General features: G+C 64.9%; 80 protein-coding genes. 35 read left to right on the top strand and 45 right to left on the bottom strand.

From position 1 onward, the window contains the following. Positions 1 to 337: 337 nt before the first annotated feature. The 5 genes from G7Z99_RS15365 to def are packed head-to-tail and all read right to left on the bottom strand — an operon-like array spanning position 338 to position 4896. Positions 338 to 685, bottom strand: coding sequence for a tetratricopeptide repeat protein (locus G7Z99_RS15365; protein ID WP_181095225.1), 348 nt, complete (start codon positions 683 to 685; stop codon positions 338 to 340). A gap of 8 nt (positions 686 to 693) precedes the next feature. Beyond that, positions 694 to 2067 (bottom strand): Trk system potassium transporter TrkA, encoded by a 1374-nt coding sequence (gene trkA / locus G7Z99_RS15360; protein ID WP_181095223.1) that lies wholly within the window; start codon positions 2065 to 2067, stop codon positions 694 to 696. Between the two features lie 13 nt (positions 2068 to 2080). Next, positions 2081 to 3400, bottom strand: coding sequence for a 16S rRNA (cytosine(967)-C(5))-methyltransferase RsmB (gene rsmB / locus G7Z99_RS15355; protein ID WP_181095221.1), 1320 nt, complete (start codon positions 3398 to 3400; stop codon positions 2081 to 2083). After that, positions 3397 to 4329, bottom strand: a complete 933-nt coding sequence (fmt, locus tag G7Z99_RS15350) for a methionyl-tRNA formyltransferase (RefSeq protein ID WP_181095219.1) — start codon at positions 4327 to 4329, stop codon at positions 3397 to 3399. Before fmt ends, rsmB begins: the two co-directional genes overlap by 4 nt. A 60-nt stretch (positions 4330 to 4389) precedes the next feature. Further along, positions 4390 to 4896 carry a peptide deformylase gene (def, locus tag G7Z99_RS15345; protein WP_181095217.1) on the bottom strand — a complete coding sequence of 169 codons (507 nt, stop codon included), beginning with the start codon at positions 4894 to 4896 and terminating at the stop codon, positions 4390 to 4392. Between the two features lie 205 nt (positions 4897 to 5101). Here def and dprA point away from each other — a divergent pair, with 205 nt between their 5' ends. Further along, entirely contained in the window at positions 5102 to 6211 is a 1110-nt protein-coding gene (dprA, locus tag G7Z99_RS15340) for a DNA-processing protein DprA (RefSeq protein ID WP_181095215.1), read from the top strand. 36 nt (positions 6212 to 6247) lie between these two features. After that, on the top strand, positions 6248 to 6805 hold the full coding sequence (locus G7Z99_RS15335; protein ID WP_181095214.1) for an L-threonylcarbamoyladenylate synthase: 558 nt from the start codon (positions 6248 to 6250) through the stop codon (positions 6803 to 6805). Between the two features lie 64 nt (positions 6806 to 6869). Here the strand turns inward: G7Z99_RS15335 and G7Z99_RS15330 are convergent, their stop codons facing one another. Next, positions 6870 to 7853, bottom strand: a complete 984-nt coding sequence (locus G7Z99_RS15330; RefSeq protein WP_181095212.1) for an NADPH:quinone reductase — start codon at positions 7851 to 7853, stop codon at positions 6870 to 6872. Between the two features lie 133 nt (positions 7854 to 7986). Here G7Z99_RS15330 and hemF point away from each other — a divergent pair, with 133 nt between their 5' ends. Together hemF and aroE are read left to right on the top strand one after the other, a co-directional pair. Continuing rightward, positions 7987 to 8898: an oxygen-dependent coproporphyrinogen oxidase gene (gene hemF, locus G7Z99_RS15325; protein WP_181095211.1), complete on the top strand. Its 912-nt coding sequence runs from the start codon at positions 7987 to 7989 to the stop codon at positions 8896 to 8898. A gap of 26 nt (positions 8899 to 8924) precedes the next feature. Further along, the gene (aroE, locus tag G7Z99_RS15320) at positions 8925 to 9749 is read left to right on the top strand and encodes a shikimate dehydrogenase (protein ID WP_181095209.1); all 825 of its coding nucleotides are present in this window, start codon (positions 8925 to 8927) and stop codon (positions 9747 to 9749) included. Here aroE and G7Z99_RS15315 read toward each other — a convergent pair. After that, positions 9746 to 11332 carry a SulP family inorganic anion transporter gene (locus G7Z99_RS15315; RefSeq protein ID WP_181095207.1) on the bottom strand — a complete coding sequence of 529 codons (1587 nt, stop codon included), beginning with the start codon at positions 11330 to 11332 and terminating at the stop codon, positions 9746 to 9748. The genes aroE and G7Z99_RS15315 overlap by 4 nt on opposite strands. Before the next feature lie 279 nt (positions 11333 to 11611). Between G7Z99_RS15315 and G7Z99_RS15310 the strand changes: the two genes are divergently transcribed. Continuing rightward, the gene (locus G7Z99_RS15310) at positions 11612 to 11944 is read left to right on the top strand and encodes a DOPA 4,5-dioxygenase family protein (protein ID WP_181095205.1); all 333 of its coding nucleotides are present in this window, start codon (positions 11612 to 11614) and stop codon (positions 11942 to 11944) included. Positions 11945 to 12003: 59 nt separating this feature from the next. Here the strand turns inward: G7Z99_RS15310 and G7Z99_RS15305 are convergent, their stop codons facing one another. The 3 genes from G7Z99_RS15305 to trpB form a co-directional block, all read right to left on the bottom strand. Then, on the bottom strand, positions 12004 to 12357 hold the full coding sequence (locus G7Z99_RS15305; RefSeq protein WP_181095203.1) for a DUF3757 domain-containing protein: 354 nt from the start codon (positions 12355 to 12357) through the stop codon (positions 12004 to 12006). A gap of 168 nt (positions 12358 to 12525) precedes the next feature. After that, positions 12526 to 13338 carry a tryptophan synthase subunit alpha gene (trpA, locus tag G7Z99_RS15300; protein WP_181095201.1) on the bottom strand — a complete coding sequence of 271 codons (813 nt, stop codon included), beginning with the start codon at positions 13336 to 13338 and terminating at the stop codon, positions 12526 to 12528. Continuing rightward, the gene (gene trpB, locus G7Z99_RS15295) at positions 13335 to 14552 is read right to left on the bottom strand and encodes a tryptophan synthase subunit beta (protein ID WP_181095199.1); all 1218 of its coding nucleotides are present in this window, start codon (positions 14550 to 14552) and stop codon (positions 13335 to 13337) included. Before trpB ends, trpA begins: the two co-directional genes overlap by 4 nt. A 105-nt stretch (positions 14553 to 14657) precedes the next feature. On the opposite strand from trpB, the gene G7Z99_RS15290 reads away from it, so the two are divergent. Then, positions 14658 to 15554, top strand: a complete 897-nt coding sequence (locus tag G7Z99_RS15290) for a LysR family transcriptional regulator (protein ID WP_181095197.1) — start codon at positions 14658 to 14660, stop codon at positions 15552 to 15554. Here G7Z99_RS15290 and G7Z99_RS15285 read toward each other — a convergent pair. Beyond that, complete coding sequence (locus G7Z99_RS15285; RefSeq protein ID WP_181095195.1) at positions 15551 to 15874, bottom strand: DUF883 family protein; 324 nt, start codon at positions 15872 to 15874, stop codon at positions 15551 to 15553. The two genes, G7Z99_RS15290 and G7Z99_RS15285, sit on opposite strands and share 4 nt — an antisense overlap. Positions 15875 to 16026: 152 nt before the next feature. On the opposite strand from G7Z99_RS15285, the gene G7Z99_RS15280 reads away from it, so the two are divergent. Further along, the gene (locus G7Z99_RS15280) at positions 16027 to 16242 is read left to right on the top strand and encodes a dodecin (RefSeq protein ID WP_060395491.1); all 216 of its coding nucleotides are present in this window, start codon (positions 16027 to 16029) and stop codon (positions 16240 to 16242) included. Positions 16243 to 16336: 94 nt separating this feature from the next. Further along, positions 16337 to 16561 (top strand): DUF1161 domain-containing protein, encoded by a 225-nt coding sequence (locus tag G7Z99_RS15275; RefSeq protein WP_060395490.1) that lies wholly within the window; start codon positions 16337 to 16339, stop codon positions 16559 to 16561. 166 nt (positions 16562 to 16727) lie between these two features. On the opposite strand, the gene G7Z99_RS15270 is transcribed toward G7Z99_RS15275, so the two are convergent. Further along, positions 16728 to 17732, bottom strand: a complete 1005-nt coding sequence (locus G7Z99_RS15270; protein WP_181095229.1) for an LLM class flavin-dependent oxidoreductase — start codon at positions 17730 to 17732, stop codon at positions 16728 to 16730. A 152-nt stretch (positions 17733 to 17884) separates the two neighbouring features. On the opposite strand from G7Z99_RS15270, the gene G7Z99_RS15265 reads away from it, so the two are divergent. Both G7Z99_RS15265 and G7Z99_RS15260 read left to right on the top strand, forming a co-directional pair. After that, on the top strand, positions 17885 to 18310 hold the full coding sequence (locus G7Z99_RS15265; RefSeq protein ID WP_181095193.1) for an OsmC family protein: 426 nt from the start codon (positions 17885 to 17887) through the stop codon (positions 18308 to 18310). A gap of 70 nt (positions 18311 to 18380) precedes the next feature. Further along, on the top strand, positions 18381 to 18614 hold the full coding sequence (locus G7Z99_RS15260) for a DUF1161 domain-containing protein (protein ID WP_181095191.1): 234 nt from the start codon (positions 18381 to 18383) through the stop codon (positions 18612 to 18614). A 13-nt stretch (positions 18615 to 18627) separates the two neighbouring features. Here G7Z99_RS15260 and G7Z99_RS15255 read toward each other — a convergent pair whose 3' ends face one another. Beyond that, on the bottom strand, positions 18628 to 19041 hold the full coding sequence (locus G7Z99_RS15255; RefSeq protein WP_181095189.1) for a PA0061/PA0062 family lipoprotein: 414 nt from the start codon (positions 19039 to 19041) through the stop codon (positions 18628 to 18630). Positions 19042 to 19095: 54 nt separating this feature from the next. After that, the gene (locus G7Z99_RS15250) at positions 19096 to 19509 is read right to left on the bottom strand and encodes a PA0061/PA0062 family lipoprotein (protein WP_181095187.1); all 414 of its coding nucleotides are present in this window, start codon (positions 19507 to 19509) and stop codon (positions 19096 to 19098) included. Between the two features lie 65 nt (positions 19510 to 19574). Between G7Z99_RS15250 and G7Z99_RS15245 the strand changes: the two genes are divergently transcribed. After that, positions 19575 to 20669: an aminopeptidase gene (locus tag G7Z99_RS15245; RefSeq protein WP_181095185.1), complete on the top strand. Its 1095-nt coding sequence runs from the start codon at positions 19575 to 19577 to the stop codon at positions 20667 to 20669. A 36-nt stretch (positions 20670 to 20705) separates the two neighbouring features. Here G7Z99_RS15245 and G7Z99_RS15240 read toward each other — a convergent pair whose 3' ends face one another. Next, positions 20706 to 21365 carry an HAD family hydrolase gene (locus G7Z99_RS15240; protein ID WP_181095183.1) on the bottom strand — a complete coding sequence of 220 codons (660 nt, stop codon included), beginning with the start codon at positions 21363 to 21365 and terminating at the stop codon, positions 20706 to 20708. A gap of 20 nt (positions 21366 to 21385) precedes the next feature. Then, positions 21386 to 21931 carry a gamma carbonic anhydrase family protein gene (locus G7Z99_RS15235; RefSeq protein WP_181095181.1) on the bottom strand — a complete coding sequence of 182 codons (546 nt, stop codon included), beginning with the start codon at positions 21929 to 21931 and terminating at the stop codon, positions 21386 to 21388. Positions 21932 to 22032: 101 nt separating this feature from the next. Between G7Z99_RS15235 and prlC the strand changes: the two genes are divergently transcribed. From prlC to G7Z99_RS15210, 5 genes are all read left to right on the top strand, one after another. Continuing rightward, positions 22033 to 24084 carry an oligopeptidase A gene (prlC, locus tag G7Z99_RS15230; protein ID WP_181095179.1) on the top strand — a complete coding sequence of 684 codons (2052 nt, stop codon included), beginning with the start codon at positions 22033 to 22035 and terminating at the stop codon, positions 24082 to 24084. After that, complete coding sequence (locus G7Z99_RS15225) at positions 24081 to 24368, top strand: YheV family putative zinc ribbon protein (RefSeq protein WP_181095177.1); 288 nt, start codon at positions 24081 to 24083, stop codon at positions 24366 to 24368. The genes prlC and G7Z99_RS15225 overlap by 4 nt, the downstream gene beginning before the upstream one ends. Before the next feature lie 122 nt (positions 24369 to 24490). Further along, positions 24491 to 26485, top strand: a complete 1995-nt coding sequence (locus G7Z99_RS15220) for a M3 family metallopeptidase (protein ID WP_181095175.1) — start codon at positions 24491 to 24493, stop codon at positions 26483 to 26485. A gap of 390 nt (positions 26486 to 26875) precedes the next feature. Continuing rightward, positions 26876 to 27595 (top strand): carbonic anhydrase, encoded by a 720-nt coding sequence (locus tag G7Z99_RS15215; RefSeq protein WP_060395481.1) that lies wholly within the window; start codon positions 26876 to 26878, stop codon positions 27593 to 27595. Positions 27596 to 27784: 189 nt separating this feature from the next. Then, complete coding sequence (locus tag G7Z99_RS15210) at positions 27785 to 29305, top strand: SulP family inorganic anion transporter (protein WP_375139160.1); 1521 nt, start codon at positions 27785 to 27787, stop codon at positions 29303 to 29305. 70 nt (positions 29306 to 29375) lie between these two features. Here the strand turns inward: G7Z99_RS15210 and G7Z99_RS15205 are convergent, their stop codons facing one another. After that, complete coding sequence (locus G7Z99_RS15205) at positions 29376 to 30461, bottom strand: hypothetical protein (RefSeq protein ID WP_181095172.1); 1086 nt, start codon at positions 30459 to 30461, stop codon at positions 29376 to 29378. Between the two features lie 117 nt (positions 30462 to 30578). Then, on the bottom strand, positions 30579 to 31226 hold the full coding sequence (locus tag G7Z99_RS15200) for a hypothetical protein (protein ID WP_181095170.1): 648 nt from the start codon (positions 31224 to 31226) through the stop codon (positions 30579 to 30581). Positions 31227 to 31475: 249 nt separating this feature from the next. On the opposite strand from G7Z99_RS15200, the gene G7Z99_RS15195 reads away from it, so the two are divergent. After that, positions 31476 to 32108, top strand: coding sequence for an SCO family protein (locus tag G7Z99_RS15195; protein WP_181095168.1), 633 nt, complete (start codon positions 31476 to 31478; stop codon positions 32106 to 32108). A gap of 78 nt (positions 32109 to 32186) precedes the next feature. On the opposite strand, the gene G7Z99_RS15190 is transcribed toward G7Z99_RS15195, so the two are convergent. The 3 genes from G7Z99_RS15190 to G7Z99_RS15180 are packed head-to-tail and all read right to left on the bottom strand — an operon-like array spanning position 32187 to position 34685. Beyond that, a complete protein-coding gene (locus G7Z99_RS15190; protein WP_181095167.1) occupies positions 32187 to 32957 on the bottom strand; it encodes a MetQ/NlpA family ABC transporter substrate-binding protein in 771 nt (256 codons plus the stop codon). A 49-nt stretch (positions 32958 to 33006) separates the two neighbouring features. Continuing rightward, positions 33007 to 33678 carry a methionine ABC transporter permease gene (locus G7Z99_RS15185; protein ID WP_060395475.1) on the bottom strand — a complete coding sequence of 224 codons (672 nt, stop codon included), beginning with the start codon at positions 33676 to 33678 and terminating at the stop codon, positions 33007 to 33009. After that, positions 33678 to 34685 carry a methionine ABC transporter ATP-binding protein gene (locus G7Z99_RS15180; RefSeq protein ID WP_181095165.1) on the bottom strand — a complete coding sequence of 336 codons (1008 nt, stop codon included), beginning with the start codon at positions 34683 to 34685 and terminating at the stop codon, positions 33678 to 33680. The genes G7Z99_RS15185 and G7Z99_RS15180 overlap by 1 nt, the downstream gene beginning before the upstream one ends. Before the next feature lie 223 nt (positions 34686 to 34908). Between G7Z99_RS15180 and katE the strand changes: the two genes are divergently transcribed. After that, entirely contained in the window at positions 34909 to 37053 is a 2145-nt protein-coding gene (gene katE / locus G7Z99_RS15175) for a catalase HPII (RefSeq protein WP_181095164.1), read from the top strand. A 398-nt stretch (positions 37054 to 37451) separates the two neighbouring features. On the opposite strand, the gene G7Z99_RS15170 is transcribed toward katE, so the two are convergent. From G7Z99_RS15170 to G7Z99_RS15155, 4 genes are all read right to left on the bottom strand, one after another. After that, on the bottom strand, positions 37452 to 38165 hold the full coding sequence (locus tag G7Z99_RS15170) for a PA5502 family lipoprotein (RefSeq protein ID WP_181095162.1): 714 nt from the start codon (positions 38163 to 38165) through the stop codon (positions 37452 to 37454). Between the two features lie 124 nt (positions 38166 to 38289). Then, on the bottom strand, positions 38290 to 39072 hold the full coding sequence (gene znuB / locus G7Z99_RS15165; protein WP_181095160.1) for a zinc ABC transporter permease subunit ZnuB: 783 nt from the start codon (positions 39070 to 39072) through the stop codon (positions 38290 to 38292). Further along, a complete protein-coding gene (znuC, locus tag G7Z99_RS15160) occupies positions 39065 to 39838 on the bottom strand; it encodes a zinc ABC transporter ATP-binding protein ZnuC (RefSeq protein ID WP_181095158.1) in 774 nt (257 codons plus the stop codon). The genes znuB and znuC overlap by 8 nt, the downstream gene beginning before the upstream one ends. After that, positions 39835 to 40320, bottom strand: coding sequence for a Fur family transcriptional regulator (locus tag G7Z99_RS15155; RefSeq protein WP_181095156.1), 486 nt, complete (start codon positions 40318 to 40320; stop codon positions 39835 to 39837). Before G7Z99_RS15155 ends, znuC begins: the two co-directional genes overlap by 4 nt. Before the next feature lie 67 nt (positions 40321 to 40387). Here G7Z99_RS15155 and znuA point away from each other — a divergent pair, with 67 nt between their 5' ends. Beyond that, the gene (gene znuA / locus G7Z99_RS15150; RefSeq protein ID WP_181095154.1) at positions 40388 to 41338 is read left to right on the top strand and encodes a zinc ABC transporter substrate-binding protein ZnuA; all 951 of its coding nucleotides are present in this window, start codon (positions 40388 to 40390) and stop codon (positions 41336 to 41338) included. 276 nt (positions 41339 to 41614) lie between these two features. Here znuA and G7Z99_RS15145 read toward each other — a convergent pair whose 3' ends face one another. Further along, complete coding sequence (locus G7Z99_RS15145; RefSeq protein WP_181095152.1) at positions 41615 to 42565, bottom strand: homoserine kinase; 951 nt, start codon at positions 42563 to 42565, stop codon at positions 41615 to 41617. A 66-nt stretch (positions 42566 to 42631) separates the two neighbouring features. Beyond that, positions 42632 to 42919 (bottom strand): DUF2782 domain-containing protein, encoded by a 288-nt coding sequence (locus G7Z99_RS15140; protein ID WP_181095150.1) that lies wholly within the window; start codon positions 42917 to 42919, stop codon positions 42632 to 42634. 75 nt (positions 42920 to 42994) lie between these two features. Here G7Z99_RS15140 and polA point away from each other — a divergent pair, with 75 nt between their 5' ends. After that, positions 42995 to 45760 (top strand): DNA polymerase I, encoded by a 2766-nt coding sequence (polA, locus tag G7Z99_RS15135; RefSeq protein ID WP_181095148.1) that lies wholly within the window; start codon positions 42995 to 42997, stop codon positions 45758 to 45760. Positions 45761 to 46090: 330 nt separating this feature from the next. Here polA and yihA read toward each other — a convergent pair whose 3' ends face one another. Beyond that, positions 46091 to 46726, bottom strand: coding sequence for a ribosome biogenesis GTP-binding protein YihA/YsxC (gene yihA / locus G7Z99_RS15130; RefSeq protein ID WP_060395464.1), 636 nt, complete (start codon positions 46724 to 46726; stop codon positions 46091 to 46093). 270 nt (positions 46727 to 46996) lie between these two features. On the opposite strand from yihA, the gene G7Z99_RS15125 reads away from it, so the two are divergent. The 6 genes from G7Z99_RS15125 to G7Z99_RS15100 all read left to right on the top strand — a co-directional run bounded on the left by G7Z99_RS15125 (position 46997) and on the right by G7Z99_RS15100 (position 53855). Further along, entirely contained in the window at positions 46997 to 47599 is a 603-nt protein-coding gene (locus G7Z99_RS15125; protein ID WP_181095227.1) for a c-type cytochrome, read from the top strand. Between the two features lie 224 nt (positions 47600 to 47823). Beyond that, positions 47824 to 48456: a thiol:disulfide interchange protein DsbA gene (dsbA, locus tag G7Z99_RS15120; protein ID WP_181095146.1), complete on the top strand. Its 633-nt coding sequence runs from the start codon at positions 47824 to 47826 to the stop codon at positions 48454 to 48456. Positions 48457 to 48467: 11 nt separating this feature from the next. After that, positions 48468 to 49322: an endonuclease/exonuclease/phosphatase family protein gene (locus G7Z99_RS15115; RefSeq protein WP_181095144.1), complete on the top strand. Its 855-nt coding sequence runs from the start codon at positions 48468 to 48470 to the stop codon at positions 49320 to 49322. 28 nt (positions 49323 to 49350) lie between these two features. After that, positions 49351 to 51285 carry a GGDEF domain-containing protein gene (locus G7Z99_RS15110; protein WP_181095142.1) on the top strand — a complete coding sequence of 645 codons (1935 nt, stop codon included), beginning with the start codon at positions 49351 to 49353 and terminating at the stop codon, positions 51283 to 51285. Between the two features lie 116 nt (positions 51286 to 51401). Beyond that, complete coding sequence (locus tag G7Z99_RS15105) at positions 51402 to 52178, top strand: N-acetylmuramoyl-L-alanine amidase (RefSeq protein ID WP_181095140.1); 777 nt, start codon at positions 51402 to 51404, stop codon at positions 52176 to 52178. Between the two features lie 69 nt (positions 52179 to 52247). Beyond that, on the top strand, positions 52248 to 53855 hold the full coding sequence (locus G7Z99_RS15100; RefSeq protein WP_181095138.1) for an EAL domain-containing protein: 1608 nt from the start codon (positions 52248 to 52250) through the stop codon (positions 53853 to 53855). An 18-nt stretch (positions 53856 to 53873) separates the two neighbouring features. On the opposite strand, the gene G7Z99_RS15095 is transcribed toward G7Z99_RS15100, so the two are convergent. Continuing rightward, a complete protein-coding gene (locus G7Z99_RS15095; RefSeq protein WP_181095136.1) occupies positions 53874 to 55652 on the bottom strand; it encodes a KinB sensor domain-containing domain in 1779 nt (592 codons plus the stop codon). Further along, on the bottom strand, positions 55649 to 56995 hold the full coding sequence (gene algB / locus G7Z99_RS15090) for a sigma-54-dependent response regulator transcription factor AlgB (protein ID WP_181095134.1): 1347 nt from the start codon (positions 56993 to 56995) through the stop codon (positions 55649 to 55651). The genes G7Z99_RS15095 and algB overlap by 4 nt, the downstream gene beginning before the upstream one ends. Before the next feature lie 215 nt (positions 56996 to 57210). Here algB and G7Z99_RS15085 point away from each other — a divergent pair, with 215 nt between their 5' ends. From G7Z99_RS15085 to G7Z99_RS15060, 6 genes are all read left to right on the top strand, one after another. Beyond that, a complete protein-coding gene (locus tag G7Z99_RS15085; protein ID WP_181095132.1) occupies positions 57211 to 58044 on the top strand; it encodes a BON domain-containing protein in 834 nt (277 codons plus the stop codon). A gap of 174 nt (positions 58045 to 58218) precedes the next feature. Next, a complete protein-coding gene (locus tag G7Z99_RS15080) occupies positions 58219 to 58503 on the top strand; it encodes a hypothetical protein (RefSeq protein ID WP_181095130.1) in 285 nt (94 codons plus the stop codon). Positions 58504 to 58545: 42 nt separating this feature from the next. Next, positions 58546 to 58707 (top strand): DUF1328 domain-containing protein, encoded by a 162-nt coding sequence (locus G7Z99_RS15075; RefSeq protein WP_023532363.1) that lies wholly within the window; start codon positions 58546 to 58548, stop codon positions 58705 to 58707. Positions 58708 to 58712: 5 nt separating this feature from the next. Further along, a complete protein-coding gene (locus G7Z99_RS15070) occupies positions 58713 to 59183 on the top strand; it encodes an inhibitor of vertebrate lysozyme family protein (protein WP_181095128.1) in 471 nt (156 codons plus the stop codon). Positions 59184 to 59888: 705 nt separating this feature from the next. Then, positions 59889 to 61223 carry a glutamate/aspartate:proton symporter GltP gene (gltP, locus tag G7Z99_RS15065; RefSeq protein WP_181095126.1) on the top strand — a complete coding sequence of 445 codons (1335 nt, stop codon included), beginning with the start codon at positions 59889 to 59891 and terminating at the stop codon, positions 61221 to 61223. A gap of 140 nt (positions 61224 to 61363) precedes the next feature. After that, positions 61364 to 62593, top strand: a complete 1230-nt coding sequence (locus tag G7Z99_RS15060) for a nucleoside recognition domain-containing protein (RefSeq protein ID WP_181095125.1) — start codon at positions 61364 to 61366, stop codon at positions 62591 to 62593. A gap of 49 nt (positions 62594 to 62642) precedes the next feature. Here G7Z99_RS15060 and G7Z99_RS15055 read toward each other — a convergent pair whose 3' ends face one another. The 5 genes from G7Z99_RS15055 to G7Z99_RS15035 form a co-directional block, all read right to left on the bottom strand. Then, entirely contained in the window at positions 62643 to 63665 is a 1023-nt protein-coding gene (locus tag G7Z99_RS15055) for a DUF5924 family protein (protein ID WP_181095123.1), read from the bottom strand. Positions 63666 to 63708: 43 nt separating this feature from the next. Continuing rightward, positions 63709 to 65133 (bottom strand): M16 family metallopeptidase, encoded by a 1425-nt coding sequence (locus G7Z99_RS15050; RefSeq protein ID WP_181095121.1) that lies wholly within the window; start codon positions 65131 to 65133, stop codon positions 63709 to 63711. Between the two features lie 37 nt (positions 65134 to 65170). Next, complete coding sequence (locus tag G7Z99_RS15045) at positions 65171 to 66829, bottom strand: Na/Pi cotransporter family protein (protein ID WP_181095119.1); 1659 nt, start codon at positions 66827 to 66829, stop codon at positions 65171 to 65173. Positions 66830 to 67002: 173 nt separating this feature from the next. Next, positions 67003 to 67770 (bottom strand): TerC family protein, encoded by a 768-nt coding sequence (locus G7Z99_RS15040; protein WP_181095117.1) that lies wholly within the window; start codon positions 67768 to 67770, stop codon positions 67003 to 67005. A 67-nt stretch (positions 67771 to 67837) separates the two neighbouring features. Continuing rightward, positions 67838 to 69145, bottom strand: coding sequence for a CitMHS family transporter (locus tag G7Z99_RS15035; RefSeq protein ID WP_181095115.1), 1308 nt, complete (start codon positions 69143 to 69145; stop codon positions 67838 to 67840). 265 nt (positions 69146 to 69410) lie between these two features. On the opposite strand from G7Z99_RS15035, the gene G7Z99_RS15030 reads away from it, so the two are divergent. Then, positions 69411 to 69863 (top strand): GFA family protein, encoded by a 453-nt coding sequence (locus G7Z99_RS15030; RefSeq protein ID WP_181095113.1) that lies wholly within the window; start codon positions 69411 to 69413, stop codon positions 69861 to 69863. Between the two features lie 455 nt (positions 69864 to 70318). On the opposite strand, the gene G7Z99_RS15025 is transcribed toward G7Z99_RS15030, so the two are convergent. From G7Z99_RS15025 to G7Z99_RS14980, 10 genes are all read right to left on the bottom strand, one after another. Then, the gene (locus G7Z99_RS15025) at positions 70319 to 72277 is read right to left on the bottom strand and encodes a DUF7844 domain-containing protein (RefSeq protein WP_181095111.1); all 1959 of its coding nucleotides are present in this window, start codon (positions 72275 to 72277) and stop codon (positions 70319 to 70321) included. Continuing rightward, complete coding sequence (locus G7Z99_RS15020; protein WP_181095109.1) at positions 72274 to 72594, bottom strand: DUF2388 domain-containing protein; 321 nt, start codon at positions 72592 to 72594, stop codon at positions 72274 to 72276. Before G7Z99_RS15020 ends, G7Z99_RS15025 begins: the two co-directional genes overlap by 4 nt. Positions 72595 to 72631: 37 nt before the next feature. Further along, positions 72632 to 72925: a DUF2388 domain-containing protein gene (locus G7Z99_RS15015; RefSeq protein WP_181095107.1), complete on the bottom strand. Its 294-nt coding sequence runs from the start codon at positions 72923 to 72925 to the stop codon at positions 72632 to 72634. A 68-nt stretch (positions 72926 to 72993) separates the two neighbouring features. Beyond that, positions 72994 to 73311: a DUF2388 domain-containing protein gene (locus tag G7Z99_RS15010; RefSeq protein WP_181095105.1), complete on the bottom strand. Its 318-nt coding sequence runs from the start codon at positions 73309 to 73311 to the stop codon at positions 72994 to 72996. Between the two features lie 269 nt (positions 73312 to 73580). Continuing rightward, entirely contained in the window at positions 73581 to 73796 is a 216-nt protein-coding gene (locus tag G7Z99_RS15005; RefSeq protein WP_060395443.1) for a DUF1127 domain-containing protein, read from the bottom strand. 362 nt (positions 73797 to 74158) lie between these two features. After that, positions 74159 to 75652 carry an acetyl-CoA hydrolase/transferase family protein gene (locus G7Z99_RS15000; RefSeq protein ID WP_181095103.1) on the bottom strand — a complete coding sequence of 498 codons (1494 nt, stop codon included), beginning with the start codon at positions 75650 to 75652 and terminating at the stop codon, positions 74159 to 74161. Between the two features lie 157 nt (positions 75653 to 75809). Next, on the bottom strand, positions 75810 to 77246 hold the full coding sequence (locus G7Z99_RS14995) for an NAD(P)(+) transhydrogenase (Re/Si-specific) subunit beta (protein WP_181095101.1): 1437 nt from the start codon (positions 77244 to 77246) through the stop codon (positions 75810 to 75812). Then, on the bottom strand, positions 77243 to 77563 hold the full coding sequence (locus tag G7Z99_RS14990) for an NAD(P) transhydrogenase subunit alpha (protein ID WP_060395440.1): 321 nt from the start codon (positions 77561 to 77563) through the stop codon (positions 77243 to 77245). The genes G7Z99_RS14995 and G7Z99_RS14990 overlap by 4 nt, the downstream gene beginning before the upstream one ends. A 12-nt stretch (positions 77564 to 77575) precedes the next feature. Continuing rightward, positions 77576 to 78697 carry a Re/Si-specific NAD(P)(+) transhydrogenase subunit alpha gene (locus G7Z99_RS14985; protein WP_181095099.1) on the bottom strand — a complete coding sequence of 374 codons (1122 nt, stop codon included), beginning with the start codon at positions 78695 to 78697 and terminating at the stop codon, positions 77576 to 77578. Between the two features lie 246 nt (positions 78698 to 78943). Further along, positions 78944 to 79852, bottom strand: coding sequence for a LysR family transcriptional regulator (locus G7Z99_RS14980; protein ID WP_181095097.1), 909 nt, complete (start codon positions 79850 to 79852; stop codon positions 78944 to 78946). 156 nt (positions 79853 to 80008) lie between these two features. On the opposite strand from G7Z99_RS14980, the gene G7Z99_RS14975 reads away from it, so the two are divergent. Then, a complete protein-coding gene (locus G7Z99_RS14975; RefSeq protein ID WP_181095095.1) occupies positions 80009 to 81190 on the top strand; it encodes an acyl-CoA dehydrogenase in 1182 nt (393 codons plus the stop codon). A 20-nt stretch (positions 81191 to 81210) separates the two neighbouring features. Further along, positions 81211 to 82431, top strand: a complete 1221-nt coding sequence (locus tag G7Z99_RS14970) for a CaiB/BaiF CoA transferase family protein (protein ID WP_181095093.1) — start codon at positions 81211 to 81213, stop codon at positions 82429 to 82431. Positions 82432 to 82615: the final 184 nt, after the last annotated feature.

Genomic DNA, 82615 nt, shown 5'->3' with positions numbered 1-82615 from the left:
GGGTGAAGGGAGGAGGGGCGAAATCTCCCACGGTCTGTACTGCGCGAACAGTCAGAAGCGGATCTAGTCCCTCCTCCTCCCTTCAAGTCCTACCATACAAGCGGCCCCTGTGCCGCGATTGGGCCCGTAGAGTCCACAAGCTCTATAATTAATTCCTTTAAAATCAAAAATTTAACTTATGTTCTATGAGAGCGGGCTTGCCTGTATCAGGCTGGTGAACCTGTGGATGCAACAATGCCTCTGCTTGAGGCTTCCAAAGGTGTTGAAAGGCTTGGTCCTCAGGGCCCATGACACCGCCAATGCACTGGAGCATGGGTCAGCGCGAAGCACGACCTGCTCACGCAGGCCCGTCGTCTTCCGCCGGTGCCGCGCCCTGCCCGGCCTTGTCCAGTTTGCGCAGAAACACCGTCATCTCCTTCTCGGCCTGTTTGTCACCCTTTCGCTGCGCGGCCGCCAAGCCACTGCTCCACGCCTGGCGGGCGCCGGTCGTATCGCCCGCTGCCTGACAGGCCTTGCCCAACAGTTTCCAGGCCGCCGAGTACGTGGGGTCGAGCGCAACGCAGCGGCTCAGGTGAAGGGTGGCCTCGGTCGCGTTGCCCTCGTCCAGCCAGGCCTTGCCCAGCCCGAAGCGCAGCAGCGCGTTATCCACACCCTTGGCCAGCATCTTTTCCAACGATTCGCGCATGGGGCCTCCTAGAAGAAACTCAGCCCGACGTGGAACAACTTTTCCACCTCACGGATGTACTTTTTATCCACAACGAACAGGATCACATGGTCACCGGTCTCGATCACCGTGTCGCCATGGGCGATGAGTACCTGATCATGGCGGATGATCGCGCCGATGGTCGTGCCTTCGGGAAGCTGGATGTCGGCGATGGCCTTGCCGACCACCTTGCTCGAGCGGGTATCGCCATGGGCGATGGCCTCGATGGCTTCGGCAGCGCCTCGGCGCAGCGAGTGCACGCTGACGATGTCGCCGCGCCGGACATGGGCCAGCAGGGTACCGATGGTCGCCAGCTGCGGGCTGATGGCGATGTCGATCTCGCCGCCCTGGACGAGGTCGACATAGGCCGGGTTGTTGATCAGGGCCATGACCCGGCGCGTGCCCAGGCGTTTGGCGAGCAGCGAGGACATGATGTTGGCCTCGTCGTCGTTGGTCAGCGCCAGGAAGATGTCGGCCTGGGCAATACCCTCCTCCACCATCAGGTCCCGGTCCGAGGCGCTGCCCTGCAGCACCACGGTGCTTTCCAGGTTGTCGGACAGCTGGCGGCAGCGGGCCAGACTCTTTTCGATGATCTTGACCTGGTAGCGGCTTTCGATGGCTTCGGCCAGGCGCTCGCCAATCTGCCCGCCACCGGCGATCACTACGCGCTTGTTGGTCTCGTCCAGCCGTCGCAGTTCGCCCATCACTGCACGGATGTCGTGGCGGGCGGCGATGAAGAACACCTCGTCGTCAGCCTCGATGACCGTATCGCCCTGGGGCTTGATCGGCCGGTCGCGACGGAAGATCGCCGCGACCCGGGTGTCCACGTTGGGCATGTGCGCGCGGATCTGGCGCAATTGCTGGCCCACCAGCGGGCCGCCGTAGTAGGCCTTGACCGCCACCAGTTGCGCCTTGCCCTTGGCGAAGTCGATCACCTGCAGCGCGCCCGGGTGTTCGATCAGGCGCCGGATGTAGTTGGTCACCACCTGCTCGGGGCTGATCAGCACATCGACCGGGATGGCCTCGTTGTCGAACAGCTCCTTGCGCGTCAGGTACGACGATTCGCGCACCCGCGCAATCTTGGTCGGCGTGTGGAACAGGGTGTAGGCGACCTGGCAGGCGACCATGTTGGTTTCGTCGCTGTTGGTCACGGCCACCAGCATGTCGGCATCGTCGGCACCCGCCTGGCGCAGGACGGTCGGCAACGACCCCCTGCCCTGCACGGTCCGGATGTCCAGACGATCGCCCAGGTCGCGCAGGCGGTCGCCGTCGGTATCGACGACGGTGATGTCGTTGGCCTCGCTGGCCAGGTGTTCGGCGAGTGTGCCGCCGACCTGGCCGGCGCCGAGGATGATGATCTTCATCCGGGAAGTCCTGTCAGTGGTCCGGTCCGCGTGACGCGGCGATCTTGATCAGCTTGGCATAGTAGAACCCATCGTGACCGCCTTGCTGGGGCAGCAATTGCCGACCGTGGGGCTGACGCAGGCCCGCGTCGGTCGCCAGGTCCAGTTCGCGGGCACCTGGCGTGCGTGCCAGGAAGGCCTCGATGACCTCGGTGTTCTCGGTCGGCAGGCTCGAGCACGTGGCGTAGAGCAGCATGCCACCGACCTCCAGAGTCGGCCAGAGCGCATCGAGCAGCTCGCCTTGCAATGCGGCCAGGGCAGGGATGTCCTCGGCTTGTCGGGTCAGCTTGATGTCGGGATGGCGGCGAATCACGCCGGTCGCCGAACAGGGGGCGTCGAGCAGGATCCGCTGGAACGCCTTGCCATCCCACCACGTCGGGGTTTCCCGGGCATCGCAGGCGATCAATTGCGCATCCAGGCCCAGGCGATCGAGGTTCTCGCGCACCCTGACCAGGCGCTTGGCTTCCAGGTCCACCGCCACCACGCCGGCCAGATCGGGCTGTGCCTCGAGCAGGTGGCAGGTCTTGCCACCCGGTGCGCAGCAGGCATCGAGCACCCGCTGGCCGGGGGCCAGGTCGAGCAGGTCGGCGGCCAGCTGCGCCGCTTCGTCCTGGACGCTGATCCACCCCTCGGCGAAGCCCGGCAGGGTCCGTACGTCACAGGCCACGGCCAGGACGATGCCATCACCGCTGTACGTGCAGGCACTGGCCTGGAGGCCGGCCTGTGCCAGCAGGGCCAGGTAGGCGTCGCGTGTGTGATGACGGCGGTTGACCCGCAGGATCATCGGCGGATGAGCGTTGTTGGCCGCGCAGAGCGCCTCCCAGTCGGCAGGCCAGAAGGCCTTGAAGGCCTTCTGCAGCCAACGGGGATGGGCGGTCCGCGCCACCGGGTCACGTTCCATCCCGGTCAGCAGGGCTTCACCTTCACGTTGTGCACGGCGCAACACGGCATTGAGCAGGCTCTTGGCCCAAGGCTTCTTGAGCTTGTCGGCGCACCCGACCGTCTCACCGATCGCGGCGTGAGCCGGGATGCGGGTGTAGAGCAACTGATAGAGCCCCACCAGCAGCAAGGCGTGCACGTCGCTGTCGGCGCTCTTGAACGGCTTTTGCAGCAGCTGCGCCGCCAGCAGGTCCAGCCGTGGCTGCCAGCGTGCGGTACCGAACGCCAGGTCCTGGGTCAGGCCGCGATCGCGTGCGTCGACCTTGTCCAGTTGCGCGGGCAGGGCGCTGTTCAGGGAGGCCTTGCCGCTGAGCACGGCAGCCAGGGCCCGGGCGGCGGCCAGCCGCGGGTTCATTGGCCGAACACCTTGCCGTGGGCGAACTGCTCCCGACGGCTGTTGAACACATCGGCGAAGCTCAAGGCCTTGCCACCGGGCAGTTGCACGCGGGTCAGGCGCAGCGACCCTTCGCCACAGGCGACCACCAGGCCGTCCTTGCTGGCCGACAGGATTTCACCCGGCTGGCCCTGCTCTGTGGATAACTCGGCGCCCAGCACCTTGATCGCCGCGCCTTCCAGCGTGCTGTGGCAGATCGGCCAAGGGTTGAAGGCACGTACCAGGCGCTCCAGCTCGACGGCCGGACGGGTCCAGTCCAGGCGGGCCTCGTCCTTGTTCAGCTTGTGCGCATACGTTGCCAGGGCATCGTCCTGGACCTCCCCGGACAGCGAACCGTCCGCCAACCCGGCCACCGCCTGCAGCACGGCGACCGGCCCCAGGCTCGCCAGGCGATCGTGCAGGCTGCCACCGGTGTCCTGGGCGCTGATCGGCGTACCGACCTTGAGCAGCATGGGCCCGGTGTCGAGCCCGGCCTCCATGCGCATCACGGTGACACCGCTTTCGGCATCGCCGGCCTGCACCGCACGCTGGATGGGCGCGGCGCCGCGCCAGCGAGGCAGCAGCGAGGCATGGCTGTTGATGCAGCCCAGGCGCGGGATGTCCAGCACCGCCTGGGGCAGGATCAGGCCATAGGCGACCACCACCATCAGGTCCGGCGCCAGCGCGGCCAGTTCGGCCTGGGCCTCGGGCGCGCGCAGGGTCGGCGGTTGCAGGACCGCAATACCGTGCAGCGCGGCCAACTGCTTGACCGGGCTGGGCATGAGCTTCTGGCCGCGGCCGGCAGGACGATCGGGCTGGGTGTACACAGCCACCACGTCATGGGGGCTGTCGAGCAGGGCCTTGAGGTGTTCGGCGGCAAACTCAGGGGTGCCTGCAAAGACGATGCGCATGGGGGTTCTCGCTCGCAAAAGAAAAAGGCTTGCCGGAGCAAGCCTTTGAAATGGGAAGGATCAAGCCTGCTGACGGTGCTGCTTTTCCAGCTTCTTCTTGATCCGGTCGCGCTTGAGCTGCGACAGGTAGTCGACGAACAGCTTGCCGTTGAGGTGATCGCACTCGTGCTGGATGCACACTGCGAGCAGGCCCTCGGCGACCAGCTCGTAGGGCTTGCCGTCGCGGTCGAGCGCCTTGACCTTGACCTGCAGCGGGCGATCGACGTTTTCGTAGTAGCCAGGCACCGACAGGCACCCTTCCTGGTACTGGCCCATGTCGTGGGTCAGCTCTTCGATCTCAGGGTTGATGAACACCCGCGGCTCGCTGCGATCTTCGCTCAGGTCCATGACCACCACGCGCAGGTGGACATCGACCTGGGTGGCTGCCAGGCCGATGCCAGGCGCTTCGTACATGGTTTCAAACATGTCGTCGATCAGCTGGCGCAAGGCGTCGTCGACTTCCTTCACCGGTTTGGCGAGGGTGCGCAGGCGCGGGTCCGGGAATTCGAGGATGTTCAAGATAGCCATAGTCTGTGACGTACTGTGCGTTCGGTTGAAAACTGAACACACATAATAAAGGGAATCGCGCCATTCGGCACCTGGCAAAGCTCGGCTAGGGTATGGACGGCACCTTGTCGATCTCATCGATGGACAGGTTGCGCGCCTATTATCAACAGAGTTATCCACAGATTGTTCAGGGTGGATGGCTCGTGTCAGATCAAGGATGATCCCCATGTCCACCCTCGTCACCCCACCCTGCCCGCCCGATGAACTGCACGCCCGTCTGCGCCTGCAACGCCTGCCCGAGATCGGACCCCGGCGCTTCCAGGCGCTGATCCAAGCGTTCGGCAGCGCCTCGGCCGCACTCGCTGCACCCGCCAGCGCCTGGCGCGCCTTGGGCCTGCCGGCGGCCTCCAGCGAGGCGCGTCGCAGCCCTTGCGTACGCGACGGTGCAACGGCTGCCATGGCCTGGCTAGAGCGTCCGGGCCAGCATTTGCTGATGTGGGACAGTGCCGGCTATCCCGCCCTGCTGGCCGAGATCGATGCGCCACCGCCCTTGTTGTTCGTGGCGGGAGACCCGACGTTGCTGGAGCAACCCCAATTGGCCATCATCGGTAGCCGCCGTGCTTCGCCGCCGGCCCTGGACACCGCCGGCGCGTTCGCCCGCTGCCTGGCCAAGGCAGGTTTCTGCGTGACCAGCGGGCTTGCCCTGGGCATCGACGGTGCTGCCCACCAGGCTGCGCTGAAGGCTGGCGGGCGCACGATCGGCGTGTTGGGCACAGGGCTTCAAAAACTTTATCCACAGCGCCACCGGACCCTGGCACAGGCCATGATCGACAACGGAAGCGCGGTGGTGTCCGAGTTCCCGCTGGATGCCGGCCCTCTGGCGGCGAACTTCCCACGGCGCAACCGCATCATCAGCGGCCTTTCGCTCGGGGTGCTGGTAGTGGAGGCCAGCCTGGCCAGCGGCTCGCTGATCACCGCCCGCCTGGCGGCCGAGCAGGGGCGCGACGTCTATGCGATACCCGGTTCCATCCATCACGTCGGCTCCAAGGGCTGCCATCAGCTGATTCGTGACGGCGCGCTGCTGGTGGAAAGCGTCGAGCACATCCTCGATAGCCTGCGTGGTTGGCAGCACGTACCTGCCGCTGCCTGTGAGCCGCCAGCGAGGGACGATGCCCACCCCTTGCTCGCGCTGTTGCAGGCGGCCCCGCAGACCAGCGAAGGTCTGGCACTGAGCAGTGGGCAGCCGCTGGCCCACGTCTTGGCCAGTCTGACGGAGCTGGAGCTCGAGGGACGCGTCAGCAACGAAGCCGGGCGTTGGTTTGCCCGGTCGGGCTAAGTACACTGCACATCGATCTTCATGGGAGGCAGGACAATGGTCAGCAGTTGGCGTGTGCAGCAAGCCGCGCGTGAGGTCCGGGCAGGCGCGGTGATCGCGTATCCGACGGAGGCCGTCTGGGGGCTGGGCTGCGATCCGTGGAACGAAGACGCGGTCTATCGCCTGCTCGCGCTCAAGTCGCGGCCTGTGGATAAGGGGCTGATTCTGGTGGCCGACACCATTCGTCAGTTCGACTTCCTGTTCGAGGACTTTCCGCAAGACTGGATCGACCGCATGAGCAGCACCTGGCCAGGGCCCAACACCTGGCTGGTGCCGCACCAGGACCTGCTACCGGAATGGGTGACCGGCGAACACGACACCGTGGCCTTGCGCGTCAGCGATCATCCTCAGGTCCGCGAGCTGTGCGCCCTGGTCGGGCCGTTGATTTCCACCTCGGCCAACCCGGGAGGACGCCCGGCGGCCCGGACCCGGTTGCGCGTGGAGCAGTACTTCCACGGCGAGCTGGACCATGTGCTGGGCGGTGCCCTGGGAGGGCGCCGGAACCCGAGCGTGATCCGCGACCTGGTCAGCGGCGAGGTCAGGCGACCGGGCTGAGCCGGTCGCGTGGCGGAGGGGCACGAACGGTGTCCGGCCGCCGCTTCGTGTCAGCACGGCACACTCATGCCTCAGGCAGCAATACCGTGGACCCCACCGTCTCACGGCCCGACAACGCTTTGTGCGCTTCGGCCGCCTCGCTCAGTGCATAGCGCTGCTGCACGTCCACCGTCAGCGTGCCGCTGGCGATCATCGCGAACAGGTCATCGGCCATGGCCTGGGTCTGCTCGGCGGTGCTGGTGTAGGTGGCCAGGGTCGGACGGGTCACATACAGCGAGCCCTTCTGCGCCAGGATGCCCAGGTTGACGCCGCTCACCGCGCCTGAGGCGTTGCCGAAGCTGACCATCAGGCCACGGGGTTGCAGACAGTCCAGCGAGGTCAGCCAGGTGTCGGCGCCGACACCGTCGTAGACCACCGGGCACTTGCGGCCGTCGGTCAGTTCCAGCACCCGCTTGGCAACGTCCTCGTGGCGGTAGTCGATGGTCGCCCACGCGCCCAGGGCCTTGGCGCGCTCGGCCTTTTCCGCCGAGCCGACGGTACCGATCAGCCTGGCGCCCAGGGCCTTGGCCCACTGGCAGGCCAACGAACCGACGCCGCCGGCGGCGGCATGGAACAGCACGTAGTCATCAGGCTGCACGGCATAGGTCTGCTTGAACAGGTACTGCACGGTCAGGCCCTTGAGCATCACCGCCGCAGCCTGCTCGAAGCTGATCGCTTCAGGCAGACTGACCAGGTTGGCTTCCGGCAGCGTGTGCACGTCGCTGTAGGCGCCCAGCGGGCCGCCGGCATAGGCCACGCGATCGCCCACCTTGAACCGGGTGACGCCCTCGCCGACCGCCTCGACCACGCCGGCGCCCTCGGTGCCCAGGCCCGACGGCAGTGCAGGCGGCGGGTACAGGCCACTGCGGAAGTAGGTGTCGATGAAGTTCAGGCCGATGGCCTTGTTGCGCACCTGGACCTGGTTCGGGCCTGGCGCCTTGGGCTCGAAGGTCACCAGCTGCAGGACTTCCGGGCCACCATGCTGGCTGAACTCTATACGTCGGGCCATTTCGCACTCCTGTTGTCGGGATCAGGGAAGACCTGCTATCTGGCGCCTTTGCTCGACCGCCGTCAACTGCGGGGTGCCGGCAGCCGATGCTATGCTAGGCGCGATTTCCTTCCTGCCGCCACCGGGTGACCCGATGACCAGCCGTACCGAGGCCGTGAAGGCCTACCTGCTCGACCTGCAAGACCGTATCTGCACTGCCCTGGAGCGCGAGGACGGCACGGCCCGTTTCGTCGAGGACGCCTGGGTGCGCGAAGCCGGTGGGGGCGGGCGGACCCGGGTCATCGGCGAAGGTGCACTGATCGAGAAAGGCGGCGTGAACTTCTCCCACGTCTTCGGCACCAGCCTGCCGCCGTCGGCCAGCGCGCACCGGCCGGAGCTGGCCGGGCGCGGCTTCGAGGCCCTGGGCGTCTCGCTGGTCATCCACCCCTACAACCCTCACGTGCCGACCTCGCACGCCAACGTGCGTTTCTTCATCGCCGAGAAGGACGGCGAGGAAGCGGTCTGGTGGTTCGGAGGCGGTTTCGACCTGACGCCCTACTACGGCAACGAGGAAGACTGCGTGCACTGGCACCGGGTTGCCGAGCGCGCCTGTGCACCCTTCGGCAGCGAGGTCTATCCGCGTTACAAGGCCTGGTGCGACCGGTATTTCCACCTCAAGCACCGAGGCGAGCCGCGTGGCATCGGCGGGCTGTTCTTCGACGACCTGAACGAATGGGACTTCGACACCTGCTTCGCCTTCATCCGCGCCATCGGCGACGCCTACCTGGAGGCCTACCTGCCCATCGTGCAGCGTCGCAAGGCCATGGCCCATACCGCCCAGCAACGCGAGTTCCAGGAATACCGTCGGGGCCGCTACGTGGAATTCAACCTGGTCTACGACCGCGGTACGCTGTTCGGCCTGCAATCGGGCGGGCGTACCGAATCGATCCTCATGTCGTTGCCGCCGCAAGTACGCTGGGGCTATGACTGGAAACCGACACCGGGCAGTGAAGAAGCCCGTCTGACCGATTACTTCCTGACCGATCGTGACTGGTTGGGACAATGACCGCTGTGGATAACTCAGGAGCAGACATGGACCAGTACGTCGTCTTCGGCAACCCGATCGGCCACAGCAAGTCGCCGGCGATCCACCGGCTGTTCGCCCAGCAGACCGGCCAGGACCTGGAGTACACCACCCTGCTGGCCCCCATCGAGGGCTTCAGCGCCTGTGCGCTGGGCTTCTTCAAGCAAGGCCAGGGGGCCAACGTCACCGTGCCGTTCAAGGAAGAAGCCCTGCACCTGTGCGATCGCCTGACGGCGCGAGCGCGGCGCGCCGGGGCCGTGAACACGTTGACCCGGCTGGCCGATGGCACGCTGCAGGGCGACAACACCGACGGCGCCGGGCTGGTCCGTGATCTGACGGTCAACGCGGGCGTCACGCTGGCGGGCAAGCGCATCCTGATCCTGGGCGCAGGCGGCGCCGTGCGTGGGGTGCTCGAGCCGTTGCTGGCGCAGGGCCCGAAGGCAGTGCTGGTGGCCAACCGCACCGTGGAAAAGGCCGAGCACCTGGCACGTGAGTTCGCCGACCTCGGGCCGGTGATCGGCAGTGGCTTCACGGCCTTCGTCGAGCCCGTGGACCTGATCGTCAATGCCACCTCCGCCAGTCTGGCGGGCGAGCTGCCACCGTTGGCCGACAGCCTGGTCGAGCCAGGCCGCACGGTGTGCTACGACATGATGTACGGGCGCGAACCGACGCCTTTCTGCCAATGGGCCACGCGCCTGGGCGCCGCCCAGGTGCTCGACGGGCTGGGCATGCTTGCCGAGCAGGCCGCGGAAGCCTTCGAAGGCTGGCGAGGTGTGCGTCCGGACACCGCCCCGGTCCTGGCGCACCTGCGCCGCCAGTTGACCCAGAACTAGCCGCCGAGGGGGCCCGCCGGCTCGGTGAAGCGGATCGGGCAGTGCGCTGCCCCTTCCAGCTTCTGGATGTCCGTGATCACCTGCGCACGTGCACGCCGCAGGGTCAGGCTGCCGCCGCGGCGCGTCAGCCGCCGTGCCTCGCGGTGCAGCATGTCCACACCCGAATAGTCGATGAAGTTGATCTGCGGCGCGTCGACGATCACGTGAGGCCCTTGGCAGCGCTGCAGGCGCACCTGCAGGTGGTGAGCCGCGCCGAAGAAGATCGAGCCGCCGATTCTGAGCACGTCGGTGTCCTCCTCGCGGCTGTGCTGTACCCGAGGACGGGACGTGCGCTTGAGGTAGAAGAACAGCGAGGCCAATACACCGGCATAGATGGCCGTCTGCAGCTCCAGCAGCAAGGTGGCGCAGGCGGTCAGTACCATCACCAGGAACTCGGCGCGGCTGACCCGGAACAGCGCGGCGATGGCCGGCCGGTCCATCAACCCCCAGCAGATCAGCAGGATGCCGCCCGCCATGGCGGGGACCGGCAACCAGGCGATCAGGCGTGCACTGGTCAGGGCAAACACCCCCAGCCACAACGCCGAACAGACGCCGGCCAGGGGCGAGCGAGCGCCCGCCTCCAGGTTCAGGCCGGAGCGGGTGAAAGAGCCGGACGACAGGTACCCCGAGCAGAGCGAGCCGATCAGGTTGGACAAGCCCTGGGCACGGATTTCCTGGTCCGCGTCGATCAGCTGCTCCGACCGTGCCGCGAGCGAGCGGGCGATCGACAGGCTGGTGACCAGCCCCAGCATGCCCACGGCCACGGCGCTGGGCAGCAGACGCAGGATCGTTTCGGCATCCAGCAGCGGCAGCGGGCTCAACGGGGGTAGCTGGCCGACGAAAGCCGGTACGCGTGCCACGTCGCCGAACAGCCCCGGCAGCGACCAGGCCATCAGGCTGACCACGGTCAGGCTGATCAACAACCCTGGCCAGCGAGGGCGCCAGCGCTTGAAGCCTGCACCCAGCAGCAGCGTCGCCAGGCCTAGTGTCATGGCGGGTCCATCCACTTCGCCCACATGGGCCAGCAGCGCCTGTGCCGTTCCCAGGGCCGTGGCCTGGCTGGGCAGGTCCAGGCCGAGCAGGTTGGGCACCTGGCCCAGGGCGATGACCACCGCTGCGCCCAGGCTGAAACCGAGCACTACTGCGTGCGAAACGAAATCCACCAAGGTGCCGAACCGCAGCAAACCGAGGATGAGCTGGAACAGCCCGGCCACGAAGGTCAGCAGCAGCACCAGGGTCACGTAGTCGGTACTGCCCGGAACGGCCAGGGGGCTGATGCTGGCGTAGAGCACGATCGAAATGGCCGCCGTGGGCCCGCTGATCAGATGCCAGGACGAGCCCCAGAGGCAGGCGATCAGCACCGGGACCATGGCTGCGAACAATCCATACTCCGCAGGCAGCCCGGCGATCAGGGCGTAGGCGATGGACTGGGGTAGCGCCAGGATGGCGCCGCTGAGGCCGACCAGAACGTCCTGGCGCAGGTCGCGCCAGGTCAGGTGCGGCAGCCAGGCCATGAAAGGCACCAAGCGAGTGAGACGGCGCATGATCGGGCGAGTCCTGACGAGGGGGTTCAAGCGAGGGTGGTAAATTGGACGGTGCGAGGCAAGTTTATTTTCAAGGGGCGATGGGCGTTCCTGTGCGGGCCGGGCACGTCACGCGACTCGACCCATGATAAAAATGGAACAGGCGCCATTGCCTGTATTCAATCTGTAGAGGCGTTAGAGGTTATCCACAGGCCATGACGGGCTGTGAGCCCGCCCCGTCTTTTCACCAGACCCCCGTACAGTCCGACGCACGGACTGCCCATTTCCTCAGGAGCCTTCGTGCAAAGAATCCAGGGCTATCACGCCCATGTCTACTTCGACGCCCAGACCTTCGAACAGGCCCGCACCTTGTGCGAGGAGGCGGCCACGCTGTTTCCCGTCACCTTGGGTCGATTTCACCAGCGGCCAGTCGGCCCGCACCCTGACTGGAGCTGTCAGTTGGCTTTCGAGCCGGAATTCGTGGGTGTGGTGCTGCCCTGGCTGGCACTCAATCGCAACGGGCTGGTGGTGTTCCTGCACCCGCTGACCGGCGACGAGCTGGCCGATCATCGTGACCATGCCATCTGGATGGGCGCCGTCAGGCCGTTGAACCTGGCGCTGTTCGGCGGATGATGCGAAGGCGTGAAGCAGAAGGCTAGGCAGTTCGAGCTGCCTGGCAGGTATCGACGTCGCTATTCAAAGAGACAGTCGTAGACCGAACCGGACTTGCATTCCATGTTCATCCAATGAGCACCCACTGCTTTCTTGGGTTCGGGCAGGGCCAAACGGGTACCACCGTCGTTATCGGCCTCGTAGCGACAGATCACACTGGTCGAGGTCATTTTGCTGCCGGTGAAGCGAAAGCTCGCAAGTGCTTCCGGTTGTCCCATGGGAGTGTCACCTTCCCAATTGCCAGGTGCTGTATAGACGATCTTGTCCGCCTGCTCTGCCTGCGTGATTTGGGAAGGTTCCGGGCAGGTCATGGCATTGGCCTGGCCCGCGAAGGTGAAAGCGCTGAAGCAAGCTGCAAGGACCAGGGTGCGCATGTCGTCGATCTCTGGGTCAGGCGGAGTCGATAGCATGCCGACAAGCAACGAGTTGCAGAAACTGGCAAAAATGACAGGCCGCTGGTAGTGAGCGGGACGAAAAGCCCTTGAGCGCGGCACACAGCGCGCTCAGGACGCACCTGAAGCACGCCCTGTGCGACACGTCGATCAACGTTTGCGCGCTTGCCTGACACCTTCGGCCAGCTCGGCGCAAAGTCCCAGTACGTCCTTTACCGCATGTTCTGCCGACGCTGCCTGCGCCACCTTGTCGATCAGCGCAGACCCGACGACGACGCCGTCCGCCAGCCGAGCGATGGCGGCAGCCTGCTCCGGGGTACGAATCCCGAAGCCGACGCTGATCGGCAGGTCGGTGTGCCGACGCAGGCGCTCGATAGCCTGGGTGACCTGGTCGGTGGTGGCCGAACCGGCCCCGGTCACGCCTGCGACCGACACGTAGTAGACGAACCCGGAACTGCGCGCCAGCACGCGAGGCAGACGGGCGTCGTCGGTGGTCGGCGTGGTCAGACGGATGAAGTCGATCCCGGCGGCATGGGCCGGATCGGCCAGCTCGGCATCGTGCTCCGGGGGCAGGTCGACGATGATCAATCCATCGACGCCCGCTTCGCGTGCATCGCCGATGAAGCGCTCCACACCGAAGCGGTGGATCGGGTTGTAATACCCCATCAGCACGATCGGCGTGGTCTGATCGTCGATGCGGAAGTCGCGCACCATCTGCAACGTCTTGGCCAGGGTCTGGCCGGCTTCCAGGGCACGCAGGGTCGCCAGCTGGATGGCCACGCCATCGGCCATCGGATCGGTGAAGGGCATGCCCAGCTCGATCACGTCCGCGCCCGCTTTCGGCAGGCCCTTGAGGATCGCCAGCGAGGCGTCGTAGCCCGGGTCGCCTGCGGTGATGAAGGTGACCAGGGCCGCGCGGCCTTCGGCGTTCAGTTCGGCAAAACGGTGTTCGAGGCGGCTCATACCAGTGTCTCCTGGGCAGCCATGTGGTTCATCACGGTGTGCATGTCCTTGTCGCCGCGCCCGGACAGGCAGATGACCATCAGGTGGTCCTTGGGCAGCGAAGGCGCGATACGCAGGGCCTCAGCCACGGCGTGGGCGCTCTCCAGGGCTGGAATGATGCCTTCGAGTCGGCAGCACGTGTGGAACGCTGCCAGGGCCTCGTCGTCGGTGATGCTGACGTACTCGACGCGCTTCACTTCATGCAGGTGCGCATGTTCGGGGCCGATGCCCGGATAGTCCAGGCCCGCGGAGATCGAGTGGGCATCGGTGATCTGCCCATCATCGTCCTGCAGCAGGTAGGTGCGGTTGCCATGCAATACGCCCGGCACGCCGCCGTTGAGGCTCGCAGCATGCTTGTCGGTGGTCACGCCATGACCACCGGCTTCCACGCCGATGATGCGCACGCTCGGGTCGTCGAGGAATTCATGGAACAGACCCATGGCATTGGAGCCGCCGCCCACGCAGGCGATCAGGCTATCGGGCAGACGGCCTTCCTTTTCCTGCAGCTGCGCGCGGGTTTCCTTGCCGATGATCGACTGGAAGTCACGCACCATGGCTGGGTAAGGGTGCGGGCCGGCGACGGTGCCGATGAGGTAGAAGGTGTCCTCGACGTTGGTGACCCAGTCGCGCAGGGCCTCGTTCATCGCGTCCTTGAGCGTGCCGGTGCCCGCCGTGACCGGTACGATTTCGGCACCCAGCAGCTTCATGCGGAACACGTTGGCCTGCTGGCGTTCGATGTCGGTGGCGCCCATGTAGATCACGCAGGGCAAGCCGAAGCGTGCCGCAACGGTGGCGGTCGCCACGCCGTGCATGCCGGCGCCGGTTTCGGCGATCAGGCGCTTCTTGCCCATGCGCTTGGCCAGCAGTACCTGGCCGATGCAGTTGTTCACCTTGTGCGCGCCGGTGTGGTTGAGCTCTTCGCGCTTGAAGTAGATCTTGGCACCGCCGCAGTGCTCGGTCAGGCGCTCGGCGAAGTACAGCGGGTTGGGGCGCCCGATGTAGTCGCGCTGGAAGTAGGCCAGCGCCTCGAGAAAGGCCGGATCGGCCTTGGCCGCCTCGTATTCGCGCGCCAGGTCCAGCACCAGGGGCATCAGGGTTTCGGCGACATAGCGGCCGCCGAACGAGCCGAACAGGCCGTTCGCATCGGGGCCGGCGCGGTAGTGAGTCTGGGTCATGGCGTTCTCCAGCGTGACAAGGGCAATGGCTGCTACTGTAACCAGCGCAACGCGCAGTGAAAACCGATAAGATCTTGCCCACCTGTCAGGAAAACTCACACGACCATGGCCCATGATCTTCCCCCGCTCAATGCGCTCAAGGCCTTCGAGGCTGCCGCCCGGCTCAATAGCGTGAGCCAGGCGGCAGAATCCCTGCACGTGACCCACGGGGCGGTGAGCCGACAGATCAAGCTGCTGGAGGAGCACCTGGGCGTTGCGCTGTTTCGCAAGGAAGGGCGCGGCCTCAAACTCACGGATGCCGGTGGGCGTCTGCTCGAGGTCAGCAGCGAGGCGTTCGGCCGTCTGCGTCAGGTCTGTGCCGAACTGGGGCAGGCGCAGGACCAGGCGCCCTTCGTGCTGGGGTGCTCGGGCAGTCTGCTGGCGCGCTGGTTCATTCCACGGCTAGGGCGCCTGCAAGCGGAGTTGCCTGATGTGCGGCTGCACCTGTCGGCAGGTGACGGCGATGCCGATCCTCGGCGAACGGGCCTGGACGCCTGGCTGGCATTCGCTGAACCACCCTGGCCGTCGGACATGCAGGTGCATGTGCTGGCGCCAGAGCGCATCGGCCCGGTCATGAGCCCTTACCTGAAGGGGTTCGAAGACGTGCGTCAGGTCGCGCCCGAACGCTTGCTCGAAGAACGGCTGTTGCAAACCAGCTCTCGGCCTCAGGCCTGGCCGATCTGGGCACGGCAACAGCACCTCGACCCGGCCCGATTGAAGTTCGGTCAGGATTTCGAGCATTTGTATTATCTGCTGGAGGCGGCGTTGGCAGGGCTGGGTGTGGCGATCGCCCCGGAGCCTCTGGTCGCGGACGACCTGCGCGCCGGCAGGCTGGTCGCGCCGTGGGGGTTCACACCGACCACGGCAGCCTTGTCGCTCTGGGTGCCTCGGCGCACGAATGACCAGCGCGCCGAGCGTCTGGCACAGTGGCTACGCGCCGAACTGGAGCGACGGGTCGATTAGCCGCGCTTGCACAGCATCAGGGCGGCGATCAGGCCAATGGCGCCCACGGCCACACCGGCGGTGGTCCATGGGTTTTCCTGGGCGTAGTCACGGGTGGCGATACCGGTCTGGCGGGTACGTGCCTTGACTTCGCTGTAGGCATCGCCCAGCAGGCTGCGCGAATGCTTCAGGGCTTTCTCGGCGTTTTCGCGAATGGCCTTGAGGCTCTTGGTCGACTCTTCGGAAGCGTCGTTCTTGAGACCTTCCAGGGACTTGAGCAGGCTTTCGATTTCCGCTTCCATGCTTTCCAGCGAGTTCTTGCGCAACGAGTGATTAGCCATGGTGTATCTCCTTCGCAGTGGGATGAGCTGTACAGGAATGCGACTGCATGGGCAGGGGAAAGTGCGATCGAACTTTCTGCCTGGATCAAGGCTCGCAGCTAGACAAGGTCCGGGCGCCGGACCATCGCTGACGTCACCCTAGGAGAACGCTCATGTCGGACCATCACACCTACAAGCTCGTCGAACTGGTCGGTTCGTCCACCACCAGCATCGAAGACGCCATCCATCACGCCCTGGACGAAGCTGGCAAGTCCATCGAGAACATGGAATGGTTCGAAGTGACCGAAACCCGTGGCCACATTCAGGACGGCAAGGTCGGCCACTTCCAGGTCTCGCTGAAGGTCGGCTTCCGCATCATCGCCAGCTGATCGCGGCCGCCGTGCCGGTGTTACCCAGCGTTTTGAAGTGTCGGGGCATCGCCGATGCCCTGGTTCGCAGTGATTGACGAAAGGAACGTGGTCGATGAAAAAACTGGTGATGGCGGTAGGGCTCATGGCCGTGGCAGGCACCGCACTGGCAGCGGGCAAACCCTGCGCCGAGCTGCAGCAGGAAATCGAGGCCAAGCTCGATGCCAAGAACGTCAGCAACTACGTGCTGGAGGTCGTGGACAAGGGCACAGGTGGCGGGAAGGTCGTCGGGTCGTGCGAAGGTGGGACCAAGGACATCGTCTACCGTCGTGAAGGCTGAGTCAGGTCTCACCACACGAACGTGACGCACACCCTTGCCGGGCGAGCCTCTGGAGACCAGGGGCCCATGCCTGGCGGCAAGACGGGCAGCCTGCGCCCTCCCCTGCAGCAAACGCCACAGCCTCCCCTCGACATCGAATGACGCCTTTCCCTGGCGCCGTCCACCCTCATGCCTCTTGCAGCGCTTGCGCCAACAGGGCGTAAGACTGCAGCCGGTCCGCGTGCTCGTACAGGTCGCAGGTGAAGATCAGTTCGTCGGCCCCCGTCTGCTCCAGCAGCACCTCGACCTTGGCGCGCACTTTCTGTGGGCTGCCGATCATCGCCAGGCCCAGGAAGCTCGACACCGCATCACGCTCATGGGGCAGCCACAGGCCGTCCATGCTCTCCACAGGCGGCTGCTGCATCAGGCTCTGGCCACGGATCAGCGCCAGGATCCGGCGGTACACCGAGGTGGCGAGGTAGTCGGCACGTGCATCGGTGTCGGCGACCACCATCGGTACGCCCAGCATCACGTAAGGCTTGTCCAGCACCGTGGAAGGCTGGAAGTGATCGCGGTAGATACGGATCGCCTCGTGCATGTAACGCGGTGCGAAATGCGAAGCGAAGGCATAGGGCAGGCCGCGCATGCCGGCCAACTGCGCGCTGAACAGGCTCGACCCCAGCAGCCAGATCGGCACGTCGGTGTCGTAGCCCGGCACGGCGATCACCCGCTGGTCAGGCGTGCGCGGGCCCAGGTAGCGGCTCAGCTCCTCGACGTCGTCGGGAAAGTCGTCGGCACTGCCCGAGCGCTCACGGCGCAGCGCGCGTGCGGTCAGCTGGTCGGAACCCGGCGCTCGACCCAGGCCCAGGTCTATGCGGCCTGGGTAGAGGCTGGCCAGGGTGCCGAACTGCTCGGCGATCACCAGGGGCGCATGGTTCGGCAGCATGATGCCCCCTGCCCCGACGCGAAGGGTCGACGTGCCTGCAGCCAGGTAGCCCAGCAGCACGGCCGTGGCCGAGCTGGCGATGCCATCCATGTTGTGGTGCTCGGCGATCCAGAAACGGTTGTAACCCAGCCGCTCGGCGTGCCTGGCCAGGTCGAGCGAGTTGTGCAGCGCTTGGGCCGTGCCTTGGTCGGCCCGTACCGGCACCAGGTCCAGCACAGAAATCTTGAGGTCGCGCACGTGCGTCATGAGGGTCTCCAGGAAAGGGGTGGCCATCGGGCCTTCCTCTCTCTGTATGGGCGGATCGATGAGAATCAATGGCCCGCCGATCGGTTGGAACTTGCCTGGGGGTGTGTTTTCTCAAGCCTTACGTACCCAACCTCAATGTCCTGGAGGGCATCATGAAAAAGACAGCATCGGCACACTGGCAAGGCGGTCTGAAGGATGGCAAGGGATACATCTCCACGCAAAGTGGTGCGCTCAAAGACAATGCCTATGGCTTCAACACCCGTTTCGAAGACACGCCAGGCACCAACCCGGAAGAGTTGATCGGTGCCGCCCATGCCGGCTGCTTCTCGATGGCCTTCTCGATGATCCTCGGCGAAGCCGGCTTCACGCCGGACAGCATCGACACCAAGGCCGAAGTGACCCTGGACAAACAGTCGGACGGCTTTGCCATCACCGCGGTGCACCTGGTGCTCCAGGCCAAGGTGCCGGGTGTCGACGAGCAGAAATTCCAGGAACTGGCCAACAAGGCCAAGGAAGGCTGCCCCGTCTCCAAGGTCCTGAACGCCAAGATCAGCCTGGACGCCACGCTGCAGCAGTGATCCGCAGGTCAGGAGCGGTGTATTCTTGATTCATCCACCGGCCATTGGGCCCTTGTCGAGGAACCGCTCCATGATCCGTCCCCTTCTGGCTGTCGCCGCGTCCCTGCTGGCGACAGCTGCCCTGGCAGCCCCCAAGCCCTGCGAAGAACTCAAGGTCGAGATCGAGGCCAAGATCCAGGCCAGCGGTGTGACTTCCTACACGCTGGAAGTCGTGCCCAACGACGAGGTCCATGATCCCAACATGGTGGTGGGCAGCTGCGAGAACGGTACCCGCAAAATCATCTACCAGCGCAACGACACCTGACCTGTCCGCCTTTTCACGGAATGCAGAACACGTTGCTTGGCTCGTCCACCAGCACCCGGCGCTGCTCGTCGTAGAGCGCCGCGGTCGGCTGCATGGCCGGCGCGCGGGCTTCGAGCCGATAGCGTCTGCCCGCCTCGAACCCCTCGTAGCGCAGGGTGAGGTAGCAGGTCCGGTCGGTCGGATCGGTGGAGAACCCGCCGGAATAGACTTCATAGTCGAAGCGCACCACCAGTTCGTGGCGTCCGGGTGTGACCTGAAAGTAGCGCCCATCTTCCAGGCGCTCGCCATCCAGCCGGTCGGCCATCACCAGCTTGCCGGGAACGAGCGTGCGCAGCTCGACCCAGGCCTGGCCGGGATCCTTGGGCGGCAAGGGGCTGGCGCACCCGCTCAGTACGCCGAGGGCGGCAAGCATCATATACGAGCGCATGGTTTTCATCCTGCTGGCTGTTGCGAGTAGGTCACAGCATAGCGCGCCGTGCGATCAACTGCGCTGACAACCAGCAGGTGCCCCCTGACCCAGCAGGTTCTGCTGCTGGTCGTACAGCTTGACCCAGGGGCGGAAACCGATGCTGCCGGCCTGCAGGCGATAGCGCTGGCCGGCATCGAAATCCTTGAAGGTGAGATTGAGCTGGCAGTCGCGCCAGAGCGACGCTGCATCCGGCCCGATGTTGCTTGGCGCGACGGGAAACTGGTAGCGCACGGTGAGTTCGTGCTGGCCCGGTGGGACTTCGAAGTAGCGCTTGTCGTCCCAGGCGTGATCGTCCACTTCCAGTGCATGCAGCGCGGTGTTCTGTTCGGGGGCCAGGTCCACCCACGCCTGACTCGGGTCTGGCTCGGGCAAGGTGGAACAGCCAGCAAGCAGCATGAGGGCTGCGATGGTGAACCTTGTACGCATTGGCGAAACGTCTCCTGGGCAAGTAGTCTGGCGGCACCGGTGGTTGAGCGAGAGGAATCGCCCCGATGTGCCGACCCGTTCTGCTGCGTTCGAGCCTCGCGGCACTCGACCGCATTTTTGCCCGCTTTGTTCCCCTGTTGATCTGCGGGCTGATCGCCGGTTGCTCCAGCGCGTCGTACTACGGGCAGTTGGCCCAGGGCCAGTGGCAGCTGCTGCGTGCCCGAACGCCGACCACGCAGGTGATCGACGACCCCGCGACCGATCCGTCCCTGCGCCAGCGCCTGGTGCAGGCCGAACAGGCGCGCGTCTTCGCCAGCGACCACCTGAAGCTGCCGGATAATGGCAGCTATCGGGTCTATGCCGACCTGGGCCGTCGGTTCGTGGTCTGGAACGTGTTCGCCACCCCGGCCCTGTCCCTGCAGCCGGTCACCCATTGCTTCCCGATCGCCGGTTGCGTGGCCTATCGAGGCTACTACAGCCAGAGCGGTGCCCGCGGCAGCGCCGCGCTGATGCGCCAGCAAGGGTTGGACGTGTACGTGGGCGGCGTCGAAGCCTACTCGACGCTGGGCTGGTTCGACGACCCGATCCTGTCGACCATGACCGGGTGGGGCGATGAACGCCTGGCCACGCTGATCTTCCACGAACTGTCGCACCAGCGCGTCTACGTGAAGGACGACACTGAATTCAACGAGTCCTATGCCACCTTCGTCGAGCAGGAAGGCAGCCGGCAGTGGCGTCGCGTACGGGGCCTGGCCCCTGTGCCCGAGGGCGAGCGAGGTCAGCGTGAAGCCTTCGTGCAGTTGGTGCTGGCCAGCCGCGAGCGCCTTCAGGCTTTGTACGACAGCTCGCTGGACGCCGAGGCCAAGCGTCGGGGCAAGCAGGCCGAATTCGAGCGGCTGCGCCGCGACTACCGTCAGCTTCGTGACACCCGATGGGGTGGCGTGGGGCGTTACGACGCCTGGATCGAAGGCCCGCTGAACAACGCCACGCTCCTGCCCTTCGGGCTTTACGACCGTTGGGTTCCGGCTTTCGACGCGCTGTACCGCCAGGTGCCGGGCGACTGGGCGCGGTTTCATCAGCGGGTGGAGGCCCTTGGGCGCTTGCCGGCCGCGGCGCGGCACCAGGCCTTGGCCGCCTTGGCTGCCAGTGCCACGCCTTGAGGCCGCGACGGTGGTCTGGGCAAGGCGCTCGAACCGCTAAGCACCATGACCGTGCAGAAATGCCGCATGCAGTTGCGCCAGCGTGTCGAAATGGAAGTCCGGCGACTCGGCCAGCAGCTCGTCGCGGCTGCCGAAGCCGTAGCCGACCGCCACCGCTTGCAGGCCATTGCGGCGTGCGCCGATCAGGTCGTGCTTGCGGTCGCCGATCATCAAGGTCTGGGCCGGGTCCAGGCGCTCCGCTTCGAGCAGATGGCGGATCAGCTCGACCTTGTCGGTGCGTGTGCCGTCCAGCTCGCTGCCGTAGATCACCTTGAAGTGCTGGTCGAAGGCGAAGTGCCGGGCGATCTCGCGGGCGAACACCCAGGGCTTGGACGTGGCGATGTACAGCGTGCGGCCCTGCCCGGCCAGGGTCGAGAGCAACGCAGGCACGCCCTCGAAGACCTGGTTCTCGTACAGGCCGGTGACCCTGAAGCGCTCACGGTAGTGATTCACCGCGTCCCAGGCCGTGGCCTCGTCGAACCCGTAGAACTGCATGAACGCCTGCAGCAGGGGCGGCCCGATGAAGGGTTCGAGCCGGGTCAGGTCGGGCTCGTCGATGCCGAGCTTGGCCAGCGCATGCTGGATGGATCGAGTGATGCCCAGGCGCGGGTCGGTGAGCGTGCCGTCGAGGTCGAACAGGAGGGTGTGCTGGTGCATTGAAGTCTCGGGTCCGGGGATTAGAGCGAGTCGTAGCCTTCGGCCAGGTGCTGGTCCTTGAGCGTGACGTAGTTGTTGGCGCTGTAGCTGAAGAAGGCGCGCTCCTTGTCGGTCAAGGGCCGCGCCTGGCGTACCGGGCTGCCGACATACAGGTAGCCGCTCTCCAGGCGCTTGCCCGGCGGCACCAGGCTGCCTGCGCCGATGATCACCTCGTCCTCGACCACCGCGCCGTCCATGACCGTGCTGCCCATGCCGACCAGGATGCGATTGCCCAGGGTGCAGCCGTGCAGCATGACCTTGTGGCCGATGGTCACCTCGTCGCCGATCAGCAGCGGGAAGCCCTCAGGGTTGAACGGGCCGGCGTGGGTGATGTGCAGCACGCTGCCGTCCTGGACGCTGGTGCGCGCACCGATGCGGATGCGGTGCATGTCGCCGCGGACCACGGTCAGTGGCCAGACCGAGCTGTCTTCGCCGATCGCCACGTCGCCCAGGACGATGGCCGAACTGTCGACGAACGCGCGGGGTCCCAACTGGGGAGTGTGCTGCCGGAAGGTCCGGATGGCCATGTATAGTGCCCCTCTTGAAGCCTGATAGGTGGCCGCCTGCTGCGGTCAGGGTCGATTGTAATTAAGATGGTCCCGTGTTTCTCCTGCCAAGGTATCCCAACGTGAGTGCGAACAACCCGCTCCTGCAGTCCTACGACCTGCCGCCCTTCTCGGCGATCCGTGCCGAACACGTGCTGCCGGCGATCGAGCAGATCCTGGCCGACAACCGCGCCGCCATCGCCCGGATCCTCGAGACGCAAGGCCAGCATCCGACCTGGGCCGGCCTGGTCCTGGCCATGGATGAACTCAACGACCGGCTTGGCGCGGCCTGGAGCCCGGTGAGCCACCTCAATGCCGTGTGCAACAGCGCCGAGCTGCGCGAAGCCTACGAGTCCTGCCTGCCGGCGTTGAGTGCCTACTCCACCGAACTGGGGCAGAACCGCGCCCTGTTCGATGCCTACCAGGCGCTGGCCAACAGCCCCGAGGCCGCAGGTTTCGACGTGGCGCAGACGACTACCCTCGAGCATGCCCTGCGTGATTTCCGCCTGTCGGGTATCGACCTGCCAGTCGACAAGCAGCAACGCTACGCCGAGGTGCAGAGTACGCTCAGCGAACTGGGCAGCCGCTTTTCCAACCAGCTGCTCGATGCCACCCAGGCCTGGACCAAGCACGTCACCGACGAGACGCTGCTCGACGGCCTGACCGATTCGGCCAAGGGCCAGATGGCCGCGGCCGCCCAGGCCAAAGACCTGGATGGCTGGCTGATCACCCTGGAATTCCCCAGCTACTACGCCGTGATGACGTACGCCGCCAACCGCGCCCTGCGCGAAGAAGTCTATGCGGCCTACAGCACCCGGGCCTCGGACCAGGGCCCCAACGCCGGGCAGTTCGACAATGGGCCGGTCATGCGCCAGATCCTCGACCTGCGCCAGGAACTGGCCGAGCTGCTGGGGTACGCCAACTTCGCCGAACTGAGCCTGGCCACCAAGATGGCCGAGTCCAGCGATCAGGTGCTGAGCTTCCTGCGTGACCTGGCCCAGCGCAGCAAGCCGTTCGCGGCCCAGGACCTGGCTGAACTGAAGGCCTATGCCCAGGAACAAGGCTGCGCGGACGTGAGCAGCTGGGACGTCGGCTACTTTGGCGAGAAGCTGCGCGAGCAGCGCTACAGTGTGTCGCAGGAAGCCCTACGCGCCTACTTCCCGATCGACAAGGTGCTGTCGGGTCTGTTCGCCATCGTGCAGCGCCTGTATGGCATCGAGATCAAGGAACTCGACGGTTTCGACCGCTGGCACCCCGAGGTACGCCTGTTCGAGATCACCGAGCACGGCCAGCACGTCGGGCGTTTCTTCTTCGACCTCTATGCCCGCGCCAACAAGCGTGGCGGTGCCTGGATGGATGGCGCGCGTGATCGTCGCCGCACGGCCGCTGGCGAGCTGCAGAGCCCGGTGGCCAACCTGGTGTGCAACTTCACGCCAGCCTCGCCAGGCCAGCCCGCGCTGCTGACGCACGATGAAGTGACCACCCTGTTCCACGAATTCGGTCATGGCTTGCATCACTTGCTGACCCGCATCGAGCACGCGGGCGTGTCGGGCATCAATGGCGTGGCCTGGGACGCCGTCGAGCTGCCGAGCCAGTTCATGGAAAACTGGTGCTGGGAGCCCGAGGGCCTGGCGCTGATCTCCGGCCACTACCAGACCGGTGAAGCATTGCCGCAGGACCTGCTGGAGAAGATGCTGGCGGCGAAGAACTTCCAGTCCGGCCTGATGATGGTGCGCCAGCTGGAGTTCTCGCTGTTCGACTTCGAGCTGCATGCCAGCCATGGCGATGGTCGCAGCGTGCTGGAGGTGCTCGAGGGCGTGCGCGACGAGGTGTCGGTGATGCGGCCCCCGGCCTACAATCGCTTCCCCAACAGCTTCGCGCACATCTTCGCCGGTGGCTACGCGGCGGGGTACTACAGCTACAAGTGGGCCGAAGTGCTGTCGGCCGACGCCTTCTCGCGTTTCGAAGAGGACGGTGTGCTGAACGCCGACACCGGTCGGGCCTTCCGCGAAGCCATCCTGGCCCGCGGCGGTTCGCGTGAACCGATGGTGCTGTTCGTCGATTTCCGTGGCCGTGAACCTTCCATCGACGCGCTGCTGCGCCACAGCGGCCTGAGCGAAGACGCCGCAGCGTGAGCGAGGTGACCGTGAACAAGACCAAGAAGCGCTTCATCGCCGGGGCAGTCTGCCCGGCGTGCAGTGAAGCCGACAAGCTGAAGATGTGGGACGAGGATGGCGTGCCGCACCGCGAGTGCGTGGCGTGCGGTTTTTCCGACACACTCAATGAGCAAGGGTTGTCGGTGCCCAAGGAGCTGGGGACCCGGGTCAACCACCTGTCGCCCAAGGCGTCGGTCAAGGCCCAGGCAGTGCAGACCGTGCAGTTCTTTCCCAATCCGAAGCTCAAGAAACCGGCCGAATGACGTCAGCGTGCCGTCCGGGCCTCGCGCCCGGTCCGGCGCCTGGGCGGTAGATCGTTAGCACATCGCCCTTGCCCCGCGCCTGCAAGCTCGCCTGCTCTTCATTTCGAGCGAGACGATGCTTCATGGACAACCCTCTATTGCAACCCAGTGCAGTGCCCATCGATTACACTGCAATCACCCTGGAGAACATGCGCGAAGCCTTCGATCATGTGCTGCAAGCGCATGAACGCGGCATCGAACACATCATCGTCGATCAGCAGGCCTTGCCCACCTGGGACGATCTGGTCCTGGCCGTGGACGGGCTGGATGCCCAGCTGTTGGGCGTGCTCTATGGCGCCTCACCGCTGCTGGGCAGGGGCCCGGACTGGGCGCAGGCGATCCTCGGTTTCCTTGCCAAGACCACAGCGCGTTTCGATCATAAATTCGCCAACGCCGCACTGCAGGCCCTGTATGCCCGTCTGGCGCAGAGCACGATAGGCCAGCAGCTCGATGCCCAGAAACGGGCCACCTTGCTCTGGCACCTGAAGAAGTTCTCCTCCAGCGGCGTGCTGCTCGCGCCCAGCGACAGGGCGCGCCTGGCCGATATCCAGGCACAGATCCAAACCGCCGGCCTGGCGTTCAGCGAAAACATCAATCGGCCTGGGTTGAGCATCACCGAGGCGTCCAGCCTGGACGGCATTCCACAACGTATCTGTGAGGAGCTGGCTGCACGAGCGCGCGAGGCTGGTGAACCTGGCTGGTTGGTCCCTTGCGAAAGCGTGGCGACCGATGCGGTGCTCAGGCATGCCAAGGACCGTGAACTCCGGGAGCGTGTGTATCGGGCCTACCATCTCCGTGGTGTCAGCCTCGATCCGCAACGGGACAACGGCGCCTTGTTGCAGCAGCTGGCACGCCTGCGTGAGCAGAAAGCCCACCTGCTCGGTTTCGCCAGTCACTTGGAGCAGAGCCTGAAGGACAAGAGCGCGGGGTCGGTCGACCAAGTGCGCGCTTTTCTCCAGGATTTGGCCGATCACGTCCGGCCGGCCATGTTGCAGTGGCATGCGGCGATCGAGCGCCGAGGGGCTACCGTGGGCCTGGCGGCGATACAGCCTTGGGACGTCGCCTACGTGCAGGCGCTCTTCCCTGCCGGCCTGTCCACCGAAGCCTTGCGCGACTACTTCCCACTGAACGCCGTCGTGCAGGCCCTCCAGCAGTTGATACAGCAGTTGTTCGGGGTGGTGCTGCAGCCTCGGCCACTCCCCACCTGGGCGCCCAGCGTGCAGGTGTTCGAGGTGTGGCAGGACCATGCCCTCATCGGCCTGCTCTACCTCGATGCGGTGCAACACGCTGGCAAGCAGGCAGACTCGGTGTTCACCACTTACATCCGTAATCGTCGTGTCGATGCCGAGGGCATTTACCACGTCGCTTCAGTGGCGGTGTTCTGCGATATACCGCAAGCGCTGGACGGTAGCCAGCCCCTGCTGGATCACCTGTCGCTGCGCAAGTTGTTCCATGAGTTCGGCCATGCCCTGCACCATCTCCTGGTCCGTACGAACAACCATGTCCTGTCCAATGTCACCGAGCTCGGCACCGATGGCGTCGAATTGTTCGGCAAACTGTTCGAGCGCTGGGTGTGGGACGCGGACTATCTGGTGGCGATCTCTTCGCACCAGCAGGACGGACACCGGCTTGCCCAGGCTCACATCGAGGCGTACCTGCACGCGTTGCGCCAGCAGAGCGTGGAGGAGACCGCGCACCACCTGAGCCTGGCGTTGTTCGATATCGACCTGCATGCCACACCGAACGATGGGAGAAGCCTCGAGCAACGTCTTGGCGACGCCCGAGAGCGATGCGGACACTGGCCCCTGGCCGAGTTCGAGCATCCGGCCCACGCGTTCGAACACTTGGTCATGGGGTACGATGCAGGCTACTACGCCTACCTGTGGTCGGATGTCCACGCCTTGGACCTGTTCACCCGCTTCGAGTCCCGCGGCTTGCTGGATCGGGCAACCGGACGCGCACTGCAGGAAGCCTTGTTCGAACCGGGAACCTCGCGCCCGCTGTACGAAGGCATGGAAGCGTTTCTGGGGCGTCCGCCAAGTTCGCAGGCGTACTTGCGTTGGCATGGACTGGCCTGATCGGCGGCGCTGAAGCGAGCGTGGCCCACGCCTTGAGGCTGCACAGGGACAGGGTCTCAAGGGTGGGCCATGGTCGCGTCAACCTCGCGCAACGACCGTGGCATGGCCCATGGCTTATCCAACCGTGCAGCGTCCGCGAGCGGCATCAGTGCCGTCATGGCTCTTTGGTCATTGATGTTTTTTTGCTACTGTTCAGAGCCCGCCTCTTCGCGCTGGAAGACTTGTGCTAGAGCACCTGAATTCAGTTTCAGTTAAGTTTTCCTCGGTAGCGTAGGAAATCAGTCCAAAGCGACTGTGATTTTTGCCGTGAACGTGTCATCCAAGATCTGCATGGCCTGCATACATCACCGGTAAAATGGACTTGCCCACCTATCGTCAAGAGGATGAATCATGCCCGTCAAGGACCCATCCAAGCCGGCTCCGACCGTACCGGTCGAGAGCGCCGATGCCGCCCTGAAGCAGATCGTCGACGGCTTCCTGCGCTTCCACCACGAAGTGTTCCCGGAGCAGGAGGCGCTGTTCAAGAAGCTCGCCACCGCCCAGAAGCCGCGCGCCATGTTCATCACCTGCGCCGATTCGCGCATCGTGCCTGAACTGATCACCCAGAGCTCGCCCGGCGACCTGTTCGTCACCCGCAACGTGGGTAACGTCGTTCCCCCTTATGGCCAGATGAACGGCGGTGTTTCCACGGCGATCGAATACGCCGTGATGGCACTGGGTGTTCACCACATCATCATCTGTGGTCACTCCGACTGCGGTGCCATGCGTGCGGTGCTCAACCCGCAGTCGCTGGAGAAGATGCCGACCGTCAAGGCCTGGTTGCGTCATGCCGAAGTGGCTCGAACCGTGGTCGAGGACAACTGCTCCTGCGGCACCGAGCACGAGAGCATGCAGGTGCTCACCAAGGAAAACGTCATCGCTCAGTTGCATCACCTGCGCACCCACCCTTCGGTCGCCTCCCGTCTGGCTGCCGGACAGCTGTACATCCACGGCTGGATCTACGACATCGAGACCAGTCGCATCGAGGCCTACGATGCCACCACCGACAGCTTCCTGCCGTTGGGCGAAGGTGACACCGTGCCTTGCGCCACGCCAAGAGGGCGCTACTGAGCGCGCCTGACACGCTGAACCTCTTCTGCTGACCGGCCGCCCTCTTGGGCGGCCGGGTCTTCGCTGCCCTGAACCCTTCGAACAGCCTGCCGACGACCTTGGCGGTCGACGCCTGCGCGCCGTTCGGAAGCCCGTGCCCATGACCGCTGGAAGGGTCGAGAAAACCGAGAAAGGAGCAACACGGTGAACATGACACAGATGAAAGCGGCCCTGCCGCGTGAGCTGTTGGCGTCGATAGTGGTCTTTCTGGTCGCCCTGCCCTTGTGCATGGGCATCGCCATCGCCTCGGGCATGCCACCGGCCAAGGGGCTGATCACCGGGATCATCGGTGGCATCGTCGTAGGCTTCATGGCAGGGTCGCCGTTGCAGGTGAGCGGCCCGGCCGCCGGGTTGGCGGTGCTGGTCTTCGAGCTGGTGCGCCAGCACGGAATCGCCATGCTGGGGCCGATCCTGCTGTTGGCGGGCCTGCTGCAATTGCTGGCCGGTCGACTGCGCCTGGGGTGCTGGTTCAGGGTCACGGCTCCGGCCGTGGTCTACGGCATGCTGGCCGGGATCGGTGTGCTGATCGTGCTCTCCCAGGTGCACGTGATGTTCGACACGGCGCCCCAACCCTCCGGCATGCAGAACCTGTTGGGCTTCCCGTCCACGCTGGCCACGGCGCTGCCCGTGGAGCACGGCAGCGGCGCCTGGCAGGCCGGTCTGCTCGGCCTGGGCACCATCGCCCTGATGTGGGGGTGGGAACGCTGGCGGCCGCAGCGCCTGCGCTTCGTTCCCGGCGCCTTGCTGGGCGTGGCGTCGATGACCGTGATCAGTCTGCTGCTGGCGCTGCCGGTCAACCGCGTCGAGGTGCCCACTGACCTGTCTCAGGCCATCGACTGGCTACGCCTGGACGATCTGTTCAGGCTCGCTGACCCCAGTCTGCTGATGGCGGCCGTGGCGCTCGCTTTCATCGCCAGTGCCGAGACCCTGCTGTCGGCGGCCGCCGTGGACCGCATGCACAGCGGGCCGCGGTCGGACTTCGACCGTGAGCTGTCGGCGCAGGGCATCGGCAACATGCTGTGCGGCGTATTGGGCGCCCTGCCGATGACCGGGGTGATCGTGCGCAGCTCGGCGAACGTGCAAGCGGGTGCCAGGACGCGAGCGTCGGCGATTCTGCATGGGGTATGGTTGTTGGCGTTCGTCGTCGTGCTGAGCAGCGTGCTGCAGCAGATCCCGGTGGCCAGCCTGGCAGGTGTGCTGGTGTACACCGGCGTCAAGCTGGTGGACTTCAAGGCCTTGCGAGGCTTGCAGCGCTATGGTCGCTCGCCGGTGCTGATCTATGCCGCGACCGCTTTGGCCATCGTCTTCAGCGATCTGCTGACGGGCGTGTTGCTGGGCTTTGCCTTGACCTTGCTCAAGCTGGCGTTCAAGGCGGCACGCTTGAAGATCAACCTGGTGGACCTGCCCGAGACCGGGCACAAGGAGCTGCGACTGAGCGGCGCGGCCACCTTCCTCAAGGTGCCTGCACTGACCCAGGTCCTGGAAAGCGTGCCGGCAGGCACGACCCTGCACGTACCCCTGACCCACCTGACCTACATCGACCATGCCTGCCTGGAACTGCTCGAGGACTGGGGGCGTGCCAACCAGGCGATGGGCACCCGGCTGTTGATCGAGCAGCGCGGTCTGAAACGACGAACCGAGGGACGCTTGCGCACGGCCGTGCGGGTCTGATGCGCCTCGATGGCTGAGCGGGTCTGGCGCCCTGGGTTCACCCCCAGGGCGCCAAGCCTGGCTGCAGGCGTCAGTCTTCCTCGACCACCGTCACCTTGGGCGAGGCGGGCCACGTACCGGTCAGGTTCATCGTTCGGGTGCCGCCGACCCACTGCGTCAATGGCGTGTTCCACTCCCGCACGTGAATTTCGTTGGCCCCCAGGTTGACGAACTCGACGACCACCTTCAACCGAGTGGCCGAGAGCGGGATGTCGTTGAAGTTGGCCGAGCTGCCGCCCAGCACGGTGGCGGCTCTTTCCTCGCGGCCTTTGGGGGTGTCGTAGCTGACATTGACCTTGGCGATGTAGGTCGTGCCCGAGCTGGCCTTGCTGTCCACGTGCAGTTTCAGGCTGCCCAGCTTGGCGATCCAGTTGGGCATCAGCAATCGGCTACCTGCGAACGAGGCAAAGCCATAGGCGATCGGGATCGGCTGTGTGGCGATTTCACCACTCTTGGCCGGCAGCGTATGGGTTTCCACGGCCGAGCTGTCATGGGTCAGGATGAAGCTGGCCTTGCCCGTGCCGACGATACCCTGGTCACCCAGCAAGACGTTCAAGCCGCTGGCCGTGCCGGACAGCGAGAACGTGGCACCCTTCTTCTTGGCGCCGGCATTGATCCCGCTGCTGGCATAGATGACGTTGGTCACCACCCCGAAGCCCTCGGAAATGCCCTGGTCGGTGGCCATGCCCACTCGCTTGGCCTGCTCGTGCAGCCAGGCGTAGTGCTGTTCGATCAGCCCCAGGTCGCTCAGGCGTTGCTCGGAGTGAATGGCGAACTCCGAGGCGATGGAGGCTTCGTTCTCGAAGCGCCATTCCACGGCCGTGTCGGGCTTGACCTGCACGCCTGTGGCGGGGTCCACCACCGTGCCGCTGACCGTGGCTTTGGTTTCACGGCGGCGCACGTCCTTGGAGCTGATGTTCCATTTGCGACTTTGCGCGACGGTCAGGGTATCGACGTTCGGCAGTGCATCCTTGACCAGCGTGAACTCACCGGTGGTCGGGTCGACGAGGCCGACCGCGCCGGGCTGGATGATCGGATTCAGCGCCCAGTTGCCCCACAGGGTGGAGCGACTGCCGCGCAGCAGGTCGGTGAAGAGACGGTTCCAACGGATTGCCATGGGTGTCTTCCTGTCTGGTTGAAAAGGCCATCGCACGATGGCCACCAGACGCTAACAACCCGGGTCGACCCGGCGTCAGCAGGAGCCTCTTCCCGGAACACCCTGACGGGGAGAGGCTCAGTGCAGCGTGCCGAGGGTCAGGTCGACGTCCAGCTGTCGCGACAGGCAAGGCCAGCGCTGCCAGGCAGCGCCCGTGGCCGGGTTGTTCAGGGCGGCACGGTAGCGCTCGACAGTGTCCAGGGCGAAGCTGTCGTCGTCGAGCAACTGGTCCACGGAATGGTGCACCACTTCGTCGAGTCGGTTGGCGAACGTCTCGCCGATCAGTTGATGCGCGATGAGGTTCGCCACGGTGGTGTCGAGGGGAATCAGCGGCTGCTGAAAGTGCCGGATGTACAGGTCGTTCACTTCCTCGACCAGACGGTGGGCAAGGTAGGCTTCATCGAGCAGCCCGTCGAGGCCGGCCTGGCCATCGATGCAGTCGGGCGGCTGGAGAAAATAGGCCTCGGCGATCTTCAGCACAGGCTTGATCTGCGCCTCGATACCCGCCTCGCGTGACACGGCATGGGCGGCTTGCAGCAGCTCCGGCACCTGCTCGATGTAGGCGCTGACGAAGCGTTCCAGTGTCCCTGAGGCATCCTGTGCAGGGAGTTGAATGGCGCGGTGCAGGTGGGGCACTTGCTGCCCCAGGCGCAGACGAAGCTGGCCAGTACGGTCTTCGTGTTGGTGGGCAAGGGTGATCTGCTCGCGCAATGCGGCGATGTTCATGGGGACTCCGGGCAGGTATTACACAGGGAAGACACTAAATTAGCTCGCTGGACGGGAAAGCTAAGATGGAATTGTTATAGATTGTCATATTTATGACGCCAACAGGCATATGACAGAGCGTGTGTCGATAGAGTGCCCTGATCCAGGCAGGTTTCATGGAGGCGGCGCAAGCGAAAACGCCGGTTGCATGAGCGGGTCCGAATCCTCACCCTTGCAGTTTGCAGCTCACTCTCCTTCCAGGCCCCCGCCATGACCCGCACCCAGAAAACCGTCTTCACCCTCTTCGGCCTGTTGGCGCTGATCGTCTGTGTATTCGCCGTCCGTTTGACCGGTGGCGCCGGTCAGGCCAGCAGCACCGAGCTCGCGCGTGCCGGGATCATCCTGTTGCCACAAAGCCGTGGCCTACCGCCCTTGCAGATGACCGATCAGCAGGGGCGGTCGGTCGCGCTGGATCAGTTGAAAGGCACGTGGTCGTTGGTGTTCTTCGGCTACACCTACTGCCCCGACATCTGCCCGACCACCCTGGCCCAGCTTCGACAGATCAAGCACCAGCTGCCGCAGCACACCGTCGATCGCTTGCGGATCGTACTGGTCAGCGTCGATCCGGCACGCGATACCACGGCGCAGCTCAAGCAATACCTGGCGTACTTCGACAAGGATTTTCTCGGCGTGCGCGGCTCGATCGAGGACACCCGCACCCTGTCCCAGGCGCTGAGCATCCCGTTCATACCGGCTGACACCCGCACGCCTGGCTATACCGTGGATCACAGCGGCAACCTGGCGATCATCGGCCCGGATGGGCGCCAGCGCGGGTTCGTGCGCGCACCTTTCGATACGGACAAGCTGGTAGCGCGCTTGCCAGGGCTGGTAGAGGGCGAGTGATCGGCGTAGACCGAGCCGCCTTCGACGGACGACTCGGGGACCGTGGCGAATGGGCACGACGGGCGTCGTGCCGCGCGGTCAGAAGGCGGGGACCACGGCGCCTTTGTACTTCTCGTTGATGAACTGCTTCATTTCGGGTGAATGCAGGGCATCGACCAGCTTCTTCATGGCGTCGCTGTCCTTGTTGTCAGGGCGCGCGACCAGGATGTTCACGTAGGGCGAGTCATTGCCTTCGATGACGAGTGCGTCCTTCTTCGGATCGAGCTTGGCTTCCAGTGCATAGTTGGTGTTGATCAGCGCCAGGTCGACCTGGGTCAGCACGCGTGGAATGGTCGCCGCTTCCAGTTCGCGGAACTTGAGGTGCTTGGGGTTCTCGGCGATGTCCTTGACGGTGGACAGGATGTTGCCGTGGTCCTTGAGGGTGATCACGCCCGCCTTGTCCAGCAGCAGCAAGGCGCGCCCACCGTTGGTGGCGTCGTTGGGAATCACCACGGTGGCGCCGGACGGCAGTGCGTCCAGGCTCTTGACCTTGTCCGAGTAGGCGCCGAGAGGCTCCAGGTGCACGCTGGCGACGCTGACCAGATTGGTGCCCTTGGCCTTGTTGAACTCATCCAGGTACGGCTGGTGCTGGAAGAAGTTGGCGTCCAGGCGCTTTTCCGCCACCTGCACGTTCGGCTGGATGTAGTCGGTGAACTCCTTGACCTTCAGCTCCACGCCCTCTTTGGCCAGCTGTGGCTGGACGAACTTGAGGATCTCGGCATGCGGTACCGGGGTAGCGGCGACCGTGAGGGTCTCGGCCTGGGCCGAGAAGGCCGCGACCGCGGCGGCGATAGCAAGCAGCTTTTTCATTGACACTCCTTAGAGAGAGCCTTTTGGCTCTCGACCGACCGGGTTGGGTTCACTTGCGAGAAAAATGCACGACCAGCCTGTCACCGATGCTCTGCAGCACCTGCACCAGGATCAGCAGCAGGACCACGGTGACGACCATGACATCGGTCTGGAACCGCTGGTAACCGAAGCGAATGGCCAGGTCGCCCAGGCCACCGGCACCGACCACACCCGCCATGGCGGTGTAGGAGACCAGGGTGATGGCGGTGACGGTGATCGCGGCGAAGATCCCAGGGCGCGCTTCCGGAAGCAGCGCATGGGTGATGATCTGGCGCGTCGTCGCGCCCATCGCCTGGGTCGCTTCGATGATGCCGCGGTCCACTTCACGCAGTGCCGTCTCGACCAGTCGGGCGAAGAACGGGGTGGCGCCGACCACCAGTGGTGGAATGGCCCCGGCCACCCCCAGCGAGGTGCCGGTGATGAGCACGGTGAACGGGATCATCACGATCAGCAGGATGATGAACGGCAACGAGCGCAGCACGTTGACCACCAGCGACAGCAGCGCGTAGACGCCTTTCTGTTCGAACATCTGCCGCGGGCCGCACAGGAAGAGCAGCACACCCAGCGGCAGGCCCAGCAGCACGGTGAACAGCAGCGAGCCGAACAGCATGATCAAGGTGTCGACCGTGGCCAGCCAGATCTCGGCCCAGTCGACGTTGGCGAAGAAATTCAGAGCGTCCATCAACGCAGTACCTCCATATGCACGTCGGCGGCCGTGAAGCGGTCGAACGCCGCGTCCATGTCGCCACCGGTCACGGCCAGCGTCAACTGCCCATAGGGAACGTCTTTGATGCGGTCGATGCGTCCTGCCAGGATGCTGTAGTCGACCCCGGTTTCACGGGCGACGGTGCCCAGCAGCGGCGCGTAGGTGGCCTCGCCCTGGAAAGTCAGGCGGATGATGCGCCCGGGCACGTGCTCGAAGTCATCGCGTTGCTCGCCTTCGTCGACCTGCTCGTCTTCCTGCACGAAACGGCGGGTGGTCGGGTGGGTCGGGTGCAGGAACACATCGGCCACGGCGCCCTGCTCGACGATGCGCCCGGCGTCCATCACCGCCACGCGGTCGCAGACCCGGCGGATCACGTCCATCTCGTGGGTGATGAGCACGATGGTCAGCTTCAGCTCGCGGTTGATCTCGGCCAGCAGCTGCAACACCGAGGCCGTGGTCTGCGGGTCGAGCGCGCTGGTCGCCTCGTCGCACAGCAGGATCTTGGGCCGGGTGGCCAAGGCACGGGCGATGCCCACGCGCTGCTTCTGGCCGCCGGACAGTTGCGCGGGGTACTTGCGGGCGTGGTCGGCCAGGCCGACCCGGGCCAGCAGCTCGTTCACGCGCTGGTCGATCTCGCCACGTGACAGCTCGCCCGCCAGCGTCAGTGGCAAGGCCACGTTGTCGGCGACGGTCTTGGAGGCCAGCAGGTTGAAGTGCTGGAAGATCATGCCGACCTGCTGGCGGAAGCGCCGCAGCTGGTTGGCATCGAAGGCGGTGACATCCTCGCCATCGACGATGATGCGGCCGCCGGTCGGCGCCTCGAGGCGGTTGATCAGGCGCAGCAGCGTGCTCTTGCCCGCGCCGGAGTGGCCGATCAGGCCATAGACCTGGCCATCCTCGATGACCAGCTGGGTCGGCTGAAGCGCCGGAATGTCCCTGCCGCCAACGCGGTAGGTCTTGTGAACATCTTGAAACTCAATCACTTAGCGAACCTTGTGGGGCGCATGAATGGAGGTCGGCGGTAGGCCGGGTGGCGCATTTTAGCCTTTTCCGTCAGACGGTCTTAGCATTTATTTGAGGCTGAACCCCAGGCGTGGGCATCACGCGACGGTTGGCATGTCCGACGGAACGCTTGCCCGGCCCCATCAGTCACTAGCTGGACAACGTCCGAATGGGCGGCCTGAATACCGATGGGGAGAGCCGAAAATGGCCAGTAAGCACACGGATACACCCAAGCACAGCGAGCTCGCCGGCACACAGACGCCGGATCGTGCCAACACCAATGAGAAACTGCAGACGCTCGAAGCGTTCCGTAGCGATGCCACTGGCCAGGCACTGCGTACCAACCAGGGCGTGAAGGTCTCCGACAACCAGAACACGCTCAAGGCCGGTGCGCGCGGGCCGTCGCTGCTCGAAGACTTCATCATGCGCGAGAAGATCACCCACTTCGACCACGAGCGGATCCCGGAGCGTATCGTCCATGCCCGTGGCACCGGCGCCCACGGCTACTTCCAGAGCTACGGTAACCATGCCGAGCTGACCAAGGCCGGCTTCCTGCAAGACCCCGAGAAGACTACGCCGGTCTTCGTGCGTTTCTCCACCGTGCAGGGGCCGCGTGGTTCCGGCGACACCGTGCGCGACGTGCGTGGCTTCGCCGTCAAGTTCTACACCGACGAAGGCAACTTCGACCTGGTCGGCAACAACATGCCGGTGTTTTTCATCCAGGACGCGCTGAAGTTCCCGGACTTCGTGCACGCGGTCAAACCCGAACCGCACAACGAGATCCCGACCGGGGGCTCGGCCCACGACACGTTCTGGGACTTCGTCTCGCTGGTGCCGGAGTCGGCCCACATGGTCGTCTGGGCCATGTCCGACCGCGCCATTCCGCGTAGCCTGCGGATGATGGAAGGCTTCGGCGTGCACACCTTCCGCCTGATCAACGCCGACGGCGTGGCCACCTTCGTCAAGTTCCACTGGAAGCCCAAGCAGGGCGTGCATTCGGTGCTGTGGGACGAAGCCCAGAAGCTGGCCGGCAAGGACACCGACTACCACCGCCGCGACCTGTGGGAAGCGATCGAGACGGGCGATTACCCCGAGTGGGAGCTGGGCGTGCAGATCGTGCCGGAAGCCGACGAGCACAAGTTCGACTTCGACCTGCTGGACCCGACCAAGATCATCCCTGAAGAGCTGGTACCGGTAACGCCCCTGGGCAAGATGGTGCTCAACCGCAACCCGGACAACTTCTTCGCCGAGATCGAGCAGATCGCCTTCTGCCCCGGCCACATCGTGCCTGGTATCGACTTCACCAACGACCCGCTGCTGCAAGGGCGTCTGTTCTCCTACACCGATACCCAGATCAGCCGCCTGGGCGGCCCGAACTTCCACGAGATCCCGATCAACCGCCCGGTCTCGCCCAACCACAATGGCCAGCGCGACGGCATGCACCGCATGACCATCGACAAGGGCCGTGCGGCCTACGAGCCGAACTCGATCGACGGCGGCTGGCCGAAGGAAACCCCGCCGGCCGCACGCGACGGTGGCTTCGAGACGTACCAGGAGCGCATCGACGCACGCAAGGTCCGCGAGCGCAGCGACTCGTTCAGCGACCACTTCTCCCAGGCGCGCCTGTTCTACAAGAGCATGAGCCCGAACGAGCAGCAGCACATCATCAAGGCCTACAGCTTCGAACTGGGCAAGGTGGAGCGCGAATACATCCGTGCACGTCAGGTCAACGAGATCCTCGCCAACATCGACCTCGACCTGGCCGCTGCCGTGGCCGAGAACCTGGGTCTGCCGGCGCCGACCCAAGGCACCGTGGACGTCAAGCAACCGAGCCTGACCACCTCGCCGGCCCTGAGCCAGATGAACCACCCCGGCTCCGTCGGCATCAAGGGCCGCAAGATCGGCATCCTGGTGGCCAATGGCGTGGAAGGCGCCAGCGTCGATCGCCTGGTCAAGGCTTTCGAGGCCCAGAGCGCCCGTGTGCTGTTGCTCGGCCCCTCCTCGGCGCCGGTGAAGACGGCCGAAGGCAAACAGCTGCCGGTGGATGCGTCGATGGAAGGCATGCCGTCGGTGATGATCGACGGCCTGTGGGTGCCGGCCGGTGATGCGGCGATCAAGGCCCTGGCGGGTAGCGGTCTGGCCAAGCACTACCTGCTGGAGGCATACAAGCACCTCAAGCCGATGGGGCTGGCCAGCGGCGCCAAGGATCTGCTCGACAGCCTGGGTCTGCAGCAGGACAAGGGCCTGTTGCTGGGCGACGACCAGAAAACCGTGGATGCATTCGTCAAGGTGCTGCTGGAGCACCGCGTCTGGGCGCGTGAGGCGGCAGCCGAAGCCATCCCAGCGTAACCGACGAAGCGCCGATCGCGTTGAGCGGTTCGGCGCTTCGACAGGGTATTCGTGCAGTGGCCGCCTTCGGGCGGCCATTGTTCGTTTGTGAGGAGCGCGTTCGTTGATTGGCAGGCTGTACTGGTTCTGGTGGGGGGTGGGCTTGCCAGCGACAGGGCCCGTTCAAGCGTCGCCTGCATTGCGGGCAAGCCCGCTCCCACAGGAGGGTGTGTAGCCTGTGCTTTCTGGCGGGCTGTAATGGCTTTGGTGGGCTTGCCAGCGACAGGGCCCGTTCAGGCGCCGCCTGCATTGCGGGCAAGCCTGCTCCCACAGGAGGGTGTGTAGCCTGTGCTTTCTGGCAGGTTGTACTGGCCCTGGTGGGAGCTGGCTTGCCAGCGATAGGGCCCGTTCAGGCGTCCTTACTGCTGGTGCGGTACCAACACCACCTGCGCCGGCAACGCACGCTGAATTTCGTGCCGCTGACGCAGTGCAAAGTCAGGGTCGATCTGCGCCACGCGCTTGCGCAGCAAGGTCTTGAGCCAAGGTGCATCCTGCTTGCGCGGCACCTGGAACACCACTTCGCACTGGTAATTCACCACGTCGGCAGCGATCGCATCGAGCTGGCGGCGCATGGCCTGGATGTCGGTGGTTTCCAGCGCGATCACAGTACTGGGGGCGGTCGGGTCGATCACCCGGGCCTGGGGCTTGGATTCGGCGGCCTTCAAGGCGGCTTCGGCCTTTTCCAGCTCGGCCTTGCGTGCATGCACCAGGGCACCGTTGGTACCGCCGGTCAGCGCCGGCGCCTGCGGCATCAACGTGCGCGCACGGGCCAGGGCCGTGGCGGCCGCGTTGACGTCGCCCTTCTGCAGGACGATCTGGCTGCGTTGCAGGTAGGCTTCGGCCAGTTGCCGTTGGAAGGACTCCAGGCGTTCGTCATCGGCCGCCTGCGCTTGCAGGGTGCTCAACTGGTCTTCCGCCGTGGCCAGCTCGTTGCGGGTGATGCTGTCCTGCAGTTGCTGCCAGGGATCCGCCTGCGGTGGTGCGGACGCAGGCTCGACCGGCGCATGGGAACACGCCGCCAGTAGCAGGGAAAAGACGGCAAGGAGCAGATAACGGGTAGCGAACGGCTTCATTCCTGCGACTCTCTGATTGCGCAAAAAAGCGAGCAAGTCTACACCCAGGTACACACGCTCGGGAACAGGTCTTGTTGACACAGGCGCGGACGAAAGGTTGCAGGGTGCGCCGCGCGCACCCTATTCATCGCTTGGGCAGGGCCAGGCTCACCAAGAATAGCACTGCCGCACAGACCACGATCGACGGCCCGGCCGGGGTGTCCTTGAACCAGGACATCGCCAGCCCGCCACAGACCGCGACGATGCCCAGCACACTGGCCCCAAAGGCCATCTGCTCGGGCGAACGGGCATGGCGCTGCGCCGTGGCGGCCGGAATGATCAGCAGCGAGGTGATCAGCAGCACACCGACGATCTTCATGGCCACCGCGATCACCACCGCGATCAGCAGCATCAGGGCCAGGCGCAACCCGGCGACCGGCAGCCCTTCGACCCTGGCCAGTTCCTCGTGCACCGTGACGGCCAGCAACGGACGCCACAGCGCGACCAGCAGCGCCAGTACCAGCGCACTGCCACCCAGGATCCAGCCCAGGTCGGTCGGGCTGATGGCCAGCAGATCGCCGAACAGGTAAGCCATCAGGTCGATGCGCACATCGTGCATGAGGCTCAGGGTGACCAGGCCCAGCGACAGCGTGCTGGGGGCCAGGATGCCCAGCAGCGTATCGGACGCCAGCGGCTGGCGCTGCTGCAAGGTGACCAGGGCCAGTGCCAGCAGCAGGCAACCGATGGTCACCGCCAGCGTAGGGCTGACGTCCAGCGCGAAGCCCAGCGCCACGCCGAGCAGCGCGGCATGGGACAAGGTGTCGCCGAAATAGGCCATGCGCCGCCAGACCACGAACGAACCCAGCGGGCCGGCCACCACGGCCAGGGCCAGCCCGGCAAGCAGGGCATACAGTAGAAAATCAGCCATGCTTGCAATGATCTCCATGAACGTGGGGCGCAGGCGTGATGACCGAACCATGCAGGTCATGGCTGTGGTCGTGGTGATGGTGGTAGACGGCCAGGCTGGGCGCGTGATGGCCGAACAGCTCGACGAAGGCCGGGTCGCCGCTGACCTGCTCGGGATGGCCCGAACAACAGACGTGCCGGTTCAGGCAGACCACCTGATCGGTCGTGCTCATCACCAGGTGCAGGTCATGGGAGACCATCAGCACGCCGCAGCCATGGCGATCACGCAGCCGGGTGATCAGGCTGTACAGCTCGGATTGACCGGCCACATCGACGCCCTGTACCGGCTCGTCGAGCACCAGCAGTTCCGGCTTGCGCAGCAGCGCCCGGGCCAGCAGCACACGCTGCATTTCACCGCCGGACACCGTCTGGATCGGGCTGTCGATGGTCTGTTGAGCCCCGACCTCGCGCAAGGCCTCCAGCGCGGCGGCCCGGTCCACACCCGGTACCAGGCGCAGGAAGCGCAGCACCGACAGCGGCAGTGTCGGGTCTACCTGGATCTTTTGCGGCATGTAGCCCACGCGCAGGCGTGGCCGGCGCCAGACCGTGCCGCGGTGCGGCTTGAGCAGGCCGAGCACGCTGCGCACCAAGGTGGTCTTGCCAGCGCCATTGGGGCCGATCAAGGTGACGATCTGACCCGGCGCGACGCTCAGGTCGATGGCGTCGAGCACCACCTCGCCTGCGAACGTGACACCGACCTGGTCGAGACGGATGAGCGCCTCGCTCATGCTGCGCTCCGACAACTGGCGCAGACGCCGACCACTTCCACCGTCTGCCCTTCGACCGTGAACCCCACGGCCTTGGCGCTGCTGACGATGGCGCCGCTGATGCTTTCCTGCTCCAGCTCCAGGGCGATGTGGCACATCCGGCAGATCAGGAACTGGCCCTGGTGGGGATGTTCCGGATGGCTGCAGCCGATGAAGGCATTGAGCGAGGCGATGCGGTGCACCAGGCCATTGTCCAGCAGGAAGTCCAAGGCGCGGTAGACCGTTGGCGGCGCTGCACGACGACCATCCTGTTCGCTCAGCACTGCGAGGATGTCATAGGCGCCCAACGGCTTGTGGCTCTGCCAGACCAGCTCCAGCACACGGCGGCGCAGCGCGGTCAACCGCAGGCCTTGGCGTGTGCAGATGGCATCGGCTTCGGACAGCGCGCTATGGACGCAGTGGGAGTGGTCGTGGGGACGATGGGCCAGCGGCGTGATGGACATGGGGAGCGACGATTCCAGGCAGAGACGTTATTATGTTACCCGTTTTTGGCCCTTTCGAGTATGCACCATGTCCCGATTACTGGTTCTCTTCGTCGCTTTCCTCGGGTCGTTCACGGCCCTGAACGCTCAAGCCGACGTACGCGTCCTGACAAGCATCAAGCCCTTGCAGCAGATCGCCGCCGCCGTACAGGACGGGGTGGGTACACCCGATGTGCTGCTGCCGCCGGGTGCGTCTCCCCATCACTATGCGTTGCGTCCTTCGGACATGCGCCGGGTGGGCGAGGCCGACCTGCTGTACTGGATCGGCCCTGACATGGAGGGCTTTCTGCCACGGGTACTGGACAGCCGCAGCAAGACCACTGTCGCCGTGCAGTCACTGCCTGGCCTGACGCTGCGCCATTTCGGGGAGGACAGCCATTCGCACGAGGGCGATCATGATGGGCATGACCATGATGCTGCACACGGCCACGACGAACACGACCATGACCACCGGCCGGGCAGCCTGGATGCTCACCTGTGGCTCTCGTCCGCCAATGCACGCGTGATCGCCGCGAAGATGGCTGCCGACCTGGCGCAGGTCGACCCTGCCCATGCGGCACGCTACCAGGCGAACCTGGCGGCGTTCGTCGAACGCCTGGACGCGCTGGATCGCCGCATCCAGGCCCGTGTGGCGAAGGTGGCCGACAAGCCGTACTTCGTCTTCCACGAAGCATTCGACTATTTCGAGGCGGCTTACGGCCTCAAGCACACGGGCGTGTTCAGCGTGGCTTCGGAGGTCCAACCCGGTGCTCAACACGTGGCTGCGATGCGCCAGCGTCTGCAAGCGGTAGGCAAGACCTGCGTGTTCAGCGAGCCGCCCATGCGCCCTCGCCTGGCCGAGACCCTGACGGCAGGCCTGCCGGTGCGCCTGGCGGAGCTCGATGCGCTCGGTGGCACCGACCCGGTGGATGCCATGGGCTACGAGCGACTGCTGGAGAACCTGGGGACCGGGCTGGCGGGATGCCTGGAATCGCTTTGAAAGAGTGGGAAGCAGAGAGTCGCGCCCTTCAAGCCGTAAGCTGGTGCGACTGATCCATCAAATTGGCTGACAGCGAGAGGCGACTGCCTGGACGGGCTCTGCGGACCTCATCGCAGCCGATCCGGCGCCTGACAGGGCCCTATCGCTGGCAAGCCAGCTCCCACCCAGATCTCTGCAGCCGCCAGTGTAGGCATGGCTGCGCAAGCAGCTTGTGGGAGCGGGCTTGCCCGCGATGACGTCCGACCCGTCATCGCCTGCATCGGCGTGAGCGATGTCTTACAGCGCGAATGGCAACCTCACCACGACCTCTTGCCGTTGCGCCAGGCGCACCTCGAACTCCGACGGGTCGTGGATCATCACGTCCATGCCGGCGAATGACTCGGCCGCGATCAGGCGTGACAGCCAGAACCGTACGCAGGCCACGCGCAGCATGACGGGCCACAGTTCGGCCTCTGCGGCGGTGAAGGGCCGCAGGGCCGCATAGGCACCGAGCAGGCCCTGAGCGCGTGGCAGGTCGAGGCGGCCATCCGCCGTGCAGCACCAATCGTTCAAGGTGATGGCAATGTCATACAGCATCGGCCCGGAACAGGCGTTGTAGAAGTCGATCACACCCGTCAGGTGAGTCCCCTCGAACATCACGTTGTCGCGGAACAGGTCGGCATGCAGGTTGGCCTGGGGCAAGGCGAGGATCTGCGCGCGATGCGCGACGATCTCGTCGAGCGTGGCCTGCAGCAACCGACGCTGACCGGCGTCCAGGCGCGGCAGCAGGTCGGCACCGGCTTCGAGCATCCAGGCCAGTCCCCGATCGGTCTTGCGTTCGAGCATGCGCTCGCGGGTAGCGAGGTGGATGTGCGCCAGCAGCGTGCCCACCTGGGCGCAATGCTGGGTGTTGGGCGTCTTGATGTGCTTGCCGCACAGGCGCGGCTGCAGCAGCGCCGGTTTGCCAGCGACCTCGCGCAACGCGTTGCCGGCACCGTCGCGCAAGGCATAGGGCACCGGCATGTCGGCTTCGTGCAGCACGTCCAGCAGGTCGATGAAGAACGGCAGGTCCTCGACCGGGCCGCGCTCGACCAGCGTCAGCACGAACTCCCCCTGTTCCAGGCTGATGAAGAAATTGCTGTTCTCGGTACCGGCGGCGATGCCCTGGAAATCGAGCAGGCGGCCCAGGCCATAGGGTGCCAGGAAGGTTTCCAGTTGCGGCCGGGTCAGGGGCGTGAAGACGGACATGATGAAAGAAAGCTCATGGGGGCGCCTCTGTTCGACGGCGCCGAGTTGATGTGAAAGCGCCTCACTTTACCACTCGAAGATCTTCCAGGCGGGGATCAGCATGTCGGGTTGGTCGGAGCGGATGAAGTTGGCGTCGGTGCCGTCGGCGCGTACCAGGAAATAGGGCTTGCCATGCTTGGGCGTGACCTTGATGGCGTACAGGAAACCGTTCTCCCGGTACTCCTGGATGGTGCGGTCGCCTTCCGTGCGAATGGTCACCTCGGGGTCGGCCGAGGGCGCATCGTCCGCCGCCTGGGCGACGACTGGCAGGGTGACCAGCAGACCGAGCAATAACAGGCGATTGAATGAGCGCATGATAACCTTGTCCCTTTGTTGTCAATGATTCTGGCCATTCTAGCGCCGGACCCGTCGAAAAGGTTGATTCTGCTCATGAGCCTACCCCCTCTCGTCCTGGTGGACGGTTCGTCCTATCTGTACCGGGCCTTCCACGCGCTGCCACCGCTGACCACCTCCAAGGGCCTGCCCACCGGTGCGGTCAAGGGCGTGCTGAACATGCTCAAGAGCCTGCGCCGGCAGTACCCGGACAGCCTGTTCGCCGTGGTCTTCGACGCCAAAGGCGGTACGTTCCGCGACACCCTGTTCGCCGAGTACAAGGCCAATCGGCCGAAGATGCCGGACGACCTGCGCCTGCAGGTCGAGCCCCTGCACGCCAGCGTGCGTGCCTCGGGCTATCCCTTGTTGTGCGTGGAGGGCGTGGAGGCCGACGACGTGATCGGCACCCTGGCGCGCAGCAGTGCCGCAGCGGGTCGCCCGGTGATCATCTCGACCGGCGACAAGGACATGGCACAACTGGTCGATGGCCACATCACCCTGGTCAACACCATGACCGGCAGCGTGCTCGACATCGACGGCGTGCGCGAGAAGTTCGGCGTCGGCCCCGAGCACATCATCGATTTCCTGGCGCTGATGGGCGACAAGGTCGACAACATCCCAGGCGTGCCGGGGGTGGGCGAAAAAACGGCCGTGGGCCTGTTGACCGGTATCGGCGGTGGGCTGCGTGATCTCTACGACAACCTCGACAAGGTGCCCGCGCTGCCCATCCGTGGCGCCAAGGGGTTGCCTGCCAAACTCGAGGAGCACCGCGACGCGGCGTTCATGTCCTACGAACTGGCGACCATCAAGATCGACGTGCCGCTGGACATCGAGGTCGATGCGCTGGTGTGCGTCGAGCCTGACCGCGACGCGTTGCTGGCGCTGTACACCGAGATGGAGTTCAAGGGCTGGATCGCCGATCTGCAGCGTGAAGCCGCGCAGGCCGGCACGGCGCTGGAGCCTGCCGAAGCGCCGCAGGCCCTGGTCGAGCCGAACTACGAGACCGTGCTCGACCAGGCACGCTTCGACGCCTGGCTGGAAAAACTGCGCCAGGCCCCGCTGTTCGCCTTCGACACCGAGACCACCAGCGTGGACGCCCAACAGGCGCGACTGGTGGGCGTGTCGTTCGCGGTCGAGCCGCACGAGGCGGCCTATGTGCCGCTGACCCATGACTACCCCGACGCCCCGGCCCAGCTCGACCGTGACACGGTCCTGCGCGCGCTCCAGCCTTTGCTGGAAGACCCGGCCAAGGCCAAGGTCGCGCAGAACGCCAAGTACGACATCAACATCCTCGCCAACTGCGCACTGGGCGGTGACCCGGCGCAGGGTATCCAGCTGCGCGGCGTCGCCTACGACACCATGCTCGAATCGTACGTGCTGGACTCCACGGCCACCCGGCACGACATGGACAGCCTGGCGCTCAAGTACCTGGGCCACAAGACCATCGCCTTCGAAGACATCGCCGGCCGTGGCGCCAAACAGCTGACCTTCAACCAGATCCCGCTGGACAAGGCCGGGCCCTATGCCGCGGAAGACGCCGACATCACCCTGCGCCTGCACCAGGTCTTCCAGACGCGGATGGCGAAGACGCCGAGCCTGGAGCCGGTGCTGATGGACATCGAGATGCCCCTGGTGCAGGTGCTGGCCAAGATCGAACGCCAGGGCGCGCTGGTCGACCCTGCGCCGCTGGCGGTGCAGAGTCAGGAGCTGGGCCTGAAGATGGCCGAGCTGGAGCGCGAAGCCTTCGACCTCGCCGGCGAGACGTTCAACCTCGGCTCACCCAAGCAGCTGGGGGCGATTCTCTACGAAAAGCTCGGCATGCCGGTGCTGAGCAAGACCGCCAAGGGGCAGGCCTCCACGGCCGAGGCGGTGCTGACCGAACTGGCCGAGCAGAACTACCCGCTGCCCAAGGTCCTGACGCAGTACCGTACCTTGAGCAAGCTCAAGAGCACCTACACCGATCGCCTGCCCGAGCAGATCAACCCACGTACCCAGCGTATCCACACCTCGTACCACCAGGCCGTGGCCGCGACCGGGCGATTGTCGTCGAGCGATCCGAACCTGCAGAACATTCCCATCCGGACCGCCGAGGGCCGCCGTATCCGCCAGGCGTTCGTCGCCAGCCCGGGCTACCGTCTTCTGGCCGCCGACTATTCGCAGATCGAGTTGCGCATCATGGCGCACCTGGCCAAGGACGAAGGGCTGCTGCATGCGTTTCGCAATGACCTGGACGTGCACCGTGCCACGGCGGCCGAGGTGTTCGGCGTCGAACTCGAGCAGGTGACCCACGATCAGCGGCGCAGCGCCAAGGCGATCAACTTCGGGCTGATCTATGGCATGAGTTCGTTCGGCCTGGCACGTCAGATCGGTGTCGATCGCAAGCAATCCCAGGACTACATCGACCGTTATTTCACGCGCTACCCAGGTGTGCTGGCCTACATGGACCGCACCCGCAAGCAGGCCGCCGAGCAAGGCTTCGTCGAGACCCTCTTCGGCCGTCGCCTGTACCTGCCGGACATCAATGCCAAGAACCCTTCGCTGCGCAAGGGCGCCGAACGCACCGCGATCAACGCGCCCATGCAGGGCACCGCGGCCGACATCATCAAGCGCGCCATGGTCGCGGTGGACCACTGGCTGGAAGACAGCGGGCTGGACGCGCGCGTCATTCTCCAGGTGCACGACGAACTGGTGCTGGAGGTGCGCGAGGACCTGGTCGAACAGGTCAGCCGGGAAATCCGTGTCCACATGAGTGGCGCCGCGCAGCTCGACGTGCCGTTGCTGGTGGAGGTCGGTACCGGCTCCAACTGGGACGAAGCACACTGACATCACGTGTGCCCGGTGCCTGGCGATCGTGTCAGGGCCGGGCGCGTGGTCCCGTGGGGGTGGGCATGAACGCGCGGATGAAAAGCATTTTCACAGGCAGGGGAACTTAAGGGGTGAAACGCGACTCAGAGTCCCTGAATGGCTGAGCAAGCCGTTCGATGCTCCTATGTTGTGTTAAGTGTTGGCAGATATTCGGACCCCGCCCTAGCGGTCCGAACTTGGACCCCGAACTTCCCCCTCCCCCATGAAGTCCGGGGTTTTTTTTGCCTGCCGTCCGGCGATCCGGGCCAGTCATCGACCCACCCACGACGGCTCGGCAGGCGCAGCGGGTTATTCGGCCGCTGGCTTGTCTTCCAGTTCCATCCAGCCAGCCAGGACGCCGTAGGCCTCTTCCAGCCCCTGGCGCTTGGGCGCCGAAAACAGCTGGATGGTCACGCCCTGGCCCCAGCCCTTGCGGATCTCCGCCTGTACCTTGAGCAGCGTGTTCTTCGCGGCGCCGAAGGTGAGCTTGTCGGCCTTGGTCAGCAGGATGTGCATCGGCATCTGACTGGCCTTGGCCCAGTCGAGCATCATCTTGTCGAAGTCGGTCATCGGATGGCGCACGTCCATCATCAGGATCACGCCACGCAGGCACTCGCGGCTGCCCAGGTAGGCTTCCAGGTGGCGCTGCCAGTGCTGCTTGAGGGGAATCGGCACCTTGGCGTAGCCATAACCGGGCAGGTCGACCAGGCGGCGCTCGTCGTCCAGGGCGAAGAAGTTCAGCAACTGGGTGCGCCCCGGCGTCTTGGACGTACGCGCCAGGTTGGCGTGGGTCAACGTGTTCAGGGCGCTGGACTTGCCGGCGTTCGAGCGGCCGGCGAAGGCGACTTCGTAGCCCTGGTCGTCGGGGCACTGCTCGACCTTGGCAGCGCTGATGGCGAAACGAGCCTGCTGGCAGAGACCGAGGATGGGATTCTTGACGTGCATGGGTTTTCCGATAGGGGCGTTGCCGGGCCTGGGCGCGGCAAGCGGTGCGTTTCCGTTTGAATGCCGGAAGTATATAGTGAGGCGGTTTTCGTGTGCGCGTTGCACCGACACTAGCCGCGCGCGCCAGGCCGCGGGGGCGGCGACAACGAGCTGCCGTTCGCGCAGGCTACACAGGATTCCAAGGCATTGCACGATTCCCCAGACCAAGCGGGCCCGCGTCACGCCACGTCATGCCTTGGCCAGGCGCGCCTGCGCAAGCCCGTGCGCCTGATGGCAGGCCTGCTGCTGATGCTGTGTGGCCAGGGCACCCTCCAGGCCGAGCCGCTGCGCGGGGTGGCGGCAGCGGGGCAGGCCAAGAGCGCCGTGTGCGGTGCGTGCCACAACCCTGATGGCAACAGCCTGGTGCCGATCTTTCCCAAGCTCGCAGGCCAAGGCGAGCGCTACCTGCTCGAGCAGCTTCACGACATCCGCACGGGGGTGCGGCCCGTGCCGGAAATGACCGGCCTGCTGGCCTCCTCGAGCGATCAGGACCTGGCCGACCTCGCTGCCTGGTACGCCAGCCAGACGCCGACCACAGGCGTTGCCGATCCCGTCCTGGTCGAGCGTGGCCGTGCGCTGTTCAACGGGGGCGATCCGGGCACGGGCCTGCCCGCCTGCATCGGTTGCCATGCGCCCGATGGTGCAGGGCTGCCCTCGGCAGGCTTTCCTCGAGTGGCCGGCCAGCATGCCGCCTACGTGAGCAAGCAGCTGCGGGCATTTCGTGAAGGCCAGCGCACGGACGAAGGCGATGCCGCCATCATGCGCACCATTGCCCAGCGGCTGAGCGAGGCAGACAGCGAGGCCCTGTCCAGCTACATCCAGGGCTTGCAGTGAGCCGCCGTTAACACAAGGTTAATGGGGCCGGGTTAACAAGGGGGCCGTTGCCCGACGGCGCTCAGGCGAGCGTTCCAGCCCCTGCGGTTCTCCGGTCGCCCCCGGCATCGTTCACCCTTTTTCATGACCGTAAACGTTACACTCGAGAACTCGACCTCTTACCATGGGTCTCAGACTATTCAGCAAGGTCGCCAAGCGGCCAATGACTGCCTCAGGAGCAAAGCATGCGTAAACTGTTTCTCAGCGCCGCGCTGGTCGCCGCCAGCGCTTTCGGAGTAGCCGCCGTCCAGGCCGCGGAGCCTGTCGCCGGCGAGCAATACATCGAGCTGAGCAATCCGGTTCCTGTCTCGGTACCTGGCAAGATCGAGGTCGTCGAACTGTTCTGGTACGGCTGCCCGCATTGCTACCACTTCGAGCCGACCCTCAACCCCTGGGTCGAAAAACTGCCCAAGGACGTCGTCTTCAAGCGCGTACCCGCCATGTTCGGCGGTCCCTGGGACGCCCACGGGCAGATGTTCCTGACCCTCGAAGCCATGGGGGTGGAGGCGAAGGTCCACGCTGCGGTGTTCGATGCCATCCAGAACCAGCGCAAGCGCCTGACCAAGCCTGACGAAATGGCCGAGTTCCTGGCGACCCAGGGCGTGGACAAGGACAAGTTCCTGGCCACCTTCAACTCCTTCGCCATCAAGGGCCAGGTCAACCAGGCCAAGGAGCTGGCGAAGAAGTACGAGATCACGGGCGTGCCGAGCATGGTCGTCGATGGCAAGTACCGCTTCGACCTCGGCACCGCCGGTGGGCCTGAAGGCGTCCTGCAGGTCGCCGACCAGCTGATCGCCAAGGAGCGCGCCGCCAAGTAGCGGCGCTGACCATGGCCCGCTTGAAGACCACGCGAGGCGTCGGCCTGCATCAGCCGCAGGTCAACCCAGCCCATCTGCAAGGCGCCCAGTTGCCCGCCGATGGGCGGCTCAGGCTGCTGAGCTTCAACATCCAGGTAGGGATCAGTACCGAACGCTACCGGCACTACCTGACCCGCAGCTGGCAGCACCTGCTGCCGCACACCGGTCGTGCCGGCAACCTGCAGAAGATCGGCGCGCTGATCGGCGACTTCGACCTGGTCGCCTTGCAGGAGGTCGACGGAGGCAGCCTGCGCTCGGGCTACGTCAATCAGGTGGAGCACCTGGCGCACCTCGGTGCCTTCCCCTACTGGTACCAGCAGCTCAACCGCAACCTCGGGCGTTTCGCCCAACACAGCAATGGCGTGTTGAGCCGCCTCAGGCCCCATGCGCTCGAAGACCATCCGTTGCCCGGGCCGGCCGGTCGCGGTGCGATTCTGGTGCGCTTCGGCGAGGGCGCGGATGCGCTGGTGGTGGTCATGATGCACCTGGCCCTGGGAGCCAAGACCCGCGCCCTGCAGCTGGCCTACATCCGCGAGCTGATCGGTGGCTATCGTCATCAGGTGCTCATGGGGGACATGAACACCCACGCCAATGACCTGCTCGAGCACTCGCCCCTGCGTGATCTGGGGCTGATCGCACCACAGGTCGAGGCCACGTTCCCCAGCTGGCGACCCCAGCGCTGCCTGGACCATATCCTGCTCAGCCCGACCCTGACGCTGGAACGGGTCGAGGTCCTGTCTCAACCCATTTCCGACCACTTGCCGGTGGCGGTGGAGATTCGTTTGCCTGACGCATTGACTCTGGATACGCTGCCGGTCGTGAGCTGACAGCCCCCACCCCGATGCGGATCCAGGCATGACCGACGACGCCCAGCGCTGGAAAGACAAATACCTGGAGAGCCTCGAGCAGCAGGAAGCGCTCGAACGGCGTTGGGAGGCGCGTCTCGACCTGCTGCGCCGCGGCCTGGTGCGCAGCACGCTGGCGGCCGAAGGCAGCGACAAGGCGGTCGATGCGTGCATGAAGGAGATGCGCGAGGTCATTCGCGGCGACAACCTCGACGCCGCGCTCGCCGGGCTCATTCCTCGCCTGGAAAAGGCCGTGCTCGATTCCGAGCAGCGCCGTGAGACGCGCCTGGGTCAGGTCAGCACGGCCCTCTCGGCCCTGGTGCAGCAACTGCAGCACCTGCCCTTGCCTAGCGACGTCGGCAAGCCGCTGAAGAAGTTCGCCAAGCAACTCGATGAGCGCGTCGGTCAAGCCCGGGAGATGCCCCTGCTGCTGAGCGAACTGAGCAACCTGCAAGGGCGGGCCCTGCAGGCCTTGCGTGCAGAGGCGCCGCCCACGGGGCCTGGCCTGCTGCAACGGCTGTTCGGGTCTCGTGACGCCGATGCACCGGCCACCGCGCCTGTCGCTCCGGTAGTGCCAGTACCCGCGCCTGAACCGTTACCTGCACCGTCGCCTGTACCTGACGCGGTACCTGCCCCGATCGACCCGCCGCCTGCAGACACACCCGTGTTGGCGCCGCCTGTGACGAGCGACGTGCGGCCTGTGCTCGTGCCGCCTGTGACAGACGACACACCCGCTGTGTCCGCGCTGCCGGAGGCCCTGTCCGCACCGCCTGCCTCGATCGCGACTCCACCACCCGTCCTGCCCTCGGCGCAGCCATCGTCGATCGACGACGACGGCGCATTGGACGAATCGCTGGACGACGGTCCCTATGCCCTGCCCTATGCCGTAGAGCCTCCTTACAGCAGCGTGGCGGCGCACATCGAGCAGACGCTACTCGGCCTGCTCGACGATCTTACATTGCCAGAGCGACACAAGACCCAGGCGCTGGCCATGCGCGAACGGGTCGCCGGTGGCCTGAACTGGTACGAGCTGATCCCCGTGCTGGACGACCTGGCCGTGCTGATGCTGGCGATCAACGACAGCGGGCAGCATGAGTTCGAGGCTTATCTGCAGCAGCTCAACGGGCGCCTGGAGAGCTTTCAGAGCCATCTGCAGGATGCCAGCAGTGGCCATGCCGACCAACGCTCGGCCTCGCGTCAACTCGATCACCAACTGCGCGCGCAGGTCGGCGGCCTGCAGAGCAGTGTCCAGGACGTGGCTGACCTGGCGAGTCTGCGCTCGATCCTGGACAACCGCCTGGAAGGCCTGCTGACCACGCTGGACGAACACTGCCGCACGCGGGATCAGCGCGAACAGGCGCTGGCCGGTCGTTTGCAAGGGTTGGCCGAACGCGTGGCGGCGATGGAGCAGGAAGCGCTGGACGTGCGCGGCCACCTCGAAGAGCAACGCCAGAAAGCCCTGATCGACCCGCTCACCGGGCTGCCCAACCGGGCGGCCTGGAGCGAGCGCCTCGAGCACGAGGTACAGACCTGGCAGGTATCCGGTGAGCCCCTGTGCCTGGCGATCCTCGACCTGGACCACTTCAAGCGGATCAATGACAGCTATGGGCACCTGGCCGGCGACAAGGTCCTGAAGATCGTCACCCATGTACTGCGCACACGCCTGAAGGGCCGAGATTTCATCGCGCGCTTCGGAGGCGAGGAGTTCGTGCTGCTGCTGCCGGGTAGCCCGCTGGCGGCCGGTCGCGCGTCGAGCGACGACTTGCGTGCCGCCGTGGAAGCCTGCCCGTTCCATTTCAAGGGCGAGCGGGTGACCGTGAGCGTCTCGATCGGCGTGAGTGCCTTCCGGGCCGGCGATCAGGCCGAGGCGGTGCTCAAGCGGGCCGACCAGGCGTTGTACCGGGCCAAGGCCCAAGGGCGCAACCGGGTCGAAACCGATCATTGAAGGCCTGCCGGATGTGTTCCTGTCGAGCAGGCGCGCCCTGTCGCGCGCCACGTGCGTTGGCCGGTCAGCTCGTTATACTGGCGCGATCTTCCTGACCCGATGCGCGTGTCCGTCCTATGAAAAAATGCTTGCTCGCCGCCCTGTTGCTGTTGCTCGCGGGGTGCTCCTCGGGGTTGCGCATCGACCGCAGTCATGTCTCGGCCAACCAGGACAGCCGCGTTCAGTTCGTCATCCTGCATTACACCAATGCTTCGCTGGAGCGTTCGCTGGCGTTGCTGACGCATGGCGAGGTCAGCAGCCATTACCTGATCGGCGATGGCGCAGGCACGGTCTATCAATTGGTGGACGAAAACCGCCGGGCCTGGCATGCCGGGGAAAGCCAATGGCAGGGGCGGACCTGGTTGAACGCCAGCTCGATCGGGATCGAGATCGTCAACCCAGGCTTCACCGACACCCCTACCGGTCGCCGTTGGTACCCCTACAGCGAGGCCCAGGTGCAGGCGGTGATCGCCCTGGTCAAGGACATCGTCAAGCGTCACGGCATCTCGCCGCGCAACATCATTGGCCACAGCGACATCGCCCCGGGGCGCAAGCAGGACCCAGGCCCGCTGTTCCCCTGGCAGCGGTTGGCCGAGGCCGGCCTGGGACTCTGGCCGGACGCCACTGCCGTGGCCCGGCAGCAGGCCTACTATGCCGCGAACCCACCGAGCATCGGCTGGTATCAGCAACAGCTGGCACGTGCCGGCTACGCCATCGAGCCGACCGGCGTCTGGGACCCGGCCACCCGCACGACGCTCACGGCCTTCCAGATGCACTTCCGGCCCCAGCGTTACGATGGCGTGGCGGATGCGCAAACCGCAGCTATCCTGCAAGTGCTGAACAGCATGCATTGAAGCGCTCTTTCGAGAGACTGACTTGCCGGACAGTTGCCCTGATCATGGACACTCGACCGGATACCGCGGATGTCAGCCCTCGCTCCTGTTTTTGCCTACCTGTTGCAGCGACCTCGGCTGTTGGCCGTGGTCGCGACCGTATTCAGTGCAAGCTTGCTGCTGGCGATCAGCCTGACCCTGGCCATGCACCAGGTGAAACAACAGGAGATCGCCTCGATGAACGCCCGGGGCGAGCGCTTCCTGGAGCGTCTCGAGCAAGTGTTCGGGCAGTTGCGCCAAGGTGTGGACCAGTTGCAGTCGCTCCCGTCGAGGCGTTGCGACGATGCGATGCTGGCGGCCCTGCGTCAGGTAGGTTTTCGTTACCGCTTCGTCTACGAAGCCGCCTACGTCGACGGCGCCACCGTGTGCTCGATACGCGAAGGCGCCCGTTGGGAGGTGCCGTTGCGGGCACCGGACATCGATGGGCCGGTCTACAGCATCTGGCTCAACACCTCCACCGAGCCCGATGACAACCTGGCGGTCCTGATGCTGGGACGCGGACGCTTTCTGGTATCGACCTCTCGCGGGCACCTGACCGACGTCGTCGACCTGCCGGCGGGCGGCAGCGTGCTGGTGCTGCTCGACCACGGGGCGCGGGCGATTCCGGTCCTGGGGCCTGTGCAGCCCTGGCCGCCACGCGCCCAATGGCCCGAGACCTCGACGCAGGCCCTGATCGAGCTGCCAGATCGCCTCATCTACCGCATGCCGACCAAGTCGCCCGAGTACCAGCTGGCGCTCATCGTGCCGCGCACTTCCGCGCCGCTGGAGCTGGGCAGGCTGCTCTGGCTGGTGGTGGCCGGCAGTCTGCTGGCCGCCTGCTGCATCGGCTGGCTGGTCTGGCAGCTGGCGTTGCAGCGCCGCTCGATGAGCGCCGAGTTGCAAGGCGCCCTGCGCCGGGGGGAGCTGCAGGTGCTCTACCAGCCCATCTTCACGCTGGCCAGTCGCCGATGCGTGGGCGCCGAGGCCTTGGTGCGCTGGCGTCGTCCCGATGGCTCCCTGACCAGCCCGGACCTGTTCATCCCCCTGGCCGAAGACACCGGGCAGATCCGACCGTTGACCGATTTCGTGCTGCAACGCGTGCTCGAGCAGCTGGGCGCCTTGCTGCGCACGCACGCACAGTTGTACATCTCGATCAACCTGGCGGCCTGCGACGTCACGGCGCCGCGCATCGGAGAGGTAGCGACCCGGTTGCTGGCCCTGCATCGCGTCGCTGCACGGCAGATCGCCTTCGAGGTGACCGAGCGTGGCCTGGTGGACGTGGACGTAGCGCGTGACCACCTTCAGGCCTTGCGCAGCATGGGCCACAAGGTGTTGATCGACGACTTCGGTACAGGCTATTGCAGCCTGGCCTACCTGCAGACCTTGCCGGTCGATTGCCTGAAGATCGACAAGGCCTTCATCGATGCGCTGGGTCATGACGCCGCCAGCAGTGGCGTGGCGCCTCACATCGTACGCATGGCCCATGCTCTGCAGTTGCAAGTCATCGCCGAGGGGGTCGAATACGAGGATCAGGCCGAGCTGCTCAGCAGCGAAGGCGTGGAGTATGGTCAGGGGTGGCTGTTTGCCCGGCCCCTGACGGCCCGCCAGTTCATCCAGATGGTCAGCGATGGCCAGCGCCGGACGCTGACCCTGCGCTGACCGTGTCGCGACCGATGGCTATGCCGGCAATGCCATGTAGAACTGGGTGCCTTGGCCGGGTCGGGAGAAAACCCCCATGCGGCCGCCGTGCAGCTGGACGATTTCCTTGCACAGGGCCAGGCCGAGCCCTGCCCCGCCTTTCTTGCGGCCGACCTGGACGAACGGCTCGAAGATGCGTCCCTGCTGCCCATAGGCGATACCCTCGCCATTGTCCTCCACGCTGATGATCACGCGTTCGGCATGGCGCCGCGCCTGCAAGCAGATGCGACCACCCTGGGCGGTGTGACGGATGGCGTTGTGCAACAGGTTGTCCAGAACGCGGTCGAGCTGGGCGACGTCTGCCTGAAGGCGTGGCAAAGGGTGCTCCAGTTCCTGGACCAGTTCGATGTGCTTGGCCTGGGCCTGGACCGCGAATCGATCCATGGCGCGCTCGAGCAGGTCCTCGACCATGCACGGGGCCAGCTCGAGTTTCTGCAGGCCGCTCTGGTAGCGCGAGAAGTTCAGCAGGTCATTGATCAGCTGGGTCAGGCGCTGCATTTCCTCGCCGATGGTGTCGAGCAAATCGTTCTCGCGTGCCTCGGCCGGGAATTTCAACCGTTCGCGCAGCAGGCCGAAGGCCATGTGCATGCCGGTGATCGGCGTGCGCAGCTCATGGGATGCACGTAGCACGAACTCGCTGCGCACCCGCTCGAAGGCGCGCTGCTCGGTGACGTCGTGCAGGACCATGACCGCGCCCAGGATCGGCCCCTGGGGGTGGCTGACGGGCGTGAGGCTGTAGGTCAGCAGGCGCGATTCATCGTCGACCTCCAGGCTCAGGTCTTCGGGCGGACGGTCGAGGCTGCCACCGCGCAATACCTGACGCAGCTGCTGCTCGAGTTCAGGCCGCTGCAGCGCTTCGGCCAGGCTGACGCCGACCCGGCTGTTGTCCCAGCCGAGCTGGCGCTGGCCGACGGGGTTGAGGTGTTCCAGTCGCCCCTGACGGTCGATGATCAGCAGGCCGTCGTCGATGCTGTCGAGCACGGCCTGCAAGCGTTGTTGCCCGGCCAGCAGCTCGTCGACGTTGGTCGCCTGGTGTTTGCGCAAGGCATCGGCCATGAGCCCGAAGCGCTTGGTCAGCAGGCCGAGTTCCTGGCCCTGGGTCACCGGCAGGGTGACGTCGAAGTTACCCTCGCCCACCTGGTCGGCGGCCTTGGCCAGCGCCTCGATCGGTTGGCCGAACCGGCGCGCCATGTTGTGCGCGGTGATGAAGCCCAGTACCAGGACGGCCAGCCCCATGATGCCCAGGAGGCCGCCGACCAGGAACGCACGGTCGCGGGCCTGTTCGCCACTTTGGTCGATGTAGGCCAGAGCGCGTTGGTGCGCATCGATCAGGTCAGTCCGAATGGCATTGAATGCTGCGCCCAGAGGGGCCTCGGGGCTCATGTCGCGCCACGGTTGCGCAGACTCGCGGTAGGCCTGCAGGAAGCGCTGGTAGGTCGTGCGTGTCTTGCCGAAGCCGGCCTTGGCGCTGGCCAGGTCGGCGCTGTCGTCCAGTACGGTCTGGAATTCGTTCTGCAGGTCCGACAGGCGTTCGCGGTCAGAGTCGGCTTTCAGGATCAGGGCCAGCTGGTCCCCGAGGTTCTGCCGCAGCTTCAAGCCCAGCGCGAGCGATTGCGTGGTCTCGCGCACCTGCTCCTGCTGCATCGAGGCCATCTGGAGGACGCTCACCAGCCCGAGCAACAAGCCCAGCAACGCCACGCTCACCAGCGCGGAAATGCTGAGAAAGAGCCGCGTACGCAGCTTCATTGCCCATTTCATAAGTGGTACTGCTTGCGTTTGCGGTACAGGGTGGAGGCATCGATCCCCAGGGTACGCGCGGCCTGCTCCAGCGTGTCACTGGTGGCCAGCACGGCGCCGATGTGAGCCCGTTCCAGCTCGTCCAGGCTCATGGAGGCGCCGACGCGCGGTGCGTTGCCTGCGGGCTGCTCGCCCATACCCAGGTGGGCGATCTCTACCCGCTCCTGGCCACAAATGATGCTGGCGCGTTCGATCACGTTGCGCAGCTCGCGGATGTTGCCTGGCCAGCGATAGTTGAGCAGCGCTGTACGGGCTTCTTCGGTGAAGCCGCGGGCCGGACGCGAGTATTCCTTGACGAAGCGCGCCAGGAAACGATCGGCCAGGGTCAGGATGTCTTCGCTACGCTCGCGCAGGGGCGGCAGGTGCAAGGTGATGACGTTCAGGCGGTACAGCAAGTCCTCGCGGAACTTGCCTTCGCGCACCATCTCCTCGAGGTTCAGGTTGGTCGCCGCCAGGATCCGCACATCGGCACGACGCGTCACCGGGTCGCCGACGCGCTCGTATTCCTTGTCCTGAATGAAACGCAGCAGCTTGGGCTGCAGCGTCAGCGGGAAGTCGCCGATCTCGTCGAGGAACAAGGTGCCGCCGTCGGCCTGATTCACCCGGCCCAAGGTGCTCTCGCTGGCACCGGTGAAGGCGCCACGGCTGTGGCCGAACAGTTCGCTTTCCATCAGTTCGGCGGTCAGGGACGGGCAATTGATGGTGACGCAGGCCTTGCGTGCCCGCTTGCTCCAGCCATGGATGGCCCGGGCCAGTTCGCCCTTGCCGGTCCCGGACTCGCCCAGGATGAGAATGTTGGCATCGGTGGTGGCCACCTGACGCGCGGTCTCGAGCACGGCCATCATCGCCGGGCTGTGGGAATCCAGGCCATCCTTGGGCTTGCGCACTTCGCCTTCCAGCGCTTCCAGGCGTGCCGACAGCTGACGCACTTCCAGCTGCTTGGCGGTGGCCAGACGCAGTTGGTCCGGGCTGCAGGGCTTGACCAGGTAATCGGCCGCGCCGGCCTGGATCGCATCCACGGCGGTGTCGATGGCCGAATGGGCGGTGACGATCACCACCCGCATCCAGGGGGCCTGGATGCGCATCTGGGCCAGTACGTCCAGGCCATTGTCCTCGCCCAGGCGCAAGTCCAGGAAGCACAGGTCGAAGACTTGACGTTGCAGCAGCGTGTCGGCTTGGGCGGCGCTGTTGGCCGTCGCTACACTATAGCCCTCGTCTTCCAGGCAATAACGGAAGGTCCGCAGGATGGCTGACTCATCATCCACAAGCAGAATACGGCCCTGACTGTCTTGGGCTGACTCCATTTCCTACGCTCCTTTGGGAATTATCTCGGTTAGTGTCGGAAAAATCGGGCAAGTTGCATGGTCAATTCTGATTGATTTTGCTGAATGCATGCTAGCTGCTTTATGTCGCATGGGTTAACTCATTGAATTATATGAGTTTTCTTTCGAATAAGGACTGGCATGGTCATTGCGAACCGCTTTTCCTAATGCCTTAAATGCCTTGAAGGAGATGAGACATGTCGACCGTTCACCGAAACGCTGCCTGGATCGGACTCTGCCTGCTGGGCCAGGCCTGGCTGCTCCCGGCGGCCCAGGCCGAGACCGCTCAGGATGCACGGCTGGAGGGTGCCGTACAGACAGCGTTGTCGCTCAACCGTGTGCTCAATACGTTCGCCATCAAGGCCCATGTCGATGGTCAGGCCGCAACGCTGACGGGCGATGTGGAGAACGATGTGCAGCGCCAGCTGGCGCAGGACGTGGCACAGGCCACGCGAGGCATCGAGCAGGTGGACAACCAGCTGCACGTGAACCCGCAACTGGTCGAGCAGCCATTGGGGCTGAAGGCCTACGCCCAGCGTCTGGAAGACGCCACGCTGACCGCCATCGTGCGTTCCCGACTGGCCTGGAGCACGTTGACGCAGCAAGCCGCAGTCGAGGTGCAGGCCCAGGATGGCGTCGTGACGCTGCGTGGCAAGGTCGATAACCCAGAGGCCAAAGCCCTGGCCGGTGTCCTGGCGCGCAGCACCGAGGGCGTGTACCTGGTGAACAACCTGATCAGCCTGGACAGCGTGGCCATGGCCGAGGCGCGCGCCACGCCTGCCCAAGCCTCCAAGCAGGCTCAGCCGAACGATGAATGGATCGTCGACAAGATCCAGGAAAGCTTCCGCTTTAGCCGCAACCTGGACGTGTTGAAGATCAAAGTGGCCAGCGCAGAGGGCATGGTGCGCCTGTCTGGCGAGGTCGTGAGCGCCCAGCAGAAGTCGATCGCCGTCGAGATCGCTCGCCAGATCCTCGGTGTGCGGGGCGTAGACCCCGATCTGCTCAAGGTGGCGACCAAGGTCGAAGGCTGATCGTGCAAATCGCACGGAACTATTTCGATGATCGTGCAGGATACGTCCTACACGGTCATTTACCTATTATTTAAATCATTGATTTATAAGGATTTTTAAGTCAATTCAAGACTGGCATGCTGACTGCACTGTTATCTGCACGAACCGCAGAATACGTACAACAGGAGCACCGGCATGAACGCCCAGACCACTCACCGCGAAACGACTCTCTCCCTGCCCCTGCGCCAGGTACTGCTCGTCACGTTCGCGTTGATGGTCACCCTGTTGATCGGTCAGCTGTACCACACCTGGCAGTCGGCCCGTATGGCCGATCAAGTCGCGGCGCAAACCGCACTGATCGCGCACATCCAGGCCACTCGGGCAAGCATGCCGGTCAGCGCACCGGAGCATCTGCCCGTCTCGCAGGCGTCTTCTGCAACCACCGATAGTGTCGTTCACCAAGACAGTTGGGTCTTCTGATCCAGCCTCAGGATTCACAAAGCGTAAATAAGGAGATACATCATGCTGAGCTGGGCCATTACCTTCCTGATCATCGCCATCGTCGCGGCCGTCCTGGGCTTCGGTGGTATCGCTGGCGCCGCTACGGGTATCGCGAAGATTCTCTTCATCGTGTTCCTGGTGCTGTTCGTGGCGTCGTTCTTCTTCGGCCGTGGCAGGAGATAGTCGCAATGAAGGCATTGCTTTGCCGAGCCTTGGCTGCTGCCCTCGTCCTGGGCGGCAGCAGCGCGGTCATGGCGGCCAATGATGGCCAAGTCCGGGCCAACCAGCTGCTTGGCTCGGATCAGGAGTACCGTGAGACCTGGGCCAAGGTCGTCCGCAAGCAGGAGCGTCTGCCCGACTGGGTCATCAACCTCAGTGGCAGCTCGCCCCAGCAAATGTCAGCGGTCACCGAGGATGGGGACAAGTACCTGGTCGGCCCGGTCTGCGAATCCGAGGGCAACTGCACCTACAAGCGGTTGATCGTGGCGTTCAGCTGGGACAAGGATGATGCCTACGGGATGCTGGTCGAAGTGCCCGAAGGCCTGCCACAGGACAAGTCGCCAACCCGCCACGCCACCTATACCTGGCTGGGCGACCCGGACGACGGCATGAAGCAGCTGCTCCAGGAGCAGTTGAAACGCGATCCGGCCTGGTACTGATCACCGGTTGCGTCCAGTCATCAACGGAAGCTGAACCTTTTCAGGATCGCAGCTTCTATGGTGCGCTGTCCCGATGAGGGCGCAGCGCATGACCAAGGGGCCGGGCTGCTTTGACCACGGGTGTCAGAGTGGCCTAGGGGTACAGGGAGTGCCTCCTGTCATGGGGCCGGGTCAGGCGAAGCGGCATCGGAAGCATCAGACCGATCGGCATCATGCCATTTGACGCCGATCGGTCTGGCTTCCGAAGCGCCACTTCGATCATCGATCACCCCTCCTGTCCGCACCACCGTACATCCACTTTTTTATGCCCTCTCCTTCAGACGGCTGCTTTCGCCTTTCTGTATTCGGATTGTCGAACACGCCAATCGTGTCGCCTCTATCCCTCTTCCTCCGCCTGCCAAAAATGGCGCCATACGACTGTTCGGCAATCCGAACGTACGTTTCGGTCACGCTCAAGGTCACGTCAAAGCCGTCCCTGCCTCATGCCGATTCGGCATGGCCCACTCGTTTACGGCATTAGACGGGGGTGGCCGTCATCGCAATAGTTGCCGACTTTTTCACCGGGCCAGGTTCCCGGTGCCCGTGCCAGGTCTGCCGACCGCTCAGCGGATGTACCGGCTCGGGCGCAGCGATTTTGCGCAGGAACCGCTCTAAGCAGCGGCTTTCGGCCAGATATCCATGATGTGCAAACAAGAAGGTGAAGACATGAAGAAGGCAAAACTAAGCCTCGCTTGGCAGATTCTCATCGGCCTGCTCCTCGGTGTGGCCGTCGGTGCCTTGCTGAACCATTTCAGTGCAGAAAAGGCATGGTGGATCAGCAACGTGCTTCAACCGGCAGGTGACATCTTCATCCGCCTGATCAAGATGATCGTCGTACCGATCGTGATTTCCTCGCTAATCGTCGGTATCGCCGGGGTCGGCGATGCCAAGAAGCTGGGCAGCATCGGTCTGAAGACCATCCTGTACTTCGAGGTCGTGACCACCATCGCCATCGTGGTCGGTCTGCTTCTGGCCAACCTGTTCCACCCCGGTGCCGGGATCGACATGAGCACCTTGGGCACCGTGGACATCTCCAAGTACCAGGCGACCGCAGCGGAGGTGCAGCATGAGCATGCCTTCGTCGAAACCCTGCTCAACCTGATCCCTTCGAACATCTTCGCCGCCCTGATGCGTGGCGAGATGCTGCCGATCATCTTCTTCTCGGTGCTGTTCGGCCTTGGGCTGTCGAGCCTGCAGGCAGATCTGCGCGAGCCGCTGGTGCGTACGTTCCAGGGCGTCTCGGAAACCATGTTCAAGGTCACTCACATGATCATGAACTACGCGCCGATCGGCGTGTTCGCCCTGATTGCCGTGACGGTCGCCAACTTCGGCTTCTCCTCGCTGCTGCCGTTGGCCAAGCTGGTGCTGCTGGTGTACTTCGCCATCGCCTTCTTCGCCTTCATGGTGCTGGGCCTGATCGCCCGTCTGTTCGGCTTCTCGATCCTGAAGATCATGCGCATCATGAAGGACGAGCTGATCCTGGCCTACTCCACCTCGAGCTCGGAAACGGTCCTGCCGCGGGTGATCGAGAAGATGGAGGCCTACGGCGCGCCCAAGTCCATCTGCAGCTTCGTGGTACCGACCGGTTACTCGTTCAACCTCGACGGCTCGACCCTGTACCAGAGCATCGCGGCCCTGTTCATCGCGCAGCTGTACGGCATCGACCTGTCGATCAGCCAGCAGTTGCTGCTGGTGCTGACGCTGATGGTCACCTCCAAGGGCATCGCTGGTGTGCCGGGCGTTTCGTTCGTGGTGCTGCTGGCCACCTTGGGCAGCGTCGGCATCCCTCTGGAAGGCCTGGCCTTCATCGCCGGTGTCGACCGGATCATGGACATGGCCCGTACGGCGCTGAACGTGGTCGGCAACGCCCTGGCGGCGCTGGTGATCGCACGTTGGGAGGGCATGTACGATGCGGCCAAGGGCGAGGCCTACTGGAACTCCCTGCCGCACCTCAACAAGCAGGCGTCGTCGGCTGCGGTCGGCAAACCCCTCAATCGTTGAGGCCATCCCCCGGCTCGCCTGCGGGTGAGCCGTCTCTAGGCCTGACGAGCGCTGTCTCTCGTCAGGCCATCGCCTTCCCTCACTGAAGCCCGACGCCGCAATGCGTTATCATCGCCCGCATTTCACAAAGGGTGGCACGCATGCTCAACGGCCTCTGGCTTGGCTTTTTCCTGGTGGCGGCCGTCTCGGCCATGGCCCAGTGGCTGTTCGCCGGCAACCCGGGCATCTTCGCGGCGATGGTCGAAAGCATCTTCGCCATGGCCAAGCTGTCGGTGGACGTCATGGTGCTGCTGTTCGGCACCCTTACCCTGTGGCTGGGATTCCTGAAGATCGCCGAGCAGGCCGGGATCGTCGAATGGCTGGCCAAGGTACTCGGGCCCCTGTTCGCACGGCTCATGCCGGACGTGCCGCCAGGCCATCCTGCGCTGGGGCTGATCACCTTGAACTTCGCCGCCAATGGCCTGGGCCTGGACAATGCCGCCACACCCATCGGGCTGAAAGCCATGCGGGCGCTGCAGGAACTCAACCCCAGCACGACCACTGCCAGCAACGCGCAGATCCTGTTCCTGGTGCTCAATGCCTCGTCGCTGACCCTGCTGCCGGTCACCATTTTCATGTACCGCGCCCAGCAAGGTGCGCCTGACCCGACGCTGGTGTTCCTGCCGATCCTGCTGGCCACCAGCGTCTCCAGCATGGTGGGCGTGCTGTCGGTCGCCGTCATGCAGCGGTTGCGGCTATGGGACCCCGTGGTGCTGGCCTACCTGGTGCCCGGCGCCCTGTTGCTGGGCGGGTTCATGGCCGTCCTTGCCACGCTGTCGAGCGCTGCCCTGGCCAGCCTGTCGTCCATTCTCGGCAACCTGACGCTGTTCGGCGTGATCATGCTGTTCCTGATCGTCGGCGCGCTGCGCCGGGTGAAGGTGTACGAGGCGTTCGTGGAGGGTGCCAAGGAAGGCTTCGACGTGGCCAGGAGCCTGTTGCCGTACCTGGTGGCCATGCTCTGTGCCGTGGGCGTGCTGCGTGCCTCGGGCGCCCTGGACCTGGCCCTGGATGGCATCCGTCACGCCGTGCTGTGGATGGGGCTGGACACGCGCTTCGTCGACGGCTTGCCCACGGCACTGGTCAAGCCCTTCTCCGGCAGCGCAGCGCGCGCCCTGCTGATCGAGACCATGCAGGCCAAGGGTGTGGACAGTTTCCCTGCCCTGGTGGCGGCGACCATCCAGGGCAGCACCGAAACCACGTTCTACGTGTTGGCTGTGTACTTCGGCGCGGTGGGCATCCAGCGTGTCCGGCACGCCGTCGGCTGCGCCCTGCTGGCCGAGTTCTCCGGCGTGGTCGCAGCGATCCTGGTCTGCTACTGGTTCTTCGCCTGACACCCGGCACCGCCCCGCACGTGCAGGTGCAGGGCGCAGGCAGCACCTGTCACGAGCGCTGGGCGCCCTGGGTGACCTTGAAGCGCAGCACGCCGATGACCTGGCCGTCCTCGGTCAGCACCCTCACCTGCCAGCGCCCGGTGGGGTCGGGTGGGAAGTTCTGCTTGTGGGTCCAGGCCCGGTAGCCTTCCTTGCGGCCCCCATGGATGTCCAGGGCGATGCGATCGACTTCCTGCCCGTTGAGCTGCCAGACATGGTAGATGCGCTCGTCGAGACCGCGTGGGGCGTTGATGGCGGTGTACGCATACAGCCCGTTGCGTCGCAGCTGGTCCACGTCGACCTGCTTGAGCGAGTCGCCAGGCTCGCGGCCCTGCACCTGGGTGCTCACGGCGACATCGGTCATCCACAAGGTGGCTGGCGGTACCCAGGAACGCAGCAGCCACCCCCCTGCACCGACCGCCAGGGTCAGCCCCAGCACGGCCAGCGCACGGCGCCAGCAGGTGATCGGGAAGCTGCTGGCCAGGCTCGGGAACGACAGCAGCATGGCCGCGCCCAGCGCCAGCTTGAAACTCTCGGCGGTGGTCAGGTGCAGGATGATCGGCAGCGCCGTCAGCAGCGCGGCGAACAGCGTCAGGGTGTGCAGCGCCATGAACAGCCAGCGCCGTGGCGCCAGCCATTTGTAGTAGAGCGGGTCGATGATCGAGATCAGGCCAGCCGCCGCCAACAGCCCGGTGAATACCAGCTGGCCACTGTTCCACGTGGTGGTGACGAAGAAGAACGGCAGGACGAAGAACAGGCTTTCCTGGTGGATCATCTGCGTCGCGTAGCGCAGCAGCGGCTGTGGGATCTCACGCTTGAAGGCGCGCGCAAACAGCCGGGTCAGGGTGTTTTCCAGCATCAGCCAGACCCAGCTGACCAGCATCACCACGGCGATCCAGCTGGCCAGGCTGGCCTGGCGGTCGACCAGGATAAAGCTGCCGATGCCGGACAGGAAGCCGCCCAGGGCAATGACGCCCGGGTAGCGCTTGAGCAGATCGATCAGGCGGTGCAGCCAGAGAGAGAGATGTGACATCGATGAGGACTGCATAGGAAACCCCTCACAGCATACCGTCGATTCAACGTCGCCGTGTAGCGCCACTGGGACGTGCATGCGGGGCGCGCTGGCGGCGGCGGCGCCGACGTCGACGCAGCCAGACCGAGGCCAGTACCAGCGCAACCAGCAGTGCCAGCACGCCGTACAGCCCGTCGTCACCCAGCAGCGGCGCCTCGATGCGCACGTAGCCCGGCTCGTTCAGCAGGGCCTTGAGCGCGGCATTGGCGTCGTCCAGGGTCACCTCGCGCAGCGTGCTGACCGGGTCTGCGACGCGGCCATCGGCATAGCCGTTGAGCGCCCCCCAATAATAGTCGGCCAGGGCCGGGTTGCCCTGGGTGGTCCAGCTTTCACGGGCGATTGCGGCTTGTCGGATGCGCTCGAAGGTCTTCGGGTCCAGGCCCTCGCTGCGCAGGCGCTCGAACAGGCCCTGCAGCGCTTCGACGGCCTCGTCCACGTCATCACGCTCGAGGTCAGCGTTGAGGCTGAGCATGCCGCTGTCACCAAAGCTCTGGCGTTTTACCGAGGGACCGTAGGACAGGCCCTGCTTGAGCCGCAACTGGTCGTACAGGGCCCAGTCGAGGTAGCGCGACACCAGTTCCAGTGTCTGGTCATGGGCGGTGTCGAGCACCGGCTCGATGAACAACCAGTGCAGCTTGACGTTGTCGCCGACCCAACCGCGTACCAGCTCGCGACGCGGTTCGGCCTGTTCGGTGATGCTGTCCAGCGCGCGTCGGTCCTCAGGCTCCGTGGCCGGTAGCTCGCCATACGTGCGCTCCAGGTAGGCTGGCAGCAGCTTGTCGAGGCCACCGACCACGATCAGGCTCATGTTGTTGGCGGCATACCAGCGGTTGCGCAGATCCTCGACCTGTTTCAGGGTCATGGCCTGGACGTCGGAGCGTTCGCTGCATTTCAGGCCCAGTTCGGTGGCCAGCTGGTCGCTGGCGGGGTGCCCGATGTCCTGGCGATCCAGCCAGCGCTGCAGGTGCCCGTAATGGCCACCGTCCTCGCGCTCGATGATCCGCTTGGCGGTCGCCAGGTCTTTCTCGTCCAGGCGTGTGTCGCGAACGATCTCCAGCAGCAGGTCCAGCACCTTGCGCTGGTTGCGCGCCGGGGCCTCGATGACGAAGGTGGTGTCGGCGCTGCTGGTGAAGGCGTTCCACTCGCCGCCCAAGGCCTGCATGCGCGCCTCCAGCCCGCCTTCGTCCTGCCCGTCCAGGCCACTGAACAGCAGGTGCTCAAGCAAGTGGGGCAGTTCTCGCTGATCACAGTCGAAGTCGTCCAGCCCGACCCCCACCACCAGGCGGATGGACACATGGTCGCGTTCGTAACCCGACTTGAGCAGCACCTGCAGGCCGTTGGGCAACAGGTAACCTTCCACGCGTGAGCGATCGAGGGCGACACTGGGGAATGTGCACAGCAACAGTACAACGAACATCAGGCAACGCATGGGCAAGCTTCCAGGCCAGTCTGCGTCGCAGACGCGTTCAAGGCAGGCGGGTTTCGTCCGGTACGGTGTCGAGCATCAGCCCGCCCGTGTCCGAGCCACCCAGTACCACATAGGCACTGCTGCAAAACAAAGAGTTCAACCGCTTCATGTCGGCGATCAGTTCCAGGTGCAGCGAACTGGTCTCGATACTTTGCACGACGCGGCGTTGCAGGCGGCTGACATGGGCATGCGCCAGGCGCCGCTCCTGCGCCCGGAACCGGCGCTTTTCGCGCAGCAGTTGGCGTGCGCTGTCGGGGTCGGCGCTGAGCAGGACCGACAGGCCCAGCCGCAGATTGGCCTGCAAGGGCTGCTGCAAGGTGGTCAGTTCCGCCAGGCCGACGTCGGAGAACGCGCGGCGCTGGGCGGTCTTTTGCTGCTGGATCTTGCGCAGCATGCGCTCGATCAGGTCGCTGGCCAGCTTGAGGTTGATCGCCAGCTCGATCACCTCGGCCCAGCGCCGGCTGTCCTGCTCGGGCAGGTCCTCGCGCGGCATCCGGGCCAAGTAGTGCTTGATGGCGTTGTACAGCACGTCGACTTCCTCGCTGAGCTGCCGCGCCTGCCGGGGCAAGGGGGTGCCATCGCCCTGCAGAGCCTGGCGCAGGACGTCGAGCAGGCTGTCGACCAGGTCGCCCAGGCGCAGGGTCTCGCGTACCGAGTTGGCCAGGGCCAGGCTGGGCGTGTCCAGCGCAGTCGGGTCCAGGTGGCGCGGCTGCGCGGCGCTGACCGGCTCACGCCGATCGGGCAGCCAGGCCTCGCACAGCGTGGCCATCAGCCCGACCGTGGGCAACAGCAGGACGCAGCGCAGGGTGTTGTAGAGCAGGTGGAAACCGATCACCAGTTCCTGGGGACGCAGGTTCAAGGTCTGCATCCAGTCCACCAGGGGGTGCAGCACGGGGATCACCAACAGCAGGCCGATCAGCTTGTACAGCAGGCTGCCGAGCGCGACCCGACGGCCGGCGGCGTTCTGCAAGGTGGCGGTGAGAAAGGCCAGCAGGCCGCTGCCGATGTTGGCCCCGATCACCAGACCGATGGCCACCGGCAGGCCTATCAGCTCGGCACCGGCCAGGGTGGCGGTCAGCAGCACCGCCGCCAGGCTGGAGTAGGACACCAGCGCGAACAGGGCGCCGACCAGCGCGTCCAGCAGGATGTCGCCGGTCAATGACGCGAACAGCACCTGCACGCCCTGGGACTGGGTAATGGGCGCCGCGGCCTGGACGATCAGTTGCAGCGCCAGGATGATCAGGCCCAGCCCGATGCCGACCCGCCCCAGCTGCCCGGCCTGGGTCTGCTTGCGCGACAGGAAGAAGATCACCCCCAGGAAGATCAGCAGCGGCGACAGCCACGACAGGTCGAAGGTCAGCACCCTGGCCATCAGCGCCGTGCCGACATCGGCACCGAGCATGATCGCCAGGGCCGGCGTCATGCTCATCAGGCCTTGGCCGACGAACGAGGTGACGAGCATCGCCGTGGCGTTGCTGCTCTGCACCAGTGCGGTCACGCCGATCCCGGCCAGGAAGGCCAGGGGCCGCCGGCGCATGTTCTGGCCCAGCACGCGGCGCAGGCTCGAGCCGTAGACCCGCAGGATGCCCGTGCGCACGATGTGCGTCCCCCAGACCAGCAAGGTGACGGCAGACAACAGGTCGAGCAAGGTCAGCATGGCCAGGTCCTCCAGTGACGTTCGGCCCGGTGGCCAGCGATTGCAGAGTACTGGTTTAAGCTGTAGTCGCTGCCCGGTCAGGTTGCCAGCGCACACGCCCGATCGAGGCGCAGGGAGGCGCAGAAACGGACAAGGCCGCACGAGGCGGCCTTGTTCGACGAGCGGGTCTGGCCTCAGTGGCCGACGGTATCCTTGAGCTTGACCGCCTCGGCGGCCTCGCCCTTCTTGCGTGCCAACGAGGTGCGCATGCGGATGTTGATGGCCTCCACGGCCAGCGAGAAGGCCATGGCGAAGTACACGTAGCCCTTGGGCACGTGCACGTCAAAGGCTTCGGCGATCAGTACCGTGCCCACGACGATCAGGAAGGACAGCGCCAGCATCTTCAGCGAGGGGTGCTTGTCGATGAAGTCGGCGATGGTGCCGGCACACAGCATCATCACCAGCACGGCAACGATGATCGCGGCGATCATCACCGGCACGTGGGAGACCATGCCGACTGCCGTGATCACCGAATCCAGCGAGAACACGATGTCGATGATGGCGATCTGCACGATGGTGTAGAAGAACTTGCCCCCGCCACCCTTGGGTTCCTCGGACGCCTCTTCCTCGCCTTCCAGGCCGTGGAAGATTTCCTGGGAGCTTTTCCACAACAGGAACAGGCCGCCGAAGAACAGGATCAGGTCACGTCCGGAAATGCCCTGGCCCAGGACCACGAACAGGTCGGCGGTCAGGCGCATGACCCAGGTGATCGAGAGCAGCAGCAGGATGCGCGTGACCATGGCCAGCGCCAGGCCGAAGATGCGCGTGCGGGGCTGCATGTGCTTGGGCATGCGGCTGACCAGGATCGAGATCATGATGATGTTGTCGATCCCGAGCACGATCTCGAGCGCAGTCAGCGTGAAAAAGGCAACCCAGATTTCTGGGCTGGTCAGCCATTCCATGTCAATTCCTTCGGGCGATGGGGGCAACGCCCCGAGAGGACGGGGCGTGCGGTGTGAGGTCGTTGTACTACAGACTGCTGAACAGCGGGAAGATCCCCATCAGCAACGCGGCGAACATTATGCACAGGCAGACCAGCACTGCCCACTTGAGGGTGAAGCGCTGGTGGTCGCCGAACTCGATGCCGGCCAGGGCCACCAGCAGGTAGGTGGAAGGCACCAGAGGGCTGAGCAGGTGCACGGGCTGGCCGACGATCGAGGCGCGGGCCATTTCCACCGGGCTGATGCCGTAGTGCGCGGCGGCCTCGGAGAGCACCGGCAGCACACCGTAGTAGAACGCGTCGTTGGACATGAAGAAGGTGAACGGCATGCTGACGATCGCGGTGATCACCGCCAGGTATGGCCCGAGGGCATCCGGGATGACCGCCAGCAGGCTCTTGGACATGGCGTCGACCATGCCGGTCCCCGACAGGATGCCGGTGAAGATCCCCGCCGCGAAGATCAGACCCGTGACCGCCAGGACGCTGCCGGCATGGGCGGCGATCCGGTCCTTCTGCTGTTGCAGGCACGGGTAGTTGACGATCATGGCGATGCTGAAGGCAATCATGAACAGCACCGGCAGCGGCAGCAGACCGGTGATCAGCGCCACCATCAGCACCAGCGTCAGGGCGGCGTTGAACCACAGCAGCTTGGGACGACGGGCTTCCGGGAACTGCGAGACGCTGATCTGGCTGTGATCGGTGTCGTCGGTCGGCAGGCTCAGCTCGCCCAGGCGTGCGCGTTCGCGCTTGCCGTAGGCGTAGGCGATGCCGAGGATCGCCAGCACGCCAAAGGCCATGGCCGGGATCATCGGCACGAAGATGTCGGAGGGGTCGACGTGCAGGGCACTGGCGGCGCGGGCGGTCGGCCCGCCCCAGGGGGTCATGTTCATCACGCCCCCGGCCAGGATGATCAGGCCGGCCATGATGCGCGGGCTCATGCCCAGGCGGCTGTACATCGGCAGCATGGCGGCGCAGCAGATCATGTAGGTGGTGGCGCCGTCGCCGTCCAGCGAGACCACCAGGGCCAGCACGGCGGTGCCGACCGACACCTTGAGCGGGTCACCCTTGACCAGCTTGAGGATCTTGCGCACGGCCGGGTCGAACAGGCCGGAGTCGATCATCAGGGCGAAATACAGGATGGCGAACATCAGCATCACGCCCGTGGGCGCCAGTTTGCTGATGCCTTGCAGCATCATCGGCCCGATGTCGGCGGAGAAGCCACCGAACAGGGCGAACAGGATCGGTACCAGGATCAGCGCGATCAAGGCCGACAGGCGCTTGGTCATGATCAGGTACATGAAGGTGATGACCATGGCAAAGCCGAGGAAGGTCAGCATGGCGGCACTCCAGGCGTGGCGCGACGAAAGTCAGGACGATTCGGGGCGGATCAGCGAACGGGGCGCTGCGCGAGGAGAGGCGGACGGAACGCAGGGTGCAGGCGGGCACGGAAGGACATCGGAATCACCATTTGTTGTTGTTGATTTGAGCCGCGCCAGGATTTTCCTGGACGCTGGCCGACCGGTCTTGTGCCGGTGGTGTCCTAATCCTATTGCCGAAAGCTTTCACCGAGCTTTCGCTTCACGAAAGCTGATCGGAGGACGTATGTCGAACGTGCTGGAGGGAGGGTGCCATTGCGGCGCGTTGCGTTACCGGGTCGAGGGCGATCTGTCGGATGTCGCCCATTGCCATTGCTCGATCTGCCGCAGGGCCAGTGGGGCGCCCGTGGTGACCTGGCTGACCGTGCCGCGCTCGGGCTTTCATTGGCTGCAGGGCACGCCGCGTCGTTACGCGGCACCGTCGAGCTGCGTTCGGTGTTTCTGCGGCGAATGCGGTGCCCAGGTGGCGTTGCTCACGCAGCGTAGCCCGGACACCGTGGATGTCACGGTGGGCACGCTCGACGCGCCAGAGCAGGTCAGGCCGCGAGGGCATATCTGGGTCGACAGCCGGTTATCGTGGCTGCACCTGGACGAGCATCTGCCTGGCGAGCACGGCGAGACGCTCGGCGGTGACGTGGTGGAAGACCATGTGGCCGAGAACCTGGGGCGGATCGAGTAGATCGGGTCGAGGCTGGAAGGGTGAATCAGGGATGACTGTTCCGCGTTTTCCCGATTGTCATGGGCTCTGCAGATCCAGCCCCGACCGGTCGGATGCCCCGGTCGAATCTACCTAACCCCCGTTGTGGGAGCGGGCTTGCTCGCGATGGCGGCAGCAGCCTCACCGCATGGCCTGCAGGTCAGGAACTGGTTTGCCGATGCTGTGGTGGATGCTCAGGCCCTATCGCTGGCAAGCCAGCTCCCACAAGGACCGCAATACTTTGACCCATCGCGATGTGGCTACGGGTGTAGGAGCGGCCCCTGCCGGGGCGCCGGACCGGCCGCGATTGGGCCCGCCAGGGCCCACATTTGCACTTGGCAGAAACCGTGGAATCTCCCACAGGACCCACGCAGCCTGCCGGGGCACATCGGCTGCAGTCGTTTGAGAAATCCCACTGGATCCACCACGTCATTCCGTCAAGGCAGCTCCAGCCCTCCCGCCGCCTTGTGCAGCGCCCGCAGGTGCTCACCGATCTGCTTCACGTTACCTTCCACAGCCACGATGGCGGCGGCCCGCGCCGGCTCGAGCAGGGCGCGAATTTCCGTGTCCAGGTGGGTGCTGAGTCGATTCAACTGCGCCTGACGCTCGCGACTCACCGTCTGCAAGGCGCTCCGCTCGTCCTCTTGAGGCAACCCATAGCCGGTGTTCGGCAGCAGCTCCGCCGGGCGGCTGAGGAAGCCGCTGTTGGCAAGGATCTGCTGCAAGGCGTCGTTGGCCTTGTCGATGGTGCCGTCCTTGAGGGCCTGGGCATTGAGGTAGCGCTGCTTGACCTCATCCTGGGCCAGCAGCAATTGACGGCGCAAGCTGGCCTGTTCCAGCAGCAGCAAGGCCGCGCTGGTGCGCAGGTCCGCTTGCGCGAACCAGGGCCGACGCGCCTCAGGCGCCAGCGCCAACCAGTCTTCGACCGTGGCCTGGGGCACCGGCAATTGCTGCTTGAGCACCTTGAACATGGCCTGGTAACGGTCGCGGTACGAGTCGAACCGATACCCCAGGCGCAGCGCCTCGCGCGGATCATCCAGCACACGAGTATCGGCCAGCCCGCGGCTCTCGAGCACCTCGAGCAGCCCGTTGGGCATGATGCTGTCCAGGTCGTTGAGGCGGGGGTCGCCGGTCCCGCTGCGCAGCAGCTTGAGCGTCTCGACCGCGCAGTTGTTGGAAATGAAGTAGTAGCTGCCGTCGTAGCTCCAGTGCATCTCGGCGGCCTGGCGGATCAGGTTCTCCAGCGCAGGCCGGTCCAGGGCGAGCGGTACCGAGGCCAGGCTGCGCAGCTCGGTCTTGGTGTACTCGTCGATGACCTGGCCCAGGGGCAGCACGAACAGACGCGAGGGGTACGCACCGGTGAGCCCGTCCCAGCTCGACAATTGGACATCGTTGACGAAGGCGCGGTAGGACAGCACCAGGTGCTGGTCCAGGTCGAGACGGCAGTCCGGCCCGCGAGGTCGCCCTGGCGCGCAGATGACCAGGCGCAACATGCTGTGCCCCCAGCGGCTGACCCAGTTCTGGTTGGCCTCGGCGAGCAGATAGTCGACGGCGTAGACCCGTTCCGGGTCGATCTCGCCCAGCGGCTCGCGGGCGAAGTCATTGCCTGCGTTGAGGAAGGGCAAGCCCTTGGGACAGGCCGACTGGACCGGCGTCCAGCCAAAACGCTCGGCAAGGTAGGCATTCATGGCCGGGCGCCGACAGCCGTAGCTCGGGTCGAGCAGGAAGTACTCCATGTTGACCGCGATGAATTCCTTGGAGCTGTCCAGTTCGTAACTGTCCGGGCTGCGTGCCACCTGGCCGTTGTGTCGCTCGCGTTCGCCGCGCCGGCCCACGTACTGGGGCCAGCCTGCGAGGTCGAGCAGGCGCGGGTCGTCGCTCAGGGTGAAACGCCGTTCGGTCTGGCCGCGGCAGTCCTGGGGCAGGCCGACGGCGCCGAGGGTCTCGTGCTGGCGCCGGCACCGGTTGATCACACGGCGCTCGGACGCTGGCCAGAGCCGCGCGCGGTCGTAGACGTGGGTCAGCTCGTGCAGGACCGTGGCCAGCAGCTCCTGGCGCACCGTGCCATGGGTACGGCCCGTGGGTGTCGTGGCCGCACTGCCATCGACCAGGCCAGGCAACAGCCGAGCGTTGAGGGTCAGGACGGCATTGGGCGAGGCCTGGCCGTAGGCATCGTGGCGCATGCCCGAGGCCCAGCTGACCTGGACCGTGCGGTCCAGGCGCTGCTTGAACGACGGCGGCAGTTTTGCCAGGGCCTCGTCGAGCAGCACCTGGGTCGCCTGGCGTTGTGGGGCGTCGAGGTCCTGTGCCTGCAACTGTAATTGCAGGTCAGCCAGGACGGGCGTGCCGAGCAGCGTCAGGGCGCAGCCGAGCAGCCAGGCACGCAGCCGCCTCACAGGGACAGGATGGCTTCGGCCAGGACCTGATCGCTGGCGTCGCGCGCTTCAGGTACACGCTGGCGCAGGGTATTGAACGCGGCTTCGAGCTGCGCCCCCCGGATATCGCCGCGGCTGGCGACGAAACTGGCGGCGTCGTCACGCGCTTCGCGTACGACCTTGGAATCGCGGATCGAGGTGGTGGTGTCCGAGGTGAAGTCGATCGAGCGGCCAAAGGCGCGCACGATGATGTTGCTGGTGGCCACCAGGGTCTGGGCCTGGGCCACGTCGGCCAGCAGCAGGAAGCCGAGAGCGGCGGCGATCAGCGGTTTACGCATGGAGCATCTCCGGAAAGTACAGGGAGTCGAGGAATGGTCATTGGACGAGAATTGCCCGTGCCAGTTCAAGGTCATCGTGGGTCTGCGCAGGCAAGGCGCGGTGCAGATGATCGAGCGCAGCGCGCAAGCGTACGCCTTGTACCTGGCCATCGGTCGCCACGAACACGGCGGCATCGTCGCGCGCCTGGCGCACGAGCTTGCTGTCGAACGGCCCGGTGGTGACCTGGGTCGTCGCATAGCCCGAGATCACCAGGCCCTGGGTCGTGGTGTCGAAGGCCTGTGCCCTGTCGATGCAGGCACAGAGCAGTAGCAAGGGTAGGACCTGACGCATGGAACGCTTCACACGGATCTCGAACGGGAACAGGGCGTCGCGCTGGGGACGCGACGGTACGGCAGGCTTCAATGCGCCAGAATGGCCTGGGCCAGTTGGGCATCGCTTGCCTGCAGCGTCGGCGCTTGCTGACGCAGGTAGGCGAACGCGCTTTCCAGCTTGGCGCCGCGGATCGCACCTTGGCTGCCGACGAAGCTGGCGGCATCGTCGCGAGCGGCTTCGACGATCTTGTTGTCACGCAGCGAAGACGAGGCATCGGAGGTCGCATCGGTCGAGGCAGCGATGCCGCGTACCAGCGAGTCGGTCGTGACGACGAAGCTGGAGGCCTGGGCCATACCGGCCAGGGTCAAGAGCGCAACGCCGCCGAGCAGAGAAAGACGAGGCATGGAACAACTCCTAAAGAGAAAACGGATGATGAAGGTCTAGAGCGGACTGTAGGACAATCGCCGTCATTCCGGTAGCCAAAGTAGAGCAAGACTATCACGGGAGTTGGACCGATAGTCAGGCGTAGTGTCGGCAACTGTACCAGACAAAAATCAGTTTTAAGAAACTGTTATGGTCCCTTGTTCCCACCGTTTTCTTGCAGACCAAAAAAAACCCGTCGTGGTGTCCACGACGGGTTTCTTGAAAGGCGCTGATCGAGTCAGCGACCTGCTTAGCGCCAGAACGGCTTGCTCAGCTCTTGCTGGCGCTGGGCTTCGCTGATACCGGCATCGGCCAGCAGGCGGGCGTCCAGTCGAGCCAATTGACGGCGGCTGGAAACGCGACGCTGCCACAGCAGCAGGTTGGAGGCGACGCGCAGGGGCAGCGACGCTTTGGATTCTTGAGTGTTGGTTTCGAAAACCAGGCCGGAACTGAGGGTACGTTCCATGATGAGTCATCCTTCCGCTTGTGGCGGCATCGAGTAAGTGATTTCAACTGATGCCAATGATCCTCCTCTGCCGTCCACTACAGTAGATACAGTTCAGCAGTATTGCAGTGCCTCAGTTAACTGTTGAAAGCGACTGTTGCACTGATAATTCGCACAACTGTACTGGTCCGCACCATAACAGTGCTTTTTTGGCAGAAAAGGTCTGGAAGGGGACGGAAAACCACAGAATCAGCATAACAGTAGAACAGTTCTTGCCAGAACAGTGAGGGCGACCGTGAACTGTGTAGAAACAAGGTGACCTGATCCTGGTAAAGCCTGACCCTCTCGTCGTCGCATGACGGCTGGTCAGGCTTCGATACCCCTCACACGGCCAGCATTCGTCCTGTGATTTCCAGGTTGTCGTGCCAGGCCAGCGCTTCGCGCAGCAGGTGAGGTGTATGCCCACCGCGTGCACAGGCGCGCTCGAAGTAGTCGTTCAGCGCCGCACGGTAGTCGGGGTGCACACAGTTGTCGATGATCGCCCGCGCCCGCTCCCGAGGCGCCAGCCCACGCAGATCGGCCAGGCCCTGTTCGGTGACCAGGATGTCGACATCGTGCTCGGTGTGGTCCACGTGGCTGACCATTGGCACCACGCTGGAAATCGCGCCGCCTTTGGCGATCGACTTGGTGACGAAGATCGCCAGGTGGGCGTTGCGGGCGAAGTCGCCCGAGCCGCCGATGCCGTTCATCATCCGCGTGCCGCAGACGTGGGTGGAGTTGACGTTGCCGTACAGGTCGAACTCCAGCGCCGTGTTGATACCGATGATGCCAAGCCGACGCACCACCTCCGGGTGGTTGGAGATTTCCTGCGGGCGCAGCACCAGCTTGTCCTTGTAGCGCTCGAGGTTGCCGAAGACATCGGCGTTGCGTCGTTCGGACAGGGTGATCGAGCTGCCCGAGGCGAAGCTCAGCTTGCCGGCATCGATCAGGTCGAAGGTGGAGTCCTGCAACACTTCGGAGTACATGGTCAGGTCTTCGAACGGCGACTCGATCAGGCCACACATCACCGCATTGGCGATGCTGCCGATGCCGGCCTGCAGCGGGCCGAGGCGATTGGTCATGCGACCGCCCTGCACTTCACGCTTGAAGAAGTCGATCAGGTGATCGGCGATGGCCTGGGTGTCGCTGTCCGGGGGCAGGACCGTCGACGGCGAGTCGGGCTGTTCGCTGATGACGATGCCGGCGATCTTGGCCGGATCGATGGCGATCGCGGTGCTGCCGATGCGGTCGTCGACTTTCACCAGCGGGATCGGCGTGCGGGTCGGCCGGTAGGTCGGGATATAGATGTCGTGCAAGCCTTCGAGGTTGGCGTTGTGCGACAGGTTGATCTCGACGATGACCTGCTTGGCGAAGATGGCGAAGCTGGCCGAGTTGCCCACCGAGGTGGTCGGCACGATGTGCCCGTGCTCGGTGATCGCCACGGCTTCGATGACTGCGATGTCCGGCAGGGTGAGCTGCTGGTTGCGCAGTTGCTCCACCGTCTCGGACAGATGCTGGTCGATGAACATCACCTGGCCGTTGTTGATGGCCCTGCGCAGCGTGCTGTCCACCTGGAACGGCATGCGCCGGGCCAGGACACCGGCCTCGGTCAGCTGCTTGTCCAGGTCGTTGCCCAGGCTGGCGCCGGTCATCAGGCTGATCTTCAACGGCGACTGACGCGCCCGTTCGGCCAGGGCGCGCGGCACGGCCTTGGCTTCGCCAGCGCGGGTGAAGCCGCTCATGCCGACGGTCATGCCGTTCTGGATCAGGCTGGCGGCGTCGGCCGCGCTCATGACTTTGTCATGCAGGGAGGGCAAGCGGATACGATCACGGTACATGGTGGTTATCTCGGGCTGCTCAAGCTAGATGCGCAGTCTAGTGATTTCGCCCTGCCCCGTCCCGCGACCAAGGTCGAATGCCGCACCCCGTGCGCCCCCGCATGCCTGGACAAGTCCGGGCACACGGCGGTGCAGCGAGCGCGGCGTTCGCCTGGGTTCACTCCACGGCCTTGACCATGTCCTCCAGCACCTTCTTGGCGTCGCCGAACACCATCATGGTCTTGTCCAGGTAGAACAGTTCGTTGTCCAGGCCGGCATAGCCGCTGGCCATCGAGCGCTTGTTGACGATGATGGTCTTGGCCTTGTACGCCTCGAGGATCGGCATGCCGGCGATCGGCGACTTGGGATCGTTCTTCGCCGCCGGGTTGACCACGTCGTTGGCCCCCAGCACCAGGACCACGTCGGCCTGGCCGAACTCGGCGTTGATGTCCTCCATCTCGAACACCTGGTCGTAAGGCACTTCGGCCTCGGCCAGCAGGACGTTCATGTGCCCCGGCATGCGCCCGGCCACCGGGTGGATCGCGTACTTGACCGTGACCCCCTGGTGGGTCAGCTTTTCGGTCAGCTCCTTCAAGGCATGCTGGGCCCGCGCCACGGCCAGGCCGTAACCGGGCACGATGATGACGCTGTCGGCATTGCTGAGCAGGAAGGTGGCGTCGTCGGCCGAGCCGGAGCGGGTCGGGCGCTGTTCCTGGGCGCCGGTCGCCCCTCCACTCTCGACGTCGCCGCCAAAGCCCCCGAGGATGACGTTGAAGAACGAGCGGTTCATGGCCTTGCACATGATGTAGGACAGGATCGCCCCGCTGGAGCCCACCAGCGAGCCGGCGATGATCAGCATGGAGTTGTTCAGCGAGAAGCCGATCCCTGCCGCGGCCCAGCCCGAGTAGCTGTTGAGCATCGACACCACGACCGGCATGTCGGCGCCGCCGATCGGGATGATGATCAGCACACCCATCACGAACGCCAGGACCAGCATCAGCGTGAACGCGCTGTAATGACCGGTGAAGGTGAACAGCAGGCCCAGGGCCACGGTGATCAGGCCCAGGATCAGGTTGAGTTTGTGCTGGCCGACGAACTGCACCGGCGCACCCTGGAACAGGCGGAAACGGTATTTGCCCGAGAGCTTGCCGAAGGCGATCACCGAGCCGGAGAAGGTGATGGCGCCAATGGCCGCCCCCAGGAACAGTTCGAGGCGGTTGCCGGTGGGGATCGGGTCCGCGATGCCTGCGACGATCCCCAGCGACTGGGGTTCGAGCACTGCGGCGATGGCGATGAACACTGCCGCCAGGCCGATCATGCTGTGCATGAAGGCGACCAGTTCGGGCATCTTGGTCATTTCCACGCGTTTGGCCATGATCGAGCCAGCCGTGCCGCCCACCAGCAGGCCCAGGACCACGTAGCCGATGCCTACCGAACTCATCTGTGCGCCGAGCTTGTAGACCAGCCCGACCGTGGTGAGGATGGCCAGGGCCATGCCGACCATGCCGAACAGGTTGCCGCGCCGCGACGTGGTCGGGTGCGACAGGCCCTTGAGCGCCTGGATGAAGCAGATCGAGGCGACCAGGTAGAGCAGTGTGACCAGGTTCATGCTCATGGTTGCTTGCGCTCCTCGGTCTTGGCTTTCTTCTTGAACATCTCCAGCATGCGGCGCGTCACCAGGAAGCCGCCGAACACGTTGACCGCGGCCAGGGCCACGGCCAGCGTGCCCATCACCTTGCCGGCCGGCGTCACCGTGAGGGCCGCCGCCAGCATGGCGCCGACGATCACGATGGCCGAGATGGCGTTGGTCACGGCCATCAAGGGGGTGTGCAGGGCGGGCGTGACGTTCCACACCACGTGGTAGCCCACGTAGATCGCCAGCACGAAGATGATCAGGTTGTACAACCCGTCTGAAATCAGCATGTCTTGCATGGTTCTGGCTCCTCAGGCGGCCGCACGGCTGACGTGGCCGTCGCGGCACATCAGGCAGGCGGCGACGATGTCGTCTTCAAGGTCGATCGAAAGCGTGGCGTCCGCGGTGCACACCAGCTTGAGGAAATCCAGCAGGTTGCGGGCGTACAAGGCCGACGCATCGGCCGCGAGCTGGGCAGGCAGGTTGGTCGGCCCGACGATGATCACGCCCTGCTCGACCACCACCTGGTCAGCCACGGTCAGTGGGCAGTTGCCGCCTTGGGCCGCAGCCAGGTCGACGATCACCGAGCCTGGCTTCATCTGCGCGACCGTCTCGGCGCTGAGCAGCGTCGGTGCCTTGCGGCCAGGGATCAGCGCCGTGGTGATGACGATGTCGGCCTGCTTGGCGCGCTCGTGCACGGCCAGGGCCTGACGCTGCATCCAGCTGGCGGGCATGGGCCGCGCGTACCCACCGACACCCTCGGCGCAGGCGCGCTCTTCGTCGGTCTCGTAAGGGACGTCGATGAATTTGGCGCCCAGCGATTCGATCTGCTCCTTGACCGCCGGACGCACGTCCGAGGCCTCGATCACCGCCCCCAGGCGCTTGGCCGTGGCGATCGCCTGCAACCCGGCCACACCCGCCCCCAGGATCAGCACGCGCGCCGCTTTCACGGTGCCCGCTGCCGTCATCAGCATGGGCATGAAGCGTGCGTAGTGCGAGGCGGCCAGCAGGACGGCCTTGTAGCCGGCGATGTTGGCCTGGGAGGACAGCACATCGAGGCTTTGCGCACGGGAGGTCCTGGGCGCGGCCTCCAGGGCGAAAGCGGTGATGCCATGGGCGGCGAATTGGGCGATCCGCGCGGCGTCGAACGGGTTGAGCATCCCGACCAGCACGGCACCGGGCTTGATCTGCTGCAACTCCTGAGCGTCCGGGGCGGCCACCTTGAGGATCAGCTCGGCGCCCAGGGCGTCGGCAGCGCTGCCCAATGTGGCCCCAGCAGCTTCATAGGCGCCGTCCGGCACGCTGGCCCTGAGGCCGGCACCACGCTGGACAGTGATCCGATGGCCCTGAGCGACCAGCTTCTTGATGGTTTCCGGCGTGGCGGCAACCCGCGCTTCGCCTGCTTGCGTCTCCAACGGAACACCAATGTGCACGTCCTCTCTCCTGCGCTGAGCCTTTGTAGTTGTGTATCGCAGTCACGACTTGGCCGCCCGGACAGGCCGGGCGTTACGCAGAGTAAAAGAAAAAAACGCAAGTACGAGGGCCGGTGCGCGATTGCAAACGTGGGCGTCGCAAATGACCGAAAGCACTAGGGAAACGGGGACTTTATGCAGTTGTATGACGAGTGATGACGTATCTCAAAAGCGAATCGAGGCCTTTCCAAGAGTGTTTAAAATTGTTTACTGGTGCTTTTCGTGCGCGGCATAGCGTTGTGCCTGCTCGATCAGCCAGGCCTGAAACGCGCGCAGGGACGCCGACTCGGTCTTGCGCTCGGGCACGACCAGGTAATACGCCTTGCTACTGGTCAGGGCATGCGGGTTGGCGATCACCAACCGGCCCTCCTCGAGCTCGCGCTGGATCAGGAAAGGCGGGATCAGCGCGATCCCCATGGCATGCATGGCCGCCTGGGCCAGCATCGAGAATAGCTCATAGCGCGGCCCTGTCATGTCCAGTGCCACGCTCACCTGCTGGCTGTCGAACCACTGTCGCCAGGCATAGGGGCGCGTGGTCTGCTGCAGCAGCGGCAGCTCGCCGATCTGGCGTGCGCCAAGCGTGTGATGACCCTCGAGCAGCGACGGGCAGCACACCGGGACCGGGCTCTCGCCCATCAACCGATCGACCTGGGTACCGGGCCATTCACCTTCGCCGAAATAGATGGCAGCGTCGAACGTCGTGTCGGCGAACAGAAAAGGCCGTGTGCGGTTGGTCAGGTTGACGGTCACCTCGGGGAACCGTTGCTGGAAGTCCTTCAGCCGGGGGAGCAGCCATTGCGTGCCGAAGGTCGGCACCACGGCCAGTTCGATGACATTGGCCCCCTGCTGGCGCATGACCGACAGGGTGTCTCGTTCCACCGCATCCAGCTGCGTGGCGATCCGGCGGCTATAGGACAGGCCTGCCTCGGTCAGCCGCACACCACGGTGGGTGCGGTAGAACAGTTCGACGTTGAGGAAGGCTTCCAGGCCGCCGATCTGGCGGCACACGGCGCCTTGGGTCAGGGCCAGCTCTTCGGCGGCGCGGGTGAAGCTCTGGTGGCGCGCAGCCGCTTCGAAGCAGATCAAGGCGGTGGTGCTCGGAATCTTGCGTCGCATACGAAAATCTCACTTCGCAGGCCTGGAAGCCTCGTCTGACCGTCTATATGGAGTGAGGTCATTGCACAGCTGCGTGCGCAATCCTCGTTTGCCCTTGGAGCAGGCCATGCCTAGGCTGAACACAGATTCCCTTGAATGACCGCGAGGTAGGTGTTCATGACGACGAAGGCGCAGTTCCATTGGAGCGACCCGCTGTTGCTCGACCAGCAACTCACTGAAGAAGAGCGCATGGTGCGCGACAGCGCGGAGGCCTTCGCCCAGGACAAGCTGGCGCCGCGCGTGCTCGAGGCCTTCCGGCATGAACGCACCGACCCTGCGATCTTCCGTGAAATGGGCGAGGTCGGGCTGCTGGGTGCGACCATTCCCGAGCAATATGGCGGCAGCGGCCTGAACTATGTCTGCTATGGCTTGATCGCCCGTGAGGTGGAGCGGATCGACTCGGGTTATCGCTCGATGATGAGCGTGCAGTCGTCGCTGGTCATGGTGCCTATCCATGCGTTCGGCAGTGAATCGCAGAAACAGCGCTATCTGCCGAAGCTGGCCAGTGGCGAGTGGATCGGTTGTTTCGGGCTGACCGAACCTGATCATGGGTCCGATCCGGCCGGCATGCTGACACGTGCCAAGCGGGTCCCGGGCGGCTATCGGCTGTCGGGCAGCAAGATGTGGATCACCAACAGCCCGATCGCCGACGTGTTCGTGGTCTGGGCCAAGGACGATGAGGGCGACATTCGTGGGTTCGTGCTCGAGAAAGGCTGGGAAGGGCTCAGCGCGCCGGCCATTCATGGCAAGGTCGGGTTGCGCGCCTCGATCACCGGCGAGATCGTCATGGACAACGTCTTCGTGCCTGAAGACAACCTCTTCCCCGAGGTGCGTGGCTTGAAGGGGCCTTTTACCTGCCTCAACTCGGCGCGCTATGGCATCTCGTGGGGGGCGCTGGGCGCGGCCGAGGCCTGCTGGCACACGGCGCGCCAATACACCCTCGACCGGAAGCAGTTCGGGCGACCCCTGGCCGCCAACCAGCTGGTGCAGAAGAAGCTGGCGGACATGCAGACCGAGATCACCCTGGGCCTGCAGGGTTGCCTGCGCCTGGGGCGGATGAAGGACGAAGGCAGCGCGGCCGTGGAGATCACGTCCCTGCTCAAGCGCAATTCCTGTGGCAAGGCCCTGGAGATCGCACGCCTGGCCCGCGACATGCTCGGCGGCAATGGGATCTCCGATGAGTTCGGCGTGGCACGCCATCTGGTCAACCTCGAGGTCGTCAACACCTACGAAGGGACCCATGACGTCCATGCGCTCATTCTGGGCCGGGCACAGACCGGTATCCAGGCGTTCTATTAATAGAGAGAAAGGGGCGAGCCATGGGAGCGCTGTCGCATCTGCGTGTGCTGGACCTGTCGCGTGTGCTGGCCGGGCCGTGGTCGGGGCAGATCCTGGCCGACCTGGGGGCCGAGGTCATCAAGGTCGAGCGGCCGGGCAGCGGCGACGACACTCGGGCCTGGGGGCCACCCTTCCTGAAGGATGGCAACGGCCACGATACCAGCGAGGCGGCCTATTACCTGGCGGCCAACCGTAACAAGCAGTCGGTCACCATCGATTTCACTCAGCCTGAAGGTCAGCGCCTGGTCCGGGAGCTGGCAGCGGTCTCGGATGTCGTCATCGAGAACTTCAAGGTGGGTGGGCTGGCGGCCTATGGCCTGGATTACGACAGCCTCTCGGCGCTCAATCCGCGGCTGGTGTATTGCTCGATCACGGGATTCGGCCAGACAGGGCCCTACGCCGGGCGCGCCGGCTATGACTTCATGGTCCAGGGGCTGGGTGGGCTGATGAGCCTGACCGGCAAGCCGGAACCCGAAGCCGGCGCCGGGCCGGTCAAGGTGGGTGTGGCGTTGACCGATATCCTCACGGGGCTCTATGCCAGCGTGGCGATCCTGGCGGCCCTTGCCCATCGCGACCGGGCAGGCGTCGGTCAGCGCATCGACATGGCCCTGCTGGACGTGCAGGTCGCCTGCCTGGCCAACCAGGCGATGAACTACCTGACCACGGGGGTGGCGCCCAAGCGGCTGGGCAATGCACACCCGAACATCGTGCCTTACCAGGACTTTCCCACGGCCGATGGCGACATCATCCTTACGGTGGGCAACGATGCGCAGTTCCAGCGCTTCGCCGAAGTGGCCGGGCAGCCGCAATGGGCGCAGGATCCACGCTTTGCCAGCAACCGAGCGCGCGTGACGCATCGGGCCGAGCTCGTCCCGCTGATTCGACAGGCCACCGTGTTCAAGACGACGGCGCAGTGGGTCAGCGCGTTGGAGGCGGTCGGTGTGCCTTGCGGGCCGGTCAACGATGTCGCGCAAACGTTCCAGGATCCCCAGGTGATCGCCCGTGGCCTGGCGTTCGAGCTGCCCCATCCACTGGCGGGTCGTGTGCCCCAGGTGGCCAGCCCATTGCGCTTGTCGGGGACGCCCGTGGAGTACCGTCATGCGCCGCCTTTATTAGGGGAGCATACGGTAAGCCTATTGAAGGACGTGCTGGGGATGGATGAGGCGCAGATCGCCGCGTTGCGTGAAGCCCGGGTGATCTGAGCGGTTTCAGGCCGTGTGTAAGTATTTGAACTTTATTTGAAACAAAGGGTTGACGGACTTTCAGATCCCCTTATAATGCGCACCACTTCCAACGCAGACGGAACGATAAACGCCTTGTTAATCAACAGGTTGCGTGAATCAGGACGAAGCGGGAAGTGCTCCGGTCTCGACCGGAAGCGGTGAA

Source organism: Pseudomonas entomophila (genome assembly GCF_013523165.1).
Taxonomy (GTDB): Bacteria; Pseudomonadota; Gammaproteobacteria; order Pseudomonadales; family Pseudomonadaceae; genus Aquipseudomonas; species Aquipseudomonas entomophila_A.
The sequence above is the reverse complement of the archived record's forward strand: the minus strand, read 5'-3'. Positions and strand labels throughout refer to the sequence as shown.

Bases quoted from the DNA above. Each gene is read 5' to 3' on its own strand.
- gltP (WP_181095126.1), top strand. From the start codon at position 59,889: ATGAAGAAGGCAAAACTAAGCCTCGCTTGGCAGATTCTCATCGGCCTG.
- G7Z99_RS15190 (WP_181095167.1), bottom strand. From the start codon at position 32,957: ATGAAAAAGCTGCTTGCTATCGCCGCCGCGGTCGCGGCCTTCTCGGCC.
- G7Z99_RS15270 (WP_181095229.1), bottom strand. From the start codon at position 17,732: ATGACGCACGTGCGCGACCTCAAGATTTCTGTGCTGGACCTGGTGCCG.
- G7Z99_RS15220 (WP_181095175.1), top strand. From the start codon at position 24,491: ATGGACAACCCTCTATTGCAACCCAGTGCAGTGCCCATCGATTACACT.
- G7Z99_RS15290 (WP_181095197.1), top strand. From the start codon at position 14,658: ATGGCCCATGATCTTCCCCCGCTCAATGCGCTCAAGGCCTTCGAGGCT.
- G7Z99_RS15000 (WP_181095103.1), bottom strand. From the start codon at position 75,652: ATGTACCGTGATCGTATCCGCTTGCCCTCCCTGCATGACAAAGTCATG.
- trpA (WP_181095201.1), bottom strand. From the start codon at position 13,338: ATGAGCCGCCTCGAACACCGTTTTGCCGAACTGAACGCCGAAGGCCGC.
- G7Z99_RS15275 (WP_060395490.1), top strand. From the start codon at position 16,337: ATGAAAAAACTGGTGATGGCGGTAGGGCTCATGGCCGTGGCAGGCACC.
- G7Z99_RS15170 (WP_181095162.1), bottom strand. From the start codon at position 38,165: ATGAAGCCGTTCGCTACCCGTTATCTGCTCCTTGCCGTCTTTTCCCTG.
- G7Z99_RS15110 (WP_181095142.1), top strand. From the start codon at position 49,351: ATGACCGACGACGCCCAGCGCTGGAAAGACAAATACCTGGAGAGCCTC.
- G7Z99_RS15125 (WP_181095227.1), top strand. From the start codon at position 46,997: ATGGCAGGCCTGCTGCTGATGCTGTGTGGCCAGGGCACCCTCCAGGCC.
- hemF (WP_181095211.1), top strand. From the start codon at position 7,987: ATGACCAGCCGTACCGAGGCCGTGAAGGCCTACCTGCTCGACCTGCAA.
- G7Z99_RS15245 (WP_181095185.1), top strand. From the start codon at position 19,575: ATGTGCCGACCCGTTCTGCTGCGTTCGAGCCTCGCGGCACTCGACCGC.
- G7Z99_RS14995 (WP_181095101.1), bottom strand. From the start codon at position 77,246: ATGAGCATGAACCTGGTCACACTGCTCTACCTGGTCGCCTCGATCTGC.
- G7Z99_RS15140 (WP_181095150.1), bottom strand. From the start codon at position 42,919: ATGCGCTCATTCAATCGCCTGTTATTGCTCGGTCTGCTGGTCACCCTG.
- G7Z99_RS15050 (WP_181095121.1), bottom strand. From the start codon at position 65,133: ATGCGTTGCCTGATGTTCGTTGTACTGTTGCTGTGCACATTCCCCAGT.
- rsmB (WP_181095221.1), bottom strand. From the start codon at position 3,400: ATGAACCCGCGGCTGGCCGCCGCCCGGGCCCTGGCTGCCGTGCTCAGC.
- G7Z99_RS15055 (WP_181095123.1), bottom strand. From the start codon at position 63,665: ATGTCACATCTCTCTCTCTGGCTGCACCGCCTGATCGATCTGCTCAAG.
- znuA (WP_181095154.1), top strand. From the start codon at position 40,388: ATGTCCCGATTACTGGTTCTCTTCGTCGCTTTCCTCGGGTCGTTCACG.
- G7Z99_RS15260 (WP_181095191.1), top strand. From the start codon at position 18,381: ATGATCCGTCCCCTTCTGGCTGTCGCCGCGTCCCTGCTGGCGACAGCT.
- G7Z99_RS15210 (WP_375139160.1), top strand. From the start codon at position 27,785: ATGACACAGATGAAAGCGGCCCTGCCGCGTGAGCTGTTGGCGTCGATA.
- G7Z99_RS15060 (WP_181095125.1), top strand. From the start codon at position 61,364: ATGCTCAACGGCCTCTGGCTTGGCTTTTTCCTGGTGGCGGCCGTCTCG.
- G7Z99_RS15205 (WP_181095172.1), bottom strand. From the start codon at position 30,461: ATGGCAATCCGTTGGAACCGTCTCTTCACCGACCTGCTGCGCGGCAGT.
- G7Z99_RS15155 (WP_181095156.1), bottom strand. From the start codon at position 40,320: ATGTCCATCACGCCGCTGGCCCATCGTCCCCACGACCACTCCCACTGC.
- trpB (WP_181095199.1), bottom strand. From the start codon at position 14,552: ATGACCCAGACTCACTACCGCGCCGGCCCCGATGCGAACGGCCTGTTC.
- G7Z99_RS15100 (WP_181095138.1), top strand. From the start codon at position 52,248: ATGTCAGCCCTCGCTCCTGTTTTTGCCTACCTGTTGCAGCGACCTCGG.
- G7Z99_RS14970 (WP_181095093.1), top strand. From the start codon at position 81,211: ATGGGAGCGCTGTCGCATCTGCGTGTGCTGGACCTGTCGCGTGTGCTG.
- G7Z99_RS15305 (WP_181095203.1), bottom strand. From the start codon at position 12,357: ATGCGCACCCTGGTCCTTGCAGCTTGCTTCAGCGCTTTCACCTTCGCG.
- G7Z99_RS15095 (WP_181095136.1), bottom strand. From the start codon at position 55,652: ATGAAATGGGCAATGAAGCTGCGTACGCGGCTCTTTCTCAGCATTTCC.
- def (WP_181095217.1), bottom strand. From the start codon at position 4,896: ATGGCTATCTTGAACATCCTCGAATTCCCGGACCCGCGCCTGCGCACC.
- G7Z99_RS15080 (WP_181095130.1), top strand. From the start codon at position 58,219: ATGAACGCCCAGACCACTCACCGCGAAACGACTCTCTCCCTGCCCCTG.
- G7Z99_RS14975 (WP_181095095.1), top strand. From the start codon at position 80,009: ATGACGACGAAGGCGCAGTTCCATTGGAGCGACCCGCTGTTGCTCGAC.
- G7Z99_RS15040 (WP_181095117.1), bottom strand. From the start codon at position 67,770: ATGGAATGGCTGACCAGCCCAGAAATCTGGGTTGCCTTTTTCACGCTG.
- katE (WP_181095164.1), top strand. From the start codon at position 34,909: ATGGCCAGTAAGCACACGGATACACCCAAGCACAGCGAGCTCGCCGGC.
- trkA (WP_181095223.1), bottom strand. From the start codon at position 2,067: ATGAAGATCATCATCCTCGGCGCCGGCCAGGTCGGCGGCACACTCGCC.
- G7Z99_RS15195 (WP_181095168.1), top strand. From the start codon at position 31,476: ATGACCCGCACCCAGAAAACCGTCTTCACCCTCTTCGGCCTGTTGGCG.
- G7Z99_RS15075 (WP_023532363.1), top strand. From the start codon at position 58,546: ATGCTGAGCTGGGCCATTACCTTCCTGATCATCGCCATCGTCGCGGCC.
- G7Z99_RS15070 (WP_181095128.1), top strand. From the start codon at position 58,713: ATGAAGGCATTGCTTTGCCGAGCCTTGGCTGCTGCCCTCGTCCTGGGC.
- dprA (WP_181095215.1), top strand. From the start codon at position 5,102: ATGTCCACCCTCGTCACCCCACCCTGCCCGCCCGATGAACTGCACGCC.
- G7Z99_RS15250 (WP_181095187.1), bottom strand. From the start codon at position 19,509: ATGCGTACAAGGTTCACCATCGCAGCCCTCATGCTGCTTGCTGGCTGT.
- G7Z99_RS15280 (WP_060395491.1), top strand. From the start codon at position 16,027: ATGTCGGACCATCACACCTACAAGCTCGTCGAACTGGTCGGTTCGTCC.
- algB (WP_181095134.1), bottom strand. From the start codon at position 56,995: ATGGAGTCAGCCCAAGACAGTCAGGGCCGTATTCTGCTTGTGGATGAT.
- G7Z99_RS15145 (WP_181095152.1), bottom strand. From the start codon at position 42,565: ATGTCCGTCTTCACGCCCCTGACCCGGCCGCAACTGGAAACCTTCCTG.
- polA (WP_181095148.1), top strand. From the start codon at position 42,995: ATGAGCCTACCCCCTCTCGTCCTGGTGGACGGTTCGTCCTATCTGTAC.
- G7Z99_RS15335 (WP_181095214.1), top strand. From the start codon at position 6,248: ATGGTCAGCAGTTGGCGTGTGCAGCAAGCCGCGCGTGAGGTCCGGGCA.
- G7Z99_RS15105 (WP_181095140.1), top strand. From the start codon at position 51,402: ATGAAAAAATGCTTGCTCGCCGCCCTGTTGCTGTTGCTCGCGGGGTGC.
- G7Z99_RS15285 (WP_181095195.1), bottom strand. From the start codon at position 15,874: ATGGCTAATCACTCGTTGCGCAAGAACTCGCTGGAAAGCATGGAAGCG.
- dsbA (WP_181095146.1), top strand. From the start codon at position 47,824: ATGCGTAAACTGTTTCTCAGCGCCGCGCTGGTCGCCGCCAGCGCTTTC.
- G7Z99_RS15115 (WP_181095144.1), top strand. From the start codon at position 48,468: ATGGCCCGCTTGAAGACCACGCGAGGCGTCGGCCTGCATCAGCCGCAG.
- G7Z99_RS15005 (WP_060395443.1), bottom strand. From the start codon at position 73,796: ATGGAACGTACCCTCAGTTCCGGCCTGGTTTTCGAAACCAACACTCAA.
- G7Z99_RS15085 (WP_181095132.1), top strand. From the start codon at position 57,211: ATGTCGACCGTTCACCGAAACGCTGCCTGGATCGGACTCTGCCTGCTG.
- G7Z99_RS15235 (WP_181095181.1), bottom strand. From the start codon at position 21,931: ATGGCCATCCGGACCTTCCGGCAGCACACTCCCCAGTTGGGACCCCGC.
- G7Z99_RS15200 (WP_181095170.1), bottom strand. From the start codon at position 31,226: ATGAACATCGCCGCATTGCGCGAGCAGATCACCCTTGCCCACCAACAC.
- G7Z99_RS15035 (WP_181095115.1), bottom strand. From the start codon at position 69,145: ATGCTGACCTTCCTCGGCTTTGCCATGGTCATCACCTTCATGTACCTG.
- G7Z99_RS15315 (WP_181095207.1), bottom strand. From the start codon at position 11,332: ATGCGCCGTCTCACTCGCTTGGTGCCTTTCATGGCCTGGCTGCCGCAC.
- G7Z99_RS15330 (WP_181095212.1), bottom strand. From the start codon at position 7,853: ATGGCCCGACGTATAGAGTTCAGCCAGCATGGTGGCCCGGAAGTCCTG.
- G7Z99_RS15240 (WP_181095183.1), bottom strand. From the start codon at position 21,365: ATGCACCAGCACACCCTCCTGTTCGACCTCGACGGCACGCTCACCGAC.
- G7Z99_RS15365 (WP_181095225.1), bottom strand. From the start codon at position 685: ATGCGCGAATCGTTGGAAAAGATGCTGGCCAAGGGTGTGGATAACGCG.
- G7Z99_RS14980 (WP_181095097.1), bottom strand. From the start codon at position 79,852: ATGCGACGCAAGATTCCGAGCACCACCGCCTTGATCTGCTTCGAAGCG.
- aroE (WP_181095209.1), top strand. From the start codon at position 8,925: ATGGACCAGTACGTCGTCTTCGGCAACCCGATCGGCCACAGCAAGTCG.
- G7Z99_RS15020 (WP_181095109.1), bottom strand. From the start codon at position 72,594: ATGCGTAAACCGCTGATCGCCGCCGCTCTCGGCTTCCTGCTGCTGGCC.
- G7Z99_RS15045 (WP_181095119.1), bottom strand. From the start codon at position 66,829: ATGCTGACCTTGCTCGACCTGTTGTCTGCCGTCACCTTGCTGGTCTGG.
- G7Z99_RS15015 (WP_181095107.1), bottom strand. From the start codon at position 72,925: ATGCGTCAGGTCCTACCCTTGCTACTGCTCTGTGCCTGCATCGACAGG.
- yihA (WP_060395464.1), bottom strand. From the start codon at position 46,726: ATGCACGTCAAGAATCCCATCCTCGGTCTCTGCCAGCAGGCTCGTTTC.
- znuB (WP_181095160.1), bottom strand. From the start codon at position 39,072: ATGGCTGATTTTCTACTGTATGCCCTGCTTGCCGGGCTGGCCCTGGCC.
- G7Z99_RS15185 (WP_060395475.1), bottom strand. From the start codon at position 33,678: ATGGACGCTCTGAATTTCTTCGCCAACGTCGACTGGGCCGAGATCTGG.
- fmt (WP_181095219.1), bottom strand. From the start codon at position 4,329: ATGCGCATCGTCTTTGCAGGCACCCCTGAGTTTGCCGCCGAACACCTC.
- G7Z99_RS15265 (WP_181095193.1), top strand. From the start codon at position 17,885: ATGAAAAAGACAGCATCGGCACACTGGCAAGGCGGTCTGAAGGATGGC.
- znuC (WP_181095158.1), bottom strand. From the start codon at position 39,838: ATGAGCGAGGCGCTCATCCGTCTCGACCAGGTCGGTGTCACGTTCGCA.
- G7Z99_RS15215 (WP_060395481.1), top strand. From the start codon at position 26,876: ATGCCCGTCAAGGACCCATCCAAGCCGGCTCCGACCGTACCGGTCGAG.
- G7Z99_RS14990 (WP_060395440.1), bottom strand. From the start codon at position 77,563: ATGCAAGACATGCTGATTTCAGACGGGTTGTACAACCTGATCATCTTC.
- G7Z99_RS15030 (WP_181095113.1), top strand. From the start codon at position 69,411: ATGTCGAACGTGCTGGAGGGAGGGTGCCATTGCGGCGCGTTGCGTTAC.
- G7Z99_RS15255 (WP_181095189.1), bottom strand. From the start codon at position 19,041: ATGCGCTCGTATATGATGCTTGCCGCCCTCGGCGTACTGAGCGGGTGC.
- G7Z99_RS15010 (WP_181095105.1), bottom strand. From the start codon at position 73,311: ATGCCTCGTCTTTCTCTGCTCGGCGGCGTTGCGCTCTTGACCCTGGCC.